Origin of the sequence: Microcella alkalica, assembly GCF_014595885.1 — a bacterium.
Lineage (GTDB): Bacteria > Actinomycetota > Actinomycetes > Actinomycetales > Microbacteriaceae > Microcella > Microcella alkaliphila_B.
In genome coordinates this window covers 283425-397375 of the sequence record NZ_JABUKC010000002.1, presented here as the reverse complement: position 1 = coordinate 397375, position 113951 = coordinate 283425, and the positions used below count along the sequence as shown (strand labels likewise).

The window sequence follows — 113951 nt, the reverse complement described above, 5'->3', positions numbered from 1 at the left end:
AGCGGGATGCCCGCTCGAGCGTCCGTCCACCGCCGGCCCCCGAGGCGGTCGGCCCGCCCTCGCGGCTCCCGCGGCGCGCCGCTTCGAGCGCGGCGCCGAGCGCGATGCCGAGCAGCGCGCCGAGGGCGTTGGCGACGAGGTCTCGAGGGTCGGAGATGCGTGCGAGCGGGATTTGTGCGATCTCGATGGCCAGGGTGAGGGCACCCGCGCCGGCCGCGGCGAGCATCCACCGTCTCGCCCCCAGAGCGAGCACGGCGAGCGCGCCCCACGGCACGAAGAGCGCGACGTTGGCCACGAACTCGCTCACCGTGCCCTCGCGCCACGTGGTCAGCTCGAACCAGCTGCGCCAGTCGAGCACGCCGCGGTCGGCCTCCGACTCGACGAAGCGCTGCCGCACCGGGCCGATCGTCAGCAGCAGCACGAGCCCCGTGTAGGCGAGGCCGCTGACGGCGGCGAAGGCTCGAAGGCGCATCGCTCCATGCTGGCCGAGCAGGCGAAGAGGCGCCTGAGCGCGGGCTCCGAGGACGCGGAACGTGCTGGCGTCACTCAGCGCAGGGCGTCGGCGCGCAGCCGCGGTCGTCCCGGGTCGGTGCGCAGGCAGCTCATGATGATGGCGTCGGTGACCTCGTCGCCCCAGCGCAGCGCGTCGCGGCGCACGCCCTCGCGCACGAAGCCGACACGCTCGTAGGTGCGGATCGCGCGCTCGTTGAACGCGTACACCTCGAGCTCGATGCGGTGGATGCTCGGCTCGTCGACGATGTCGAACACGTAGCCCACCAGCAGTCGCGTCGCCTCACTGCCGAGCCCGCGGCCGCGTGCGGAGCCGCGCAGCGCGATGCGGAACCCGCACGAGCGGTTGTCGACGTCGAGGTCGTTGACGACCACCTCCCCTGCCCACGCGCCGGTCTCGCGATCGACCACGGCGAGGTCGAGGCGATCGGGCTGGTCGATGCGGCTCGCCGCCCAGGCGTCGATCTGCTCGCGGGTGAAGGTCGCCGTCGTGCCGGTGAGCCGCATGGCCTCGGCGTCGGCGAGGTCGGCCCACATGCACGGGGCGTCGCCCGCGACGATGGGGCGCAGCAGCACGCGCTCGCCGTGCAGGGTCGGCTTGTCGGCGAAGGAGGTCACGGCGCGAGCGTAGCGGCGCGGCGCGCCGTGGAGCATCCGGCAGGCTGATCGAGCACCGCGCCCTGAAACGGAAAAGCCCCCGATCTCTCGGGGGCTCTCTGGTGGGCGATACTGGGATCGAACCAGTGACCTCTTCCGTGTCAGGGAAGCGCGCTACCGCTGCGCCAATCGCCCGGGGTGGTGCTTCGGTAGTGACTGCCTCGCACCGCCGGTGCATCCGGTGGGAGTGCGAGGTGGCGACGGGATTCGAACCCGTGTGCACGGCTTTGCAGGCCGCTGCCTCGCCTCTCGGCCACGCCACCGTGGGTGCAGCCCCACTACCGAGGGGCCGTACTCGAGCGGATGACGAGATTCGAACTCGCGACCCTCACCTTGGCAAGGTGATGCGCTACCACTGCGCCACATCCGCATTGTCGCCCGCCGTTTCCGGCTGACATGGAAACCATAGCCGACCTTTTCGAGCGATGCCAAACCGGGCGGACCGGGCGTGTCATCCCGCGCTCGGGCCCCCGCGACGACGCCGCAGCGGCGTGCACGGGGGCCCGCGGAGTTGTGGCAAGATGGTGGCGCACGGGCGATTGGCGCAGTTGGTAGCGCGCTTCCTTCACACGGAAGAGGTCATCAGTTCGAGTCTGGTATCGCCCACCACTCCCCCCTCTCGGGCGTCTTCGGTCGCGCCGCAGTCGCCTACTTCCAGCGGCTCGCGGTGCGCAGGATGTAACCGAGGATGACCAGCTCGACGCCGATTGTGACGGCGTAGTAGACCGCGTAGTCCCATGTCGCGCCGGCCGCGTTGAACACCATGATCGGGATGTACAGCCCGGCGACGGCGAGGTTCACGGTGCGGTTCGCGCGAACCGGCAGCGTGGCCGACAGCATGATCATGAGGGTCGGGATCGCGATGATCACGAAGAAGATCGTCATGAGCATCCCGCTGATCTCGAACGCGAAGATGACGCCGTCGCGGATGCTGTCGATCTCACCCGGCTGGTACAGGTGGTAGTAGTCGATGTAGAGCACCAGGAACATGAGGCTGGTCCAGGCGGCGGCGAGCCGCAGCTGCGGCGGCACGGCGGGGGCGGATGCGGCGGTCGCGGCCCGCAGGTCGGCCAGGGTCGTTCGGGTGGTCATCTTCGTGTCCTCTCGCAGGGTTCACGGGCATCGAGCAGAGGCCCGTCGTCAAGCGTTCGTACACCGTACGACGCGCGTCGAACTCTGCCTCGTACGGTGTACGATTGTCAAGTGGCACAGCCGGACGATCTCGAGAGCACGACCCAGCCCCCCGCTCCCGCGGCAGAGACCGGCCTGAGCCGCGCGCAAGTGGTCGCGGAGGCGATCCGCCTCGCTGACGCCGATGGCGTGGAGGGGCTGAGCATGCGCAAGCTCGCCACCTCACTCGGGGCGGGCGCCATGTCGCTCTACCACTACGTCGCCAACAAGAGCGAGCTGCTCGACGCCATGGCCGACGTCGTCTTCGCCGAGATCGACGCGCCCGAGGGCGACGACTGGCGCGCCGCGATGCGGCGACGATCGATCTCGGCGCGCGCCGTGCTCGCCCGCCACCCATGGGCCGTCGGCGTGCTCGAGTCGCGGGTCTCCCCCGGGCCGGAGACCCTGCGCCACCGGGAGGCGGTCATGGCGTGCCTGCGCCGCGCGGGCTTCTCGCCCGTCATGGCGACGCACGCGAACTGGCTGCTCGACAGTTACGTCTACGGCTTCGCACTGCAGGAGGCGAGCCTGCCGTTCACGAGCGCAGACGACCTGGCCGACATGACCGAGGCGGTGTACCTGCCGCAGCTGCCGCAGGATCGCTTCCCATACCTCCACGAGTCGGCCGCGGCCCTCATGGAGGCGGGCTTCGACCCCGCCCAGCAGTTCGTCTTCGGCCTCGAGCTCATCCTCGAGGCACTCGAGCCGCTGCGGAGCGAGACCGCAACCGGCTGAACGCCACAGCGACCGCCATCGCCGCTCTCGCGAGCGACCAGCAGAGCAGTCCGCCGATCGCCGAGAGGGCCCCGATGGCGAGCACCGCGGCGAGCTCGGCACCCGCGAGCAGCAGCGTGCCGGTCGCAGCGAGCCCGAACCCGTCGGCGAGCAGCGCGGTCACGACGCCCCCAGCCGCGGTGGCGCCGAGCACCCCGACCGTCCACGACCGCCGCGGTGCCGACCCCGGTGCCTCCCGAGCGCCCGCGCCGCTCAGCACCGAGCCGATCGCACCGCCGAGCACCGCGGCCGCGACGAGCGCGGGCGGGGCGAGGAACGGCGCGCCGATGCCGACCGCCGCCCAACCGGCCCAGGCGCCCGCCACGGCGCCGGAGGGCGTCACGCGGGCCCACCCGATGCGCTCGACCAGCAGCCACAGCGTCGTCGCGAGCGCGATGCCGAGAACGCCGTTAAGCAGCAGCCGCGGCGTGGCGGCGTCGACGACGCGCTCCACGCCGACGAACCAGGCCGAGGCGGCGACGAGCACGAGGGCCGCGGCGAGCACGGCTCTCAGCCACCCCACGCCGCGCGTGTCGACGCCAGCCGCGCCGACGAGGGCGGGTGCGGGTAGCAGATGCACCACGAGCAGCGCGCCGCCCAGCGCCACGTGCGTCGCGAGCGCGCCCGCGAAGTCCACCGCCCCGAGGGTCGCCTGCACGAGCGTCGGGAACTCCCCGATGACGGCGGCGACGACCGGCTGATAGACGAGGGCCGTCCACGCGCCGGCGAGCACGACGCCTCCGAGCGGCCCGAGCCGGCGGGCGGCGAGACTCGCCAGCGTCGCGGCGACGGCGGCCGCGATCGCGGCGTCGAGGATGCGCGCTGGCGGATCCGTGAACGGGCCGGCCAGGGCATCCCCCAGCAGCGACGCCGCGGCGCCGGCCACGCCGCCCGCGACGGCGACGGCCGCCTGTCGGCGCTCGACGCGACCCAGTCCGAGCAGCACCCCGACCGGGGCGAGCAGCACCAGCAGCGCGCACGCCAGCTGCAGCGCGGGGTCACTCAAGGTCACGGGGGCCTCCTGGACGGGGTGCGCACGACGACGGGGCGCTACCCGGTCGAAGGGTAGCGCCCCGCGTGCGCCGTACGGCGCCGGTCGAGCGGTCAGGCGATCAGCGCGTCGCCTCGAGCACGTAGCCCTCCTCGCCGTGCACGATCGGGTCGATGCCGGCGAGCTCGTCCTCCTCCTTGACGCGGAAGCCCATCGTCTTCTCGATGGCGAGACCGATGATGAACGCGAGGGTGAACGAGTAGACCATGACCGCGATCGCCGCGATGGCCTGCACGATGAGCTGCGTGAACTCGCCGCTGTAGATGAGGCCGGTGCCGTTGGCGAAGAAGCCGAGGTACAGGGTGCCGACGAGGCCGCCGACGAGGTGGATGCCCACGACGTCAAGCGAGTCGTCGAAGCCGAACTTGAACTTCAGGTCGACCGCGAGGGCGCAGACGGCGCCCGAGATGAGGCCCAGCACGATGGCCCATCCCGGCGTGAGCGAGGCGCAGGCCGGCGTGATCGCGACGAGGCCCGCGACGGCGCCCGAGGCGGCGCCCACCGAGGTCGGCTTGCCGTCCTTGATCTTCTCCACGACGAGCCAGGCGAGCAGCGCGGCGGCCGGGGCGGCGATCGTGTTGATGAACGCCAGGGCGGCGACACCGTCGGCGGCGAGCTCCGAGCCGGCGTTGAAGCCGAACCAGCCGAACCACAGCAGGCCAGCACCGAGCAGCACGAACGGCGGGTTGTGGGGCACGTGGGCGCCCTTGGCGAAGCCGATGCGCTTGCCGAGCACGAGCGCGAGGGCGAGAGCCGCGGCGCCGGCGTTGATGTGCACGGCCGTGCCGCCGGCGAAGTCGATGGCGCCGACGCCGAAGGTCTCCTGCAGGCCGTAGGTGATCCAGCCCCCGTCGACGAACGAGCCGTCCTCGCCGAGGGTGAAGTTGAACACCCAGCTGGCGACCGGGAAGTAGACGACGGTGGCCCAGATGCCCGCGAACACCATCCACGCGCCGAACTTCGCACGGTCGGCGATCGCGCCCGAGATCAGAGCGACGGTGATGATCGCGAAGGTCGCCTGGAAGGCCGCGAACGCCAGCGGCGGGAATGCGGCGCCCTCGGGCACCTCGAGCAGGCTCGTGAGTCCGATCGCGCCCGTGTCGATGCCGATGAGCCCGTCGATGCCGACGTTGTTGGCGAACGTGATCGCGTAGCCGTACAGCACCCAGAGGACGCCGATGAGTCCGATCGCACCGAAGCTCAGCATCATCATGCTGATGACGCTCTTCGCCTTGACGAGGCCGCCGTAGAAGAAGGCGAGACCGGGAGTCATCAGCAGGACGAGCGCGGCGGCGATCAGGATGAAGGTGGTGTTGCCCTGATCCATGGGGAACCTCTCTTGCCGTGATGAAGGAGGCGCCCGACTCGAGGGCCGGTCGTAGGGTCTCCGGCCCCCCGGCGAGGACCGGGCGCTCTCGAAGTGTCGGTGCGCGAGGTTTCACGAACGGTGTCGCCCTGTTTCGGCGCTGTTACACGGCACGGCGGCGCGTAAACATCGCGTTACGCGCCGCCCCGAGCTCCCCCGGTCAGCGCACAGCGTTCGCCGGGTCGTCGAACGCGTCCGGCACGCCATCGCCGTCCGAGTCGCGCGCGTCCTCCGCGCGGCGCTGACGGTAGTGGCGGTTGCGAGCGAGGAGCAGCGCGCTCGCCAAGAGCGCCGCGAGCAGCGACCCGAGCAGGATGCCCACCTTGGCCACGTCGTCGAGCGGGTCGCCCTGCCCGAAGCTGAGCTCGCTGATGAGCAGCGACACGGTGAAGCCCATGCCGGAGAGCATCGCGAGCCCGAGGATGTCGACCCACTGCACGCCGCGCGGCAGGCTCACACCGGGCAGGCGGGTGACGAGCCACGCCGCTCCGGTGATGCCGATCGTCTTCCCGAGCACGAGCCCCGCGACGATCCCCAACGCGAGCGGGGAGGTGACGGCCTCGACGAGGCCCTCGAGACCGCCGACCGCGACGCCCGAGGAGAAGAACGCGAACACCGGCACCGCGAAGCCCGCCGAGATCGGCCGCAGCCCGTGCTCGAACTTCTCGGCGAGCCCCTCGTGGCCACCGAGGCCGTCCTCCTCGCCGCCGCGCGCCAGGACGGGGACCGTGAACGCGAGCAGTACCCCGGCGACGGTCGCGTGGACCCCCGAGGAGTACATGAAGAACCAGACGACGAGTCCGATCGGAGCAAGGATCGCGAACGCGGCGGTGGACCGCAGACGGAACAGCTCCTGGTAGCGCTGGGCGATCAGGCCGAAGACGATGAGTCCGATCGCCGCCGCCAGAAGGAAGAGCGGCTGGAGATCGTTCGTGTAGAAGAAGGCGATCACCGTGATGCCGATGAGGTCGTCGACGACGGCGAGGGTCAGCAGGAACGTGCGCATCGCGATCGGCAGCGAGGTGCCGACGACGGCGAGCACCGCGAGGGCGAAGGCGATGTCGGTCGCGAGCGGGATCGCCCAGCCGCGCAGCACCTCCGGCCCCTGCGTGAGGTTGACAAGGGTGAAGATCACAGCGGGCAGCGCGGCGCCGCCGAAGGCGGCCGCGACCGGCACGAGCGCGCGCCGCGGGTCGCGCAGCTCACCGGCGACGAACTCGCGCTTGAGCTCGAGCCCGGCGAGGAAGAAGAAGATCGCGAGCAGTCCGTCGGCGGCGAGGTGCCCCACCGAGATCCGGAACTCGGCATCGCCGAAGCCCACGCTGACGTACGTGTCGCGCAGTGCGAAGTAGCCGTCGGCGACCGCCGAGTTCGCGAGCGTGACCGCGATGACCGTGGCGATGAGCAGGAGGACGCCGCCCACCGTCTCCTTGCGGAGGATCTGCTCGATCCACAGGCTCTCGCGGTAGCGCTGGGCGCCGGACTGCACGGGCGTCATGGTGTCTCCGTCGGGGTCGTCGGTGCGGCTCACCGCGCTCGCCTCGCGAGGGCGGGCCGACCAGACTTCCCGGCGCTCCGGAGACGATCCTATCGAGCGGGGCGCGCACCGAGACTCAGGATGCGGTGGTCAGCGCGATCATGCGCGACGCGGCGCGCAGGTACTTCTTGCGGTACCCGCCCGCGAGCATGTCGTCGGTGAAGACCTGATCGAGCGGGATGCCCGTGGCGAGGATCCGCACCTGCGCGTCGTAGAGGCGGTCGACGAGCGCGACCAGGCGCAGCGCATCCGTCTGATTGCGCAGCGGCGCGACGTCGGTGAACGCGACGGCGTCGAGGCCGTCGATGAGACCGATGTACCGGCTCGGATGCACGGTGGCCAGGTGCGCGAGCACCGCGGCGAACGGGTCGACCGTGACCGTGCCGCGCTCGGCGGCCACGCGCTCGGCCAGCTCGTCGCCCGACAGTACGACCGCGTGGCCCTCGATGTCGCGTTTGCGGTAATCGTCGCCGTCGATGCGGTGGATGTCGAAGCGGTCGGCGAGGGCGTTGATCTCGCGCAGGAAGTCCTGGGCGGCGAAGCGGCCCTCGCCGAGGGCGTGCGGCGGCGTGTTCGAGGTCGCCGCGATGCGCGAGCCGCTCTGCACGAGCTCGCCCAGCAGGCGCGACATGACCATCGTGTCGCCCGGGTCGTCGAGCTCGAACTCGTCGATCGCGATGAGGCTCGCGCCGCGGAAGTGCTGCACCGCCTGCTGGTAGCCGAGCGCGCCCACGAGCGCCGTGTACTCGATGAAGGTGCCGAAGTACTTGCGGCCGCCGACCCGGTGCCACAGCGCCGCGAGCAGGTGGGTCTTGCCGACGCCGAATCCGCCGTCGAGGTAGATGCCGGGCTTCTCCACGACGGTCGGCGCCTTCCGCGCGAACAGGCCGCGCAACCCCGTGGGCGCGTCGTCCGGAGCGCCGTCGGCGAAGCGCCGGATCGCCTCGACCGCCTCCGCCTGCGAGGGGTGCGCGGGGTCGGGCACGTAGTTCTCCAGGCTCGCGGCCGAGAACTGCGGCGGAGGCGTCAGGTGCCCCAGCAGCTCGCTCGCCGACAGCAGCGGCTGGCGGTCGGTCAGCCGCAGAACGGTCGACGCGGGATTCGACGCAGGATTCACGGGAAGGTCGCCCCTCGGTCGCGGAGGTCGCACTCGCCGCCCGGGTCGGTGGCGAGCCCCAGGAGCCGCGCACCCGGAGTGCGTAGAGTCAGGCGCGCGCGGCCTGTCAAGAATACCGGCGGCCGCTCGTGCGTTACGCCTGGAGCGCTCGTCGCACTCCCTGATCCGCCCGCCGTGAGAGGTCGCCCCGATGCCCGTCGCCCCCGATCCGTTCGAGAAGTTCCAGTCGTACGCCCACCCCGAGCGGCTCGTGTCGACCGCCTGGCTCGAGGAGCACCTCGACGACCCGGGGCTCGTCGTCGTCGAGTCCGACGAGGACGTGCTGCTCTACGAGACGGGGCACATCCCCGGCGCGGTCAAGATCGATTGGCACACCGACCTCAACGACCCCATCGTGCGCGACTACATCGACGGCGCCGCGTTCGCCGAGCTCATGGGCCGCAACGGCATCGCCCGCGACACCACGATCATCCTCTACGGCGACCGCTCGAACTGGTGGGCGGCCTACGCGCTGTGGGTCTTCACGCTCTTCGGCCACGACGACGTGCGCCTGCTCGATGGCGGCCGTGACCGCTGGGTCGCGGAGGGCCGAGCGATGACGACCGAGCGGCCTGCGCGCGAGCGCGTCGACTACCCGGTCGTCGAGCGCGACGATGCGAGCATCCGGGCCTTCAAGGAGGACGTGCTGGCGCACCTCGGCAAGCCGCTCATCGACGTGCGCTCACCGGAGGAGTACAGCGGTGAGCGCACCCACATGCCGGCCTATCCCGAGGAGGGCGCCCTGCGCGGCGGGCACATCCCGACCGCGCGCAGCGTGCCGTGGGCTCGCGCCGCCAACGAGGACGGCACATTCCGCACCGCCGACGAGCTCGCAGCGATCTACCGCGACGAGGCCGGCATCGGCGACGCCGACGAGGTCGTCGCCTACTGCCGCATCGGCGAGCGGTCGAGTCACACCTGGTTCGTGCTGCGCCACCTCCTGGGCGTGCCGAACGTGCGCAACTACGACGGCTCGTGGACGGAGTGGGGCAGTGCCGTGCGCGTGCCGATCGTCACGGGCGCCGAGCCCGGCACCGCTCCCGGAACGGGAGCCCGATGACCGAGCCGAGGCTGCCCGCCGCACTGGCCGAGATCCGCGACGAGTTCCTCGAGCTCGGCGAGTCGGACAGGCTGCAACTGCTGCTGGAGTTCTCGAACGAGCTGCCCGAGCTGCCCGAGCGCTTCCGCGACCACCCCGAGCTGCTCGAGCGCGTCGAGGAGTGCCAGTCGCCCGTGTTCATCGTCGTCGAGGTCGAGAGCGGCGTCGTGCGGGTGCACGCCACCGCCCCGCCCGAGGCGCCCACGACGCGCGGCTTCGCCTCGATCCTCGCCCAGGGGCTCAGCGGCCTCGGCGTCGACGAGGTGCTCGCGACGCCCGGCGATGTGGCGTTCGAGCTCGGCCTCACCCGCGTCGTGAGCCCGCTGCGACTGAGCGGCATGACCGGCATGCTGGGGCGCATCAAGCGACAGGTGCGCGAGGCCGCGGCGTGATCCTGCGGCGCGTGACGCCCGGGCCCGCCGTCGAGCTCGACACCGAGCACGAGGGCGCCCGCGCGAGACTGCTCGACTGGTACGCGCCGGGCGAGGGCGAGAGCATCCGCCTCAATCTGGTGACGACGCTGGATGGCCGCGTCACCGGCGACGACGGCACCTCGGAGTCGCTGACGGCCGGCGCCGACCGCATGATCCTCGGCGTGATCCGCGAGCACGCGGACGTCCTGCTCGTCGGTGCCGAGAGCGTTCGCGCCGAGGGGTACCGGCTGCCGAAGCGGGCGCAGCTCGCCGTGGTCTCGGGCTCCGGCGACCTGACCGGCCACGGCCTCGAGCCGCGCGAAGGCGCCGCCCCCGTGCTCGTGCTCGCGCCGCCGGCGGCAGCGGATGCCGTGTCGCGCTCCCTCGGCGCCGTGCCGCATGAGCACGTGGCGGTCTCCGATCGCGGTGGATCCCTCGCCGCCCCCGACCTGCTCGCGGCGCTCCGCGCGCGCGACGTGGCCCGTGTGGTGTGCGAGGGCGGGCCCTCGCTGGCCGCGCTGCTGCTGGCCGCGGGGCTCGTGGACGAGCTCTGTCTCACCACGGTGCCGCGGCTGGGCGGCTCGGGGCTGCGACTGCTGCCGGATGCCGGCCCCGCGCTCAGTCGATGGGCGCCGCGGCAGCTGCTGACCGACGACGAGGGCGTGCTGTACGCGCGGTGGGCTCGTCGAGCTGACGCAGCCACCGGGAGATGACGCCCTCCCACCGCTCGGGGTCGAGATTCCACAGTCGGGTGTGCCCGGCGAGGGCGAAGCGCTCGAGCGTGACGAGGTCGGGTCGGGCAGCGGCGAGAGCCAGCGAGGCGTCGATCGGCACGTAGCCGTCGTCATCGCTGTGCAGGATGAGCGCCGGCACCCGCAGCTCGTCGGCGCGCGCGACGAGGTCGAGGCTCGCCAGGTCGATGGCGTCCTCGCGGCCGAGCAAGGGGGCCGCAGCGGGCGCCCCGAGGAGGGCGAGCGCGGCCTCCCCGACGGGGCGCGGCACGTGCGCGAGGCCGGCGTGGAACCGCAGCACGGTCACCCAGTCGATGACGGGCGACTCGAGCACGACGCCCACCACGCGGGAGGCGAGCGGCGATCGCACGAGGAACTGGAGCGTGATCGCCCCGCCCATCGACCACCCCATTACGACGATGCGGCGCGCGCCCTCCTCGTGCGCTCGCGCGACGGCGGCCTCGAGGTCGCGCCACTCGGCGGCGCCGAGCGCGTACCGGCCGTCCGCGCTCGGCGGGGCATCCCCGTCGTTGCGATAGCTCATGAGCAGGCTCGCCCACCCGAGCTCGCGGGCGAGCGGCACGGCGCGCAGCCCCTCGGCGCGCGTGGCGCCGCGGCCGTGCACATGGATGATCCAGTCCTCCCCGTGGCCGCTCCCGTCGTTCGCGCCGGGCACGAACCAGGCGGGCGCGTCGCCGACGGGGGTGCGGATGCTGAGCTCGCGCTCGACCGCGCCCACGTCGAGCGGCCCCGCGTAGAACGCGCCGCCGATGCGCGCGGTGCCCGCTCGCCTCAGGTCGCCGTGCTGCACCGACTCCACGACGCGCGTCACCGAGCCCTCGTCCTCCCGCAGGATGCGCCCGAGGCGGGCATGCCCGCGGTCGCCGTCGAACCACAGCCCGTAGCGGCCGGGCAGCACGGTGTCGGCCGTGCGCGACAGCGTGACCGCGCCGCGCTCGACGCCGTGCACCACGATGTCCTCGGGCCGTTCGCGCACGGGCGTGACGACGCGACGCGCCATGGTGACCGCCGTCGCGATCGAGGCGGCGACCGCGACGATCACGGCCGTGCCGACGAGGGCAGCGGCGAGCATCGCGGTGCCGCGCAACGGGGCGAGGGCGCGCCTCCCCCGCCGCGACGAGGCGGATGCTCCCCCCAGGTCGGCGAGTCTCACTCGTGCACCGTAGCAACTGCTCGTAGGGTGCACTCGTGCCCGCCTCGCCCGCTCCGACGCCGCAGCAGGTCTTCGACGCCCTCATCGCCACGGTCGACGCCGCGGTGCTGCGACCCGAGCTGGAGGTGCGCGCCATCCCGGCGCCGAGCGGGCTCGCCCCCTTCGCGCACGCGCTCGCCGCTGATGTGAACCCCGCGCGCCACGCCGACGACTCCGACCTCGGCACCGGGCGCCTCATCGTGCTCTTCGACCCCACGGCACCGGAGGGCTGGAACGGCTCGGTGCGCATCGTCTGCTTCGCGCAGGCTCCCCTCGAGGTCGACATCGGGCTGGATCCCTTCGTCGCCGACGTCACGTGGGCGTGGCTCGTCGACGCCCTCGAGACCCGCGGTGCGCGGTACACGGCGGCGAGCGGCACCGCGACGAAGGTGCTGTCGACCGGCTACGGCGAGCTCGCGGCGCAGGGCAGCGGCGCGCAGCTGGAGCTCCGCGCCTCCTGGACACCTCTCGACGACGACCTCTCGGCGCACATCGAGGGTTGGTCGGAGCTGCTGTGCATGATCGCCGGCTACCCGCCGACGCCCGAGGGCGTCGCCGTGCTGCCGACCCGCCGGAGCCCGCGTGGCTGACGTGACAGCGCACGCCGGTGAGGAGGCCGAGCCCCTGCCCACCGCGGTGCCGGCCACGACGCCGACGGTCATCGACGATCGCGAGCAGTACGCGCGCGCCGTCGCCGCGCTCGCCGCGGGCGAGGGCCCCGTCGCGGTCGACGCCGAGCGCGCGAGCGGGTTCCGCTACTCCCAGCGCGCCTACCTGATCCAGGTCTTCCGGCGCGGGGCCGGCACCTTCTTGTTCGATCCGCCCGCCCTCGGCGACTTCAGCGAGCTGCAGGCCGCCATCGGCGGCGAGGAGTGGGTGCTGCACGCCGCGAGCCAGGATCTGGCCTGCCTGCGCGAGGTCGGACTCGACCCCGTCACGATCTTCGACACCGAGCTCGGCGCCCGACTGGCAGGGCTCCCCCGCGTCGGCCTCGGCGCGGTCGTCGAGGCCACCCTCGGCCTCCACCTGGCGAAGGAGCACTCGGCCGCCGACTGGTCGACACGCCCGCTGCCCGCGGCCTGGCTCACCTACGCGGCACTCGACGTCGAGCTGCTCGTCGACGTGCGCGACGCGATCGCCGCCCTGCTGAAGCAGTCCGGCAAGCTCGAGCTGGCCCGACAGGAGTTCGCCGCGGTGCTCGCGCGCGAGACCCCCGAACCGCGCCTCGACCCCTGGCGCCGACTCTCCGGGCTGCACGCCGTGCGCGGCCAGCGTGCGCTCGCGGTCGCCCGTGAGCTCTGGCTCGCGCGCGACGCCTACGCCCGCGAGGTCGACAGCGCGCCCGGGCGACTGCTGCCCGACTCGTCGATCGTCGTCGCGGCGCGCGCCATGCCCGCGAGCAAGCGCGAGCTGGCGGGCCTGCAGGGCTTCCACGGTCGGGCGAGCCGCTCGCAGATCGACCGCTGGTGGGCGGCGATCGAGGCGGGGCGCACGACGGAGGAGCTGCCGGTGCTGCGATCGTCGGAGGAGAGCATCCCCCCGCCGCGTTCGTGGGGCGACCGCAACCCGGAGGCCGACCGCCGCCTGCGCGCCGCGAAGCCGGCCGTGCAGTCGGTGGCCGACGAGCTCGGCATCCCCTTAGAGAACGTGCTCACGCCCGACCATCTGCGCCGACTGGCGTGGCACCCACCGGCCGAGAGCACCCCCGAGGCAATCGCGGATGCTCTCCGCGCGCTCGGGGCCCGCCCCTGGCAGATTGACGCAACAGCACAGACGATCGCCCTCGCCTTTGTCGAGGCGAGCCAAGCCCCCGCCGAAGGCGACGAGAGCGCTTCGTAGGAAGGCGCAGTGCATCCGGGCCGCGTGGCGGGCCGCTCCTAGGTTGGAAGGGTTGACCACCGACAAGGGAGGCACTGTGGCCGATCGAGCCGATGTCGTCTTCGTCGACGGAGTACGCACTCCGTTCGGGCGAGCAGGCGAAAAAGGGATGTACTGGGGCACTCGGGCCGACGATCTCATCGTCAAGGCGATGATCGGGCTCCTCGAGCGCAACCCGAACCTGCCGAAGGAGCGCGTCGATGACGTCGCGATCGCGGCGACGACGCAGGAGGGCGACCAGGGGCTCACCCTCGGCCGCACCGCGGCGATCCTCGCCGGACTTCCGATGTCGGTGCCCGGCTACGCGATCGACCGGATGTGCGCCGGTGCGATGACGGCCGTCGCGACGACCGCGGGCGGCATCGCCTTCGGCGCCTACGACGTCGCGATCGCCGGCGGCGTCGAGCACATGGGCCGTCACCCGATGGGCGGCAACGCCGACCCGAACCCGCGCTTCCTCGCCGAGAAGCTCGTCAGCGGCGACGCCCTCAACATGGGCATGACCGCCGAGCGTCTGCACGACCGCTTCCCCGCGCTCACCAAGGAGCGCGCCGACCGCTTCGGCATGCGCAGCCAGCAGAAGGTCGCCGCGGCCTACGCCGCCGGGCACATCCAGCCCGACCTCGTGCCGGTGGCGCTGCGCAGCGAGCAGGGATACGGCCTCGCCACCATGGACGAGGGCATGCGCCCCGAGACCACGATGGAGGGTCTCGCGGGCCTCAAGACCCCGTTCCGGCCGCACGGTCGGGTCACGGCGGGCAACGCCTCGCCGCTCACCGACGGCGCCACCGTGAGCCTGCTCGCGAGCGCCGACGCCGCGAAGGAGCTCGGCCTGGGCGTGAAGATGCGCCTGGTGAGCTTCGCGTTCGCCGGGGTCGAGCCCGAGGTCATGGGCATCGGGCCCATCCCCTCGACCGAGAAGGCGCTGAAGAAGGCCGGTCTGTCGATCGACGACATCGGGCTGTTCGAGCTCAACGAGGCCTTCGCGGTGCAGGTGCTGAGCCTGCTCGACCACTTCGGCATCGACGACGACGACCCCCGCGTGAACCCGTGGGGCGGCGCGATCGCCATCGGCCATCCGCTCGCCAGCTCCGGCGTGCGCCTCATGATCCAGCTTGCTCGGCAGTTCGAGCAGCACCCCGAGGTGCAGTACGGCCTCACGGCGATGTGCGTGGGCCTCGGCCAGGGCGGGTCGATGATCTGGGAGAACCCGCACTACCGCGGCGGACGGAAGGGCAAGTAGATGACGAGCGCCATCGCGCAGTACTCGGTCGAGCAGTTCGAGCCGCTGCTCGCCCTCAGTGAGGACGAGGTCGTCACGCACTCCTACGTGCGCGACGTCGCCCTCCCGAGTGGCGGCACCCTCGCCCTCGTGACGATCGACAACGGCCGCGACCACACCCGCCCGAGCACGCTCGGCCCGAAGGGACTGCTGGAGTTCGCCGCGGTCATGGACGAGCAGGCCGCTCGCGCGCAGCGCGGCGAGATCGCGGCCGTGGCCGTGACAGGCAAGCCGTTCATCCTCGCCGCGGGAGCCGACTTGTCGAAGGTCGAGAGCATCCCCGACCGCGCGAGCGGCAAGCTCATGGCGCAGCTCGGGCACTACGCGCTCGGCAAGCTCGGTGAGCTGGGCGTGCCGTCCTTCGTCTTCATCAACGGCCTCGCCCTCGGTGGCGGCGTCGAGGTGGCCCTCAACGCCGACTACCGCACGATCGACCGCAATGCTGCCGCCATCGCGCTGCCCGAGGTCTTCCTCGGCATCATCCCCGGCTGGGGCGGCGCATGGCTGCTGCCGAACCTCATCGGCATCGAGAACGCCCTCAAGGTCGTCGTCGAGAACCCGCTCAAGAACAACCGCACGCTCACGGCGACGCAGGCGTTCGAGCTCGGCATGGCCGACGCGATCTTCGACTCGGCGACCTTCCTCGAGAGCTCGATCCGCTGGGCCGACGACGTCATCGCGGGGCGCACCAAGGTCAAGCGGCCGAACCAGCCCGGCAAGATCGAGCGGGCCGTGAAGTGGGATGCGGCGATCGGCATCGCGCGGAGCATGCTCGAGAAGCGCATCGGCACGATCGCGCGCTCGCCCTACGTCGCGCTCGACCTGCTCAAGGCCGCCAAGAGCAGCGACAAGGCGACGGGCTTCGCCGCCGAGGACGAGGCGCTCGCCGACCTCATCTCGGGCGACCAGTTCCGGGCCTCGATCTACGCCTTCAATCTCGTGCAGAAACGGGCGAAGAAGCCGGCCGGCGCGCCCGACAAGAGCCTCGCGAAGCCCGTCACCCGCATCGGCGTGCTCGGTGCGGGGCTCATGGCGAGCCAGTTCGCGCTGCTGTTCGTGCGCCGCCTGCAGGTTCCGGTGATCATCACCGACCTCGATCAGGAGCGCGTGGACAAGGGCATCGCGTACATCCACGGCGAGATCTCCGCGCTCGAGCAGAAGGGTCGCCTGCACGCCGACGACGCCAACCGGCTGCGCGCCCTCGTCACGGGCACGACCGACAAGGCCGACTTCGCCGGCTGCGACTGGGTCATCGAGGCGGTCTTCGAGGAGCTGTCGATCAAGCAGCAGGTGTTCGCCGAGATCGAGCAGCACGTCTCGCCCGAGGCCGTGCTCGCGACGAACACCTCGTCGCTGTCGGTCGAGCAGATCGGCGCGAAGCTGCAGCACCCCGAGCGCGTGGTCGGCTTCCACTTCTTCAACCCGGTCGCCGTGATGCCGCTCATCGAGGTGGTGCGCACGCCGACGACCGACGAGGCGACCCTCGCGACGGCGATGGTGACGGCGGCGGGGCTCAAGAAGAACGCCGTGATCACGGCTGACTCCCCCGGGTTCGTGGTCAACCGCATCCTGGCGAAGCTGCTCGGCGAGGCGATGCACGCCGTCGAGACGGGGACGCCGTTCGAGGACGTCGTCGAGGCGCAGCGCCACTTCGGTCTGCCGATGGACCCGTTCGTGCTGCTCGACCTCGTGGGCCTCAAGGTGGGGGCCCACGTGCTCGACACGCACCACGCGGCGTTCCCGGAGCGGTTCTTCCCCTCCCCCGCGCTGCACGAGCTCGCCGAGGCCGGCGTGCTGCTGGAGAAGGACGCCAAGGGCAACCCGAAGGGCATCGACAAGAAGGCGGTCGCGATCGTCGCGAAGCACCGCCCTGCGGGCTCGCAGCCGAGCACGGTCGCCGAGCTGACCCGGCGCCTGGAGGACGGCCTCGCCGACGAGATCCACCGCATGCTGCAGGAGGGCGTCGTCAGCTCCCCGGAGGACATCGACCTGTGCATGATTCTCGGTGCCGGCTGGCCGTTCCAGATGGGCGGCGTGACGCCGTTCCTCGATCGGGTGGGGGCGTCGGAGCGCGTCTTCGGCGACACCTTCCACCATCCGCCCATCCGCGGCTCGCACTAGCGCGCTCGAGGACGGCCCCGGCATCCGCGTGGATGTCCGGGGCCGTCGTCGTCCGCGTCGCGTCCTGGACGTCGCGGTGTCGGTGCTGGCTCCTACCCTGTCGGGATGAGCAGCATGCAGTACTACGTCGCCCAGAGCCTCGACGGCTACATCGCCGATGACCGCGACGGTCTCGACTGGCTCCTCTCCTTCGGGTTCGAGGCGTTCCAGGCCTCCTACGACCGCTTCTTCGCAGGCGTCGGCGCGATCGTCATGGGTGCCGCGACCCTGCGCTTCCTGACCGCCTCGGGCGAGCCCTGGCCGTACCCAGATCTCCCCACATGGGTGCTGACGCACCGCCCGCTCCCCGTCATCGAGGGCGCCGACCTCCGGCCGGTCGCGGACGATCCGGCGCGCGTCGCGGCCGAGGCTCGCGCGGCGGCGGGCGACCGAGCGGTGTGGGTTGTCGGCGGCGGCGCGACGGCCGCGCAGTTCGCCGATCTCGGCGAGCTCGACGAGCTGCTCGTCACGGTCATGCCCGTCACCCTGGGGCGCGGCGCGAGGCTGCTGCCGACGACGGGCGGGCCGCTCGCGTGGCGCCTCGAGGGTTCGACAGTCTTCGAGAACGGCGCGGTCGAGCTGCGCTACTCGCGCGCCACCGACTAGTCCCGCTCGCCGCGCAGCTCTCCCGACGAGGTGCTGTCGCTCGCGCGCTCGAGCACGGCGTCGTCGGGCAGGGGCCGCGCGACCGGGATGCGCGTGCCGAGCACCTGCGCGACGAGGTCGCGGGCGATCGCCTGCGGCGTGAGACCCACCGAGTCGAGGATCTCGTCGCGGCTGGCGTGATCGAGGAACTCGTCCGGCAGACCGAGCTCGTCGACGGCGGTATCGACCCCCGCGGCGCGCAGCTCCTGACGGATGCGCGTGCCGATGCCACCGACGCGGATGCCGTCCTCGATCGAGACGACGATGCGGTGCTCGCGGGCGAGCTCGATGATGCTGCCCGCGACCGGCACGACCCAGCGCGGGTCGATGACGGTCGCGCCAATACCCTGCGCCGCGAGGCGATCGGCGACCTCGAGGCCGATCTTCGCCATCGGCCCGACCGTCACGATGAGGACGTCCTTGTGGGGAGCCTCGCGCAGCACGTCGACGCCGTCGTCGGTGCGGCGCACGGCGTCGAACTCGGTGCCGACCGAGCCCTTGGAGAAGCGCAGCACGGTCGGAGCATCCTGCACGGCGACGGCCTCGGCGAGCTCCTCGCGCAGACGCGTGGCATCGCGGGGCGCTGCGAGGCGGATATCCGGCACGACCTGCAGGATCGCGAGATCCCAGATGCCGTGGTGGCTCGGCCCGTCGGGGCCCGTGACCCCGGCGCGGTCGAGCACGAAGGTGACGCCGGCGCGGTGCAGCGCGACATCCATGAGCACCTGATCGAAGGCGCGGTTGATGAAGGTCGCGTAGACCGCGACGACCGGGTGCAGGCCGCCGAAGGCGAGACCCGCCGCCGAGGCGACCGCGTGCTGCTCGGCGATGCCGACGTCGAGCACACGGCCGGGGTGCTTCTCGGCGAGCTTGTGCAGGCCGGTCGGTCGCAGCATAGCGGCGGTGATGCCGACGATGCGCTCGTCGCGGTCGGCGAGGGTCACAAGCTCCTCGGCGAAGACGCTCGTCCAGGACGGGCGGGTGGCGACCTCCATCGATTCCCCCGTCTCCGGGTCGATCTGCCCGACGGCGTGGAACTGGTCGGCGACGTCGGCGAGGGCGGGCTCGTAGCCCTTGCCCTTCTGGGTGATCGCGTGCACGATGACGGGCGCGCCGTACTCCTTGGCCTGACGCAGCGCGCGCTCCATCGCCCGGATGTCGTGGCCGTCGACCGGCCCGACGTACTTGATGTCGAGGTTCGAGTAGAGCGCCTCGTTGTTGGTGAAACGCGAGAGGAAGCCGTGCAGGCCGCCGCGCACGCCGCGGTAGAAGGCGCGGCCGGGGGCACCGAAGTGGGCGAAGAAGCTCTCGCTCGAGCGACGGAAGCGCCGGTAGCCGCGACGCGTGCGGACGTCGGAGAGGAAGCGCGCCATGCCGCCGATCGTCGGAGCGTAGGAGCGGCCGTTGTCGTTGACGACGATCACGAGGTTGCGCGAGTTGTCGTCGCTGATGTTGTTCAGCGCCTCCCAGGTCATGCCGCCCGTGAGGGCACCGTCGCCGACGACCGCGACGACGTGGCGGTCGCTCTGACCCGTCATCTCGAACGCCCTCGAGATGCCGTCCGCCCAGCTCAGCGAACTCGAGGCGTGCGAGCTCTCAACGATGTCGTGCTCCGACTCCGAACGCTGCGGGTAGCCGGCGAGCCCGCCCTTCTGGCGCAGTCGCGAGAAGTCCTGACGACCGGTCAGCAGCTTGTGCACGTACGACTGGTGCCCCGTGTCCCAGACGACGGCGTCGCGGGGCGAGTCGAAGACGCGGTGGATGGCGATCGTGGTCTCGACCACGCCGAGGTTCGGCCCAAGGTGGCCGCCCGTCTTGGACACCTCGGCGACGAGGAACCGGCGGATCTCGTCGGCGAGCTCGACGAGCTCCGGCTCGCTCAGTCGATCGAGATCGCGCGGGCCGTGGATCGTCTCGAGCAGTGCCATCCCAGCACTCTACGCGAGCGGCACCCGGTGCGGCCTGGTGCCGTGCCGCCCGCTGACTGAGCGTTCGCCGAACCTTGTTCGAACGTCAGCCGACCGCGAGCGCCGCCCGTGGCGGGCGCGAAACGGGCCCGGCTCCCCGAGGGGAGACCGGGCCCGAGACGGCCTGCGCGATGCCTAGACGAGGCTGCGCAGCACGTACTGCAGGATGCCGCCGTTGCGGTAGTAGTCGGCCTCACCGGGGGTGTCGATGCGCACCACGGCGTCGAACTCGACCGTCTGCTTCCCGGCGGGCGAGTGCTCGCTCGGCTCCGCGGTGACGCGCACCGTCTTCGGCGTGCGACCCTCGTTGAGCTCGGTGATGCCCGAGATCGTCACGAACTCGGTGCCATCCAGCCCCAGGCTCTCGGCCGACTGCCCGGCCGGGAACTGCAGCGGCACGACGCCCATGCCGATGAGGTTCGAGCGGTGGATGCGCTCGAAGCTCTCCGCGATCACCGCGCGCACTCCCAGCAGGCTCGTGCCCTTGGCCGCCCAGTCGCGGCTCGAGCCCGAGCCGTACTCCTTGCCGGCGAAGATCACGAGCGGGATGCCCGCCTCCTGGTAGCGCTGGCTCGCGTCGTAGATGAACGACTGCGGGCCCTCGGCCTGCGTGAAGTCGCGCGTGAAGCCGCCCTCGACGCCGTCGAGCAGCTGGTTCTTCAGGCGGATGTTCGCGAAGGTGCCGCGGATCATCACCTCGTGGTTGCCGCGACGCGAGCCGTAGGAGTTGAAGTCCTTCCGGTCGACGCCGTGCTCGGTGAGGTACTGGCCCGCGGGCGAGTCCGCCTTGATCGAGCCGGCCGGGCTGATGTGGTCGGTCGTGACCGAGTCGCCGAGCTTCGCGAGCACGCGAGCACCCGCGATGTCGGTGACCGGCGAGGTCTCGAGCGTCATGCCGTCGAAGTACGGGGGCTTCCGCACGTAGGTCGACGTGGCGTCCCACTCGAACGTCGCCCCGGCGGGCGTGGGCAGCGAGCGCCAGCGCTCGTCGCCCTCGAAGACCGAGGAGTACTGAGCGTCGAACATGCCAGTGTCGATCGACGAGTCGATCGTGGCCTGCACCTCAGCCGCGTCGGGCCAGATGTCGCGGAGGAAGACCTCGTTGCCCTCGCTGTCGGTGCCCAGGGCATCCTTCTCGAAATCGAAGTTCATCGAGCCGGCCAGGGCGTACGCGATCACGAGCGGCGGGCTCGCGAGGTAGTTCATCTTCACGTCGGGGTTGATGCGGCCCTCGAAGTTGCGGTTGCCCGAGAGCACGGCGGTCACGGCGAGGTCGTTCTGGGCGATCGCGGCCGAGATCTCGTCCGCGAGCGGGCCCGAGTTGCCGATGCAGGTCGTGCAGCCGTAGCCGACGGTGTAGAAGCCGAGCGCCTCGAGGTCATCGGTGAGGCCGGCCTTTTCGTAGTAGTCGGTGACGACCTTCGAGCCGGGCGCGAGCGTGGTCTTGACCCAGGGCTTGGCCTTCAGCCCCTTCTTCACGGCGTTCCGCGCGAGTAGGCCGGCGGCGAGCATGACCGAGGGGTTGGAGGTGTTCGTGCAGGAGGTGATCGCCGCGATCGTGACCGCGCCGTGGTCGATCGTGAACTCGGTGCCGTCGACCGTGACGTCGATCGGCGCGGAGGCCGTCGACGGCGCGTGCGAGCGGTGGCGGTGCGAGAGGGCGTGTGCCGACTCCTCGTCCTGCGGGGTGAGGCCGACCGGGTCGGAGGCGGGGAAGGTGGCCTCGACGGCGGCGTCAACCTTGGAGTGGTCGTGGCTCGTGTAGTCGACCAGGGCCTGCTCGAAGGCGCTCTTGGCCGAGGTGAGCTCGATGCGGTCCTGCGGGCGACGGGGGCCGGCGATCGAGGGGACGACGGTGGAGAGGTCGAGCTCCATGTACTCGCTGAAGACCGGCTCGACGCTCGGGTCGTGCCAGAGGCTCTGCAGCTTCGAGTAGGCCTCGACGAGCGCGACCTGCTGCTCGCTGCGGCCGGTGAGGCGCAGGTAGTCGAGCGTCACGTCGTCGATGGGGAACATCGCGGCGGTCGAGCCGAACTCCGGGCTCATGTTGCCGATCGTCGCGCGGTTGGCGAGCGGCACGGATGCGACGCCCTCGCCGTAGAACTCGACGAACTTGCCCACGACGCCGTGCTTGCGCAGCATGTCGGTGATCGTCAGCACGACGTCAGTCGCGGTGACGCCGGTCGGGATCGAGCCGGAGAGCTTGAAGCCCACGACCTTCGGGATGAGCATCGACACGGGCTGGCCGAGCATCGCGGCCTCGGCCTCGATGCCGCCGACGCCCCAGCCGAGCACGCCGAGGCCGTTGACCATCGTCGTGTGCGAATCGGTGCCGACGCAGGTGTCGGGGTAGGCGCGCAGCACGCCGTCGACCGTGCGGGTGTAGGTGACCTTGGCGAGGTGCTCGATGTTGACCTGGTGCACGATGCCGGTGCCGGGCGGCACGACCTTGAAGTCGTCGAAGGCGGTCTGGCCCCAGCGCAGGAACTGGTAGCGCTCGCCGTTGCGCTCGTACTCGATCTCGACGTTGCGCTCGAGGGCGTCGGGCGAGCCGAAGAGGTCGGCGATCACCGAGTGGTCGATCACGAGCTCGGCCGGAGCGAGCGGGTTGATCTTATTCGGGTCGCCGCCGAGGGCTGCCACGGCCTCGCGCATGGTCGCGAGGTCGACGATGCAGGGCACGCCGGTGAAGTCCTGCATGACCACGCGGGCGGGCGTGAACTGGATCTCGGTGTCGGGTTCGGCCTCGGGCTGCCATGCGCCGAGCGCGCGGATCTGGTCGGCCGTGACGTTGGCGCCGTCCTCCGTGCGGAGCAGGTTCTCCAGCAGCACCTTGAGGCTGAACGGCAGCTTCTCGTAGCCGGCAACCTTGTCGATGCGGAAGACCTGGTACTGCTCGTCACCGACCGTCAAGGTGTCGATGGCATCGAAACTGTTCACTGCGGACACTTCGCCGTCTCCTCTGCAACTCGCCGGGCGCATCCCCCGCTTCACGCGTCGGTCAGCCTACTCGGCCGCGGTGATCGCGGCTCGGGCCGACCAGGCTCGACGACCGGGCGGGAAGCCGCCGATTTATCTTGACGTCGAGATACTTCATGCTAGCACCGCAGGCCGCGGTGCGGTCGCGTCAGTCGGCGCGTCGCGCGTACACGGCGCGCACCATGAGCCAGGTCACCCAGAGCACGGCCGCGTAGAGCGGCACGCCCATGACGAGCTTCGTCGCCGCGAGGGCCGCCGCCTGCTCCGCGAGGTAGAGCGGCACCTGCACGCCGAGGCGCAGCGCGAACATGCCGATCCAGAGCCAGGTCGTGACCGTGAGCACCGTGCGCTTCGCGGGATCGGCGCGCCACTCCCGGTCGCCGGTCAGCAGGCCCGCGATGACGCCGACGAGCGGGCGCCGCACGAACAGGCTCACCAGCAGCGCCACGAGCCACACCGCGTTGATCACGAAGCCGAGCAGGAAGTTCTCCTCCGCACGACCGGTCGCGAGGGCGAGCCCCGCGGAGAGCGCGATGCCGACCAGGCCCACCACGGCCGGCATCACCGGAGAGCGCGTCACGGCACGGATCACGACGAACAGCACCGCGACACCCGCGGGCACGAGCACGGAGGGAGCGACCTCCTGCGTGACCGTGAAGACGATGAGGAAGAGGAACCCGGGCAGGAGCGACTCGATGAGGCCGCGAACACCGCCCACCGCGGCCCACAGCGCGTGGGCGGTGGGCCGCTCCCCCGGCTGGACGAGACCGAAGCCCGAACGACGCGCGGCGTCGGCGAGGGAGGCGCGCAGCTGCTCGCGGTCGTCCGTGGGCGGCGTCTCGGCCGGGCCGCGCTCGGTCATACCGCGGTGCTGGGCGGCACGGCGGCGGGGCCACCCGGGGCGGCGCCGGCCGGCACGTGCAGCGGGATGAGGTCGCGCGGCGGCATCGGCGTCGAGCCGCGCACCACGACGATGCTGCGGAAGACCTCGTCGATCTGCTCGGCGGCGGCCGCGTCGACCGCCCCCTGCCCGGCGACGACGCCGCGCAGGAACCATCGAGGGCCGTCGACGCCGATGAAGCGCGCGATGCGGGTCGAGCCGCCGTCGCCGCCGACGACGGGGATGCGGGCGACGACCTCCGGCCCGAAGACGCCCTCGCGCTCGGTGGTCTCACCGCCCTGCTTCTGGATCTGCTCGACGATCTGCGCTCGCACCTCGTGCCACAGGCCGCTCGAGCGCGGGGCGGCGAAGGGCTGCACCTGCAGGGTCGAGCCCGCGTAGTCGATGCCGACCGCGATGACGCGCTTGGAGCCCTCCTCGACCTCGAGCCGCAGCTGCAGGTCGGGGCGAGGCACGATCTTCACGCCGCCGAGGTCGACGTACGGGCGGACCGCGTTCGCCTCGCTCTCGTCGAGCGGGCCGGCGGTCGCACGGTCGGCTGGCGCGGACTTCGCGTCGTCGGGCAGCTGCCCCTCGGTCGTGATCGGATCGCTCACGCGGTGACTCCTTCGGTGGTGGCGGTCGCTCCACGGTAGCCCGTCGAGCCGAAGCCCCCCTCGCCGCGATGCGAGCCGGGCAGCGACTCGACCGGCACGAAACGGGCGCGGACAACGGGCTGGATGACGAGCTGCGCGATGCGATCGCCGGGGGCGACTTCGAACGCCCGCTCGCGGTCGGTGTTGAGAAGCGTCACGCGGATCTCTCCGCGGTAGCCGGCGTCCACGGTGCCCGGCGCGTTGACGATCGTTATGCCGTGGCGCGCGGCGAGGCCGCTGCGCGGCATGACGAAGGCGACGAAGCCGTCGGGAAGGGCGATGGCCGTGCCCGTGCCGATCGTTGCGCGCTCCCCGGGACCGAGCGTCACGGCCTCCGCGGCGACGAGGTCGGCGCCGGCGTCACCGGGGTGCGCGTAGACCGGCAGGTGCGCACCGGTGATGAGCACGTCAGCGGTATCGGGCACGCGTCGAGGCTAGTGCATGGTCGAATGGAGCCATGCCGAGCTATCGCGAGCGCCTCTGGCCCGCCGCCTGGATGTACGTCGTCATCGCCCTCATCGTTCCGGCGACCCTGCTCGTCTTTGCGCCGATCAGCATCGAGGCCGGCATCGCGACCTCGATCGTGCTCGTCGCGGGCAGCGTGGCGGTGCTCCTGGTCACCGCCCCGACGATCGAGGTCGTCGAGGGCGAGCTGCGCGCCGGCCGAGCGCGCATCCCGCTCGCGCTCGTGGGCGCGGCGGTCGTCGCGCGGCGCGAGGAGGCGCGGCACGAGCGGGGGCCGGGCCTCGACGCGCGCGCGCACCTGCTGCTGCGCGGCTGGGTCGACCCGGTCGCGCGCATCCCCGTCCTCGACGCCGACGATCCGACGCCGTACTGGCTGCTCTCGACGCGGCGCCCCGAGGAGCTGGCTGCCGCGATCGCGGCGGCGCGACCGGTGGCCGAGGCTCCTTAAGAGCGGAACCGCCGCATCCGGGTGATCGGATGCGGCGGGAGCCGACGAACGGAGGACGCGATCTAGGCGGCGCACTCCCGGCAGACGGGGCCGAGCTTCTCCTCGTGATCGAGCTGCGAGCGGTGCTTCACGAGGAAGCAGCTGACACAGGTGAACTCGTCGGCCTGCGGCGGGAGCACGACGACGTCGAGGTCGAGGTCGGCGAGGTCCTGGCCGGCGAGCTCGAAGCCGGGGTTGTCAGCGTCATCGACGTCGACGACACCCGACATCTTGTCGGGAACGCGCTCCTGCAGAGCCTGGATCGAGTCTGTGTCCTCGTCCGTCTTGCGGGGGGCGTCGTAGTCGGTAGCCATGCTGCTCGTTTCGTCGGGAATGGTGCCTCGGGGCCGCGCTCGGCGGCGATAGTTTGCAGGACAAGCGCCATGAACGCAAACCACCCTGTTCGTGCCGATCGGCGGGTGCTGAGCCGTCAACTCGCGACCCGCCCGCGCTATTCCCGGGCGCCGGCGCATCCGCGTGGAACACTGTGGCCACCGGTTGCGAATCGAGAGGGCCAGGTCATGGACGAACTCACCGTCATCGGCGCCGAGAACGGCGCCCTGATCGTGGTCTCCGAGGACGGGCTCCGCTACCGCGTGCCCATCACGGAGGCCCTGCACACGGCGCTGCGCCAGAACCGGCCGGCGGCGCCGGTCGCGCACCGCGTGAGCCCGCGCGAGATCCAGGCGATGATCCGCGCCGGGCGGTCCGCCGCGGAGGTCGTCGCCGACACGGGCGAATCGCTGGAGTACGTGCAGCGCTTCGAGGGGCCGGTGATCGCCGAGCGCGAGTACGTCGTCACCGCGGCGCGCAGCGTGCCCGTGGCCGTCGCCGCCGACACCGGCAGCGGCGTCGCCTCGCACACCTTCGGCGGCGTCATCGACTCGCGCCTGAGCGAGCTCAGCGCGACCGACGTCACGTGGGCGAGCTGGAAGACGGACCTGCACTGGATCGTCACGGTGTCGTTCCTCGACGCGGGGGTCGAGCGCGAGGCCCGGTGGACCTTCGACCCGAAGAAGTCGACGCTCATCCCCTCCAACCACGAGGCGCAGTCGCTCTCGCAGCAAGGCGAGGCGCCGCCGACGCTCATCCCCCGCCTGCGCGCCGTGCCACTCGACGCGAGCGAGGAGCGCACGCGCTTCGACAGCGGCGCCTTCCTGCTCGACGACCACGCCGCCGACGACGCCCCGGTGGGGCCGCTCTCGGCCGTCTCCGCGCCGTCGGCCAGCGTGCCGAGCGCCCCGCTCGCTCCCGCCGCGCTTCCCCATCACCGCATGGGCGTGCGCACGGCCGGTGACGACGCCGACACGGCCGACATCAGCCAGACCGCCGACCTGCTCGAAGCACTGCGACGTCGGCGCGGTGAGCGCGAGGCCGCTCCCCGTGACGACCTGGAGGCGGCGAAGGCCGCGCACCCCTCGACCGGCAGCATCCGCATCGTCGACATCCCCCTCGACCTCGGCACGGCCTCGGCTGGCGAGCCCGAGGAGGCCCTCGACACGGCCGCTCCCGCTCCGCTCAGCGCGGCCAGCACCTCCGCCGCGAGCGACGGAGCCCCGGCCAAGGCGTCACGTCGCGGTCGCGCGGCGATGCCGAGCTGGGATGAGATCGTCTTCGGCGCGCGACCGGACGACGACCCGGCCTGACCGACACCGAGCGGCAGCCGCGTCAGCGCGCGGCGGCTCCCCATCGCGCGAGCGGGATGCGCGTCTCCTCCTGCGCGAACGACCCGTGCTGCCCGACCATCGCCAGCGAGCGCGGCGTCGCCGAGCGCTCGTCGTAGTAGGCGACGCGCGAGCGAGCGGCCACGAGCACGTCACCGATTCGCGGGAGCACGGCCGGTGCGACCTCGCCGAACCAGTCGGCGGCGATCGCCTCCTCGCGCGACACCACCCAGGCTCGCCGAGCCTCCGCTTCGCGCCAGCGGGCCAGCACCGAGTCGAGGTCGGCCTCGGGCTCGAGCGCGAGCTGCAGGCAGCGCGGCTCGCCGGCGACGTGGCGCACGCCGTCCCAGAGCGGGCTGCTCGCCTCGATGAGCAGCCGCGAGCGCTCGGGCACGTCGAGCATGCCGTGGTCGGCCGTCAGGAGCACGCCAGCGTCGTCGGGCAGTCGTCGCCCGAGCGGCTCGAGGGCGGCGTCGAGCTCCTCGAGCCGCTCGAGCCAGGCCGCCGACTCGCTGCCGTGCGCGTGCCCCGCCTGATCGAGCTCGGGGATGTAGCAGTACACGAGCGACCGGCCGGGTGCGCGCAGCAGCTCGACGGTCAGTCGTACGCGCTCGGCGATCGAGCCCTCGGCGATGAACCGCGCCCCGCGCAGCACGGCGTCGGTGAAGCCGGTGTCGCGGTACCGCTCCGCGCCCACGACGACCGCGTCGACATCGGATGCCGTGGCCGCCTCGAACACCGTGCCGTGCGGCTGCCAGGTCTCGGGCCGCATGCCCGCATCCCACCCCGTCAGCAGCTTGACGACGCGGTCCCCCTCCGGATCGACCGCGGTGTAACCGACGAGCCCGTGCTGCCCGGGCGGCAGCCCGGTCGTGAGCGTGGCGAGCGCGGCGGCGGTCGTGGTCGGGAAGCCCGCGTCGATCGCGCCGCGCTTGCCCGCGATCGCGGCCAGGAGGCGGCGGGCGTGGCCCGACCGCGCGCGGAGGGCGGACATCCCCAGGCCGTCGACGAGGATGACCGCGGCGCTGCGCATCGGGGGCAGCTCGAGGGCGTTCCCCTCGCCTCGCAGCGCCGCGAGCGACCCGATCAACACGTGCCCGAGTGACGGGGCGTCGCGTCGGGGCGCCGGTAGCATGGGCGCCATCCTATGACTCCCCCTCCTGCACCCCGATCGCCCCAGCCCGAGCTCGACAGCACCCCCGGCGAACGCATCGACGACGTCGATCTCGCCGATGAGATGCAGGGGTCGTTCCTGGAGTACGCGTACTCCGTCATCTACTCGCGCGCCCTGCCCGACGCGCGCGACGGCCTGAAGCCCGTGCAGCGCCGCATCCTCTACATGATGAGCGAGATGGGCCTGCGCCCCGATCGCGGACACGTGAAGTCGGCGCGCGTCGTCGGCGAGGTCATGGGCAAGCTGCACCCGCACGGCGACGGCGCCATCTACGACGCGCTCGTGCGCCTCGCCCAGGAGTTCACGCTGCGCGTGCCGCTCGTCGACGGGCACGGCAACTTCGGCTCGCTCGACGACGGCCCGGCCGCCTCCCGCTACACGGAGGCGCGCATGCGAGCGGCGGCGCTCGCGATGGTGGAGGACCTCGACGAGGACGTCGTCGACTTCATCCCGAATTACGACAACCAGCTGCAGCAGCCCTCGGTGCTGCCGGCGGCCTTCCCGAACCTGCTCGTGAACGGGGCGAGCGGCATCGCGGTCGGCATGGCCACCAACATGGCGCCGCACAACCTCATCGAGGTCGCGGGCGCCGCTCGGCACCTCATCGAGAACCCCGGCGCCACGCTCGAGGAGCTCATGGCCTACGTGCCGGGCCCCGACCTGCCGACCGGCGGCACGATCATCGGCCTCGACGGCATCAAGGAGGCCTACGCGACCGGCCGGGGCTCGTTCAAGACGCGGGCGAAGGTCTCGATCGAGCCGATCACCGCCCGCAAGACCGGCCTCGTCGTCACCGAGCTGCCCTACCTCGTCGGCCCCGAAAAGGTCATCGAGAAGATCAAGGACGGCGTGCAGTCGAAGAAGCTCGCCGGCATCAGCGACGTCACCGACCTCACCGATCGCAAGAACGGCCTGCGCCTCGTCATCGGCATCAAGACGGGGTTCAGCCCCGAGGCGGTGCTCGAGCAGCTCTACCGCTACACGCCCCTGGAGGACGGCTTCTCGATCAACGCCGTCGCGCTCGTCGAGGGCCGCCCGCAGACGCTCGGGCTCCGTGAGCTGCTGCAGGTCTACGTCGATCACCGCATCGAGGTCGTGACGCGCCGCAGCCGCTATCGGCTCGCGCGCCGGCAGGAGCGCCTGCACCTGGTCGAGGGCCTCCTCATCGCGATCCTCGACATCGACGAGGTCATTCAGGTCATCCGCTCCTCCGACGACGCCGATGCCGCGCGCACCCGCCTCATGGAGGTCTTCGATCTCAGCCAGCTGCAGAGCGAGTACATCCTCGAGCTGCGCCTGCGCCGGCTGACCAAGTTCAGCCGTCTCGAGCTCGAGACCGAGCGCGACCAGCTGCTCGCCGACATCGCGGCGCTCGAGGCACTCCTGGCCGACCCCGCGCGCGTGCGCACGGTCGTCGCCGACGAGCTCGACGCCGTCGCCGAGCGTTTCGGCACGCCGCGCCGCACGCTGCTCACCGAGGCGAACCCCTCGATCGCGGCGCCTCGCGGGCGGGGTGCCGCTGCCCCCGTGCTCGAGATCGCCGACACGCCCTGCCGCATCCTGCTGTCGACGACCGGTCGCGCCGTGCGCGTCGACCTCTCGACGGATGCCCCGCTCCTGCCCCCCGCGCGCCGCAGCAAGCACGACGCCGTGCTCTCGGCCGTCGACGGCACGACCCGCGGCGAGCTCGCGGCGATCACCTCTCGCGGCCGGTTCGTGCGGTTCACGCCGGTCGGCCTGCCGGGCGTGCCGGCGAACTCGCTGCAGCTCGGCGCGGGCGCGAAGCTGCGCGACTACATCGGGCTCACCGACGCGAAGGAGCGCATCGTCGCGATCGTCGACCCCTCCTCCCCCGCACCGCTCGCCCTCGGCACGCGGGACGGCGTTGTCAAGCGCGTCGCGCCGGGCGGCTGGCCGGCGCGGCCCGACGGCGAGGTCATCGCGCTCAAGGCGGGCGACGAGGTGGTCGGTGCGGCGCCGGCGGAGGACGACCGCGAGCTCGTCTTCGTGACCTCCGACGCGCAGCTGCTGCACTTCGGCGCCGACCAGGTTCGCCCGCAGGGACTGCCGGCGGGCGGCATGGCGGGCATCAAGCTCGGCGCGGGCGCCCGCGTGCTGTTCTTCGGAGTCGTCGACCCCGCCAGCGCGGAGGTCGTCACGGTCAGCGGCTCCTCCGCCACGATCGCCGGCACCGACCCTGGCCGCGCGAAGGTCTCGTCCTTCTCGGAGTTCCCTGGCAAGGGGCGCGCGACGGGCGGCGTGCGCGCGCACGCCTTCCTCAAGGGCGAGGATGCCCTGCAGCTGGCGTGGGTCGGCACCGAGCCCCTCGCGGTCGGCGCCGACGGCTCGGCGCGCTCGCTGCCGGCGGGCGGGGCGAAGCGCGACGGCTCGGGCACGGCGCTCGACGCCGTGATCGGGTCGGTCGGCGCCCGCCTGAGCTAGGCGCCGTCGCTCGAGCAGCGGCCACGGGCATCCGCGCGGTCGCGCCGTGACTCAGACGTCGATGCGGTCGCGGTCGAGGCCCTGCCCGGCGATGATGAAGTCCTTGCGCGGGGCGACGTCGTTGCCCATGAGCAGCTCGAACACGTTGGAGGCCATCTCCGCGTCGCTCACGCGCACCCGGCGCAGCGTGCGGTGCTGGCGGCTCATGGTCGTGTCGGCGAGCTGGTCAGCGTCCATCTCGCCGAGGCCCTTGTAGCGCTGGATCGGATCCTGGTAGCGCTTGCCCGCCTTCTTGAGCGACGCGAGCACGCCCTGCAGCTCGGCCTCGCTGTACGTGTAGATCGTTTCGTTGGGCTTGCTGCCGGGGTTGACGACGACCACCCGGTGCAGCGGCGGCACGGCGGCGAAGACCCGGCCCTCGTCGATCATCGGCCGCATGTAGCGGAAGAACAGCGTCAGCAGCAGCGTGCGGATGTGCGCGCCGTCGACGTCAGCGTCGCTCATGATGATGACCTTGCCGTAGCGGGCCTGCTCGAGGTCGAAGCTTCGGCCGGAGCCGGCGCCGATCACCTGGATGATCGACGCGCACTCGGCGTTGCCGAGCATGTCGGCCACAGATGCCTTCTGCACGTTGAGGATCTTGCCGCGGATCGGCAGCAGCGCCTGGAACTCGCTGTCGCGCGCGAGCTTCGCGGTGCCGAGGGCGCTGTCGCCCTCGACGATGAACAGCTCGCTGCTGGCGACGTCGTTCGAGCGGCAGTCAACGAGCTTCGCCGGCAGCGAGGACGACTCCAGCGCGTTCTTGCGCCGCTGGGTCTCCTTGTGGGCGCGCGCCGAGATGCGGCTCTTCATCTCGGCGACCACCTTGTCCAGCAGCAGCGCGGTCTGCGCCTTGTCGTCGCGCTTGGTCGACGCGAAGCGCTCCTTGAGCGCCGCGCTCACGACGTTCGCCACGATCGACCGCGCGGCCGGGGTGCCGAGCACCTCCTTCGTCTGACCCTCGAACTGCGGTTCGGGCAGGCGCACGGTCAGCACGGCGGTGAGGCCGGCGAGCACGTCGTCCTTCTCGAGCTTGTCGCTGCCGGCCTTGAGCCGGCGCGCGTTCTTCTCGACCTCGGCGCGCAGCGTCTTCAGCAGCCCCTGCTCGAAGCCCGCCTGGTGCGTGCCGCCCTTCGGCGTGGCGATGATGTTGACGAAGCTGCGGAAGACCGTGTCGTAGCCCGTCCCCCAGCGCAGCGCGAGGTCGACGACGCACTCGCGCTCGAGCTCGGTCGGCACCATGTGACCATTGGGCTGCAGCACCGGCACGGTCTCGGTGAAGGTGCCGGTGCCCTGGATGCGCCACACGTCGGTCACCCCCGCGTCAGGCGCGAGGAAGGTGGCGAACTCGCTGATGCCACCGTCGTAGCGGAAGGACTCGGTGACCGGCTCGTCGCCGCGCTCGTCGGTGATCGAGAGCGCCAGGCCGGGCACCAGGAAGGCGGTCTGCCGCGCTCGGCCGACCAGGTCATCCGTCTGGAAGGCCGCACCGCGCGAGAAGATCTGGGTGTCGGCCCAGTAGCGGATCCGCGTGCCCGTGACACCCTTGGCGACCTTGCCGACGACGCGCAGCTCGCTGTTCTTGATGAACGGCGTGAAAGGAGCGTCGGGCCGAGGGCCCTCCGGCCCATCGGCGAACACGCCGGGCTCGCCCCGGTGGAACGACATCGCCCACGTCTTCCCGTCGCGGTCGACCTCGACGTCGAGGCGCTCGGAGAGCGCGTTGACGACGGAGGCGCCGACGCCGTGCAGACCGCCCGAGGCGGCGTACGAGCCCGAGCCGAACTTGCCGCCCGCGTGCAGCTTCGTGAAGACCACCTCGACGCCCGAGAGCCCGGTCTTCGGCTCGATGTCGACGGGGATGCCGCGCGCGCGGTCGCGCACCTCGACGCTGCCGTCGCGATGCAGCAGCACCTCGATCGTGTCGCCGTGCCCGCCGAGCGCCTCGTCGACCGAGTTGTCGATGATCTCCCACAGGCAGTGCATGAGACCGCGCGAGTCGGTCGAGCCGATGTACATGCCCGGCCGCTTGCGCACGGCCTCGAGGCCCTCGAGCACGGAGAGATGGTGGGCGGTGTAGTCGGACTGGGCCACGGGTGAGCGCCTCGCGAGGGTCGTGAAGGGGGATGCTGCGGCTCGCTCGGCGACGAGCCTCCGACAGCCTAGACCGGCCGGCGATCGCGGCTCACCAGGCGCGCCAGCCTCCAGCGCCCTCGCCGTCGCGGCGTTCGCCGCGGCCTACGCGTTCAGCGAAATGGCAGGCCCGTGGCACCGATCCACGGGCGGCGTGTGTTCGAATAGAGGCACAGAAGGTGCCACGACGAACCGCGAGAGGGAGGGACCCGTCATGACCCAGCTCACCACCGAGAACCCCGAGGTCGTCGTCGCCAAGCCGCTCACGGCGGCCGATCGCTGCGACAGCTGCGGCGCTCAGGCCTACGTGCGCGTGACGCTCGCCACGGGCGAGCTGCTGTTCTGCGCGCACCACGCCTCGCGCTTCAAGGAGAAGCTCAGCGCGGCGGCGCTCGCCTGGCACGACGAGACCGACCGTCTCACGGCCGAGGCCTAGACCGCAGGCGTGGGGCTCGGCCTCAGCCGGCGCGTCCGGTACCTGATCGCGCGCGCCCGGGCGCTCGACACGGAGAACCTCACCCGCCTGGCCGGGAGGATCGCCGACTCGAGCGGGCGGGCGAAGCCGGTCATCCTGGCCGACATGCTGTGGTCGTCGGTGCGGCACGAGACCGGCTTCCAGGACTACTACGACTGGGACTTCCACACGCTCAGCCGTCGTGAGCGGCGCACGTTCATGACGCACCCGAAGTCGAACCACCTGGCGCAGAAGCTCAACGCCGTCGAGCACCGGCCGACCTTCGCCGACAAGTCGCGCTTCAACGAGCGCTTCGCGGCGTACCTCGGCCGGGAATGGCTCGACCTGCGGACGGCCACGGCGGAGGAGCTCTCGAGCTTCCTCGCGCGGCACGACCGTGTGATGGCGAAGGTGGCCGACAGCCTCGGCGGCGACGGCATCCAGGCCTTCGCCTCGGCGGACATCCGCGACCAGGAGGCCTGGCGGGCCGAACGTCTCGCCGCCCGGCAGGTCCTGCTCGAGGAGTTCCTCACGCAGCACCCCGTGATGGCGTCGCTCAATCCCTCGAGCGTCAACACGCTGCGCATCATCAGCTACCTCGACCCCAGCGGTCGCGTGCACGTGCTCGCCCGCACGCTGAAGATGGGCAACGGCGGCGACGTCGACAACTTCAGCGACGGCGGCATGTACACGATGCTCGACGAGCACGGCGTCGCCGAGCATCCGGCCTTCGACGGCGACGGCCGCGTCTTCTCGGTGCACCCGCTCTCGGGCACCTCGATCGTCAGGTTCCAGGTGCCGCTGTGGAGCGAGGTCGGCGAGCTCGTCGACGCGCTCGCGCGCGAGGTGCCGCAGATCCCGTATGTGGGGTGGGACATCGCAATCACCCCCGACGGCCCCGCGGTCATCGAGGGCAACTACAACACCGGCGTCTTCCAGCTCAAGCCGAGCGTGACCGGCGTGCGGGAGGGCCTGCTGCCGGTCTATCGGCGCGCGATCGGGTTCTGAGCGACGTCAGGAGACCGGTCGGATGACGCCGAGCGGCGTCGACTGGTGGCCCTGCCCGAGCGGGTTGTCACCGAGGATGCGCGCGAGCTTCGCGTGGCCGGCCTTGGGCAGCGTCGCCCCGAGGATGTTGCCGCCGAAGTCGTTGATGTCGACGATCGCGACGTCCGCGATGTCGCCGAGCGCCGCCTTGAGCTCGGCGGCGACCCCGTCGGGGTTCTCCGGCACGAGCACGACCTGCGTGTTGTACGGCGGGATGGTGTTGTGCGTCGGCCCGTCGATGCCGCGCGCCTTCGGCCCGGCGATGCGGTAGAAGTCGCCCTTGCGTCCGATCGCCTTCGAGACCGCCGCGACGGCCGACGCGAGCAGGATGCGCGGGGTGCCGACCTCCCGCAGCGCCATCTCCATCGTCTCGGGCATGCCGAGACCGATGCCGTGCGAGGTCTTCGTGACGTACTTCGACAGGAAGGTCGCGAGTGGCCGCGCCTGGATGTCACCGACCGGGTACGAGCGGCCCTGCGTGATCGCGACGATCTTCTCGGTCACGAAGAGCACGTCGCCGGGCTGCACCACGGGGGCCGCGTATCGGGTGACGACCTCGACGATGTCCTCCCCCGCGACGACGACGTGCGTCTTGATGGGGATGCGCTGCCAGCGCTGCCCGTCGATCTCGACCTCGAGCGCCTTGCCCTCGTTCGCCTGAGCCGTCATGGTCTCCTCCTCGTCGCGTTCGCTCGTCACCGTAGCCGGTCGGCGAGTGGCCTACTCGAGGTAGTCCCGAAGCGCCTGCGAGCGCGAGGGGTGGCGGAGCTTCGCCATCGTCTTCGACTCGATCTGACGGATCCGCTCACGCGTCACACCGAAGGTGTCGCCGATCTGATCCAGGGTCTTCGGCATGCCGTCGCCGAGGCCGAAGCGCATCCGGATGACGCCGGCCTCGCGCTCGGAGAGCGAGTCGAGCAGGCTCTCGAGCTGCTTCTGCAGCATCGTGAAGCCCACGGCGTCGGCCGGGACGACGGCCTCGGTGTCCTCGATGAGGTCGCCGAACTCGCTGTCGCCGTCCTCACCGAGAGGCGTGTGCAGCGAGATCGGCTCGCGGCCGTACTTCTGCACCTCGATGACCTTCTCGGGGGTCATGTCGAGCTCGCGCGAGAGCTCCTCGGGCGTGGGCTCGCGCCCCAGATCCTGCAGCATCTGCCGCTGCACGCGCGCGAGCTTGTTGATGACCTCGACCATGTGCACCGGGATGCGGATCGTGCGCGCCTGGTCGGCCATGGCACGCGTGATCGCCTGCCGGATCCACCACGTGGCGTAGGTGGAGAACTTGAAGCCCTTCGTGTAGTCGAACTTCTCGACCGCGCGGATCAGACCGAGGTTGCCCTCCTGAATGAGATCCAGGAACTGCATGCCGCGGCCGGTGTAGCGCTTGGCGAGCGAGACCACGAGGCGAAGGTTCGCACCGAGCAGATGGTTCTTCGCCCGCTGGCCATCCTTCGCGACCCAGGCGAGCTCGCGCCCGAGCTGTGTGCGCTTCTCCTTGTCGCTCATCTGGCCCAGCTTCTCCTCCGCGAAGAGGCCGGCCTCGATGCGCATCGCGAGCTCGACCTCCTCCACGGCGTTCAGCAGCGGGACCTTGCCGATCTGCTTGAGGTAGTCCTTGACCGGGTCAGCCGTGGCGCCCGTGATGGTCGTCGAGTAGACGGGAACCTCGTCGTCGTCGGACATGGAGAGCACGATCGCGCCGGTCGGGAGAGCCTCGGCGGACTTCTCCGCCTCGGTGCCCTCCTCGGTCTCGTCGCCGTCGGCCTCCTCGGCGTCATCGCCGGGCTCCGCCGGCTCCTCCGCGGCCTCGTCGCTCGCGTCGTCGGCGACCGCGTCGCTCTCGTCGAGCTCGGCCGGCTCGTCGATCTCGACCTCGTCGTCGTCGCCCTCGGCCGAGGGCTTCGCGGCGGCCTTGGCCGTCGGCTTCTTGGCCGCGGTGGACTTCTTGGCGGCCGTGCGCTTCGCCGGAGCCTTCGTGGCGGGCGCGCTCGCGACCTCCGCCTCGGGCGTCGTGTCGAGGGCCGCCTCGTCGGTGGCGTCGGCGCTCTTCTTCGTCGAGCGCTTCGACGCGGTCGGGGTGGCGGTCGTCGATCGGGTGGCCATGCGAGCCCTCATTTCCGTTCTCCGGGCAGTACAACGACCCATGTCAAGTCGCGATTCCCGCTCGAGCTCGAAGAGCCTGGCGAGGTTCGCGACCGACCGGGTCGTGAGGGTCAAGTATCGCACATCCTGGGCGGCGCCCCGTGCGCGTGAGCGCCGAGCGTCAGCCGTCCGCGGGCGCCCGGCCCCGGGTTGTGCGCGCCGCCCGCCGTGCCGCGCGGGCGCGGGCGATGGCGACCCACAGCGGACCGACCGCGATCCCCTCCTCCTCCTGCAGTCGGCGGCGCGCCCGGCTGCGGGCGACGAGCAGCCCGACCACGGCACCGGCGACGACCGGATACTGCAGCGCGAAGGCGACCCGGAACGACTCCCAGGCGTAGAGCGAGGCCGGGTCGGGGCTCGCGCTCACGGCGTCGAGCCCGAGGCCGACGACGAGCAGCAGCACGACCGCCGTCGCGAAGCCGCCCACGTTCACGAATCCCGACGCCGCGCCCTGACTCGCCGGCGGGTTGAAGGTGCGCGCGAAGTCGAAGCCGATGAGGCCGCCGGGGCCGCCGACGGCGAGCGCGACGAGCAGGGCGATCACCGCGGCGAGCGGGGGTCGCCCTGGCCAGAGCAGGACGACCGCCCACGCCGCGCCGGTGAGGCCGACGATCGACAGCACGACGTTCGAGCGCCGGTACGGGAACCGGGCGGAGAGCACGCCGATGATCGGACCGAGTGCGGCACCCGCGATCACGACGATGCTGAGCAGCGCCGATGCCGCCGCGGGACCGTAGCCGAGGCCCACGGAGAGCGCCGGGAACCCCCACAGCATGACGACCATCGTCGCGCTCGCCTGGCTCGCGGCGTGCGCCCAGAAGCCGAGACGAGTGCCCGGCAGGCGCAGGCTCGCGCCGAGTTGCCTGAGCGCGACCGCGAGCGATGCGGCCCGGGCTCGCTCGTGCCCGGCAGGAGCATCCTGCACCCCCAGCGCGACGGCGCACACGACGACCACCGACACGGCCGCGAGGCCGGCGAAGACCGTCGGCCATCCGAGCTCCCGCAGCGCGAACGACAGCGGGAGTGCCGACAGCAGCTGGCCGGTCTGCCCGAGCGTGCCGACCCACTGCGAGAGCACCGGCAGTCGGCGTGGCGAGAACCACGCGCCGAGGAGGCGCAGCACCGAGATGAAGGTCATGGCGTCGCCGGCTCCGACGAGGATGCGCCCGATGACGGCGACGCCGAGGTCGGGCGCGAACGCGAGCACCACCTGGCCCGCCGCCATGACGGTGGCGCCCGTCGCGATGAGCGCGCGCGGCCCGAAGCGATCGACGAGCACCCCGACGGGGATCTGCAGCGCCGCATACACCACGAGCTGGAGCACGGCCAGGGACGACAGCGCGGTGGCGTCGACGGCGAAGCGCTCGGTGGCCATGACGCCCGCGACGCTCAAGGAGGTGCGCTGCAGCACCGCGACGATGTAGGCCGAGCCGGCGATCGCGAGCACGATGACGGCTCGGCGAGAATCCACGCGCTCAGCCTAGGGCGCGGACTGGCGGGGTCGAGCGGGGCTAGACGATCGGGTCGTCGTCGGCGCTGCGGCGGATCGCGAGGAACTTCTCGAGCTCCGCCGCGATGGCGTCGGCGGAGGGCAGCTCGCCGTCCTCGTCGGTGAGGGGCGACCGCAGAGGGTTGTCCTCCATGTAACTGTCGTGGCGCTCCTCGAGCGTGCCCACGAGCCGCGCGAGCTCGGCGTTGCCCTCGACCTGCGTCTCGATCTTGCCGAGGAACTCGCGCCCCTCCTCGCGCAGGCGATCGGTCGGGAAGAGCAGCCCGGTCGCCGCCGTGATGCTCTCGAGCGCGGTCACCGCGGCGAACGGGAACTCGGTGTCGGCGAGGTAGTGCGGCACGAGCAGCACGAAGCCCGCGGTGGGGTGACCGGCCTGCTGGAGGCGGTACTCCAGCAGATGCAGCACGTTGCCCGGCACTTGCGTGCGGGGCCGCCAGATGGAGAAGCCCTCGATGAGCTCGTCGCGGTTGCCGCTCACCGTGACGCCGATCGGCCGCGTGTGCGGCACGGGCATGGGGATGGCGTGCACCCACGTGGTCGAGGAGACCTCGAACCGCTCGACGATGTCGAGCACGGCGCGCGCGAAGCCCTCCCACGCGAAGTCGGGCTCGTAGCCGGTCAGCAGCAGGAACGGAGCGCCGAGCTCGTCGGTGGCGAGCCGGAGAGCGAGGGTGGGGATCGTGTACTCGGTGATCCGCGTCTCGTCGAAGTAGAGCACCGGCCGCCGCGCCCGCCAGTCGAGCAGCTCGTCGTTGTCGAACACGACCACGTCGCGGTGCTCGAGCGTGGAGAGCAGGTACTCGGTCACCTGGCCGACGGCGGTGCCCGCATCGGCGAAGCCCGTGAGCCCGGCGACGAGCGGGAGGCCGCGCGGCACCTCGTGATCCGCCATCACGACGGAGTAGAGGGAGGAGGGTTCGCGCATGGCTCCATGGTAGGTCGGGCTCGCACCCGCACCGGGGCGGGCGGCACCTGCCGAGAGCGAACAGCGCGGCGACGCAGGGTGGCGCGCGACGAGCCGGCGCACCGGCACGGCGCCCGGAGGCCGCTGAGCGGGCGCGGCTACGATCGCCGCATGACCCCTCCCGCGCTCTCCACCTCCTCCGTGCTCGCCGCCGATCTCGACACCGACGTGCTCGTCGTGGGGGTCCGGAAGACACCGGACGGCCCGCGCCTGGCCGGGCCTGCGGCGGAAGCGCTCGCGCCCCTCGAGGCGCTGCTGCCCTCGCTGGGCATCACCGGTGCGGCGGACGAGACCTCGCGTCAGCTCGCCCCGGAGAGCGTGGCGGCGGCGACCATCCTGCTCGTCGGGCTCGGAGCGGAGCCCACGGTCGACGCGCTGCGCAGCGCAGCCGGCACCGCCGCGAGGGTCGTCAGCGGAGCATCCCGCCTCGCGGTCGCCCTGCCCGCCGACGACGCCGCCGCGGTGCAGGCGATCGCCGAGGGAGCCGCTCTCGGCGCCTACCGCTTCACGGCCTATCGGTCGCAGGAGTCGACGACCGGGATCGAGGAGGTCGTCGTCGCGACCGCCGTCGAGGGGGCGGATGCCGCGATCGAGCGGGCGCGCGTGCTCGCCGACGCCGTGGGCGCGGTGCGCGATCTCGTCAGCACTCCCCCGAACGACCTCTACCCGGAGAGCTTCGCGACCCGCGCGCGCGACCTTGCCGACGGCCTGCCGCTCACGGTGCAGGAGTGGGACGTGCCCGCGCTGCGCGAGGGCGGCTTCGGCGGCATCCTCGGCGTCGGCCAGGGGTCGTCTCGGCCGCCGCGGCTCGTGGCCGTGCGCTACGCGCCGGAGGGCGCCGAGCGGCACCTCGCCCTGGTCGGCAAGGGCATCACCTTCGACTCCGGGGGGCTGTCGCTCAAGCCCGCCGCCTCGATGGTCGGCATGAAGTACGACATGACCGGCGCCGCCTCGGTGCTCGCCGTCGTCGTCGCCGCCGCGCGACTGCGGCTGCCGATCCGCCTCACCGCGTGGCTGTGCCTGGCCGAGAATCTGCCGTCGTCGACCGCGATGCGCCCCAACGACGTGCTCACCATCCGCGGCGGCACGACCGTGGAGGTGCTCAACACCGACGCGGAGGGTCGACTTGTCCTCGCCGACGGGCTCGTGGCCGCGAGCGAAGAGCATCCGGATGCGATCGTCGACGTCGCGACGCTCACCGGCGCCGCTCGCGTGGCGCTCGGCGACCGCTACGCCGCCGTCATGGGCGACGACGACCTCGTGAGCGAGGTGCAGCGCTCCGCTGCGGAGACCGGTGAGCTCGTCTGGCCGATGCCGCTGCCGAGCGATCTGCGCACGATCATCCAGAGCGACGTGGCCGATATCGCCAACGCCAAGCCGGGCAACACCGCGGCGGGAATGCTGCTCGCCGGCGTCTTCCTGCAGGAGTTCATCGGACGGGTCGGCGACGAGGCGGATGCGCGGCGGATTCCCTGGGCTCACCTCGACATCGCGGGGCCCGCCAACAACGGGGGCTCGGGCTACGGCTGGACCCCGAAGGGACCGAGCGGCGTGACCGTGCGAATGCTGGTGAGGCTCGCCGAGCGGCTCGCCGGTCAGTAGTAGGCTCGACGGGGCGCGCTCGCGTGCCGCCACTGCAGGCCGACTGCCACCGCCTAGATCGGCCTCCGCTCGAATCCTCAAGGGAGTCACCTCGGTGTCGGAACACACTTTTGACCTCGTCATCCTCGGTGCCGGCAGCGGCGGCTACGCCGCCGCGCTGCGGGCCAGCCAGCTCGGCATGACCGTCGGCCTGATCGAGAAGAGCAAGGTCGGGGGCACCTGCCTCCACGTCGGCTGCATCCCCACCAAGGCGCTGCTGCACGCCGCCGAGGTCGCCGACGCCGCGCGCGACTCGGCGAAGTTCGGGGTGCGCGCCACCCTCGAGGGCATCGACGTGCCGGCGGTCACCGCGTACCGCGAGGGCATCATCGCGAGCAAGTACAAGGGCCTGCAGGGCCTCATCAAGGCGCGCGGCATCACGACGATCGAGGGCGAGGGCCGTCTGACCTCCCCGACCACCGTGCAGGTCGGCGAGCACACCATCGTCGGCAAGAACGTCGTGCTCGCGACCGGGTCGTACTCGCGCTCGCTGCCCGGCCTCGAGATCGGCGGCCGCGTCATCACTTCGGAGCAGGCGCTCCAGCTCGACTACGTGCCCAAGAAGGTCGCCGTGCTCGGCGGCGGCGTCATCGGCGTCGAGTTCTCCAGCGTGTGGCGCTCGTGGGGCTCGGAGGTCGTCATCATCGAGGCGCTCCCCCACCTCGTCCCGAACGAGGACGAGGCGATCTCGAAGCAGTTCGAGCGCGCATACCGCAAGCGCGGCATCGACTTCAAGCTCGGCGTCCGCTTCCAGGGCGTCACGCAGGACGACAACGGCGTGGTCGTGACGCTCGAGAGCGGCGAGACGATCGAGGCCGACCTCCTGCTCGTCGCGGTGGGGCGCGGCCCCGCGACGGCCAACCTCGGCTTCGAGGAGGTCGGCGTCGCCATGGAGCGCGGCTTCGTGCTCACCGACGAGCGCCTGCGCACGAACATCCCCGGCGTCTACGCCGTCGGCGACATCGTGCCCGGCCTGCAGCTGGCCCACCGCGGCTTCCAGCACGGCATCTTCGTCGCCGAGGAGATCGCGGGCCTCAACCCCGTCGTCATCAGCGACGTCAACATCCCCAAGGTCACCTACAGCGAGCCCGAAGTGGCCTCGATCGGTCTGACCGAGGCGAAGGCGAAGGAGCAGTACGGCGAGGCGCAGATCGCTTCGTACGACTACAACCTGGCCGGCAACGGCAAGAGCCACATCCTCGAGACCTCGGGCGTCATCAAGGTCATCCGCGTCGTCGACGGCCCCGTCGTCGGCGTGCACATGATCGGCGCCCGCGTCGGCGAGCTCATCGGCGAGGCGCAGCTCGCGGTGAACTGGGATGCGCACCCCGAGGACATCGCCCCGCTGCTCCACGCCCACCCCACTCAGAACGAGGCCCTCGGCGAGGCGTTCCTCGCGCTCGCGGGCAAGCCGCTGCACGGCATCTGACCGACCCCAAGCCGACCGAACACAGGTTTCAGAAGGAGCACCACTGATGAGCGAATCCGTCAACCTCCCGGCGCTCGGCGAGAGCGTCACCGAGGGCACGGTCACCCGCTGGCTGAAGAACGTGGGCGACCGCGTCGAGGTCGACGAGCCGCTGCTCGAGGTCTCGACCGACAAGGTCGACACCGAGATCCCGTCGCCCGTCGCGGGAGTCGTGGAGGAGATCCTCGTCGCCGAGGACGAGACCGTCGAGGTCGGCACCCCGCTGGTGCGCATCGGCGACGGCAGCGGTGCTGCGGCGCCCACCGCCGACGCGGCCCCCGCGGAGCAGCCCGTTTCCGAGCAGCCCGCAACGTCTGAGCAGCCGGCAGCCGCGCAGCCCGCTCCCGCTGAGCAGCCTGCTCCTGCTGAGCAGCCCGCTCCGGCGCCCGCAGCGGTTGAGCAGCCGGCCCCCGCCGAGCAGCCGGCCGCGGCTCCGCAGCCGGAGCCCGTCGCCCAGCCCGCAGCGGAGGCCGAGCAGTCGACCCCCGCGCCGGAGGCAGCCGTCGCCGCACCGGCGGCCGTCGCCCCCGCTCCTGAGCAGACCGCGCTGGCGCCCGCCGGCGCGCCGGCGACGCCCGCCGCCGCGCCGGCGACGCCCGCGGCTGCTCCGGCTGCGCCGTCGGTGCCCGCCGCCGAGGGCAACGCAGGCTACATCACCCCCATCGTGCGCAAGCTCGCGCAGGAGAAGGGCGTCGACCTCGCCGGCGTGACCGGCACGGGCGTCGGCGGTCGCATCCGCAAGCAGGACGTGCTCGCCGCCGCCGAGGCACGAGGCGGCGCTGCTCCCGCCGCTGCGCCGCGACCGGCCGCCGAGGTGTCGCCGCTGCGCGGCACGACGGCGCAGATGTCGCGCCTGCGGAAGGTCATCGCCGAGCGCGCGGTGGCGTCGATGCAGTCGACCGCGCAGCTCACGACCGTCGTCGAGGTCGACGTGACGAAGGTCGCGGCCCTGCGCTCGGCCGTCAAGGACGAGTTCCAGAAGGCGACCGGCGTCAAGCTGTCGTTCCTGCCGTTCTTCGCCAAGGCCGCGACCGAGGCGCTGCGCGCGTTCCCGATCATCAACGCCACGGTCGACGGCGACTCGATCGTCTACCCCGAGACGGAGAACCTCTCGATCGCGGTCGACACCGAGCGCGGCCTGCTCACCCCCGTCGTGCGCGACGCGGGTGACAAGTCGATCGCCCAGCTCGCCCAGGACATCGCCGACCTCGCTGCGCGCACGCGCGACAACCAGCTGAAGCCGGACGAGCTGGCGGGCGGCACCTTCACGCTCACGAACACGGGCTCGCGCGGCGCGCTGTTCGACACCCCCGTGGTGTTCCTGCCGCAGGTCGCCATCCTCGGCACGGGCGTCGTCGTGAAGAAGCCGGCCGTCGTCACCGTTGACGGCGTGGACGCCATCGCCATCCGGTCGACGGTCTACCTGGCGCTGTCGTACGACCACCGCATCGTCGACGGCGCTGACGCGGCCCGCTTCCTCAGCACCGTGAAGGCGCGCCTGGAGGAGGCCGACTTCGACGGCGACCTCGGCATCTAGTCCGAGCCTCCCGGCAGCACCGCGCGAACGCGCCATCCGGCCTCGCTCCTCATCACGAGGAGCGAGGCCGTCGCCGTCTCCGCCTCCCGCAGCTCGATGACCGCCGCACCGCCCTGCCGATCGACCACGAGCACATCACGAGCACCCGCGGCCCACGCCGCGAGCGTCGCCGTCGCGATCGAACCGTCGGATGCTCCGCCCTCCAGCTCCGCGCGAGCGACGGAGCCCGACTGCGTGGTCGCCGATGTGCACGCGGGCGTCGGCTCGGCGGCGCAGGCAACCCAGCGATCGACGAGCGATCCGGCGATCAGCGGCCACTCCTCCGGAGCCGGGTCGGGCAGGCGCTCCGGGGCATCCGTCGCAGGGTCGAGCGCCGGATCCGCGTCCGACGCCGACGCGCTCGTGGGCGCGGTCGCAGGCGTCGCGTCGCTCGAGCCCGGTGCATCGGCGCCGCCGGCCTCGTCGGTGACCGTCAGCGCGATCGCCGCCACGAGCGCGAGCACGCCGCCCAGTCCGGCGAGCAGGACCCCGCGCCGCGGACGCTGCACCCCGCGCGCCCGCGAGCGGAGCGCATCAGCCGTGCGCCCGAGTGCGCTCCGAACCGTCGTGAGCAGCGCATCCACGGGCTGCAGGAGCCCGGACGGAAGACCCAGCTGCCGGCCGCCACGGTCGAGGGAGCCCGGCACCGGCGACGGGACGGACGGAACCTCCTCGCCGCCCAGCCCCGGCGCGCGAAGCGCCTCGAGCGACCCGCTCGCGCGGCGCCCCGTCGAGGGGTCCGCGGCCGGACTCGGATCCGACGCGACTGCCGCGCCCGGTGTCGGCGATGACGCGCCGGCGCGCGAGCGGCGCACGAGCTCGGCGAGCGACAACGGTGCCGCGCAGTCGAACAGCGCGGTCTCCAGCCGAGCCGGCGACCCCTCCGCCCCCGCGATCGCCTCCTCGACGGCGTCGCGCTCGAAGAGATCGACGAGGGAGGCGAGCGAGCGCGCGAACTGCTCGAGCGTCCGTCGATCCTCCAGGATGCCCGGCTCGCGCTCGCGGAAGCGCTCCGGCAGCGGCGCGCCCGCTGTGGCCCGAGCGAGACCGACGACGACGGGCGCCCCCGTGGCGTCGAGTCGCACGCTCCGGTCGTCAAGTCGGCCGAGCGCGACGCCGCACTCGTGGGCGTGCTCCAGCAGTGCCGCGATCGGCGCGAGGAGCGTCGTAAGGTGCCCCGCCCGCAGCGCACCGGGCGCGGGGAGCACGTGGCGCACCCGAGGGCCGAGCACCGCGCGGAGGATCGCGATCGGACGCTCGCCCGGCCCGGTCGCGACGTCCAGGAGCTCGGGGACGTGCGGGCCGCGGAGCCGCTCCCGAGCGGCGAGCTCGGCGTCGATGCGCTCGTCGCTCGCAGCCTCGCGGAACGCCCGCAGGACCACCGGTTCCTCGTCGCCGCGCGCCAGCCACGTCACCGCGACGTCGTCGGCCGCCAGCCTCCGCACGAGTCGGAACCCCGCGAGCTCGGTCACCGTCGACCCCGCGCCGGGGCCCCCGAGCGACGTCGTCGGAGCTGCGAAGGCTGGTGCGGGATGGGGCGGGGAGGTCTCGGTGGCCCGGGGCATGCTGCCGAGCATCCCCGGAAGAATGCCCGCGGCGCCGCGCAGCGTCGCGTCCTGGGGAGAACCCCCGGCGCAGCCGAAGAGGGGAGGCGTCGCGGGGCTCTACAGTGGAGGCATGGCCCGCTCGACTGCACCCTCCCCCGCCAAGCCCGCCAAGGAACCCGGTCGCATGAAGCAGCTCTGGCAGGTGCTGCGCATGACCGTGCGGGCCGACCGCGCGGCGCTGTGGCTCATGCTCGCGGGCCTCGTACTGCCGATCGTCGCGAGCGTCGTGCTCGCCATCACGCTCTCGGCCGACAACGTCATCGGCGCGGTGCTCTGGGTCATCACGGGCGTGCTCGCGGGCATCCTGCTCTTCCTCATCGTGCTGGGCCGCCGAGCCGAGCGCGTGGCCTACCGCCAGATCTCCGGGCAGCCGGGCGCGGTCGGCGCGGTGCTCAAGAGCTCGCTGCGGCGCGCGTGGCAGGCGAGCGAGATGCCCGTCGCGGTCACGAAGTCGCAGGACGCCGTCTACCGCGCCGTCGGCAAGCCCGGCGTCGTGCTCATCGGCGAGGGCCCGCAGTCGCGCACGCGCCGCATGCTCGAAGAGGAGCGCCGCAACGTCGCGCGCATCGTGCCCAACGTGCCCGTCCACCTGCTGCACGTCGGGCCCGACGCCGACAGCGTGCCGCTCGAGCGCCTGCCGAAGACCCTCAACAAGCTCAAGAAGACGATCACCAAGCCCGAGGTCTTCGCCGTCAGCAACCGGCTCAACTCGCTGACGAAGACCAGCTCGTTGCCGATCCCGAAGGGCATCGACCCCACGAAGGTGCGCGCCCCGAAGCCCCGCTGAGCGCGCGCGGCACCCGTCGCCTCAGCGGCGCAGCAGGATCGTGCGGACCGCGCGATCGTGCAGGCCGCGCTGGTCGGCGTCGACGATGAACGCCGGCACGACGAGCGCGAGCAGGGCCGACCGCACGATCGGCGGCCAGATGCCGAGCCTGCCGCCTTCGATGCGCTGCAGGCGCAGGCCGACGATCGCATGGCCGATGGTCGCGTTGACGAGCACGAGCGGCACGATCTGCAGCGCGAGGAACAGCAGCAGCAGCGACAGCGTGGTGTAGCCGAAGAAGATCGCCGAGATCCCGGCGACGATCGCCCAGTCGATCGCGATCGCGGCGAGGCGCCGGCCGAGCCGGCCGATCGAGCGCGGCCCGGTCTCGGGAAGGCCCAGGCGCTGGCCGGGCCACTGCTGCGGAGGGGTCGTCGCGTCGGGCACGGCTCGATCCTAGGCGGGCGCGGCTGAGCGGCCGTGCGACGCAGGGCGAGCATCCCCGACCGGATGCTCACGACGGCGGGCGTACACTGGCGAGGTGATCGACTACGTCGACACGGGGCTAAGCGCCAACTCCGTGCCGTACCTGTCGGGTCTCGAGCAGCAGCGCGCGCTGCACGCTGCCGTCGTCGAGGGCCGGGCGCCTGATTCCGTGATGCTGCTCGAGCACGAGAGCGTCTACACCGCTGGCAAGCGCACGGAGCCGCACGAGCGGCCCGTCGACGGCTCCCCCGTGATCGACGTCGATCGCGGCGGCAAGATCACGTGGCACGGCCCCGGGCAGCTCGTGGGCTACCCGATCATCCGCCTCGCCGAGCCCGTCGACGTCGTCGCCTACGTGCGATGCCTCGAGGGGATGCTCATCGCCGTGCTCGAGGAGCTCGGCGTCGAGGGTGCCGAGCGCGTCGAGGGCCGCTCGGGCGTCTGGCTGCGCGGCACCGACAAGATCGCGGCGATCGGCATCCGGGTCGCGAGCGGCGTCACGATGCACGGCTTCGCCCTCAACTGCTCCAACGGCTTCGAGGCCTACGAGCGCATCGTCGCGTGCGGCCTCGCCGACGCGAGCGTCACGAGCGTCAGCCGCGAGCTCGGCCGCACCGTGACGCCCGCCGACGTCGCGCCCCTCATCCGGCGGCACTTCGCGCCGCTCGTCCACGCGCGCGTCGGCGTGCCCTCGCTCACGACCCAGGAAGTTCCCGCATGACCGCGCTCGACCCGACCACCACGAGCCCCACCCACCCCGGCGAGGGCCGCAAGCTGCTGCGCCTCGAGGTGCGCAACGCGCAGACCCCCATCGAGAAGAAGCCCGAGTGGATCAAGACGCGGGCGAAGATGGGCCCCGAGTACACGGGCCTGCGCCAGCTCGTCGGCGAGAAGCAGCTGCACACCGTGTGCCAGGAGGCCGGCTGCCCCAACATCTACGAGTGCTGGGAGGACCGCGAGGCCACCTTCCTCATCGGCGGCAGCCAGTGCACGCGCCGCTGCGACTTCTGCCAGATCGACACCGGCAAGCCCGCCGACTATGACACCGACGAGCCGCGTCGCGTGGCCGAGAGCGTGCGCGAGATGAACCTGCGCTACGCGACCGTCACGGGCGTCGCGCGCGACGACCTGCCCGACGGCGGCGCCTGGCTGCACGCCGAGACCGTGCGGCTCATCCACGAGCTCAACCCCGGCACGGGCGTGGAGATCCTGGCCACCGACTTCAACGGCGATCCGGCGCTGCTGCGCGAGGTCTTCGAGTCGCGGCCGGAGGTTTTCGCCCATAACGTCGAGACGGTGCCGCGCATCTTCAAGCGCATCCGGCCGGCGTTCCGGTACGAGCGCTCGCTCGACGTCATCACGCAGGCCCGCGACTTCGGACTCATCACGAAGTCGAACCTCATCCTCGGCATGGGCGAGACGCGCGAGGAGGTCAGCCAGGCGCTGCGCGACCTGCACGCCGCGGGCACCGACATCATCACGATCACCCAGTACCTGCGGCCGACGCCGCGCCACCACCCGATCGACCGCTGGGTCAAGCCGCAGGAGTTCGTCGAACTCAAGGCGGAGGCGGAGGAGATCGGGTTCCTCGGGGTGCTGGCCGGCCCCCTCGTGCGGTCCAGCTATCGCGCGGGCCGGCTGTGGGCGCAGTCGATGGTCGCCAAGGGGCGTGAGATCCCGGATGCCCTGCGCGGGCTCGCGGAGCCGAGCGCCGGCTTCGCCCAGGCCGTCGGCTGAGCATCCGTTCGCTGCTCGAACGACACCCGGGCCGGCGTAACATCCTCGAAACAATCGGGACACCGCAGGGAAACGCCTGCGCCGTAACGTCGGTCACGGTTGCGCTCGCAGCCGCTCGGCAACCCAACCCATGGAGACCATCGCATGTTCCGTGACTCTTCCGAGGTCCTGAAGTTCATCAAGGACACGGACGTCAAGTTCCTCGACATCCGCTTCACCGACCTGCCCGGCGTGCAGCAGCACTTCAACATCCCGGCCGCGAGCGTGGACGAGGACTTCTTCACCGTCGGGCAGCTCTTCGACGGCTCGTCGATCCGCGGCTTCCAGTCGATCCACGAGTCGGACCTCCAGCTCATCCCGGACGTCTCCACCGCCTTCGTCGACCCGTTCCGCACCGAGCGCACGCTCGTGATGCTCTTCGACATCTACAACCCCCGCAACGGCGAGATCTACGGCCGCGACCCGCGCCAGGTGGCCAAGAAGGCCGAGAAGTTCCTCGCCTCGACCGGCATCGCCGACACCGCCTTCTTCGCCCCCGAGGCGGAGTTCTACATCTTCGACGACGTGCGCTACGAGGTGAAGCAGAACAAGAGCTTCTACGAGGTCGACTCGAACGAGGCCGCCTGGAACACCGGTCGCGTCGAGGAGGGCGGCAACCTCGCCAACAAGACCCCCTTCAAGGGCGGCTACTTCCCCGTCTCGCCGGTCGACCAGCACGCCGACATGCGCGACGACATCGTCATGAAGCTCATGGAGGTGGGCCTGCAGGTCGAGCGCAGCCACCACGAGGTCGGCACCGCCGGTCAGGGCGAGATCAACTACAAGTTCGACACGATGGTGCACGCCGCCGACGACATCCTGAAGTTCAAGTACATCGTCAAGAACACCGCGCTCGAGTGGGGCCGCGTCGCCACCTTCATGCCGAAGCCGCTCATGGGCGACAACGGCTCGGGCATGCACACCCACCAGTCGCTGTGGAACGACGGCAAGCCGCTGTTCTACGACGAGGCCGGCTACGGCGGCCTGTCGGACATCGCTCGCTGGTACATCGGCGGCCTGCTCAAGCACGCCCCCTCGGTCATGGCGTTCACGAACCCCTCGGTCAACTCCTACCGCCGCCTGATCCCCGGCTTCGAGGCGCCGACGAACCTCGTCTACTCGGCGGGCAACCGCTCGGCGGCGATCCGCATCCCGATCACGGGCACGAACCCGAAGGCCAAGCGCATCGAGTTCCGCACCCCCGACGCCGCGAGCAACCCGTACCTGGCCTTCGCGGCGCAGATGATGGCCGGCATCGACGGCATCCTCAACAAGATCGAGCCGCACGAGCCGGTCGACAAGGACCTCTACGAGCTGCCCCCGGAGGAGGCCAAGACGATCCCCCAGGCGCCCTCCTCGCTCGAGGAGTCGCTGCGGGCCCTCGAGAACGATCACGACTTCCTGCTCGCGGGCGGCGTGTTCACGAAGGACCTCATCGAGACCTGGATCGACTACAAGCGCGAGAAGGAGCTCCTGCCGTTCGCGCAGCGCCCGCACCCGTTCGAGTACGAGCTGTACTTCTCGGTCTAGGCGCGCCCCGCACCGCCACCACAGCGCCCGAGGGCCGCGTCCGCTTCGCGCGGGTGCGGCCCTCGCGGCGTCTCCGGGGCGTCGAGGGGCGGATGCCCGGCGCGAGCCCGTCGCCCGTCGAGCCGCGCGTCCTCAGGCGCCGGGCGCGGCACCGTAGAAGCCGCGCTCAAACACCTGGCGGGCGAGCCGCGTGGTGCGCAGGTAGTCCTCCTCGAGCCGGGTGGCTCCCCCGGCGCCGTAGCGCATGAGGCGGGCGACGCCGTCGAGCTGCCGCCGGTCGGTGGGCAGCACGTCGGCGGTCTTGGCACTCCACAGCGTGATCGCCGATCGGGCTCGCGAGGCGATGAGCCATGCGTCGCGGAGTCGAGCCGCATCGGTCTCGGCGACGAGCCCGGCATCGACGGCGGCGGCAAGGGCCCCGAGGGTCGACGTCGTGCGCAGACCGGGGTGCCGCGCCGCGTGCTGCAGCTGCAGCAGCTGCACGAACCACTCGACGTCGCTCAGCGAACCGCGGCCGAGCTTGAGGTGGCGCGCGGGGTCGGCGGCCTGCGGCAGCCGCTCCGATTCGACGCGAGCCTTGATGCGGCGCACCTCACGGGCATCCGCCTCGCTCAGTGCCTCGGGGTAGCGCACGCCGTCGGCGAGCTCGGTGAAGTCGGCCGCGAGGGCGCCGTCGCCCGCGACGACGCTCGCGCGCAGCAGGGCCTGCGCCTCCCACGTGAGGGACCAGCGCGCGTAGTACGCCCGGTACGACTCGAGCGAGCGCACGATAACACCGTTCCGGCCCTCGGGCCGCAGGCCCGCATCGAGCTCGAAGGGCAGGCGCAGGTCTTCGGTCAGGCGCACGAGCTCGCGCACGACATGCTCGGCGCGCTGCTGCGCGCGTTCCGCCGCCCCGACGTCGCGGTAGACGTACATGACGTCGGCGTCGGAGCCGAAGCCGAGTTCGCTCCCGCCGTAGCGCCCCATGCCGACGATGGCGAACTCGATGCCGTCGGCGTCACGCCGCGCGAGCTCGAGCGCGCCTGTGAGGTACGTCGTCGTGATGTCGCTGAGCGCGGGCCCGAGCTCGTCGACCGTGATGATGTCGAGGATGCCCGCGAGGGCCGTGCGCAGCACCTCCCGGCGGCGGGCGGTCCGCAGCGCCTTCGCGGCGACCTCAGCGTCTCCGTCGTGCCGCGCAAGCGTCGCGCGGGTCTCCTCCAGCAGGGCCGCAAGCGGTCGCGGGCGCAGCTCCTCCTCGTTCTCGAGCCACGCAGCGCCCTCGGGGATCCGCTCGAACAGCCCGCCGACGTAGCGCGACGACGCGAGCACGCTCGTGAGCCGCTGCGCCGCACCGCTGGAGTCGCGCAGCATGCGCAGGAACCAGTACGCCTCACCCAGGTCGTCGCTGAGCCTCCGAAAGGCGAGCAGACCGTAGTCGGGGTCGGCGCCGTCGGCGAGCCACTGCAGGATGACCGGCAGCAGCGTGCGCTGGATCTGCGCGCTGCGCGAGACGCCCGAGGTGAGCGCGGCGATGTGATGCAGGGCGCCGCGCGGGTCGACGAAGCCGATCGCGCGCAGTCGCGCCTCGGCCTGCTCGCTCGTGAGCGCGAAGCCCTCCTCCGGCAGCGCCGCGACGGCCGAGAGCAGCGGCCGGTAGAAGAGCCGCTCGTGCAGGCTGCGCACGGCGAGCTTGGTCTGCTGCCAGCGCGCCGTGAGCTCGTCGGCGGTGGCGACGAGCCCGGTCGCGCGGGCGATGACGCGCAGTCGCTCGGGGTCGCGCGGCATGAGGTGCGTGCGCCGCAGCGCGTCGAGTTGCAGTCGGTGCTCGATGACGCGCAGCAGCCGGTAGTCGCTGGAGAACTCGGCCGCTTCGGCCCGCCCGATGTACCCGCGCTCGGCGAGGGCGGCGAGGGCGGCGATCGTCGAGCACTCGCGGACCGAGTCGTCGAGGTGGCCGTGCACGAGCTGCAGCAGCTGGATGGTGAACTCGACGTCGCGCAGCCCTCCCGGGCCGAGCTTGAGCTGGACATCCACCTCGTCGGCGGGGATGTGCGCCGTCACCCGCTCGCGCATCGCCTGCACCGACTCGACGAACCCCGCCCGCTGCGAGCTCTGCCAGACCAGGGGCGAGACGATCGCGAGGTAGTCGTCGCCGAGCTCGAGATCGCCCGCGACCGGCCGCGCCTTCAGCAGCGCCTGGAACTCCCAGTCCTTCGCCCAGCGCTCGTAGTAGGCGCGGTGCGAGTCAAGCGAGCGCACGAGTGCGCCGTCCTTGCCCTCGGGTCGCAGGTTCGCGTCGACCTCCCACAGCCCCGGCTCGACCGCCGGCTCCTGGATGCCTCTCGCCGTCGCCTGCGCCAGTCGCGTCGCGATCTCCACGGCCCGCGCCGTCTCCAGGCCGGAGGCGCCCTCGGCGACGTAGATCACGTCGACGTCGCTGAGGTAGTTGAGCTCGCTCGCCCCGCACTTGCCCATGCCGATGATCGCGAGTCGCGTGCGGGCGACGTCGTCGGCGGGGAACGTGCTCGCGCGGCGCGCGAGCTCGAGCGAGGCGTCGAGCGCGGCGCCGGCGAGATCGGCGAGGGCCGCACCGACGCGCGGCATCGCCTCGAGCGGGTCGGGGTGCTCGAGATCCCACACCGAGAGTCGCAGCAGGTGGTGGCGGTAGCGCACGCGCAGGGCGACGACGGCGGCATCGCCCTCGTGCCGGGCGACCGCCGCGCGCAGGTCGTCGCGGTACCCCTGCGCCGTCAGGGGCTCGGGCAGCGCGTCGCGCAGCGCCGTGAGCTCGCCGGGACGGCGGCGGAGGAACTCGGCCAGGCCGTCGCTCGCGCCGAGCGCGCGGAGCAGGCGCCGCGTCCAGCCCTCGTCGGCGAGGACGGCGACCACGGCATCCTCATGCTGCTCGTGCAGGCGCCGCAGCCACCGCAACGCGCGATCAGGGTCGGCGGCGAGCCCGAAGGCCTCGAGGTGCGGCTCGTAGCCGCCGAGCGCCTCGCGCGCCGCGCTGAGCTCGGTGAAGCCCAGACGCGCGAGCGCGGAGAGGCTCAGCGGTGAGGAGGGCATGGCGTGGTGGCGGCGCGGTGGGGCTCGGCTACAGGATCTCCAGGTTGCTGTCGAGCTCGTAGGGCGTCACCTGCGCGCGGTAGGCGGCCCAGTCGCGGCGCTTGTTGAGCAGCACGTAGTTGAAGACCTGTTCGCCGAGGGTCTCGGCTACGAGCTCGCTCTCCTCCATGAGACCCAGGGCGCGGTCGAGGCTCGAGGGTAGCGGCTGGTAGCCGAGGGCGCGGCGCTCGGTCTCGCTGAGCTCCCAGACGGTGTTCTCTGCCTCGGGCGGCAGCTCGTAGCCCTCTTCGATGCCCTTCAGGCCCGCGGCGAGCAGCAGCGAGAAGGCGAGGTAGGGGTTCGCCGCCGAATCCATACCGCGGTACTCGACGCGGGCGCTCTGGCCCTTGCCGGGCTTGTAGAGCGGCACGCGCACGAGGGCCGAGCGGTTGTTGTGGCCCCACGTGACGTAGCTGGGGGCCTCGTCGCCCGTCCACAGTCGCTTGTAGGAGTTGACGAACTGGTTGGTGACGGCGGTGATCTCCGGCGCGTGCTTCAGCAGGCCCGCGGCGAACTGCCGGCCGATCTTCGACAGCTGGTACTGGCCGGCGGGGTCGAAGAAGGCGTTCGTGTCGCCCTCGAAGAGCGACAGGTGCGTGTGCATGCCCGAACCGGGGTGCGCGGCCAGCGGCTTGGGCATGAACGTGGCGTAGACGCCCTGCTCGATCGCGACCTCCTTCACGACGGTGCGGAAGGTCATGATGTTGTCGGCCGTCGTGAGGGCGTCGGCGTAGCGCAGATCGATCTCGTTCTGGCCGGGGCCGGCCTCGTGGTGGCTGAACTCCACCGAGATGCCGAGATCCTCCAGCATGCGCACCGCGCGGCGCCGGAAGTCGTGCGCCGTGCCGCCTGGCACGTTGTCGAAGTAGCCGGCGGCGTCGACCGGCTGCGGGCCCTCGGGGCCGTACTTGCTGCTCTTCAGCAGGTAGAACTCGATCTCGGGGTGCGTGTAGAAGGTGAAGCCGCGCTCGGCGGCCTTCGCGAGCGTGCGCTTCAGCACGTGGCGCGGGTCGGCGGCGGCGGGCTGACCGTCGGGCGTCGTGATGTCGCAGAACATGCGCGCGGTCGGGTCGACCTCGCCGCGCCACGGCAGGATCTGGAAGGTCGTCGGGTCGGGGTGCGCGAGCACGTCGGCCTCGTAGGCGCGCGAGAAGCCCTCGATCGCCGAGCCGTCGAAGCCGAGCCCCTCGGCGAAGGCTCCCTCGACCTCGGCCGGGGCGACCGCGACCATCTTGAGGGTGCCGACGACGTCGGTGAACCACAGCCGCACGAACTTCACGCCGCGCTCCTCGATCGTGCGGAGAACGAAGTCGCGCTGCTTGTCCATGAAGCCCTCTCTGACCGGCGGAAGGGGCCCCAGGGCCCAGCGTTAGGCTACCGGCTATGCCCCGTCTCCGCTTGGCTCTCGGCCAGTCGAACCCCACCGTCGGAGACCTCCGCGGCAACGCCGAGCAGGTGCTCGCCGCGGCCCGCGAGGCTCACGCCGCGGGAGCCGATCTGCTCGCGCTCGGCGAGATGGCGCTCACCGGCTACCCCATCGAGGACCTCGCCTCGCGCCCCTCGTTCCTGGCCGCCGCGACGCGCGCCGTCGGCGAGCTCGCGACTCGGCTCGACGCCGAGGGCCTCGGCGAGCTCGTCGTCATCGTCGGCCACCCCGACGGCCCGCACGCCCCGCGCGAGCTCGGCACGTCGAACGCGCCGACCGCGATCGCGCAGAACGTCGCGAGCGTCCTCCACCGGGGCGAGGTGGTCGCCCGCTACGCCAAGCACCACCTGCCGAACTACTCGGTGTTCGACGAGTACCGGGTGTTCATCCCGGGCGACGAGCTGCTCGTGCTGCGCATCCGCGACATCGACGTCGCCCTCATCGTCTGCGAGGACCTGTGGCGCGACGGCGGCCCGGTCGGCCGCGTGCTCGAGGCCGACGCCGGCCTGCTCGTCGTCATCAACGCCTCGCCGTTCGAGCGCGACAAGGACGAGGTGCGGCTGCCGCTCGTCACGCGCCGCGCGGTCGAGACCGACACCGTCGTCGCCTACGTCAACATCGTCGGCGGGCAGGACGACCTCGTGTTCGACGGCGACAGCGTCGTCGTCGACGGCTCCGGCACGATCCTGGCCCGTGCGCCCCAGTTCCGGGAGCACCTGCTCGTCGTCGACGTGGATGCCGAGGCCGCCACCGACACGCCGCTGCCGCCGGCCGTCGCCCGCGTCGCGATCGCGAGCGCAGCATCCGCCGCCCCCGACCTGCCCGCCCTGCCGCGCGACGTCGCCGAGCTGCCCGACGACCGCGAGCAGATCTGGACCGCGCTCGTCACGGGCGTGCGCGACTACGTGGAGAAGAACGGCTTCCGCTCGGTGATCCTGGGGCTCTCGGGCGGCATCGACTCGGCCGTGTGCGCGGCGATCGCCGCCGACGCGCTCGGCGCCGACCGGGTGCACGGCGTGAGCATGCCGAGCCGGTGGAGCAGCGACCACAGCCGCTCCGACGCCGACGACCTCGCCGAGCGCCTCGGCCTGCAGTACTCGGTGGAGCCGATCGCCGACCTCGTCGCGCCCGTCGAGACGCAGCTCGCGCTCGACGGCGTCGCTGCCGAGAACCTGCAGGCGCGCATCCGGGCGATCATCCTCATGGGGCTGTCGAACATGCACGGGCACCTCGTGCTGACGACGGGCAACAAGACCGAGCTCGCGGTCGGCTACTCGACGATCTACGGCGACTCGGTCGGCGGGTTCGCCCCCATCAAGGACGTGCCGAAGACGCTCGTGTGGGAGCTTGCCCGCTGGCGCAACGAGCACGCCGGCTCGCGCGGCGAGACGCCGCCGATCCCGGAGAACTCGATCGCGAAGCCGCCGAGCGCCGAGCTGCGCCCCGGCCAGGTCGACCAAGACTCGCTGCCGCCGTACGAGCTGCTCGACGCCGTGCTCGAGGCCTACATCACGCGCCACCTCGGCAAGGACGACATCGTCGGGCTGGGCTACGACCACGACCTCGTGCACCGCATCACGGGCCTCGTCGATCGCGCCGAGTGGAAGCGCCGCCAGGGCGCGATCGGGCCCAAGATCTCGGGCATGGCGTTCGGTCGCGACCGGCGCCTGCCGATCACGTACCGGCCGACCGAGTGACGCGCATCCCCCGGGTCTAGGGTGGTGCGCATGGCTGAGCAGGCACTCAAGCGCGTCCGCACCCGGCACTTCGCCCGCGCGAAGGAGCAGGGCATCAAGATCACCGGTCTGACGTCGTACGACGTGCTGACGGCGCAGATCTTCGACGAGGCCGGCATCGACTTCCTGCTCGTCGGCGACTCGGCCGGCAACACCGTGCTCGGCTACGACACCACCCTGCCGGTCACGATCGACGACCTGATCCCGCTCACGCGCGGCGTCGTGCGCGGCGTCAAGCGCGCGCTCGTCGTCGCCGACATGCCCTTCGGCTCGTACGAGACGGGGCCCGACGAGGCTCTGCACACCGCGTTCCGGTTCATGAAGGAGACGGGGGCGCACGCCGTCAAGCTCGAGGGCGGGCGCCGCTCGGCCGAGCAGATCCGGCGCATCGTCTCGGCGGGCATCCCCGTCATGGGCCACATCGGCTTCACGCCGCAGAGCGAGCACGGGCTCGGCGGCCATGTCATCCAGGGCCGTGGCGAGGCCGCGGAGCTGCTGCTGGCCGACGCGAAGGCCGTCGAGGAGGCCGGGGCGTTCGCGGTCGTGCTCGAGATGGTGCCGGCCGAGGCCGCGCGTCGCGTGACGGAGGCGCTGAGCATCCCCACGATCTCGGTCGGCGGGGGGCCGCACTGCGACGGCCAGCTCGTCGTCTGGACCGACTGGGCGGGGCTGACGAGCGGCCGCCTGCCGAAGTTCGTGAAGCAGTACGCCAACCTCCGGCAGGTGCTGAAGGATGCTGCGCTCGCGTACCGCGCCGACGTCGAGTCGGGCGCCTACCCCGACGCCGAGCACTCGTACGAGGACGACACGGCCGAGCAGGCGCTGCAGGAGCGCGCGAACTGAGCCAGGCGGCTCAGCGCTCCTGCGCCTCCTCCTCGGCCCAGCGGCGGGCTCTCTCGCGCGCGATCTCGGGGGCCCGAGCAGCCTCCTCGCGGCTCGCGTACGGGCCGTCGCGGTCGGAGCCGAGGGACTGCGGCCCCTCCTCCACCTCGCCGGTGCGGTGGTTGTACCACCACTGCTGCTCGCGGTCGTCGGCCATGAGCCTCTCCCCTCGCTCGGTAGACTCGAGACTATGCCTCGCGACGCCTCCGGCCACCTCATCGCCGGGCGGCTCTCACCGCAGCGTCAGGTTCCGGCGGGCATCCCGCGCCCTCCCTACGTCGGCAAGGCGGCCCCGCCCCCGCACGTCGGCGGCGACGTCTACGACGCCGAGACGATCGAGCTCATCCGCGAGTCGGGCCGCATCGCCGCGCAGGCCGTCGAGGCCGTCGGCGCCGCGATCGCGCCGGGCGTGACGACCGACCAGCTCGACCGCATCGCGCACGAGTTCCTGCTCGACCACGGCGCCTACCCGTCGACGCTCGGCTACCGCGGCTTCCCGAAGTCGTGCTGCACGAGCCTCAACGAGGTCATCTGCCACGGCATCCCCGACGACACCGTCATCGCCGACGGCGACATCGTCAACATCGATATCACGGCCTTCAAGAACGGCGTGCACGGCGACCTCAACAAGACCTTCCTGGCCGGCGAGCCGAGCGAGGATGCCCGCCTGCTCGTCGAGCGCACGCAGGAGGCCCTCCACCGCGGCATCAGGGCCGTCGCGCCCGGGCGGCAGATCAACGTGATCGGCCGCGCGATCGAGGCGTACGCCAAGCGCTTCGGCTACGGCGTCGTGCGCGACTTCACGGGGCACGGCGTCGGGCGCTCGTTCCACTCCGGGCTCATCGTGCCGCACTACGACGCCGCGCCGCAGTTCGACACCGTCATGGAGGTCGGCATGGTCTTCACGATCGAACCCATGCTCACGCTCGGCACGATCGAGTGGGATCTCTGGCCCGACGACTGGACGGTCACGACGAAGGACAAGTCGCTGTCGGCCCAGTTCGAGCACACGCTCGTCGTCACCGAGCGCGGCGCCGAGATCCTCACTCTGCCCTGACACCTCTGCCCCGACACCCGCCCCGGAAGGACGCAGCGCATGACCCTCGCAGTCGGCATCGACATCGGCGGCACCGGCATCAAGGGGGCGCTCGTCGACCTCGGCACGGGCGCGCTCGTGAGCGAGCGCGTGAAGCGACCGACCCCGCCCGGCGGCGCACCGGACGCGATCGTCGCGCAGACGGTCGAGATCCTGGCCGAGCTGGATGCTCCCGCCGAGGCACCCGTCGGGGTCTGCTTCCCCGCGATCGTGCTGGAGGGCCGCACAATGTCGGCCGCCAACGTCAGCGAGCAGTGGATCGGACTCGAGGCGGAGCAGCTGTTCGAGGCCGAGCTGGGGCGCAGCATCCACTTCGTCAACGACGCGGACGCGGCGGGCGTCGCGGAGGCCCGCTACGGCGCCGCAGCCGGCCAGCCGGGGCTCACCATCCTGACCACCCTCGGCACCGGCATCGGCAGCGCCTTCCTGTTCGACGGCACGCTGATCCCGAACACCGAGCTCGGGCACCTCGTGCTCGACGGCGACGACGTCGAGCACTGGGCGTCGAACGGCGTGCGCGAGCGGCAGGAGCTCACGTTCGAGGCGTGGGCGCAGCGCCTGCAGCGCTTCTACGCCCACGTGGAGTTCCTGTTCTCACCCCAGCTGCTCGTCGTCGGCGGCGGCGTGTCGAAGCACCACGAGCAGTTCCTACCGCTGCTGCGGCTGCGCACCCCGATCGTGCCGGCGACGCTGCGCAACAACGCCGGCATCATGGGCGCGGCCGCGCTCGCGCACCGCCCCCTCTGACGGGCGCCGCGCTAGGCGCGACGGAAGCGGTTCACCATCGGGCAGTCGAAGGGATCGCGAGCCTGCAGACCCACCTCGTTGAGGTGGCGGACCACGATGCGGTACGACTCGCCGATGCCCGCCTCGGTGTAGGGGATGCCGAGCTGGCGCGCGTAGTCGCGCGTGATCTCGCGAGCACGCGACAGCGCCGGGCGCGGCATGTTGGGGAATAGGTGGTGCTCGACCTGGTGGTTGAGGCCGCCGAACAGCGCCGTCGACCACCATCCGCCCTTGATGTTGCGCGAGGTGATGATCTGCCGGCTGAGGAAGTCGAGCTTGGAGTCGTGGGGCAGGATGGGCATGCCCTTGTGGTTCGGCGCGAACGAGGCGCCCATGTAGACGCCGAACACGGCCAGCTGCACGCCGAGGAAGGCGAAGGCCATGCCGAGCGGGAGCGCCCAGAAGATCACCGCGACGTAGAGGCTCAGTCGCAGCCCGATGAGCGTGAGCTCGAGCGCGCGGCCCTCGATGCGGCCCTTCTCGAACAGGCTCGCGATCGAGCGCACGTGCAGGTTGAGGCCCTCGAGCGTCAGCAGCGGGAAGAAGAGCCAGCCCTGCCGCCGCGTGATGGCCGCGATCGGTCCGCGCGTGGCGGCGGCGTCGGCCGCCGTGAACCGGATCGTGTCGATCTCGATGTCGGGGTCGGCGCCGACCTGGTTCGGCTTGGAGTGGTGGCGCGAGTGCTTGTGCATCCACCAGTGGTAGCTGATGCCGACAACGCCCGCCGCGAGCCACCGGCCGGCGCGGTCGTTGGCCTTGCCGGATTCGAAGATCTGGCGGTGCGAGGCCTCGTGGGTGACGAACGCGATCTGCGTGAGGATGATGCCGAGCGCGGCCGCGATGAGCAGCTGGTACCACGTGTCGCCGAGCAGCACGAAGCCGGTGACCGCACCGCCCAGGGCGACGACGAGGGCCGCGAAGACGGCGAGGTAGAAGCCGCGCCGACGGCGCAGCAGGCCGGCGTCGCGCACGGTGCGCATGAGCGCCGAGTACGAGCTCGTCGGGTGCGGCTGCCCGGGGTCGCGAGGCTGGGTGGCGCGAACGGCGCCGATCGAGGGTGCGGTGAGGGAGGTCATGGGGGCCTTCCGGTCGGATCGCCGACTTCCCAGCCGCCACGGTCATCCGGGCGAACCCGGTGGATGCCTGCAACGCTACGTGGCCGCCCATGCGAAGACCGGCATACGTGTCACGGGGTTGACGCGCCGCGACGGTGTGCATAGCCTCCCCTTCCTTGAAGCGCCCGTCGAGCGGTGGTTGACTGCCGCGCATGACGGATCCGCTCCCCGCCACTCCTGCCGCGCACGACGCCGAGCCGCACGACCGCGGAGCGTTCAGCGACGGCCTCAACAAGCTCCGCGCGGGCGTGCTCGGCGCCAACGACGGCATCGTCTCGGTCGCCGCCGTCGTGGTCGGCGTGGCGGGCGCGACGAGCGAGCTGGCCCCGATCCTCACCGCGGGAGCCGCGGCCGTCGTCGGTGGTGCGTTCTCGATGGCCCTCGGCGAGTACGTCTCCGTCGCGAGCGCTCGCGACAGCCAGACCGCGCTCATCGAGAAGGAGAAGCGCGAGCTCGCCGAGATGCCCGAGGAGGAGCTCGCCGAGCTCGCCGCGATCTACGAGTCGAAGGGCCTGTCGCGCGAGACGGCGCAGCGCGTCGCCGAGGAGCTCACCGCCCACGACGCGCTCGCGGCCCACCTCTCGGCCGAGCTGCACATCGACGAGACCGAGGTGCTCAAGCCCTGGCAGGCGGCCTGGGCGTCGTTCCTGGCCTTCCTGCTGGGGGCGGTGCTGCCCATGCTGGCGATCGCGCTCCCGCCGGCCGAGCTGCGCATCCCCGTCGCGTTCGCCGCCACCCTCATCGCGCTTGGCGTCACGGGCGCGCTCGGCGCGCGACTGGGCGGCAGCCCGGCGCTGCGGCCGACGCTGCGCGTGCTCGTCGGCGGCGCGCTCGCCCTCGGGGTGACCTTCGCGATCGGCTCGCTGCTCGGCACGACGATCGCCTGACGACGACGCCGGTCGACGCCCCCGGGCGCGCATCAGCGAGGCAAGCGGGCCGGCCGATACGCCGGGTTCTGTTCCAGGGATCACTCCCCTTCGACGGCCATCTCTCTCGGCGAGCCGTTGCCGACACGCTCCAGCGGTCTACCCGACACCTCAGCGAGCAGCCTCATCGGTGTCTGTCTGACCTTGCTCCGGGCGAGGTTTACCCAGCGAGCCCGATCACTCGGGCCCCTGGTGGTCTCTTACACCACCGTTTCACCCTTACCGCAGGCTTGCGCCCGCGGCGGTCTGCTCTCTGTTGCACTTTCTCGCGGATTGCTCCGGGTGGGTGTTACCCACCGCCCTGCTCTGCGGAGCCCGGACGTTCCTCGGCGGAGCCGTTCCCCCTCGCGGGGGCGTGTCTCCGACGCGACCGTCTGGCCGACCCACTTGCCCTGTCAGGCTAGCGCGCTCAGCGCGAGAAGGATGCTCGGGCGTCCATGGCGTCGTTGGCGCACTTGTCGGCGCGCGAGTTCTGCAGTCGCGGCACCCACTCGAAGCGCACGGGGGTACCGGTGAGCGCCTGACGGGCTTCGGCGGCGAGCTCGGCCATGGCGGGGTGCTTGATCTTCCAGCGGCCCATCATCTGCTCGACGACGAGCTTGGAATCCATGCGGATCGTCAGCTGAGCATCCGGATCGATCTCGAGGGCGCGGCGCACGCCCGCGAGCATCCCCGAGTACTCGGCCACGTTGTTGGTCGCCGTCCCCACCCAGACGCCCACCTCGGCGAGCACCTCGCCGCTGGAGGGGTCGATCACGACAGCACCCCCGGCGGCGGGGCCGGGGTTGCCGCGCGAGCCGCCGTCCGCCTCGACAAGCAGCTCGCGGGTCACAGCCCCGACTCCGCCGTGCGGACGAGGATCGCGTTCGAGTCGGGGCACAGGATGACCTCGTCGGGCGCGGCGCGCCGCACCATCTCCAGGTCGGAGCCGGTGAGCGTTACGCCGCTCGCGCTCGAGACGCGCGCCCGCAGGTGCGAGGCGCCCGTGCCGTAGCGCTCGCGCTGCTTCTCGTACAAAGCGACCAGGTCGGCCGGCAGCTCGGCGGCGAGGGCGTCGCGCTCGGCCTGCACGCTCGCGCGCTCCGCCTCGATCGCCTGAACGGCCTCCTGCAGCTCGCGCTCGGCAACCTCGCGACGCGCCGTGTGCGCCTGCAGCGTGTCGCTCGCGCCATTCGCGGCGGTCTCGAGCAGCTCGATGCGCTCCATGAGGGTCAGCTCGACCTCCTCGAGCTCGCTCAGGCGGGCCCGCAGCGAGCCGAGCTCGTGCTCGAGCCCCTGGATGTCCTTCACCGACGAGCTCTGCTGCAGGCGCTCGGTGTCGCGCGCGATGCGCTTCTCGACCAGGTCGACGTCGGACTCGACGCGGCCGAGCTCGCGCCGGGCATCCTCGAGGTGCCCGCTCGTCTCGACGACGGCGGCCTTGATGCGCTCCGCGTCCTCCTGCAGGGCCGTCACGGCGGCGCGCTCCGGCAGCGTGCGCGCGCGGTGGGCGAGCTGCTGCAGGGCGGTGTCGAGCCGCTGCAGGTCGAGCAGGCGGGCCTGCGTCTCGGGGGCGGCGGTGAGGGCCATCAGGGGTGCTCCTTCCGCGCCATGGTGGCCGGCGCGTCGTTCACGATCAGCAGGGTCCAGGGGTCGGTGCGTCGCTCGCTCACGACGACCTCGACGTCGGGCAGGGCGGCGCGCAGCTCGTCGGCCGCGGTCGCGAGCCACAGCGACTCGCTCGCCCAGTGCGAGACGTCGACGAGCGCCGGCCCACCGGCGACGAGCGAAGTCTCGATCGCCTCGCTCGCGGGGTGGTGGCGCAGGTCGGCGGTGACGTAGACATCGGCGGCGCGCACGGCGGGGTGCGCGAGCAGCGAGTCGCCCGCTCCCCCGCAGACGGCGACGGTGCGCACCGGTCGGGCGGGATCCCCCGCGACCCGCACGCCCCCGACCGTCGGCGGCAGGATGCTCGCGACGCGCCGCGCGAACGCCTCGAGCGACTCGGCCTCGGCGAGCGAGCCCACGCGGCCGAGGCCGCGCTCGGGGCGCCCCGGCGCCGGCTCGATCGGGCGCGAGCCCTCGAGCCCGAGCAGCTCGGCGAGTCGCGCGCTCGTGCCGGTCTCGACGACGTCGGCGTTGGTGTGGGCGGCCACGAGCGCGCAGCCGCCGCGGATGAGCCGCGCGAGCAGGGCGCCCTTCGCGGTCGACTCGGCGACGGTTGTCACGCCGCGCATGAGCAGCGGGTGGTGCACGAGCAGCAGCTGCGCTCGGCGCTCGACCGCCTCGTCGACGGTGTCGGCGACGGCGTCGACCGCGAGCAGGATGCGCTCGAGCGGCGCGGCAGGATCGCCGGCGAGGAGACCCGGAGCATCCCACGCCTCGGCGCCGTCGAGCGGCCAGAGCCGCTCGGCCGCGGCGAGGGCGTCAGCGACGGTGCGGGGCATGCTCCCAGTCTAGGAGTCGAGCACCGCGCGCGATTCGGCCTCCTGCAGGCGACGCACGGCGGGGATGCCGGCCACGATCGGCGTGAGCAGCCCGATGAGCAGCGCGGCGGCGACGCCCGCGTCGCTCTCGGCCACCGGCCCCGTCGCCCCCGTGAGCCGCCACAGGTAGCCCTGCCCGTCGAGCAGGGCGAGGCTCGCGCTCGTGAAGCCCCAGCCGATGACGCTCGCCACGACGAGCATGACGGTGTTGACCCAGCGCACCGGCGGGTAGACCCCGCCCGACTGCAGCAGCGACGGCGAGTGCACGCGACGGGTGCGGATCATGGTCTCCGCGCCGAAGATGCCCGCCCAGGCGGCGACCGGCACGGCGAGCGTGGTCAGCACGTCGCGCAGCAGCACCTCGAGCGAGGGGGCGCCCGCCACGAGCGGCGCCGCGATCGCCCCGGTCACGACGACGCCGATGACGACGCTCATGGGGCGCGAGGTGCGGATGCCCGTCGCGAGCAGCGCGAACCCTCCCGAGTAGAGCGCGAGGGCCGCGGCTGCCAGCAGGCTCACGGCGACCGCGAGCACGAGCGGCAGGGCGAGCGCGACCGGGAGCAGGCCCGCGAGCGCGGCGATCGGGTCGGTCGCGAGCGCGGCCCCGAGCTCCGGGTCGGAGCTCGCGAGCGCGGCACCCCACGCGACGAGGGCGAAGGCCGGCAGGGTCGCGCCGAACGAGGCGAAGAGCACCGCCCCCGCGCCGATCGTGCCCTTCGCCTGGTAGCGGGCGAGGTCGCCGGCGGAGTTCGCCCAGGCGAGCCCGACGAGGCTGAACACGAGCACGGCGCCCGTGACCACGAGCGACCAGTCGCCGTCCGGGATGGCGAGCGCGGCATCCATGTCGAGAGCGGGTGCCGTCACGACGAGCACGAGCACGACGAGGATGCCCGCCAGCACGCTCGCGACGGCGGCGACGATCGCGATCATGCCGAAGCCGAAACCCGCGATCGCGGCGGCGACGACGAGGCCGGCGGTCGCGATGCCGCCGGAGAGCGCGAGCGGGTCGACCGCCTGGGCGATGCCGGCCGCGCGGAGGCCCGCCGTGACGCTCGCGCCGAGCATCCCGAGCAGGGCCGCCGCCCACAGCAGGCGCGTGACGACCGCGAGGGTCGCCGGCAGCAGGTTGCCGACGATGCCGAACGTGGCGCGGGAGACGACCATCGTCGGCTGGCCGCTCCACTTGCCGGCGAGCGTGCCCAGGCCGAGCGGGAGGAACGAGACCGCCACGCCGACGAGTGCCGACAGGATCGCCTGCCGAAGGCTCATGCCGAGGCCGATCAGAACGCCGCCGAGGCCGACGCTCACAACGCTCGCAGTGACCGCGAACCACAGCCAGAACAGCCGGATCGAGCGGCCCGCGCGCAGCGCGACGGGGGTCGGCTCGAGCGCGGAGGCCTCCACGCGGAGCGCCGGCGGGTTCGTGCGCTCGCCCGAGTCGACGACGGGGACCGCCTGCGAGCCGGTCGCGACAGGGGCCGAGCTCGACGGGACGATCGGGGTCGGGGCGATCGGGCCCGGGGCGATCGGGCCCGGGGCGATCGCCTGTGGCAGGGACGCCGGGCTCGCGCTCGAGCTGGCCGCGGCGGGGCCGGGGTCGCGCAGCAGCTCGTCGAAACCGAGCGCTGCGGCCGCGACCGCCGCCGGGTTCGTCAGGATGGGGCCCGTCGGCGCACCGAGAGGAGCGGCGGGCATCGGGCGGGGCGTGTCGGCGATGGGCTGCTCGGCGGAGGCCGGTGACGCGTCGTCGAGGAAGAGGCGCTCGAGCGCTGCGGCTCCGGTGTGGGGCTCGGGTTCAATGAGGGGCGGTGGCTCCGAGCCGGCGAGCGTGGCCGTCGCGGGCTCCTCCGTGGGCTCGGGCTCCTCCGTGGGCTCGGGCTCCTGCGTGGGCTCCGGCTGCGAATCGGCCGCCGCACCGGGTGCGTCGTCGGTGACGGGTGGCGGCACGACCGCCGAGGGCACGAGCCCGAAGGGCGGAGGAGACGCGGCGAGAGCCTGCGCGAGCGCGTCGGCGCCGGTGCCGGGGTCGCTGCCGCTGTCGGCATCGGGCGGGAGGGACGCGTCGTCGGCCACGATCTCGGGCTCCGCCGGCTCGATCGGGGGCACGGCCTCGGCGGGAGCATCCGCGACGATCGGCGGCAGCACGAGCGGCAGACCGTCGCCGGTCTCGTCGGCCGGTGCTGGCCCGGAGGCTCCGGGATACCGGGCCCACGGGTCGTCGGCGGCGGCCGCGGGAGGCACGATATCGATGACGCCCGTGAAGCCGCTGCGCACCGACTCGACGAGGTCGTCGGCGTGCGGCACGCCGCTCTCGCGCACCGCCTGCTCCCACAGGCTCAGTCGCTGCGCCTCCTGCGCGCGCAGCGTCAGCTGCTGCTCGAAGAGCTCGATGAGCTCGGCGGTGCTGCCGGGCGGCGCCTTCGCGGGGTCGAGCACGGCGGCGAGCTCGTCGTCGGAGAGCGAGGCGCGCTCGGGCGGCGGGGGCACCCCCGGGATGCCGAGCTGCTCGGCGACCGACTGCGCCGAGGGGATGCCCGGGGCCGGGGCGTCGACGCCGTCGGGCTCCGCAGCGGGCGGGGCGCTGTCGACCTGCCACACGACCTGCGGCGCGGGCTGCTCGACCGCCTGCGGGGCGGGCGGCGGGGCGAGCGGCGGCGCGACCGGCGAAGTCTCAGCGACCGGAGCCGACGTCGGCGCGCTGACCGGCGCCGGCGACGGACTCGGCATCGGAGCGGGCTCCCCCGTCAGCGATCCCGGTTCGTAGCGCGCGCCGACCGGGGGCGGGGTGTAGGTCGAACGACGCGGCCCCGGCGGGAGGACCGTTTCGCCGTCGTCGGGTTCGAGGGGATCGACCATGAGCCGAATGATAGGGGCGCTAGTGCGCGGCGGCGGGGCGACGGGCCGTCGACACGACGGAGACGCCGGCGAGGATGAGCGCGAGCCCGATCCAGCCGAGCGCGTCGAGGCGCTCGCCCACGATCGCGACGGCGAGCAGGGTCGCGACGACCGGCTCGAGGAGGGTGATGACCGTCACCGTCGAGCTGCGGATCAGGCGCAGCCCCCAGCCAAACAGCACGTAGGCCAGGAACATCGGGCCGAGGGCGAGATAGCCGACGATCGCGAGGTTCGTCGAGCGTTCGAGCAGCGCCGCCCCCGTCGCCGCGAGCACGATCGCGAGCGGCACGGCGCCGAGCCCGAAGACCGCCCCCATCGTCGCGCGGCTGGAGACACCGAGCCCGATCACGCGACCGGAGGCGAAGGTGTAGAGCGCGTAGGCGGCGCCCGCGAGCAGCCCGAGCGCGACGCCGAGGCCGAGGCTCGCGGGCGCGGTCTTGCTCCCGTCGCCGTGCCCACCGACGACGAGCAGCGCCACGCCGACGATGGCGGCGCTCGCGCCGAGCATCCACTGCCGCGACAGCGGTCGACGATCGACGACGAGCTCCAGCAGCGCCGCGAAGAGCGGCCCCGAGCCGAGGGCGGCGACGTTGCCGATCGCGACGCCCGCGAGATCCATGCCGGAGTAGAAGGCGAGCGGGTAGACCACGACGCCGACCGCGCCGATCAGCAGCCAGCGGCGGGCGTCGGCCCGCCGGATGGCGGCCAGCGCGCCGCCCGCGCTCACCGCGAAGAGCAGCGCGCCGCCGATGGCCATCGTGGCCGCGCCGATCGCGATCGGGCTGACGGACTCGGAGACGAAGCTCGCCGCCGTGCCCGTCGTGCCCCACAGCAGGCTCGCGACGACGAGCGCGAGCAGGGCCGAGCGCACGGGATGACTCCTCTAGGGTGGGGATCGCCGCAGGCGCGGCTGGCCCGATCGTAGCCACCGCCCGCGGCAGCGCCCGCATCGACGACGACTCGAGGAGCCCCGCGTGACCGAGAACGAGCTCATCGCGCACTGGAACACCGCCAGGAAGCACATCATCGCCTCGCAGCTGGCCCCGACCTTCCTGCTGGCGGTGACGGTGTGGATGCTCGTCGACGGCCTGGCCGAGACCGAGCTGCCCGTGCGCCTCGCGGCGGCCGGCATCCTGCTCGCCTCGGGCATCCTCGGCGCGCTCGCGCAGTACGCCGCCGCGACGGAGGGCCGCGCCGTCATCGAGGCCCTGCGCGCGCTGCCGTCGTCGAGCACCCTCGCTCGCCGCATCGTCGGCATGGGTCGCGGCGTCGAGATCGTGCGCTTCGTCACGCCGACGATCTTCGTGCTCGTCTTCGTCGCGCTGCTCTGGGCGCTCTTCCTCTGACGGCCGCTCAGGCGCGCCGGTAGGCGGCGACGAAGAGCTCGCCGCGGGCGTCGCCGATGCGCTCGACGAGCGCGTCGATCGCGCGCTGCGACATGCCGGGCACCACGAGGTCGTACGGCCCGAGCGCTCGCAAGGGCTTCACGCGCAGCCGCACGACCTCCCAGCCGACCTCGCGCAGCAGCTGGTCCTTGCGCCGATCCGTCGCCTCGCGACGGCCGACGTGCTCGTCGGCGTTGCGGCCGATCGTGTCGAGCTCGACTGCGACGGCGAACTCGGGGATGACGATGTCGGGCCAGACCTCGAGCCGCTCGAAGAACGGCCGCCGTACGCGCACCGCGTTGGGGGTGAGGTCCACCGCGAGTCGCGCCTCGATCGCGGCGCGCACCGCAGCTTCGGTCGCGCTCGTCGCGCGCGGGGCGATCGCGCTGCGGAAGGCGCGCCCGGGTGCGACGTCGGCGCTCGGCACGACGGGGATCGCCGCGGCCGCGGCGGGCACGTGGCGCGGCGGGCGCGAGCGCGTCGCCCCTGCCGCTCGGCCCGCGGCGCCGTCCGGACGCGGCGCCGGGCGCGGCCACTTCGAGCCGGGCCCCGGCAGGGCCCCGGGCGCCGCGCAGACGGGGCACCACGAGCGGCCGCCCCGGCGCGCGCCCGGTCGTGCGCGCTGCTCGGCGGGGGTCGCGACGAACTCGTGCCCGATCGGGCAGACCCACACGAGCCAGACCTCCGCCGCGGGCGGCACCTGCGAGAGCACGAGATCGCGATTGCGCTCGGGGCGGAACTGCTCGACCAGGGCGGCGAACGGCGCCCAGGCGTCGCGGTAGCGGCCGATCTCGTAGGGCACGTCGCGGCCCGTCGACCACTGCCGACGCGACCACCACTGCTCGACGCTCTCGGGCACCACGGAACCTCCCCGGGCGCGGGTGCGCCCGCGGGCGAGGCTACGACAGCCCCCCAACACGGGAGCTCGTGACGGCTCGCCCGTGGCGGCGTCGCGTGATGCGGTGGGCCCTGAGGGACTCGAACCCCCGGCATCCTCGGTGTAAACGAGGCGCTCTACCAGCTGAGCTAAGAGCCCGCGGGGCCAGACTAGCCGCGGTCGGGCGCGGCGGTGTCGAGGGCGTCGGCATCGAGCGCGTCGAGCGCCGCATCGTGGGCGGCGGCGTCGCGCGGACGCTCGTCGGTGCCGCGCACGACCGCGCGCACGACGCCGGTCGCGTCGACGAGCACCGACACGCGATCTGCCCAGCCGCGGTCAGGAAGCAGGACGCCGTACGCGCTCGCGACGGCGCCGTGGGGCCAGAAGTCCGACAGCAGGGGCAGCGCGAGCCCGTGAGCGTCGCCGAACGCGCGAAGAGTCGCCATCGAGTCGACCGAGACGGCGACGACGCTCACGCCGCCCGCCGCGAAGCGGGCGACGTCGTCGTCGAGCGCCCGCAGCTCGTCGGTGCAGACCGGCGTGAAGGCGAGCGGGAAGAAGGCGACGAGCACGCCCCGCCCGCCCCGGGCATCCGGGCCCTCGATCGTGCGCCCGTGCGCATCGCGCAGGGCGAAGCGGGGGGCGCGCGCGCCGACCTCAATAACCATGCTCCGAGGCTAGCCGGGCCTCGGAGGCGACGCGGGTGCGCGGGTCTAGAGTGGGAGGGTTCGCCTGTTCGCGCGCCGAGACCCGGCCCGCGACGCCGACGCTCCCCCCTAACGACCACCAGGAAGAGGTTCAGGGTGACGGTCAACGACCAGGATCCGTACTCGGTGCACACGATGGATGCGGATCCCGAGGAAACCGCCGAATGGAACGAGTCGCTCGACGCCCTCGTGCAGCAGCACGGACCGCAGCGCGGGCGCGAGATCATGCTCAGCCTGCTCAAGCGCAGCAAGGAGCTGCACCTGGGCGTGCCCATGGTGCCGACGACGGACTACCTCAACACCATCGCACCCGAGAACGAGCCCGAGTTCCCCGGCGATGAGGAGCTGGAGCGCCGCTACCGCGCCTGGATCCGCTGGAACGCCGCCATCACGGTGCACCGCGCCCAGCGCCCCGGCATCGCCGTCGGCGGCCACATCTCGACCTACGCCTCGAGCGCCGCGCTCTACGAGGTCGGCCACAACCACTTCTTCCGCGGGGCGGACCACCCCAACGGCGGCGACTCGATCTTCTACCAGGGCCACGCCTCGCCCGGCATGTACGCGCGCGCCTTCCTCGAGGGCCGGCTGAGCCCCGAGCAGCTCGACGGGTTCCGGCAGGAGAAGTCGCACCCGACGGGCGGCCTCTCGAGCTACCCGCACCCCCGGCTCATGCCCGACTTCTGGCAGTACCCGACCGTGTCGATGGGTCTCGGGCCGATCAACGCGATCTACCAGGCGCAGCTCAACAAGTACGTCACCCACCGCGGCATCGTCGACGGCGACGACTCGCAGGTCTGGGCGTTCCTCGGCGACGGCGAGATGGATGAGGTCGAGAGCCGCGGAGCCCTCCAGCTCGCCGCGAACGACGGCCTCGACAACCTCAACTTCGTCATCAACTGCAACCTGCAGCGTCTCGACGGCCCCGTGCGCGGCAACGGCAAGATCATCCAGGAGCTGGAGAGCTTCTTCCGCGGCGCCGGCTGGAACGTCATCAAGGTCATCTGGGGTCGCGAGTGGGATGCCCTGCTCGCGCAGGACCACGAGGGCGCGCTGCGCGACCTCATGAACGTGACACCCGACGGCGACTACCAGACCTACAAGGCCGAGTCGGGCGCGTTCATCCGCGAGCACTTCTTCGGTCGCGACCCGCGCACCGCGGCGATGGTCGAGAACTACACCGACGACCAGATCTGGAAGCTCAAGCGCGGCGGCCACGACTACCGCAAGGTCTACGCCGCCTTCAAGGCCGCGCAGGAGCACAAGGGCCAGCCCACCGTCATCCTCGCGAAGACGGTCAAGGGCTACGGTCTCGGCCCGAGCTTCGAGGGCCGCAACGCGACCCACCAGATGAAGAAGCTCACGCTCGACAACCTCAAGCAGTTCCGCGACGAGATGCGCATCCCGATCACGGATGCTCAGCTCGAGGCCGACCCGTACCGCCCGCCGTACTACCACCCGGGCGCCGACGACCCGGCGATCCAGTACATGCACGAGCGTCGCCGCGCCCTCGGCGGGTATCTGCCCGAGCGCCGGTCGAAGTACGTCGACGTCGCGCTGCCGCCCGCCTCGGCCTACGAGATCGTGAAGAAGGGCTCCGGCAAGCAGGAGGTCGCCACGACCATGGCGTTCGCGCGCCTGCTGAAGGATCTGCTGCGCGACAAGGAGTTCGGCAGCCGCATCGTGCCGATCATCCCCGACGAGGCCCGCACCTTCGGCATGGACGCGTATTTCCCGACCTCGAAGATCTACAACCCGAACGGGCAGCACTACACCTCCGTCGACCGCGAGCTGCTGCTGGCGTACAAGGAGAGCCCGCAGGGCCAGATCATCCACACGGGCATCAACGAGGCGGGCGCGTTCGCCGCGTTCACCGCGGTGGGCACGAGCTACGCCACGCACGGGCAGCCGCTCATCCCCGTCTACGTCTTCTACTCGATGTTCGGCTTCCAGCGCACGGGTGACGCGATGTGGGCCGCGGGCGACCAGATGGCGCGCGGCTTCATCATCGGCGCCACCGCCGGTCGCACCACGCTCACCGGTGAGGGCCTGCAGCACGCCGACGGCCACTCGCCGCTGCTCGCCTCGACGAACCCGGCGGTCATCACGTACGACCCGGCCTACGGCTACGAGATCGGCCACATCGTGCGCGCGGGCCTGGACCGCATGTACGGCGGCAGCCACCCGGACCCCAACGTCATGTACTACCTGACGGTCTACAACGAGCCGATCGTGCAGCCGGCCGAGCCCGAAGGCCTCGACGTCGACGGCCTGCTCAAGGGCATCTACCTGCTCAAGCGCGGCGAGCACCAGGGCACGAAGGCGCAGATCCTCGCCTCGGGCGTCGCCGTGCCGTGGGCGATCGAGGCGCAGCAGCTGCTCGCGAACGACTGGGGCGTGTCGGCCGACATCTGGAGCGTCACCTCGTGGAGCGAGCTGCGCCGCGACGGTCTCGCGGCGGAGGAGCACAACTTCCTCCACCCGGGCGAGGCGCCCCGCACGGCCTACGTGACCGAGAAGCTGCGCGGCGCGGAGGGCCCGTTCATCGCGGTGAGCGACTTCATGCACGCCGTGCCCGACCAGATCCGGCCGTTCGTGCCCGGCGACTTCGCGACCCTCGGAGCCGACGGCTTCGGGTTCAGCGACACGCGCCCGGCCGCTCGCCGCTTCTTCCACATCGACGGCCCGTCGATCGTCGTGCGCACGCTGCAGCAGCTCGCGCGACGCGGCCAGGTCGACCCGTCGGTGGTCGCGCGAGCGATCGAGCACTACCGTCTGCATGACGTCACCGCGGGAACGACCGGCTCCGCCGGCGGCGAGGCGTAGACGCAGCAGCACCGAACCGGGGCCCCGCATCGTGCGGGGCCCCGTTCCGAGTCGAGGAGGGACGAGCCATGGCGTCGATGACGAAGGCCCAGACCCTGCAGTATCTGCGCAACATCTCGGGCGAGCTCGCCACGGCGACGCTCAAGCGGCTCGACGACACCCTGCCCTGGTACCGCGAGATGCCGCCGAGCCGGCGCTCCGCGGTCGGGCTGGTGGCGCAGGCGGGCATCAGCTCGCTCATCAGCTGGTACGACGACCCCACCTCCCAGCCGTGGATCGCCGCCGACGTGTTCGGCGCCGCCCCGCGCGAGCTGCTGCGCTCGGTGAGCCTGCAGCAGACCCTGCAGCTCATCCGCGTCGTGGTCGAGGTCGTCGAGGAGCGCGTCACGAGCGGCGACCAGAGCCTGCGGGAGGCGATCCTGCTGTACAGCCGCGAGATCGCCTTCGCCGCCGCCGACGTCTACGCGCGCGCCGCCGAGGCACGCGGCCTGTGGGATGCCCGGCTCGAGGCCCTCGTCGTCGACTCGATCCTCAGCGGCGAGTACGACAACGAGCTGCCCAGCCGCATCGCGGCGCTCGGCTGGAACGGTCACGGCGAGGTGTGCGTGCTCGTGGGCACGACGCCGCGCATCGTCGACGTCGACCAGATCCGCCGCACCGCGCGCCACGTCGACGCCGATGTGCTCATCGGCGTGCAGGGCAACCGCCTCGTCGTCGTCATCGGTCGCGCGCTGCCGAAGGCCGACGAGCCGCCTCAGGCGCCGGCCAGCTTCCCGCAGATCGCGCAGTCGCTCGAGCCGTTCTTCGGCACCGGCCATCTCGTGCTCGGCCCCGAGGTGCCCGACGTCGTCGACGCCGGCAAGAGCGCGAAGGCCGCCCTCGCGGGCTTCGCGGTGGCCCGCTCGTGGCGCAACGCCCCGCGACCGACCCTGGCCGACGACCTGCTGCCCGAGCGCGCGCTCGCCGGTGACCCGATCGCCCGCGCGACGCTCATCAACCGCATCTACAAGCCGCTCAAGGCGCACAACACCGAGCTGCTGACGACCCTCTGGGCCTACCTCGACAACGGCCGCAGCCTCGAGGCGACCGCTCGCGAGCTCTACGTGCACCCCAACACCGTGCGCTACCGCCTCAAGCGCATCAGCGAGGTCATCGGGTGGGACGCCACCGGCGCCCGCGAGGCGATCATCCTGCAGTGCGCGCTCATCGTGGGCTCGATCGCCGAGCCCGAGGGGCAGCGACGCTGACGAGGAATGCCGTGCCGGGCATCCGTCGCCCTGTACCTTCCTGACAAGGTCCCGACGAGTTCTTGGCCCTCGTCCACCACCTCCCCCTCCCTCGCCCCTTTGGAAGGATGAAGGCATGATCGTCGTCGTCGCCCCCGGCCAGGGGTCGCAGACCCCGGGCTTCCTCGAGCCGTGGCTCGCCGATCCCGCGCACCGCGCGCGCGTCGAGGCGCTCGGCGAGGCCGCCGGCATCGATCTCGTCGCGCACGGCACCGTGTCGGACGCCGACACCATCCGCGACACCGCGATCGCGCAGCCGCTCATCGTCGCCGCGTCGCTCGTGAGCGCCGCCGCGCTGCTCGAGGGCCGCCGCGAGAAGGTCGGCGCGGTCGCCGGGCACTCCGTCGGCGAGTTCGCCGCCGCCGCGATCGCGGGCGTGCTCGACGAGGCCGACGCGCTGCGCCTCGTGCGCGAGCGAGGCCTCGCGATGGCCGACGCCGCTGCCGCCGTGCCCACGGGCATGAGCGCCGTGCTCGGCGGCGACGCGGATGCCCTGCGCGAGCGCCTCGTCGAGCTCGGCCTCGAGGCCGCCAACGTCAACGGCGGCGGCCAGACCGTCGTCGCCGGCGAGCTGCGCAACCTCGACGCGCTGGCGTCGGACCCGCTGCCGGGCACGCGGGTGATCCCGCTGCAGGTCGCCGGCGCGTTCCACACGAGCTACATGGGCTCGGCGGTCGAACGCGTGCGCGCCGCCGCCGCGAGCGTCCCCGCCGCCGACCCGAGCATCCGTCTCTACACGAACCGCGACGGCTCGGTCGTGACCTCCGGAGCGGGGTTCGTCGACCTGCTGGTCGGGCAGATCTCCTCGCCCGTGCGCTGGGACCTCTGCATGGAGTCGATGTCGGCCGACGGCGTCACGGGCGTCATCGAGCTCCTCCCCGCCGGGGCGCTCGTGGGCCTCGCCAAGCGCGGCCTCAAGGGCGTGCCGACCGTCGGCATCAAGACCCCCGACGACCTCCCCGCCGCGATCGAGATGCTGGAGACCGCATGAGCGAGCAGCCCGTCCTGAAGCAGTCGGTCGGCGTGCCGTTCACGCGCATCTGGTCGGTGGGCGCCGCTCGCGGCGACGTCACCGTGCCGAACGACGACATCGTCGGGCCGATCGACTCCTCCGACGAGTGGATCCGCCAGCGCACCGGGGTCATCACCCGCATGCGCGCCTCCGCTGCCGTGACCGCCGTCGACCTCGCCGAGGCCGCCGCGAAGGAGGCGATCGAGCGCGCCGGCATCGAGCCGAGCCGCATCGGCGCCGTCATCGTCTCGACGATCTCGAACCCCGTGCAGACGCCCTCGCTCGCGGCGTTGCTCGCCGAGCGCGTCGGCGCGAACCCGGCCGCGGCCTACGACGTGTCGGCCGCGTGCGCCGGGTACACCTACGGCATCGCGCAGGCCGACGCCCTCGTGCGCGCCGGAGCGGCCGAGTTCGTGCTCGTCGTCGGCGCCGAGAAGCTCAGCGACTTCGCCAAGCCCACCGACCGCACCATCTCGTTCCTGCTCGGCGACGGCGCCGGCGCCGCGATCGTCGGCCCCGCCGACGCCCCCGGCATCGGCGCGAGCGTGTGGGGCTCCGACGGCTCCAAGTGGGAGACGATCGGCATGGACCACACGATCGCGGAGGGCGTCGCGGCCGGCGAGTTCCCGACGCTGCGCCAGGAGGGCCAGACGGTCTTCCGCTGGGCCGTGTGGGAGATGGCGAAGGTCGCCCAGCGCGCGCTCGAGGCCGCGGGCGTCACCGCCGACCAGCTCGCGGCGTTCATCCCGCACCAGGCCAACATGCGCATCATCGACGAGTTCGCCAAGCAGCTGAAGCTGCCCGAGAGCGTCGTCATCGCGCGCGACATCGCCACGACGGGCAACACCTCGGCGGCGTCGATCCCGCTCGCGACGCATCGACTGCTGCAGGAGCATCCGGAGCTCTCGGGCGGCCTCGCCCTGCAGATCGGCTTCGGCGCCGGCCTCGTCTTCGGCGCCCAGGTGGTGCGGCTGCCCTAGCCCGCCACGACCACCCCGGCCACCGCGCCCCGCGCGCACCCCCGCCCTAGGATGGGGGACGGTCATTCGACACCCCCTGAGGAGACAACACCATGGCACACACCACCGAAGAGGTTCTCGCGGGCCTCGCCGAGCTCATCAACGACGAGACCGGCATCGCGACCGACTCGGTCGCGCTCGACAAGTCGTTCACGGACGACCTCGACATCGACTCGATCTCGATGATGACGATCGTCGTCAACGCGGAGGAGAAGTTCGACGTGAAGATCCCCGACGAGGAGGTCAAGAACCTCAAGACCGTCGGCGACGCCGTCACCTTCATCGTCAACGCCCAGGGCTAGACCTTGACGCGGATGCCGGGGCCGGCTCCCACGGGAACGGCCCCGGCGACCGCACCGCACTCCACCACCCCTGACTGAAGCGGACGTCATGACCACGATCGTCGTCACCGGAATCGGTGCCACCTCCCCCCTCGGCGGCACGGCTCGCGAGAGCTGGGAGGCGCTGCTCGCCGGCGAATCCGGCGCCCGCGCGCTCGAGCAGCCCTGGGTCGCCGAGCACGACCTGCCCGTCACCTTCGCCGCGCAGGCGAAGGTGCGCCCCGAGGAGGTGCTCGAGCGGCAGGAGGTCAAGCGCCTCGACCCCTCGGCCCAGTTCGCCCTCATCGCCGCGCGCGAGGCCTGGGCCGACGCCGGCGCCCCCGACATCGCTCCCGAGCGGATCCTCGTCGACTACGCCACCGGCATCGGCGGGCTCTGGACCCTCCTCGACGCATGGGACGTGCTGAAGGAGAAGGGCCCCCGCCGGGTGCTGCCCATGACGATCCCGATGCTCATGCCGAACGCGGCCGCGGCCGCCATCAGCATGGGGCTCGGCGCTCGTGCCGGCGCCCGCACCGTCGTCTCCGCCTGCGCCTCCGGCACCGAGGCGATCGCCAACGCCTACGAGCACCTGCAGCAGGGCCTCGCCGACATCGTCGTCGCCGGCGGCACCGAGGCGGTCGTGCATCCGCTGCCGATCGCCGCGTTCGCCTCGATGCAGGCGCTCTCGAAGCGCAACGACGACCCCGCCGCCGCCTCGCGCCCCTACGACATCGACCGCGACGGCTTCGTGCTCGGCGAGGGCGCTGCGGCCCTCGTGCTCGAGACGAAGGAGCACGCGCTCGCCCGCGGCGCCCGCATCTACGCCGAGCTCGCCAGCGGATCGGTGACCTCCGACTCGTACCACATCACCGCGCCCGACCCCGAGGGCTCGGGGGCCGCGCGTGCCGTCATCGCCGCGCTCGCGCAGGCCGGCGCCTCGCCCGACGAGGTGACGCACATCAACGCCCACGCGACCTCGACACCCGTCGGCGACGTCGCCGAGTACGAGGCGCTCAAGCGCGTGTTCGGCGACCGCGTCGGGTCGATCCCCGTGTCGGCGACGAAGGCCTCGACGGGCCACCTGCTCGGCGGCACCGGCGCGCTCGAGGCCGTCTTCACGGTGCTGGCCCTGCACGAGCGCACGGCTCCCCCGACGATCAACCTCGACCACCAGGACGAGCGCATCCCGCTCGACGTCGTCACCTCGCCGCGCCCGCTCGGCGACGGGCCGCAGCTCGCGATCTCGAACTCGTTCGGGTTCGGCGGGCACAACTCGGTCATCGCGTTCCGCTCGGTCTAGGCCGCGCGCACGGGGCGGGTCGTCTGCGGACGGCCCGCCCCTCGCGTTCCCGGGCCGCCGCGCCGCGCGTCAACAACTCAGGACAATCGCGTCGCCCGACCGAGGCGCCCGCGTCGACAACTCAGGACGAGCCACGTCTCGCGAGCCCCGGGGAGCGTTCACCCGGTGCCCGTGGCGCCCGTTGTCCTGAGTTGTCGACGCGATGCGGTGCTGCGATCCTGAGGGTCGGGGGTCGATCGTCCTGAGTTGTCGACGCGCGCGGCGTCAGCCGGCGCGGTGCAGCCAGACCACGCGCTGGCCCTCGCCCGCGTGCCGGAACACCTCGAGCTCGTCGTCCCAGGCCTGGCCGAGGGCGAGGCGCAGCTCGCGGTGCAGCTCAAGCGTGTTGCTGCCGGCGACCTCCATCGCGTACCGGATGCGATCCTCCGGGATCACCATGTTGCCCGCGACGTCCGTCTGGGCGTAGAAGATGCCGAGGTCGGGCGTGTGCATCCAGCGGCCGCCGTCGGTGCCGAACCCGGCCTCCTCGGTGACCTCGAAGCGCAGGTGCTCCCAGCCGCGCAGCGCGCTGGCGATCCGCGCCGCCGTGCCGCGCTCCCCCTCCCAAGTGAACTCGGTGCGCATGGCGCCTCGCAGCACCGGCTGGTCGATCCAGTCGAAGCTGACGGCGCGCTCGATGGCGCGACCTGCCGCCCACTCGATGTGTGGGCAGAGCGCGCGCGGAGCGGAGTGCACGTAGAGCACTCCGCGAGCCGTTGCTGTTGCCACTGTCTTCTCCGTTCCGTCAGATTCGACTTCCCCATCGACCTGGTGACGGTGCAGCGGCGTCTTCAGTTGTGCGGTCACCCGCTTCCCGCATTATTCCCCACAACTGTGGGGAATCACAAGCATGTCGTTCGATGTCGTCGAGCGATTTTCGAGCCGATGCATACGCCGCATAGTCTGGGCTCATGACGCTTCGTCATTCGCTGCTCTCCGTGCTCACCCTCGGCCCCGCCTACGGTTACCAGCTGCACGCCGAGGTGGTGGAGCGCACGCGACGCGACGCGCCGCTCAACGTCGGCCAGGTCTACTCGACGCTCGACCGCCTCCGCCGAGACGGCCTCGTCGAGGACGCCGGCTCGACCCCCGACAACTTGCCGCTCTACCAGCTCACCGATTCGGGCGCGATCGAGGCCCGGATGCACCTCACCGAGCCCGACCTCGCCGACTGGCACGAGATGGTCGAGCGCGTGCTGCTGGCGATGTCGCTGCCGGGCAACCACCTCGAGACCCTGCTGGCCAACTACCGGATGCTCTGGTCGCCCCGCGACGGAGCCTCCGCCGAGACCGCCGACCCCTCCGGCGGCGCGGCGCAGGCCTCGGCCGCCCACGCGCAGCGCCTGCTGCGCTCCGCGGCGCTCGCGTGGCTCGACTCGCTGCCCGTCATCGAGCCGTGGCCGCTGCGCACCGACCGCCGGCGTCGCGGGCGCCGCGCCGCCGAGCCGGCGTCGGCGCCCGAGGGCGTCGAGTCACCCTCGCACGGCTCCGCGCGCTGAGCGCCGCTACTTCGCGTCGCTGTAGCGCTCGACGACCGCGACGGTGATCGGGAAGCCCACCGGGCTGTCGCCGAAGAGCAGGCGGCCGGCGTCGGCTGCGGCGGCGCGCAGCGCGAGCTCGACGTCGCCCGCGCGCTCGCGCGGAGCGTGCACGATGAGCTCGTCGTGCAGGAAGTACGCGAGGTGAGGCTGCGAGGCCAGCGGCCCGCCCGACGGCGACCAGAGTCGGCGGCGCACGCCGGCCATCCATGACAGGGCCCACTCGGCGGCGGTGCCCTGCACCACGAAGTTGCGGGTGAAGCGGCCCCACGAGCGCGCCTCCGACCGCGCGGCCGCACGCTGCGCCTCGCTCGCGCCGTCGGAGGCGGCGACGAGCTGGCGCTCGTGCCACTCCTCGCTCGGCTGCGGCGAGGTGCGCCCGAGCCGGGTGCGCACGCGCTCGCCGCGCTCTCCCGCGCGCGCCGCATCCTCGACGAACCTGATCGCCTGCGGGAACACCCGCTGCAGTCGCGGCAGCACGCGAGCGCTCTGGCCCGTGGTGCCGCCGTACATGGCGCCGAGCATCCCCAGCTTGGCGTGCTCGCGCGAGGCGACCGCGCCGCTGTCGACGATGCCCTGGTAGAGGTCGACGCCGGCGCCGGCGCGCGCCATGGCCGCGTCGTTCGAGAGCGCGGCGAGGATGCGCGGCTCGAGCTGCGCGGCGTCGGCCACGACGAGCACCCAGCCGGGGTCGGCGCGCACGGCGCTGCGGACGAGCTTCGGCAGCTGGAGCGCCCCTCCGCCGTCGGAGCCCCAGCGGCCGGTGACGACGCCGCCCGGCACGTAGCTCGGGCGGAAGCGGCCGTCGCGCACGTTCTGCTCCAGCCAGTGCCAGCCGTTGGCGGTGAGCAGGCGGCTGAGCTTCTTGTAGCGCAGGAGGGGCTCGATCGCGGGGTGATCGAGGCGCTTGAGCTCCCACGAGCGCGAGCTCGACACGTCGAGGCCCGCGCGGCGCAGCGCGCGCACGAGCTCGGGCGGGGAGTCGAGCGGCACCGTGCCGGAGGCGGCGTCGAGCCGGTGCTCGACCTCCGTGGCGAGGGCTTGGAGGCGCTCGGGGCGCGCGCCGAGGCTCGCCGGGCGCGGGCCGAGCAGCTCGGTGAGGAGGGCGTCGTGGTGCTCGGCGCTCCACGGGAGGCCGACGTGGTGCATCTCGACCGCGGCGAGGGCGCCGGCCGACTCGGCGGCGGCGAGCAGCGCGAGGTCGCGCGGCGTCGGCAGGCCGGGGCCGCGCTCACGCGCGAGGTCGGCGCGCTGCGCGGCGGCGACGTCGACCAGGGGCGCGGGCTCGCGCTGCCCCGCGTCGCGGGCGCCATCGGCGGGGACGACGGGCGTCGCGTCGGCCGGCTCGACCTCGAACAGGGCGTCTGCCTGCGGCGCGGCGAGCGGGAGACGCGTCGGCTCGACGGCGCGCGCGAGCCGCGGGTCGGTCGGGCGGCCGTCGACCCCGGCGAGCAGCTGATCGACCAGGCGCAGGTCGTGGCAGCGCTCGACGCGCACCCCGGCGGCGAGCAGGTCGGGGTACCAGCGGGCCGTGTCGCTCCAGACCCAGCGCGGGGGCTCGGGCGCCTCGTGCTCGCGCGCGGCGATGGCCGCGGCGAGCGCCGGCGGGTCGAGCTCGGTCGTGGCGTGCTCGTCGGCGACGAGCATCCGCCCGCTCGCTGCGGAGTCGACCACGATGTGCACCGCACCAGTCTGCCCGGCCCCGCCGACGCCGCCGCGCTGGTGCGTCGACGCGCGCCGCTCAGGCGAAGGGCTGAGCGGTCTCCATGAGGCGCGAGCGGATGAGGAAGCGCACGCCCTCGGGGGCCTCGACACTGAAGCCGCTGCCGCGACCGGCGACGACATCGACCGTGAGGTGGGTGTGGCTCCAGTACGCGAACTGCTCGGCGCTCATCCAGAACTCGAGCGGCTGGCCGGTCGAGCCGGTTGGCGCGATGTCGAAGCGACCGAGCAGGACGTCCTGATCGGACGTGACGAAGTCGCCGGCCGGGAAGCACATGGGCGACGATCCGTCGCAGCAGCCGCCCGACTGGTGGAACATGAGCGGGCCGTGCTGCTGCCACAGCCGTCGCAGCAGCGCGACCGACTCGTCGGTCAGGGCGACCCTCGAGACCGACTCGCCCTCGATCGTCACAGCGGATTCCAGCATGCTCGGCACCTCCTCGTGCGTCGCGGCGCATGCCGCGGGTGGGTGAAGCGTACGACGGTCGGCCGCGACCAGGCTTCGCGGCCGACCGTCGGTCTGCGAGTGCGCGGGGCGAGGCCTCCGCCGCCGCCCCGCGCACGGCCTGCTAGAAGAAGCCCAGCTTGTTCTCGGAGTACGAGACGAGCAGGTTCTTCGTCTGCTGGTAGTGCGTCAGGGCGAGCTTGTTGTTCTCGCGCCCGATGCCCGAGCTCTTGTAGCCGCCGAACGCCGCCCCGGCCGGGTAGGCGTGGTAGTTGTTGATCCACACCCGGCCCGCCTGGATGTCGCGGCCGGCCCGGTACGCGACGTTGCCGTTGCGCGACCACACGCCCGCGCCGAGGCCGTAGAGCGTGTCGTTCGCGATCGAGATCGCGTCGTCGTAGCCGTCGAAGCTCGTCACGGCGACGACGGGCCCGAAGATCTCCTCCTGGAACAGTCGCATGCCGTTGTGCCCCTCGAAGATCGTGGGAGTCACGTAGTAGCCCTCGCTGAGGTCGCCGCCGAGGTCGTTGCGCTCGCCGCCGAGCAGCAGCTTCGCGCCCTCCTGCTTGCCGATGTCGATGTAGCTCAGGATCTTCTCCAGCTGATCGTTCGAGGCCTGCGCGCCCACCTGCGTGTCGGTGTCGAGCGGGTTGCCCTGCACGGCCTTGCGCGTGCGCTCGACCGCGTCGCCCAGGAACCGGTCGTAGATCGGCTTCTCGATGAGCGCACGGCTCGGGCAGGTGCACACCTCGCCCTGGTTGAAGGCGAAGAGCGTGAAGCCCTCCTGCGCCTTGTCGTAGAACGCGTCATCGCGGTCGGCGACGTCAGAGAAGAAGATGTTCGGGCTCTTGCCGCCGAGCTCGAGCGTCGCCGGGATGATGTTGGCGCTCGCGTACTGCAGGATCAGGCGGCCGGTCGTCGTCTCGCCCGTGAAGGCGATCTTGCGGATGCGGCTGCTGCTCGCGAGCGGCTTGCCGGCCTCGACGCCGAAGCCGTTGACGATGTTGACCACGCCGGGAGGCAGGATGTCGCCGATGAGCTCGATGAGCACCAGGATCGAGACGGGCGTCTGCTCGGCCGGCTTGAGCACGATCGCGTTGCCGGCGGCGAGGGCGGGGGCGAGCTTCCAGGCCGCCATGAGGATGGGGAAGTTCCAGGGGATGATCTGGCCCACCACGCCGAGCGGCTCGTGGTACTGGTACGACGTCATGTCGCCGTCCATCTCCTGGAAGTCGCCGTCCTGCGCGCGGATGGCGGCGGCGAAGTACCGGAAGTGGTCGGCCGCGAGGGGCAGGTCGGCGTTGAGCGGCTCGCGGATCGGCTTGCCGTTGTCCCAGGTCTCGGCGACGGCGAGCAGCTCGAGGTTCGCGTCGATCACGTCGGCGATGCGGTTGAGCACGGCGGCGCGCTCGGTCGTGCTCGTGCGGCCCCAGGCGGGAGCGGCCTTGTGCGCGGCGTCGAGCGCGGCCTCGATGTCCTCAGCGGTGCCGCGGGCGACCTCGGCGAAAGCCTTCCCGTTGACCGGCGAGATGTCCTCGAAGTACTGGCCCTTCACCGGCGCGACCCATCCACCCCCGATCCAGTGCTCGTAGCGGGACTTGAAGACGACCTTGCAGTCGGGCGAACCCGGTGCGGCGTAGACGGTCATGACTCTCCTTCGACGTCATTGTCAGGATGCTCGCGCGGGGCTGCGCGGTGCGCACACGCTAGGGCGCCGAAGGTTGCGACCGGTTGCCGACAGTTGCGCGGGCGCGCCCGCGGCCGCTGCCGCGGGGCGTGATCCGCGCCGAGTGTCAGCGGCCGAGCTCGCGCTCGATCATCTCGATGCGGCCGACCACCGCGGCGCGCCGAGGACTCGCGGCCGGGAGCAGCCGCAGCGCCGTCGTCCAGACCTCGAGGTCGAGTGCCGCATCGTCGGTTCGCGCGTAGTCGAGCAGCGTGTCGACCGTCGCGTCGGAGAGCATGCTCTCGCGCACTCGGCGAGCCACCTCGAGGCGCATGGCCTCGGCACCCGGTGCGCTCGAGCCGGGCAGCACCGCGCCCGCATAGTGTCCGAGGGCCACACGGTGCGCGCCTCGGTCGAGGAACGCCAGCACGCGGTGCGCGTCGAGCTGCAGACGCCGAGGCAGCCGGTACGGCCGGCTGAGCGGGACCAGATCGGCGTGCCCGCCCTCCTCGAGCACTCGGCGGAGGCGCACCATCTCGGCTCGCAGCGTCACGATCGCGCCGTCGCGGCCGTGAACCGCCTGCGCGAGGGCCTCGGCGCTGAGGCCGGCCGGATGCCACGCGAGCAGCGCGAGGATCTCCGCGTGCCGAGCGCTCAGCTCGAGCTCACGACCGTCGGACTCGAGCAGTCCCGTCTCGCGCCCGAGCACGCGCAGGAGCGGTTCGCGGGTCACCGCGGCGCGCGTGCGGCGACGGACGGGCGGCTCGACCGTGCGCGGGGCGCTCGTCAGAGCATCCAGTCGCTGCACGTGCAGTTCGGCCTCAACGGCGGCGACGGTCGCTTCGAGCAGCGGCAGCGTCGCGGGCGCGACTGCCTCGTCGCCGCCCGTGATGTCGATCACGCCGATGATGCGACCGCTCGCAGGATCGTGCACGGGCACGGCGGTGCAGCTCCACGGGTGCACGATGCGGTTGTAGTGCTCCGCGCCGCGGATCTGGATGCCGTGGTCGAGGGCGAGGGCGGTGCCAGGAGCGGACGTGCCCGCGATCTCCTCCGACCAGTTCGCGCCCTCGATGAAGGCCATGCTCTCGGCGCGGCGCCGCAGGTCGCGGTCGCCGTCGATCCACAGCAGACGACCGGCCTGATCCCCGACGGCGATGATGAGGCGCGAGTCGAAGGTGTGCCGGATCAGCAGTCGGTGGATGATCGGCAGCGTGCTGGCGAGGGGGTGGGCCGCTCGGTACTCGCGCAGCTCGGCCTCGGCGAGGTCGATGGCCGGGAGCCGGTCGGGATCCACGGAGCGGTCGCGCGCGCGACGCCACGAGTCGACCACGACCGACCGGATGCCGTCCGTGCCGTCATCGGGAGCTGCCTGGGCCGCCTCGAGCCGATCGCGCCAGGCGGCGCCGCCGACGGGCACGGGAGCGGAGTGCCACGAGCTCGCCATGGGACACCTCCGCCGGGGCGCCCTCCGTCGGACGCCTCCGTCAGGATATCGGCACCCGCTCGCCGATGCTCGAGGGGCTAGTGCAGCAGCGAGCCGTCCTTGGCGAGCACGTTCTTCTCGCCCGCCTCGATCGCGAACGGGAAGCGGTTCTGCTTGGGCGGCAGCGGGCAGTTGAAGTTGTAGCTGAACGCGCACGGGGGCAGCACCGCGAGGTTGAAGTCGAGGGTGATCGTGCCGTCCGAGTTCGGGGCGAGGAAGAGGAAGCGGCCCACCGAGTAGGTGCTGTCGCCGTTGGTCGCGTCGGCGAAGACGAGCTGCAGCGCACGCCCCGACTTGAAAGCCGCGATGTCGTACTCGACCCCGTCGTGCGTGAAGCGGATCTCGCCGGGCACGACCTCGTCGCGCGTCTTGCCGTCGTCTTTCAGGTGCTCGAAGCCGACCGTCGTGCCGCCCTCGATCTCGCGGAACGTGCCCGTCAGCACCCACGCCGGGTCGTAGGCGAAGGCGTCGATGCCGCCGAAGCTCTCGATGGCCTCGCTGCGGGCATCCCACACACGCAGGGCGTAGGCGCCCTCCTCCCCCGCGATGACGAAGCCGGTCGTGTGGTCGTCGAACACGATGCTCGACGGCGAGGGGTCGTCCTTGCCGCGCACGCGCACGGTGCCGTCGACGAGCTCGCCGTCGACGGTGATGCCGTCGGCGGCGGTCGCCGTGACGAGCAGCCCGCCCTCGGGCGCCGGAGCCCAGCGGCCCGGCACGCCCCAGATCGTCTGCTCGGCGTCGACCCACTGCGTGTTGACGAGCGCGAGCGGGCCCTGCGGCTGCACCGCGGCGAGGTCGCGCCGCTCGCGGAACACCGCGTAGCGCTCCTCCGGCGTCGCGGGGGCGGCGGGCGCGGTGGGCTGCGTGGGCGAGGCGGCGTTCGACATGGGCTCCATCCTGCTGGGGATGCTCGGGCCAACGCGAATCGGCGCGCCGCTGTTCCCCCCGACGCCGCCCGTCGGGCCGAGGTCGCGGCCGCGAGGCGCGCCGTGGCCGGCCGCCGTCAGCCGGCGAGCAGCGCTGCCGTCGCGAGCACCGCCGAGTGCGCGAGGGTCAGCAGCAGGAAGACGCGCTCGGCGCCGAGCGCGGCGGCCTCGCCGCGAGCGGGCTGCCGGTGCCACCACACGCTCCACCACTGCGCGGCGCTGAGCGCGAGCAGCGCGAGGGTCGTCGCGCTCACGAGCAGGCTCACGGGCTCGCCGACGACGAGCCGCGTGACCTGGTAGAGCGCGACGACGCCCCACGGCACGATGCCGATCGCGGCGCCGACGCTGAACGGTGCGAGCCCGGCCCGGCCCGGCGCGACCCAGCGATCCTGCAGCAGCAGCAGCAGCACCGCACCGGCGGCGAGGGCGTACGCCGCGACGAGCACGCCCGCCTCGCTCACCCCGTTGAGCAGCGCGACGAGCACGATCGTGATGCCGGCCTGCTGCGAGAGCTCGAGCCAGCGCACTCCCGCCCGCCCGCGCGCGAGCGCCGCGGCGTGCCGTTCGCGCAGCGGCGGGATGCCCACCGCGAGCCGTACGACGGCGCTCACGAGCAGCACGACCGCGGCCGCCGCCGCGAGATCCACGGCGGCGAAGGGCGCCGGCGGCAAGCCGGGGGCGGAGAGCCTGACGGGCAGCTCCGTCGTGAGCCGGGGTGCTGCGACGAGCAGCCCGAGCGCGGCCAGCAGGTGCAGCACGGCTGCGGCGACGGCGAGGGTGTCGAGGCTGGGCATCCGCGTCGGGGGGTCGTTTCGGCGCTGCGTCGAGTCGGTCATGCGGGCTCCTCGTGGCCGCGGATCGGCCCTGCTCGGCATGCTAGCGAGGGGCAGGCTCACCAGCGCTCAGGCGGTGCTCACGAACGTGCGGCAGGCTGATGGCAGAGCACGGCACTCGGGCTCCCGGACGACGGTTCAGTACCCGGCACGCGACAAGACTGGCCACGGGAGGACCGTCATGTCGTGGATCGTGCTCATCGCCTCGGGCGTGCTGGAAGCCGTGTGGGCCACCGCCCTCGGCGCGTCGAAGGGCTTCAGCAGGCTCGGGCCGTCACTCGTCTTCGTCGTCGCGCTCGCCGCCAGCATGGCGGGGCTCGCGTGGGCGATGCGCGAGATCCCGACCGGCACCGCCTACGCCGTGTGGGTCGGCATCGGGGCGAGCCTCACGGTGGTGTGGGCGATGCTCACCGGTGCGGAGGCGCTCTCGGTCGTGAAGCTGCTGCTCGTGCTCGGCATCGTCGCGTGCGTCATCGGCCTGAAGCTTGTCAGCGACGCGCACTGACCGCGCCGGGACGATGCGGTAGGGCGGACGGGACTTGAACCCGTGACCGACGGATTATGAGTCCGCTGCTCTGACCAGCTGAGCTACCGCCCCGTGGGCCGCGAGGGCCCGTGCGCCACTCTACCGAGCGACGGCGACGCGTCAGCTCAGGGTGCGGGCGTGGGCGCCGTCGAGCCGACGCCGTCGACCACCGGGTCGTCGACCTCCTCGCCGCGGTAGAGCGCCTCGAAGGTCTCGAGCGTGCGGGTGATGTCGTGCCCGGCGACGATGCGCAGGCTCTCGCGTTTGAGCTCGAGCAGCTCGTCGTGCGGCATCGTGAAGACGCGCTCGAGGCGCGCGGCGAAGCCCTCGATGTCGCCCGGCTCGTAGAGGAAGCCGTTCTCGCCGTCGTGGATGAGGTGCGGCAGCGCCATGGCGTTCGCCCCGACGACGGGCAGGCCCGACGCCATCGCCTCCATCGTGGCGATCGACTGCAGCTCGGCGCGACTCGGCATCGCGAAGACGGATGCCCGGGTGAGCTGCTGCTTCAGGTACTCCTCGGGCGCGTACCCGGCGAAGTGCACGCGGTCGGCGATGCCGAGGTCGCGCGCGAGCCGCTCGAGCGCCCCACGCTGCTCGCCGTCGCCGATGACCTCGACCTTGACGTCGAGCGCGGGATCGAGGAGGGCGACCGCGCGCAGCAACTCGTCGATGTGCTTCTCGGCCTCGACCCGGCCGAGGAAGAGCGCGACGTTCTCGGTGCGCGGCGCGAGGTTCGGCGTGTAGTGGTCGATGTGCAGGCCGCAGCTGATGGCGTGCACGCCCTGCAGCGCGGTGTACTTCTCGAGGTAGTCGGCGGCCTTGCGGGTCGGCGTCGTGACCGATTCGGCGAGACCGAAGGTGCGGCCGGCCGCTCGCCACATGCCGCGGATCGCGGCGTCCTTCAGCGAGCCGAAGAAGGGCGTGAACTGCATCGCGTTGTCGGGCATGAAGTGGTTGGTGCCGACGATGCGGATGCCGCGCGCGGCGGCCTGCCGCGCGAGCCCGCGACCGACGACGATGTGCGACTGGAAGTGCACGACGTCGGGCTTCACTTCGTCGAGGATGCGCGCGGCGTTGCGCTCGATGCGCCACGGGAGCGCGTAGCGCAGCCACGGATGCGGCTTCCACCTCCACGAGCGGAGGCGGTGCACCGTCATCGGCTGACCCTCGTGGTACTCGGTGCGCGTGACGTTGGGCCCGTCCTCCGGGCGGGGTGCGACGATGTGCACCTCGTGGCCGCGCTCGACGAGGCCTGCGGCGAGGCGCTCGGCGAACTTGGCGGCTCCGTTGACGTCGGGGGCGAAGGTGTCTGCACCGATCAGGATGCGCATCGGCTGAGGTCTCGCCGCGTCGGCATGCGGGGCGTCAGGCACGGTGGAAGTGGTCCTTGCGTCTCGGGGCAGGCGCGCGGAGCGCCGCGGTCGGGGGAAGACCAGCGGAGTCTACGGTACCTCAGCGGTGCGTCTGGGGATGGTGCTTGGCGAGCCGGATGACGCCCACGATCGCGATCGCGCCGGCCGCCACGGAGATGGTCGCGGCGGGCAGCGGGATGAGCGTCGCCTCCCCCAGCACGACGACGCCGATGAGCACCGCGATGAGCGGATCGATGACGGTGAGCCCGGCGATGACGAGGTCGGGCGAGCCGACCGAGTAGGCCGTCTGCACGAAGTAGCCGCCGAGCGCGGCGCTCGCGAGCAGCGCGACGATCGCGACGACGGTGAGCCACTCGAAGTTGCCGTTGACGATGCGGTTGATGACGACCTTCGCGAGCGTGGCGACGAAGCCGTAAAGCACGCCGGCACCGGCGATGTAGAACATGGCACCCGCGCTGCGGCGTCGCAGCGCGAAGAGCAGCCCGAAGGCCGCGGTCACGATGCCGAGGATGCCGAGCACGGTGAGCAGCTGGCGCTCGTCGATGCGCTGCTCGACGGCGAACGTGGCGGCGACCACGACGAAGGTGCCGACGCCGCCGACGCTCATCGCGATCGCGCCGATCGCCTTCCGGTCGAGTCGGATGCCCGACAGCCGAGCGTTGAGGATCGCCGTGATGACGAGCGCGACGACGCCGATCGGCTGCACGACGATGAGCGGCGCGAAGCCGAGGCTCGTGAGCTGGAAGACGATCGCGAGCCCGAGCATGACGGTGCCCAGCAGCCAGGAGGGCCTGCGCAGCAGGTGCAGCAGCTGGCGAGGGCTCAGGCCCGCCCTGCTGCCGTCGCCGAGGTGCGCCTCGACCTTCGCGACGCCCCGATGCTGGAACTGGGCGCCGAGGGAGAGGAATACGGCGCCGATGAGTGCGAGCGGGATGCCGATGCCGAGGAACGGACTGCGGATGAGCTCATCCGTCAGCACGTTCAGCTCGGGGGGAAGCACCCGGACACTGTACCGATCGGTCGGTCGATATCCTGGACGAATGGCCGTGCTCCCGATCCGCATCACCGGCGAGCCGGTGCTCCACTCCCCCGCGGCGCCCGTCGAGCGCGTCGACGACGCGCTGCGCGCGCTCGTGGCCGACATGTTCGAGACCATGGCCGCCGCCCCGGGTGTCGGGCTCGCCGCGCCGCAGGTCGGCGTCGACGCGCGCGTGTTCGTCTACGACTGGACGGACGAGGACGATGTGCACTGGCGCGGCGTCGCGATCAACCCCGAGTTGCTCATCAGCCCGCTCGCCCTCGACGAGCTCGACGAGGACGCCGAAGCCGAGGGCTGCCTCTCGGTGCCGGGTGAGCGCTTCCCGCTGCGGCGCGCCGACCGCGCTCTGCTGCGGGCGACCGACCTCGACGGCGAGGCCTACGAGATCGACGCGCACGGCTGGCTGGCGCGCATCTTCCAGCACGAGTTCGACCACCTTGAGGGCGTGCTCTACGTCGACCGCCTGGCCCACCCGTACGGCAAGGCGGCGCTCAAGGCCGTCAAGCGCAACTCGTGGGGCGGCCCCGGGCAGTCGTGGCTGCCGGGGCGCGACCACCTCGAGGACTGACGCGGGAGACGGCGGCGCCGCCCCGGGCATCCGCCGACGGTTCGGGCCTCAGGCCGCCCAGCCGAGCGCGCGCAGCGCCGCGGCGACACCCGCGGCGGCGATGATGACCACGATGAACGGCGTGCGGATCGCGAAGAGGCCCGCGGCCACGACGACGGCCGGCAGTCGAGCATCGATGAGGATGCCCTGGCCCGCGCCGATCGTCTGCACCACGATGAGCGCCGAGAGCAGCGCGACCGTCACGAGGTTCGCGGTGCGCGCCGCCGTCGGCGTCTGCAGCACGCGCTCGGGCACGAGGTAGCCGGCCAGCTTGATCGCGAGCACGGCGATCGAGGCGAGCAGGATGATCTGCCAGACGGTCATCGCTCCGACTCCCCCGAGTCGGGCGCCGGCGGCACGTCGTCGTGGTGCGCGAGGTGCGGCTCGGCGTCTCGTCGGCCGAGCAGGTCGGGCACGCCGACGAGCACGCCGACGAGCGCGGCCACGAGCACCGGCAGCCCGGGCGGCAGCACGGGGATGACCGCGGCGGTGACGACGGCGGCTCCGACCGCGACGACGACGGGCTGCAGGGCCCGCAGCCGCGGCCACACGAGACCGAGGAAGGCCGCCGCGGCGGCCGCATCCAGCCCGAAAGCGCTCACGTCGCCGAGCAGGTCGCCCAGCAGCGCGCCGACGAGCGTCATGAGGTTCCAGCCGACCCAGATGATGGTGCCGGTCGCCCAGAACCCGATGCGCTGGCTCGCGAGGGTCGGCTGCGCCGTCGCGACCGCCGTCGACTCGTCGATGGTGAGGTGCCCGGCGAGCAGGCGCTTGGCGAAGCCGGGGCCGACGATCGGTGAGACGCGCACGGCGTACAGGCCGTTGCGCAGCCCGAGCAAGGTCGCGCCGGCGATCGCCGCCGGACCGGACGCGGTGCCGCCCGCGGCGAGCACGCCGATGAGGGCGAACTGCGACCCGCCGGAGAACATGACGGCGCTCAGCACGCAGGCCTGCCACACGTCGAGGCCCGAGGCGACCGCGAGGGCGCCGAAGGAGACGCCGTACGCGGCGACCGCGAGGCCCACAGCCCAGGAGGCCCGCCACGCCTCGCGGCGCGCTGCCGCCTCGACGTCGTGGCCGGTCACGAGCGCCGCAGGTCGACCCCGTGCACGCCGTTGTGGTGCCGCAGGGTCGGGAAGACGACGGAGAGGGTGAAGCCGACGCCGGCCTGCGTCGTCGCGGTGAGGATGCCGCCGTACAGCTCGGCGCGGGAGCGCATCTCGGCGATGCCCCGGCCGTCGACCGTGCGGGTGAGGGCGGCGAGGTCGTCGTCGATCGTGGTCGCCGCGGCGGCCGCGGGGTCGTCGCCGTTGCGGCGGGCCTGGGCGCGGATGCCGTCGTCCTCGACCTTGAGCTGCAGGCCCTGCTCCGTCCAGGTCAGGGTGACGCGCGTCTCGGTGCCGGGGCCGCCGTAGGCGAGGGCGTTCGCGAGGGCCTCCTGCAGGATGCGGTAGATCGCGATCTCGGCGCCCGGCTTGAGCGGGAAGGCCTCGCCGAACTCCTCCACGACGACCTCGAGCCCCTGCTCGCGCATGACGCTGATGAGCTCGTGCGCGGCGTCGAGGCGCGCACCCTGGGCGCTGCCCGACTCGCCCTCGCCGACGAGCGACATCACCCTGCGCAGGTCGGCGAGCGTCGATCGGGTCGTCTCGGCGATCACGGCGGCGCTGCGGCCCGCCGCCGAGGGGTCGCGCTGCGCGGCGTACCGAGCGCCGTCGGCCTGGCTGATGACGACAGAGAGCGAGTGGGCGGCGACCTCGTGCAGCTCGCGGATGATGCGCAGCCGGTTCGTCTGCTCGGCGAGGGCGACCTCCGAGTCGAGCCGCGCGCGCTCCGCTGCGGCGCGCTCGGCGTGCGCTCCGGTGACGCGCCCGCGGGCGCGCAGCCACGCCACGAGCAGCGCGATCGCGATGACGACGAGCGCGGCGACGGCGGCCACGGCGGCCAGCACGATGTCGGCGGCGTTCTCGGTCAGCCAGGTGATCACAGGGTCATCCTCTCGCGCGCCGGGGCGTCGTGCGAACCGCGCATCGCGGGCCTGCGGCCCGGCGCTGTGCGAGATGGAGAGTTGGCTCCCCGACTTGGACTCGAACCAAGAACCTGCCGGTTAACAGCCGGCTGCTCTGCCAATTGAGCTATCGAGGATCGCTGCGAACAGCGAGGAACACGTTACCAGAACTCCGAGACCGGATGCGCACGCGCGGGCCGCGCGGAGGGCCGCGAGCGCGACCGACGAAGGCCGCTCAGTACCCCGCGCCGGGGTCCACGATGCCCACGAACCGTCCGTCGCCGAGGAAGCCGCGGACGTTCTCGGTGATGCGGCCGGCGAGCAGCGGCGCGGTCATCTCCGGGGTGTCGGCCGAGTGCGAGGTGATGATGCAGCGCGGCTCGCGCCAGAGCGGGTGGTCGTCGCCGAGCGGCTCCGGGTCGGTCACGTCGAGGCCCGCGCCGAGCAGGCGCTTCTCGCGCAGGGCCTCGGCGAGGGCATCCGTGTCGATGAGGGCGCCGCGGGCGATGTTGACGAGCGCGGCGTGCTCCGGCAGCAGGGCGAGCTCTCGCGCGCCGATGAGTCGGCGGGTCTCGGTCGTCGCGGCGGCGGCGAGGATGAGCCCGTCGGCCCCGGGCAGCACCTCGTGCAGCCGGTCGACCGTCACCGTGCGGTCGGCGCCGCCGACCTCGCCGGTCGAGCGCCGCACGACGGTGATGCGCACGCGCCAGGGCTGCAGCAGGCGGATGATCTCCGCCGCGATGCCGCCCGCGCCGACGATCACGATGTGCCGACCGTAGAGCGACAGCCCCGTGCGCACGGGCGCCCAGCGGGCCGCGCGAGCCTTCGGCGCGAGCTCGCGCAGCACGGCGTGCAGGAGGGCGACGGCGTGCTCGGCGACCGGCTCGGAGTACGCGCCCTTCGCGCTCGTGAAGAGCGGCCCGGTGCCGTCGGCGTAGCGGGGCAGGATGCTCGCGAAGCCGTCGACGCCCGCCCACGGCAGCTGCACCCAGCCGATGCCCGGGTGCCGCTCGAGCACCTCGGCGAGCTCGTCGGCGCGCTGCTCGCTGAGCCAGATGAGGCCGCGCGTGGCATCGGAGAGCTCGCCGACCGTGGCGCCGCCCGCGAGCGCGGCCTCGACGAAGAGCGCCGTCGGGCGCGGCAGCACCGCGAGGGGCCCGGGCTCCGGTCGGCGGCCGCTCGGCGGCTCGGCGCTGCGACCGGCGAGCGGATCGCAATGCTGCGCGGGTGCGTCGAGCGGGGCGGGGCGCTCCGGCACCATCGTGCGCGGCGGGATGTGGGCGGCGTGGGACACGCGAGGACCTCCGGGGATGCTCGGCGCCGGCTCGCGCGGGGTTCAGCCGCGCGACAGCGCCGCGAGTCGTTCGACGTAGGGGTGGGTCGGCGCGCCGAGCACCTCGTCGATGCCGCCCATGCCCACGATGCTCCCATGGTGGAGCACCGCGAGGCGCTGCGACAGGCGCCGGATCTCGCCGATCTCGCTCGAGACGATGAAGGCGGCGAAACCACGGCGACGCTGGACCTCGGCGAGGTGATCGAGGATGCTCGACCGCAGCGTCGCATCCACCCCCGAGGTCGGCTCGTCGGCGACGAGCAGGTCGGGCTCGAGCACGAGCGCCCGCGCGATCGCGAGCCGCTGGCGCTGCCCACGGCTGAGCTCGTGCGGATACATCGGGATCGTGGCCAGCGTCAGGTGCATGGCGTCGATCGCCTCCGCCACGATGCCGCCGGCGACCTTCTTGGCGAGCTTCGGGTTGCGCTGGAACAGCGGCAGCGCCACGTTCTCGCCCGCCGTGAGGTGCGGGTCGAGCACGGCCGAGGCATCCTGCGGCACGTGGCCGACGCGCAGCTCGAGCTGGTCGTCGCCGTGCCGGTCGACGTGGCGCACGTCGACGCCGAGCACCTCGAGCGAGCCGCCGGTGATCTCCGGCCCGCGGGGCACGGTGCGCGAGGTGAGGCCCGCGAGCACGGTCGCGAGCGTGCTCTTGCCGCTGCCGGCTTCGCCGATCACGGCGAGGGTCTCGCCAGGGGCGATGTCGAAGGTGATGCCCGTCAGGGCGTCGGCGGCCGCGTGACCCTCGCCGCCGCGGTAGCGCACCGAGAGGTCGACGGCGCGCACCGACGGCCGCAGCTCGCGCCGCGGATCGTCGAGGCGGTGGGCGCGGTCGCTGCTGCGCTCTGCGCCGCCCTCGCCGCGCGCCGCGCCCGCGAGTCGGGCGCCGCGCGCTCGGATCGTGCGGCGCAGACGATCGACTGCGGTCATGGAGCTCCCCCTCCGGGCGGCCAAGGCCGCTGAGCGGTCGCCCACGCGGGCGATCGCGGCCCCTCGCCTCCGGGAGCCACGACGAGTCTAGTGCGAGCGATGCTCATCCGCGCGGGGGTTGCGCCCGGAGGTCGCTCGTGCCCGTGCCGGACGGCGGCGAGGGTCGGCCCGTCAGTCGCCGCGCACGCGACGGCGCTCGGCCTCCAGGTCGACGAGCTGGCGCTGGAGGGTGCGGTAGCGCTCGGGGTCGGCCGTGGCATCGGTGCGCTGGAGCGACCCGAGCAGCTCGGTCTTGCGGCGCAGCAGGTCGCGCTCGATGAGGGAGGTCGTCACGCCCTGGCAGTACTCCCGCACGTGGTCGCCGCGGATCGGCAGCGGCGCGATCGCGAGCTGCAGCACGAGCGGCGAGAATGCCGCCGGGGCCTCCTCGGCGACGCGCGCCACCCAGGTCTGCGCCCCGTAGTGCTCGAACGCCGCGACGAGCGCGTCGCGCACCGTGCCGAGCGTCGGCGCCGAGAACGTCGTGTGGAGCGCGCGCAGCGCGACCTCGCGATCGATCTCGCCGGGATGCTGCAGCACCGCCATGAGCAGCTCGCGCTCGAGCCGGGTCACGGGGTCGTTCGGCAGGTCGGCGAGGCTCACCGTGGGGCTGGCGCCGCCGGGACCCGCGTCCTCCGGCGGGGGCGGCGCATCGCCGTAGGGGTCGTCCGGGGCGTGCGCGTCGAGCGGCGCGCGCCCGGAGGGCCCCGTGGTCGGACGCGCCGGCGTCGGCGCACCTCCCGGCGCGGAGGCACCCGGCCCCGCCGGCCCACCCGCGACCGGGCCGCGCGGCGGCGCCCCCGCACCCGGACCGGTCGACGCGCGACCGCCCGCACCTGCGCCGCCCGCGGTACCTCGACCGTTCGCCGGCCGGCTCGACGCCGCCCGACGCGCGGCCTGCACGGCGCGCGACACCTCCTGCGGGTCCATGCCGATCCAGCCGGCGAGGGTGCGGGCGTACCCGCTCTGCAGCGACTGATCGCGGATGCCCGCCACGACGGGCGCGGCGGCGCGCAGTGCGGCGACCCGGCCCTCGACGGTCTCGAGATCGAACTGCTCCAGGCGGCGGCGCACCATGAACTCGTACATGGGCTTGCGGCTGGAGACGAGCATCCGGATCGCGTCGTCGCCGCGCTTGAGGCGCAGGTCGCACGGGTCGAGGCCCTCGGGGGCGACGGCGACGAAGGTCTGCGCCGAGAAGCGCTGCTCCTCCGCGAACGCGCGGCTCGCGGCCTTCTGCCCCGCCTCGTCGGGGTCGAAGGTGAACACGACCTCGCCGAGCTGAGAGACGTCGCTGCTGTCGGTGTCGCCCATGATGCGACGGATCACCTTGATGTGGTCGACGCCGAAGGCCGTGCCGCACGTCGCGACGGCCGTCGTGACGCCCGCGAGGTGGCAGGCCATGACGTCGGTGTAGCCCTCGACGACGACGACCTGCTTCCCCTTCGCGATGTCGCGCTTGGCGAGGTCGAGCCCGTACAGCACCTGGCTCTTGTGGTACACCGCGGTCTCGGGCGTGTTGAGGTACTTGGGGCCCTGGTCGCTGTCGAGCAGTTTCCGCGCGCCGAAGCCCAGGGTCTGCCCGGTCGTGTCTTTGATGGGCCAGATCAGCCGACCGCGGAACCGCGCGTACGGCGAGCGGTCGCCCTTGCCGAGCAGTCCGGCGACGAGCAGCTCGTCGACGGTGAAGCCCTGCGCCTGCAGGTGCGCGCCGAGCGCGTCGTACGAGTTCGGCGCGTAGCCGATCGAGAAGCGCTCCGCCGCGGCGGGGTCGAAGCCGCGCTCGCCCAGGAACCGGCGCGCGGGCTCCGCCTCCGGAGACTGCAGCTGCGCGCGGAAGAACGCCTCGGCCGCCTCATTCGCGGCGAGGATGCGGCGGCGACTGCCGCCGTCGTCACGACTCGGCCCGCCCTCCTCGTAGCTGAGGGTGTAGTTGAGCCGCTGCGCCAGTCGCTCGACGGCCTCGCTGAAGGTGACGTGATCGATCTTCTGCAGGAAGGTGAACACGTCGCCGCCCTCGCCGCAGCCGAAGCAGTGGTAGAACCCGACCTGCGGGCGCACGTGGAAGCTCGGACTGCGCTCGTCGTGGAAGGGGCACAGGCCCTTCAACGAGCCGACGCCGGCGCCCTTGAGGCTCACGTAGTCGCCGATGATCTCGGCGATGTTGGTGCGCGACCTGACCTCGTCGATATCGCTGCGCTTGATGAGGCCTGCCACGGGCCCGAGTCTACGAGGCCAGCCGGTCGTGCCAGCTCATCGCCGACTGATCGGTGAGGCTCGCGACCTGGTCGACGATGACGCGGCGCCGTGCGGCGTCGTCGCCCGCGGCACGGAAGTCATCGGCGAAGCCGGGGTCGAGTGCGGCATCCCCCGTCTGCCACAGGGCGTCGGCGAGTTCCGTCAGCAGCGCGCGCTGGCGGGCGTAGATCGGCTGGCGACTGTTGGTCGACATGACGTTCGCGGCGACGATGCCCTTGAGCACGGCGATCTCGGCCTGCGTCTGCCGCGGCACGACGACGTGGGCGCCGAACCGCGCGAGCGGGCGGTCGGGATGCGCCGCGCGCGTCGCGTGCACGGCCTCGTGCGCGAAGCGGCCGATGAGCTGGCTCGTGAGGTTCTTCAGGCGCGCGAGATCGCGACGCGAGCCATCCCACGAGTCGATCCAGAAGTCCAGGTGATCGAGGCGGTCGAACGCCGCGATGAGCTCGTCGTGGCTGATCTCGCCGCCGATCCACTCGAACATCGCGTCGACGAGCTCGTCGTGATTGACGCGCGCGCTCAGGGCCGGCACGTCGAGGTACCCGCTGACGATCGCATCCTCGAAGTCGTGCACGCTGTAGGCGATGTCGTCGCTGAGATCCATGACCTCGGCCTCGATGCAGCGCACGCGGTCGGGGGCGCCGGCGCGCATCCAGTCGAAGGCTGCCGCGTCGTCGTCGTAGAAGCCGAACTTGCTGCGCCCGCTCGGGTCGGGAATGCCCTGCGACTGCGGCCAGGGGTACTTCGTGCTCGCGTCGAGGCTCGCGCGCGTCAGGTTGAGCCCGTAGCTGCGGCCGTCGGGCCCGAAGACCTTCGGCTCGATGCGGGTGAGCAGGCGCAGCGTCTGCGCGTTGCCCTCGAAGCCCCCGATGTCGCGCGCCCACTCGTTCAGGGCCCGCTCGCCGTTGTGGCCGAACGGCGGGTGCCCGAGGTCGTGCGCGAGGCACGCCGTGTCGACGACGTCCGGGTCGAGCCCGAGGCTCGCCGCGAGCTCGCGGCCGACCTGGGCGACCTCGAGCGAGTGCGTGAGCCGGTTGCGCGCGAAGTCGAGCCCGCTCGTGGGGCTCAGCACCTGCGTCTTCGCCGCCAGGCGCCGCAGGGCGCTGGAGTGCAGCAGCCTGCCGCGGTCGCGAGCGAAATCGCTGCGGCGCGTGGAGTGCTGCTCGGGCAGCCAGCGCTCGGCGTCGCGCGGCTCGTAGCCCGGCGACGGCGCGCCCGGCTCGTGGGAGTGGGAGGTCACGCGGGCCTATCCTCCGCTGTTGTGCAGCTCGGCGGCGGCGACGTCGGCGCTCTCGACGCTCGACAGTTCGCGGCTGTCGAGCCAGCGCTCGGGCAGGGCGGGCTTCTTGGGGGTGCCGGCGCGGCCGCGCTGACCCTCGGCGGCCTCGCCGGGGTACGGCTCGTCGCGGTCGAGCTCGCCGAGCAGGTCATCGAGCTGCTGGAGGCTCTCGACGCTCGCGAGGCGAGCGCGCAGCTCGCCGCCGACCGGATAGCCCTTGAAGTACCACGCGACGTGCTTGCGGATGTCGCGGCAGCCGCGCAGCTCGTCGCCGTCGAAGAAGTCGACGAGCAGCTCGGCGTGGCGGCGGAAGGCGTCGCCGACCTCGCCGAGGCTCGGCATGGCCTTGTGCTGCTCGCCGCGGAACGCCGCGGCGAGGTCGCCGAAGAGCCACGGCCGACCGAGGCAGCCGCGACCGACGACGATGCCGTCGCAGCCCGTCTCGGCCACCATGCGCACAGCGTCATCGGCCGACCAGATGTCGCCGTTGCCGAGCACCGGCACGCTCGTGATCGTCTCCTTGAGCGTGCCGATCGCCGACCAGTCGGCGTGACCCGAGTAGAAGTCGGCCGCGGTGCGCGCGTGCAGCGCGATCGCGGAGACGCCCGCGCCCTCGGCGGCCTTCGCCGCCTCCAGGTAGGTCAGGTGGTCGGCGTCGATGCCCTTGCGCATCTTCACCGTCACCGGGATGTCGCCCGCGGCCTTGACCGTCTGCTCGACGATGCTGCGGAAGTGCGCGAGCTTCCAGGGCAGGGCCGCGCCGCCGCCCTTGCGTGTCACCTTCGGCACGGGGCAGCCGAAGTTCATGTCGATGTGGTCGGCGAGGCCCTCGCCGACGAGGAACCGCGCCGCCTCCCCCGCCGTCACCGGGTCGACGCTGTAGAGCTGGATGCTGCGCGTCGTCTCGGACTCGTGGTGGCGGATGAGGCGCAGGCTCTCGGGCGTGCGCTCGACGAGCGCTCGGCTCGTGATCATCTCGCTCACGTAGAGGCCCGCCCCGTACTCGCGGCACAGCCGACGGAACGCCGTGTTCGTGATGCCCGCCATGGGGGCGAGCACGACGGGCACGGCGAGCGGGATCGAGCCGATGCTGAGCTGCGGGGCGGCGGGCCGGCTCGAGGCCTCGGTCAGGGTGGCGGAGGTCATGACGGCACTATTCTCCCAGGTCTGCACCGCGGGCGGCGTCAGCCGCGATCACGGCGGTGGGCCTCCTCCAGGATGCGGACCGTCGCGAGGGCGTGCCGAGCATCCACAGGCACGGGTGCGCCGTCGCGGATGCTCGCCGCCAGCCGCGCGAAGAACTCGGCGTACCGCCCGGCCTCGGTCGGCACCCGCACGAGCTCGCCCTGACCCTCGACCCCGAGTTCGCCCCACCGATCGGCGGCGGTCTCACCGAAGCCGGGGTCGCTCGGGCGCGCGCCCGCGCGGAGCGCGGCCTCCTGCGGGTCGAGACCCTCGACCGCGAACCCGGCCGCGTCGCCGAGCACGCGGAAGCGCGCCGCACTGCGGGCCGCGACCCTGCTCATCGTGAGGTGACTGCGCACGCCGCTGTCGTGCCGCAGCGACAGGAAGGCGTCATCCTCGCTGCCGAGGCCCTCGCGCACGGTCGAGAGCTCGGCGTGCTCGAGCGACGCCGGGCCGAAGAGCGTCAGCGCCTGATCGACGAGGTGACTGCCGAGATCGAACAGGATGCCGCCGCCCTGCTCGGGCGTCAGGCGACCCTGCCAGAGCTCGCGCTTCGCGGCGCCGAAACGCTCGAAGCTCGACACGAAGCGGTGCACGCGGCCGAGCGCTCCCTCGTCGAGGAGGCGCCGGACGGTGAGGAAGTCGCCGTCCCACCGGCGGTTCTGGAACACGGTGAGCGGGCGGCCCGCGCGGTCGGCTGCGGCGATGATCGCCTCGGCGTCGGCGACGCTCGGGGCGAAAGGCTTGTCGACGACGACGGCCGCGCCCGCCTCGAGCGCGGCGATCGCCTGCTCGCGGTGCACGTGCGGCGGCGAGGCGAGCACGACGAGGTCGAGGCGGCCGTCGGCGACCTCGGCGAGGAGGGCCTCCGGAGTCGGGACGACCCTCGCCGCCGGATGCGCGGCGCGGGCCTCGGCGGCGCGCTCGGGGCTGCTCGTGGCAATGGTCGTGAGCGCGAACGCGGGGTTCGCGGCCAGGAAGGGAGCGTGGAAGACTCGGCCGGCGAGCCCGAAGCCGATGATGCCGGTGCGGATCGGGTGGTGCGGGTGCTCGGGGTGCGGATGCTCGGGGTGCGCAGGCTCAGGGTGCGGGTGCTCGGGCATGCGATCACCCTAGGCGCGGTTGCACCTCGGGGGCGGCGGAGCGTCGCCGCACGAACGAGAGGAGTGGCCGGTGACGGAGGAGGCGCGGGTGCGTCCGGGGCGGGAGCGCGTGGCGAAGGACGCTGCGGCGCGCGGCCTGGGGGTGGAGTTCGTCGAGCGCATGGTCGCGCGCTCGCTGGAGGAGGCGGCGAGCATCCTCGGAATCTCGCCGGCGGACATCCTCAAGTCACTCGTCGTCAAGCGCAGCGACGACACGTTCCTATTCGCGCTCGTGCCCGGCGACCGGCAGATCTCGTGGCCCAAGTTGCGGGCGGTCGTGGGCGTCAACAAGCTGCAGCTGCCGGCGCCGGAGGTCGCGCTCGCCGCGACCGGCTACGAGCGCGGCACCATCACGCCGCTCGGGTCGACGACGGCGTGGCCCGTCTACGTCGACGCGACCGTCGTGGGCGCGCCCGGGCGGCGCGTCTCGATGGGTGCGGGCGAGCACGGGTACTCGCTGTTCGTCGACGCGGACGAGCTCGTCGCGGCGCTCGGCGCGACCGTCGCCGACATCACGGAGCCGATCGCGGCCGAGTAGCCCGGCAGGCTTGTCGACAACTCAGGACGAACGGCCGCCGCCACGCGGGCGTGCGCCGTGGTTGCGCGGCGCTCGCGCTGGGCCCGGGCGGCTAGTCCTGAGTTGTCGACGCCACGGTGGGCGGGATCAGGCAGGCGTCGCCCTCGCACGCCGCGGCGGCGGGGTCGCCGAGCATCGCGAAGGGCTGCGGCTGAGCATCCGCGGTCATGAGGCGTCGGCCCCGACGGTGTCGCGCTCGCCCGCGGCCTGCTGCAGCGCGGCGAGGAAGGTCGCCGACTCCTGCGCGCCCGAGATGCCGTACTTCGACTCGATGACGAAGAACGGCACACCCTGGATGCCGTAGGCGACCGCCTGCGCCATGTCGGCCTTCACCTCGGGCAGGTGCGTGTGCTCGGCCAGCGCCTGCGCGGCGGCGTCGCGGTCCAGCCCGACCTCGCCGGCAAGCTCGGCCAGCTCGTCGGCGCGACCGATGTGGCGGCCCTCGGTGAAGTAGGCGCGCAGCAGGCGCTCCTTCAGCTCGACCTGCTTGCCGTGCACCTTCGCGAAGTGCAGCAGCTCGTGCGCGAGCACCGTGTTGGTCTGGTGGATGCGGTCGTAGTGGTACTCGAGACCGACGCTCGCCGCGATGCTCGAGACGCGGTCGACCATCTGCTGCGCCTGCTCGGGGCTGATGCCCTTGCGCTGACTCAGGTAGTCGATCGGGCTGCCCTCGAAGTCGACGGGCGTGTCGGGGGCGAGCTCGAAGCTGCGGTAGGTCACCTTTACGTCGCCGCCGTGCTGCTGGAACTCGGCCACCGCGGCCTCGAACTTCCGCTTGCCGATGTAGCACCAGGGGCACTGCACGTCTGACCAGATCTGCACGTCGATGGGGGCGCTGGAGTTGCTCACGCTGGGGTCAACGCGGGTGCGCGCGGCCTATTCCCGGGGGCGCGTCAACAATTCAGGACCATCGGCGGCGGGCGGCGGGGTCGCGGGCTCGACGACCGCGGAACGGCGCGGCTGCGGCGTCGGCACCGTTTCGTTGGTCCTGAATTGTCGGCGGATGCTCGGCGCGGGTCGCTCGCAGCGACGGGCAGACGCACGCCCCGCGCCGACAGCGCCACCCTGATCGCCTCGAGCACGGCGGGCCACTCCTCGAACACGTGCCGGGCCGCAGGTCGCAGGGCGTGGAACCCGCACCGGGTCGCCGCGAGGTCTTTCGCGCGGTCGACCTCGAAGCGCTCGCGGTGGAACTGCTCGCCGTCGACCTCGACGGCGACGGACTCCTCGACCAGGAGGTCGAGCGGGCTCGGACTCTCGGGCAGCATCACCTGCTCGCGCACGCGCAGGCCGAGGGCGCGCAGGCGCGTGCGCGCGAGCGACTCGGGCAGCGAGTGGCACGACCCGCTCGAGGCGGCGACGAGGTGCCGCCGGTCGGCCGGGAGGCGCGAGGCGAGCGCGGCGAGGTCGAGGGCATCCGCTCGCCCGGCGCGACGCGCCCAGTCGATCGCGGCGATGGCGTCCTCGACGGGCTCCATGCGGCAGACGACCTCGAGCGCCTCGAGCAGGGGGACGATGCCGGTGCAGGTGTCGCGATCGTGGCGCTCGCGCGTCCAGTGCAGGGTCACGCGCGGGCGCTCGCTCGAGCGCGAGAACGCCACGCGTCGCCGGCGCGGGCACCGCAGGCGCGAGGCGTTGACGGGCACGGCGACGTGCATCCGTTTCGGCCTATGGAGCACCCAGCCGCCGAGCGCGATGATGGCGGTCAGGCCGGTGAGGCGGCCGCCGAGCCGGAGGGCTCGGAAGCGCGGATCGTCAGCCGGCCAGACGGTGTACCAGCCGCGGCGAGCGCGCCGAAGGGCGCCGGCGCGGACGGCCGCCGTGAGCAGCCGATCGGGATGGCCGCGCGCAACCAGGTGGGCGCGGCCGGCGGCTTCCCCGGCGCGGATGACCTCGGCGATGAGCTGCTCGAACACGCGAGCCAGTGTGCGTCGCGCGGGGCGCGGGTCGCCCGCTCGGCGGGTGGATGGGGGCCGTGGCGGGCGACCACCGCGCCTGGGGAGGAGCGGCTCAGCGGGCGGACGGGTGCGCGCGTCGACAACTCAGGACCATGGCCGGCGACACGCCGCCCTGGGGCGCCCGACACGCGCCGAGCATCCACTTCGTCCTGAATTGTCGACGCGCAGGCGTCGGCTCGAGCGCGCGGGGGCGGGGCGCGCGGCTACGCCCCGACGAGCTCCGCGGCCAGGTGCGCCTCGAGCGCCGCGAGCGGGATGCGCTCCTGCTGCATGGTGTCGCGCTCGCGCACCGTCACGGCCTGATCCTCGAGGGTGTCGAAGTCGACGGTGATGCAGAACGGGGTGCCGATCTCGTCCTGGCGGCGGTAGCGGCGACCGATCGCGCCGGCGTCGTCGAAGTCGACGTTCCAGTTGCGGCGCAGGCGGTCGGCGAGCTCGCGCGCGACGGGCGACAGCTGCTCGTTGCGCGACAGCGGCAGCACCGCGGCCTTCACGGGCGCCAGGCGACGGTCGAGGCGCAGCACGGTGCGCTTGTCGACGCCGCCCTTGGTGTTGGGCGCCTCATCCTCGGCGTAGGCGTCGAGCAGGAACGCCATGAGCGCGCGCGTGAGGCCGAACGCCGGCTCGATCACGTAGGGCGTCCAGCGCTCGTTCTTGCCCTGGTCGAAGTACGACAGGTCGGTGCCGGAGGCCTCCGCGTGCGTCGACAGGTCGAAGTCGGTGCGGTTCGCGACACCCATGAGCTCGCCCCATTCGCCGCCAGTGAAGCCGAAGCGGTACTCCAGGTCGACGGTGCGCTTGGAGTAGTGCGACAGCTTCTCCTGAGGGTGCTCGTACTGGCGGATGTTCGCCGGGTCGATGCCGAGCCCGATGAACCAGGCGAGCGAGGTGTCGATCCAGTACTGGTGCCACTCCTCGTCGGTGCCGGGCTCGACGAAGAACTCGAGCTCCATCTGCTCGAACTCGCGCGTGCGGAAGATGAAGTTGCCCGGCGTGATCTCGTTGCGGAAGCTCTTGCCGATCTGGCCGATGCCGAACGGGGGCTTCATGCGCGCTGCATTGAGCACGTTGACGAAGTTCACGAAGATGCCCTGCGCCGTCTCGGGCCGCAGGTAGTGCAGGCCGCTCTCGTCGTCGACGGGGCCGAGGAAGGTCTTCAGCAGGCCGGAGAACTCGCGCGGCTCGCTCCACTGCCCGCGCGTGCCGCAGTTGACGCAGACGATCTCGGCGAGGCCGCCCTCGGGCTTGCGGCCCTTCTTCTCCTCGAACTCCTCCTCCAGGTGGTCCGCGCGGTAGCGCTTGTGGCAGCTGAGGCACTCCACGAGCGGGTCGCTGAAGACCTCGACGTGGCCGGAGGCCTCCCACACGCGCTTGGGCAGGATGACGCTGGAGTCGAGCCCGACCACGTCGTGACGCGACTGCACCATGGTCTTCCACCACTGGCGCTTGATGTTCTCCTTCAGCTCCACGCCGAGGGGCCCGTAGTCCCACGCCGAGCGCGAGCCGCCGTAGATCTCACCGGCCTGGAACACGAAGCCGCGCCGCTTGGCGAGGGAGATGACGGAATCCAGACGGGTGGGGGCTGCCACTGGGGGTCTCCTAGAGATCGCGCCGAGCTGGATGCCCGGCGAGGTGTCGCACGAAGCTCCCAGTCTACTGAGGCTCCGGCCGCGCGACGGCCGGTCAGTCGTGCTCGGGGTCGGTCGCCGCCGCAGGCTTGTCGACCGCGCCGCCAAAGCGGCGGTCGCGCCCCGCGTAGGCCTCGATCGCGCCCCACAGGTGCCGGCGGCGGAAGTCGGGCCACAGCGTGTCGAGGAACACCATCTCGGCGTAGGCGCTCTGCCAGAGCAGGAAGTTGCTCGTGCGCTGCTCGCCGCTGGAGCGCACGAAGAGGTCGACGTCGGGCATCCCCGGCAGGTAGAGGTGCTGGGCGATCGTGCGCTCGGTGACGCGATCGGGGACGAGGCGGCCGGCCGCGACATCCGCCGCGATCGCGCGCACGGCATCCACCAGTTCGACACGGCCCCCGTAGTTGACGCACATCGTCAGCGTGAGTCCTGAGTTGTTCGCGGTGCGGCGCTCGGCCTCTTCCAGCTCGCTGATGACGCTGCGCCACAGCTTCGGGCGGCGGCCCGCCCAGCGGATGCGCACGTTCCAGGCGTCGAGCTGGTCGCGGCGGCGGCGCAGCACCTCGCGGTTGAAGCCCATGAGGAACCGCACCTCGTCGGGGCTGCGGCTCCAGTTCTCGGTGCTGAACGCGTAGACGCTGAGGTGCGTGACGCCGATCTGAATGGCGCCGGCGACCACGTCGAGCAGGCTCGCCTCGCCCGCGCGGTGGCCCTCCACGCGCGTGAGGCCCTGGCGGTTGGCCCAGCGGCCGTTGCCGTCCATGACGATGGCGACGTGCTTCGGCACGGCGGCGGTCGGCAATTCAGGACAACGCTCGCCCGTCCAGTCGAGCGGGCGCAGCGGCTCGGCGGCCTCCGCGCGGCGGGCGGCCCTGCTCTGCCGCGCGGATGCTGGGGTGCGGGGCACTCGGCTCACGCGGGGGCTCCGATCGTGGGGGTGGCGTGCGGCGGGGCGGTGGCGGGATCGTCCTGAGTTGTCGACGCGGGGCGGGGCGCGGCGGCGGATGCTCGGGGCGGCGCCGCGGGCGCCTGACGGTCGACGTGCGGCAGGCTGCGCAGCCCGCGCTCGAGATGGAACTGCGTGTAGGCCGCGATGAGGCCGCTCGCCTGGTTGCGGGTGCGCTCGTCGCTCGCATCCGCCGTGGCCCAGTCGCCCGTGAGCAGGGCGGCGAGCAGGCCGAGCGTCTCGCGGCTCACGCGCGGCGCCCCCGGGGGCGCGACCTCGGCCGACACCATGCCGCCGAGCTGCACCACGAAGTGCTCGTGCGGGCCGGGCGCGCCGGTCACGGCGCAGTCGCCGAAGGTCGGCGCCCATCCGGCGATCGACAGCGCCCGCAGCAGGTACGAGTCGAGCGTGAGGCCCGGCGCGTGCTCGCGACGCGCGAGCGAGCGCAGGGCTCCGACCAGCAGGAGGTACTGCTGGACTCCCCCGCCGTCGTCGCCCGTCACGCGGTCGGCGGTCTCGACCATCGCGCTCGCGGCCGTGTAGCTCGCGTAGTCGTCGCTGATCTCGGCGCCGTACGACCCGAGCGTCTCGGCCTGCTGCACGACGTCGAGGCTGCGGCCGACGTAGAGCTGCACGTCGGCGACCATGAATGGCTCGAGGCGGCTGCCGAACCGGCTGCCCGTGCGCCGCACGCCCTTCGCGACGGCGCGGATCTTGCCGTGCTGCCGGCTCAGCATCGTGACGATGCGGTCGGCCTCACCCAGCTTGTGGGTGCGCAGCACGACGGCTTCGTCACGGTAGGTGGGCACGCGCTCCAGTATCGCGCGCCGGGCTGGGCGGGGCGGGCGCGGCTCGCGTCAACAACTCAGGACGATCGCACGCCGGCCGCGCTCACCCCCGCAGAACCGCGGCCGAGCGCGCGAGCAGCTCGACGGCCCGGTCGAGTTCGTCCTGAGTTGTCGACGCACCCCACGTGAAGCGGAGGGCGGTGCGAGCGACCTCAGGCGAGCATCCCATCGCCAGCAGCACGGGCGACGGCTCGTCGCGGCCGGCCGCGCACGCCGAGCCGCTCGACGCGAGCACGCCCGCGTCGTCGAGGGCGATGAGCAGCGGCTCTCCCCCGACCCCCGGCACGACGAACGAGGCGTGCGCGGGCAGACGATCGGTCGGATGCCCGGTGGGCGCCGCCCCCGGAACCTCCTGCACCACGGCGCGCACGAACGCGTCGCGGCGCGCGGCGACCGCCGTGGCGAGCGGCGCGCCCGACGCCGGGTCGAGCCCCCGCCGCTCGGCGTCGGCGAGCTCGAGCGCCACAGCGAGCCCCACGGCCCCGGCGACGTTCTCGGTGCCCGAGCGGCGCTCGCGCTCCTGACCGCCGCCGTGCAGCACGGGCTCGATCGGCGCTCCGGTCGGCAGGATCAGCGCCCCCACCCCCTTGGGCGCCCCCAGCTTGTGGCCGCTGATCGCGACGCCGTCGGGGCGGGCGTCGACGCCCGAGCTCGCCGGGAAACCGCCGGCCGCGGCCGGCACCACGGGCATCCACCCCGCCGTCTGCACCGCGTCGACGTGCACCCGGGCTCCGACCGCGCGGGCCGTGCGGACGAGCTCGTCGACCGGCTGCACCGTGCCCACCTCGTTGTTGGCGTGCTGCACCGCGACGAGCGCCGTGCCCGGCCGCAGCAGGTCGGCGAGAGTCGAGGGCGAGTAGCGCCCGACCGCGTCGACGGGCAGTCGCGAGACCTCGACGTCGTGCCAGCGCTCGAGGTGGGCCGCCGCGGCGAGCACCGCCTCGTGCTCGATCGCCCCGACGACGATGTGCCGCTCGCGCCCCGCCGCGATGGCGGCGAGCGCGAGCCCGATCACGCCCAGGTTGTCGGCCTCGGTGCCGCCCGAGGTCAGCACCACCTGCGCCGCGCGCACGCCGAGCACGCGGGCGATGCGCGACCGGGCATCCTCGAGGGCGTCGGCGGCGCGCCGGCCGAGCGCGTGCGTGCTCGACGGATTGCCGTACTCCCCCGTCAGGTGCGGCCACATCGCCTCGAGCACGGGGCGGCGCACGGATGCCGTGGCCGCCTGGTCGAGGTCGATGAGCGTCATGAGACCCGCAGCTCGATGTCGAGGCCCAGGTCGAGGGCGGGCGCCGAGTGCGTCAGCGCGCCGACCGAGATGACGTCGACGCCGCTCTCGGCGATCCTCCGCACCGAGTCGAGGGTGACGCCGCCGCTCGCCTCGACGAGCGCCCGGCCGGCGATGAGCGCGACGCCCTCGCGCAGCTCGGCGAGCGAGAAGTTGTCGAGCATGATCGTGTCGGGCTCGGCCGCGAGCACCGCCGGCAGCTGCTCGAGGCGGTCGACCTCGACCTCGAGGTGCATCGTGTGCGGGATGCGCGCCCGCACGGTGCGGATCGCCTCCGTGAGATCGAGCCCCTGCGACCGCAGGACGGCGAGGTGGTTGTCCTTCAGCATGACCGCGTCGGAGAGCGAGAAGCGGTGATTGCGGGCGCCGCCGGCGCGCACGGCGGCCTTCTCGAGCATCCGCAGCCCCGGCGTGGTCTTGCGGGTGTCGACGATCGTGGCGCTCGTGCCGGCGACCTCGTCGACGAACGCGCGGGTGAGCGTCGCGATGCCGCTGAGACGCTGGGCGAGGTTCAGGGCGACGCGCTCGCCGAGCAGGATGCCTCGGGCGGGCCCCTCGACCTCGGCGACGACCGTGCCGGCGGTGAGCAGGGCGCCGTCGGCGAGCATGCGGGAGACGCGCAGGCTCGGGTCGGCGGCGAGGAACGCACGCTCAAGGGCGAGACCTCCGGCGAGGATGCCCCGCTCGCGGCTCACGACGCGGGCGGTCGCGCGCGCGTCGGCGGGGATCGCGGCCTCCGAGCTGCTGTCGCCCCACGGAGCGTCTTCGGCGAGGGCGCGGGTGACGACCTCGTCGACGGCGGCGGTGGGCGGGTCGAAGGCGGTCATGCGGCTCCTCGGGCGGGGGTGAGTTGCGGGGCGGTACGGGCGGGCGGCGCGGGGGCAGGCGGCGTGGGGGCAGACGGCGCGGCGAGCGGATGCCCGGCGCGGCTCGTCGACAACTCAGGACAAACGGCCGCCGCCGGCACCCAGACCCGCCGCACGCGCTGCCCCTCCACCGATGCGGGGGCGTCGCTGCGCCAGTGCGCGCCGCGCGACTCGACGCGCGCGAGGGCCGCGTGGGCGACGAGCCGCGCGAGGGGCAGGAGCGTTGCGGCGCGCTCGTCAGCGGGTCGGACATCCGCGAGATCTCGGGCGAGACAGCTGAGGTCGGCGCCCTCGCGCTCGAGGCCGAGCGAGTTCCAGGCGCGGTCGCGCAGGGCCGCAGCGTCGATGCTCTGCGCGAGAGCGGGAGCAGCGTCAAGGCTCGGGGCCGTCTCGAGGGCGACGCCCGTTGGCGACAGTTCGTCCTGAATTGTCGACCCAGCGCGGGCGAGAAGCGTCGAGAGACGTCGCGCCATCACCGCGGCCTCGAGCAGCGAGTTCGACGCGAGCCGGTTGGCCCCGTGCACGCCCGTCGCGGCCGTTTCGCCCACAGCGAACAGGCCCGGCACCGTGGTGCGGCCGTCGAGGTCGGCGAGCACGCCCCCCATCGCGTAGTGCGCCGCGGGCGTCACCGGCACCGGCTCGCGCGACCAGTCGAGCCCCTGCGCGCGCACGAGCGCGTCGATCGTCGGGAAGCGGCGGGCGAGCGCGGTGGCTCCCCCGAGCCGGGCGGCCACGCCGCGGGCGTCGAGCAGCACCGGTGCTCCGCCCTGCTCGCGCATCGTGCGGGCGATCGCGCGGGCGACGACGTCGCGGGGGGCGAGCTCGGCTCGAGCATCCACCCTCGTCATGAAGCGCCGGCCGTCTGCGTCGAGCAGCGTGGCGCCCTCGCCGCGCACCGCCTCCGACACGAGGCCGCCGCCGGCGAGCACCGTCGGGTGGAACTGCACGAACTCCAGGTCGGCGACCGCGGCCCCCGCGCGGTGCGCGAGCACGACGCCCGAGCCGATCGAGCCCGCGGGGTTCGTCGTGTGCGGGTAGAGGGCGCCGTACCCGCCGGTCGCGAGCACGACGGCATCAGCCGGCAGCTCCCGGTCGCGGCCGTGCGCGTCGGTGACGGCCAGCGCGCTCACCGCTCCATGACGGGTGCGGATGCTCGTCGCGCGCGCGCCCTCGAGCACCGTGACCCGGCTCGCCAGCACGAGTCGCGCGAGCGCGTCGACGATGCGCGCGCCCGTCGCGTCGCAGCCCGCGTGCAGCACGCGCGGCCGGGAGTGCGCGGCCTCGAGCCCGCGCGCGAGCTCGCCGCTCGCGGCGCGATCGAAGGGCACGCCGAGCGCGACGAGCTCGGCCACGACGGCGGGGGCCTCGCGGCACAGGGCGAGCGCGGCATCCTCGTCGACGAGTCCGGCGCCAGCGGCGACGGTGTCGGCCGTGTGCAACTCAGGACGATCGTCGGCGCCGATCGCCGCGGCCAGCCCGCCCTGCGCCCAGGCACTGGCTCCTGCGCCGAGGGATCCCGCGGTCACGAGCGTGACGTCCTGAGTTGTCGACGAGCCCACGCGGCCGGGCCCGCGCCACTCGTCCTGAGTTGTCGACGCCCCACCCGGGGCGGCGAGCCGCAGCGCCGTGAGCAGCCCGGCGAGGCCCGACCCGACGACGACGATGTGCACGGCGCGGGCCTAGTCGCGCGGCTTCGCGGCGAGCATCCGCTCGAGAGCGATGCGCGCGTCGGCCTTCACGGCCTCGTCGACGACGATCTCGTTGACGACGCGCCCGGCGACGAGCTCCTCCAGCACCCACGCGAGGTACCCGGGGTGGATGCGGTACATCGTCGAGCATGGGCAGATGACCGGGTCGAGGCAGAAGATCTCATGCTGCGGGTACTCGACCGCGAGCCGGTTCACCATGTTGATCTCGGTGCCGATCGCGAACGTCGTGGGCTCGGTCGCCCCCGCAACCGCACGCCGGATGTAGTCGGTCGACCCCGCCTCGTCGGCCGCGTCGACGACCTCCATCGGGCACTCGGGGTGCACGATCACCCGCACGCCCGGGTGGGATGCCCGGGCCGCCTCGATCTGCTGCGGCGTGAACCGCTTGTGGACGCTGCAGAATCCGTGCCACAGGATCACCTGCGCGTCGAGCAGCTCGTCGGCGGTCGAGCCGCCGAGCGCCTTGCGCGGGTTCCACATCGGCATGCGCGAGACGGGCACCCCCATCGCCTTCGCGGTGTTGCGCCCGAGGTGCTGATCGGGGAAGAACAGCACGCGCTGGCCGCGCTCGAACGCCCACTCGAGCACGGTCGCGGCGTTCGACGACGTGCACACGATGCCACCGTTCCGCCCGCAGAACGCCTTGAGTGCGGCGGAGGAGTTCATGTAGGTCACGGGGATGACCGGGGCCCGGCCGTCGGCGTCGGGCGACGACCCGTAGAGCGCAGTGAGCTCCTCCCACGCCGCCTCGACCGAGTCGAGGTCGGCCATGTCGGCCATCGAGCATCCGGCGGCGAGGTTCGGCAGGATGACCCGCTGCGCTTCGCGGGCGAGGATGTCGGCCGTCTCGGCCATGAAGTGCACGCCGCAGAAGACGATGTACTCGGCATCGGGCTTCGTGAGCGCCGCATTCGCGAGCTGGAACGAGTCGCCGAGGAAGTCGGCGTGCTCGACGACCTCGTCGCGCTGGTAGAAGTGCCCGAGGATCACCAGGCGGTCGCCGAGCGCGGCCTTCGCGGCGCGGATGCGGTCGTGCAGCTCGGCGTCGGGCGCATCCCGGTATTGCGCCGGCAGCGCGCCCTGGCGAGGCGCCCCGGTCGGGATCACGTCGAGCATCGACGAGCCGGGCCCGTAGCCGGGCATCGCGTCGAACTCCCACGGCCCTTTCGCGAGGTCGGGCGAGCAGACCTCGCCCGCGGCGCCGTTGGTGATGCCGCGGATCACGGTGTCGAGAGCGGTCATCGGGCGTCCTCCTGGGGGTGCGGGGCGTCGTCGGTCGCGGGGCGCGGATGCTGCGCCGCCGCCGCGACCACTCGCGCGGTGAGCGGCCCGGCGTCGGCGAGCGACACGGCGCCGGTGTAGCGGTACAGCTTCGGGGGGCGGTGCCGCCCGCCGACGACGACATCGCCCGTCGGCTCGATGGCGCCGGAGGCCTCCATCTGGCGCCGGAAGTTCGCCGGGTCGAGCGGCTTCTGCAGCACGGCCTCGTGCACGCCACGCAGTTCGGCGAGGGTGAACTGCTCGCCGAGGAAGGCGTGCGCAATGCGGGAGTACTCCATCTTCGTGCGCAGCCGCCAGAGGGCGTACTCGACGATGAGATTGTGGTCGAAGGCGAGGTCAGGCAGGTCGTCGGCCGGGAACCAGCGCACGTTCTCGCCGAGGCTCACCCGCTCGGCCTCCTCCGGCCGCACGAGCGCCCAGTACACGATCGACACCAGCCGACTGTCGGGCGAGCGGTCGACGTCGCCGAAGGCGTAGAGCTGCTCGAGGTAGGTCGGCTGCAGCCTCGTCGTCTCGAGCAGGTTGCGGCGGGCAGAGGCCTCGAGGCTCTCCGACAGCGCGACGGGGCCGCCGGGCAGCGCCCACCGATGCAGGAACGGCTCACGGATGCGCCGGACGAGGGGCAGCCAGACGCTCGGAGCGCCCGCGTCGTCGGGGCGGAGCGCGAAGATGACCGTCGAGACGGCGAGGCCGATGCCGGATGCTGCTGCGGGCATCCGCGCCCCCTCTCGTCGACGATGCGATCGTCGCGATCGCGGTAAAGGTCACTGTGACCTGAACGCAGTGTAGCAGTTCGGGTCAGCGCGACACGAACCGCCGACGGAGCGGCGGGCCCGCTCGGGGTCACGGCAGGGCCAGAATGAGCGCATGGCCGAGCTGTTCGTGATCCCGCTGTGGGCCGACCTGCTCGCCGTCGGCATCGGCGCGCTGCAGGGGGCGCTCTTCGCCGCCCAGTTCCGCGACCGGCGGCTCGACTGGCTGGGCGTCGCGATCATCGGCATCGTCGTCGGCTTCGGCGGCGGTCTGCTGCGCGACCTGCTGCTCGACGTGCCGCTGGCGCCCCTGCAGTCGAACTGGTACGTCGTCGTCGCGACCGGCGCCGCCCTGCTCGGCATGCTGCTCGAGCGGGTCTTGTCGCGCCTCGGCCGCCTCATCACCGTGCTCGACGCGCTCACGATCGGGCTCTTCGGCGCGATCGGCACGACCAAGGCGCTCGCCCTCGGCATCCCCGAGGTCGCGGCCGTCTTCGTCGGCGTGCTCGCCGCCGTCGGCGGGTCGATCCTGCGCGACCTGCTGCTCACGATGCCCATCGCGCTCATGCACGTCGGTTCGCTGTACGCCGTCGCGGCCGCCGCGGGCTCCGGGCTCATCGCCGTGCTGCTCGCCCTCGACGTGCCCGTGTTCGTCGCCGCCGTCGCGGGCGTCGCGCTCACCTTCGGCGTGCGCATCGCGTCGGTGCTGTTCGGCTGGAGCCTGCCCGAGCAGCGAGCGATCACCCGGCTGCCGCGGCTGCCCGCCCTGCCGCGGCGCGGGCGGCGCGCCGACGAGGAGGCGGCGGGCGAGCGGGGCCGCACCGTCACGACGTCGACGGGCGTGATCCACCTCCGGCCCACGACCTCGGCGATCCCCGTCGTCGGCGCCACGCCGCGCGTGCGCCGCCGCTCCCCCATCCCCGGCGCGAGCCAGCGGCGCGGGTGAGCGCATGACGGTCGACGCGGCGCGCGCGAGCGAGAACGGGAGGCCGGGCTCGACGGAACCGGCGACGGCGACCACCTCCGCGGATGCCGCCGAGCGCTTCGAGGCCGCGCGTTCCCGGCTCACCGGCCTCGCCTACCGCCTGCTCGGCTCGTGGGCGGAGGCCGAGGACGTCGTGCAGGACGCCTGGCCGCGCTGGGCATCCGTCGCCGCGACCGGCGGGATCGACAACGCCGACGCGTACCTGACCACCATCGTCACGCGGCTCGCCCTCACCGCGCTCGACTCGGCGCGCGTGCGACGCGAGCAGTACGTCGGCCCGTGGCTGCCCGAACCCGTCTCGACGCGCGACGACCCGACGCTCGGCGCCGAGCGCGCCGAAGCACTCGACCTCGCGACCCTGCTGCTGCTCGAGCGGCTCAGCGGCCCCGAGCGCGCCGCCGTCGTGCTGCGCGAGGCCTTCGCCTACGACTACACCAGCCTCGCCGAGGTGCTCAGCACGACCGAGGCGGCGGCGCGGCAGCTCGTCTCGCGCGGGCGGCGGGCGCTCGACGGCGGGCGGCGCCAGCCGGTCTCCCCCGCCGACCGCGACCGGCTGCTCGCCGCCTTCGTCTCGGCCGCGCAGAGCGGCGACCTCGCCGCGCTCGAGGCCGTGCTCGTGCCCGACGCCGTGGCGGTCAGCGACGGCGGCGGCGTGGTGAGCGCGGCCCGCCGACCCGTGCGCGGCGCCGAGCAGGTCGCGCGCTTCGTGCTGGGGGTGCTGGAGAAGTTCGGGCGGGGCGTGCGGAGCATCCCCGTCATCGCGAACGGCGAGACCGCCTTCCTCGCCGTCACCGACGAACCCGACCCGCAGCCCGTCGCGCTGTGGTCGCTCGACATCGGCGCCGACGGCGTGCGCGGCGTGCACATCGTGCGCGCGCCCGACAAGCTCGCCCGGGTGACCGCGCAGGCGCTGTCACAGATCGGCGACGCATCCGGTCGACTCTGAGAGGGATGCGCCGCGCACCCTCGGAGAGGACACCATGACCCTGCTCATCACCGGCGGCACCGGCACCGTCGGGCGCCCCACCGTCGAGGCCGCGCGCGCCGCGGGGCTCGCGCCGAGCATCCTCAGCAGGCGGCCAGGGGCCGACCACCGCGTCGCCGACCTGCGCACCGGTACGGGGCTCCCCGCCGCGCTCGAGGGCGTCACGAACGTCGTGCACCTGGCCACGAACCGGCGATCGGATGCTCGGGCGACGTCGCGGCTCGTGGCGGCCGCGCGCGCCGCCGGCGTGGAGCACCTCGTGTACCTGTCGATCGTCGGCGTCGACGCGGTGCCGCTCGGGTACTACCGGTCGAAGCTCGAGTGCGAGGGCATCGTCGCCCAGTCGGGGGTGCCGTTCACAGTGCTGCGGGCGACGCAGTTCCACGAGTTCGTGGGGTCGCTCTTCGCGGCGCAGCGGCGGCTGCCGAGGGTGCTGACGCTCGACGTGTCGTTCCAGCCGATCGACACGGGAGCGGTGGCTGCGCGCCTGGTGTCGCTCGTGGGCGGGCCGCCCGCCGGCGGCCGGGTGGACGACCTCGGCGGGCCCGCTGTTCTGCCGATGCCGGAGCTCGCCGAGCAGTGGCTCGTCGCGCGCGGGCTGTCGGCGGCGGATGCTCGGCGCCGGGTCGTCGAGTGGCGCGCGCCGGGGCGGCTCGCGGCGGCCTACCGCGCGGGACTGCACACCACCGGGCTGCCCGGGCCGGGCATCCCGTTCGCAGAGTGGGCGGCGGCGGCCGCGCGCTGACGCGACCCGCGCGGGCCGCGGCCGCGCCGCCCGCGTCGACAACTCAGGACGAACGACGCGCTGCCGCTTCGCGTCGACAATTCAGGACGAACGCGAGACGGCCCACGCCTCCCCGTCGCCGGATGCCCGGCCGATCGGGGCGCGCGCCCCGGGCCGCGCGGCGATAGTCCTGAGTTGTCGACACGCGAGACTGCGCGCAGTCGTTCGGGCGGAGCCGTGCGACCCGACAGGTTGATCGTGTCGACAACTCAGGACGAACACGTGGTCGAGGCGCCCAACGGACCTCACCCGCTGCGAATCTCGGGCTCGCTCGGCGAGTAGTCCTGAGTTGTCGACACGCGAGGCGTCGCGGCGCGCGGCG

The 113951-nt window shown here is 72.6% G+C and carries 100 protein-coding genes, 7 tRNA genes, 1 other RNA gene, 1 pseudogene and 1 riboswitch (1 of these 110 only partly in view); of the genes and pseudogenes, 41 read left to right on the top strand and 68 right to left on the bottom strand.

Annotated elements, in window-relative coordinates; translation table 11 throughout:
• From ID804_RS06360 to ID804_RS06340, 5 genes are all read right to left on the bottom strand, one after another.
• Nucleotides 1-472 carry the 5' portion of a VanZ family protein gene (locus ID804_RS06360; protein WP_169078189.1) on the bottom strand. 2 nt of this gene lie to the left of the window's left edge, so 472 of the gene's 474 nt are visible here — the first part of the coding sequence; it begins with the start codon at nt 470-472; the stop codon is cut by the window's left edge — 1 of its three bases falls inside, at nt 1.
• Between the two features lie 74 nt (nt 473-546).
• The gene (locus ID804_RS06355) at nt 547-1128 is read right to left on the bottom strand and encodes a GNAT family N-acetyltransferase (protein ID WP_317451197.1); all 582 of its coding nucleotides are present in this window, start codon (nt 1126-1128) and stop codon (nt 547-549) included.
• 99 nt (nt 1129-1227) lie between these two features.
• A tRNA-Val gene (locus ID804_RS06350) sits at nt 1228-1302 on the bottom strand.
• 57 nt (nt 1303-1359) lie between these two features.
• Nucleotides 1360-1430 (bottom strand) — tRNA-Cys (locus ID804_RS06345).
• A 35-nt stretch (nt 1431-1465) separates the two neighbouring features.
• Nucleotides 1466-1537, bottom strand: a tRNA-Gly gene (locus ID804_RS06340).
• Nucleotides 1538-1700: 163 nt separating this feature from the next.
• Between ID804_RS06340 and ID804_RS06335 the strand changes: the two genes are divergently transcribed.
• A tRNA-Val gene (locus ID804_RS06335) sits at nt 1701-1776 on the top strand.
• 39 nt (nt 1777-1815) lie between these two features.
• Here ID804_RS06335 and ID804_RS06330 read toward each other — a convergent pair.
• On the bottom strand, nt 1816-2259 hold the full coding sequence (locus tag ID804_RS06330; protein WP_169078185.1) for a DUF6326 family protein: 444 nt from the start codon (nt 2257-2259) through the stop codon (nt 1816-1818).
• Between the two features lie 111 nt (nt 2260-2370).
• Here ID804_RS06330 and ID804_RS06325 point away from each other — a divergent pair, with 111 nt between their 5' ends.
• A complete protein-coding gene (locus ID804_RS06325) occupies nt 2371-3072 on the top strand; it encodes a TetR/AcrR family transcriptional regulator (RefSeq protein ID WP_317451196.1) in 702 nt (233 codons plus the stop codon).
• Here ID804_RS06325 and ID804_RS06320 read toward each other — a convergent pair.
• The 4 genes from ID804_RS06320 to zapE all read right to left on the bottom strand — a co-directional run bounded on the left by ID804_RS06320 (nt 3023) and on the right by zapE (nt 8182).
• Nucleotides 3023-4123 carry a hypothetical protein gene (locus tag ID804_RS06320; RefSeq protein ID WP_169078183.1) on the bottom strand — a complete coding sequence of 367 codons (1101 nt, stop codon included), beginning with the start codon at nt 4121-4123 and terminating at the stop codon, nt 3023-3025. The genes ID804_RS06325 and ID804_RS06320 overlap by 50 nt on opposite strands.
• 100 nt (nt 4124-4223) lie before the next feature.
• Nucleotides 4224-5489 (bottom strand): ammonium transporter, encoded by a 1266-nt coding sequence (locus ID804_RS06315; protein ID WP_169078181.1) that lies wholly within the window; start codon nt 5487-5489, stop codon nt 4224-4226.
• A gap of 199 nt (nt 5490-5688) precedes the next feature.
• The gene (gene nhaA, locus ID804_RS06310) at nt 5689-7059 is read right to left on the bottom strand and encodes a Na+/H+ antiporter NhaA (RefSeq protein ID WP_317451195.1); all 1371 of its coding nucleotides are present in this window, start codon (nt 7057-7059) and stop codon (nt 5689-5691) included.
• Between the two features lie 82 nt (nt 7060-7141).
• Nucleotides 7142-8182, bottom strand: coding sequence for a cell division protein ZapE (gene zapE / locus ID804_RS06305; protein WP_169078179.1), 1041 nt, complete (start codon nt 8180-8182; stop codon nt 7142-7144).
• A gap of 190 nt (nt 8183-8372) precedes the next feature.
• Here zapE and ID804_RS06300 point away from each other — a divergent pair, with 190 nt between their 5' ends.
• The 3 genes from ID804_RS06300 to ID804_RS06290 are packed head-to-tail and all read left to right on the top strand — an operon-like array spanning nt 8373 to nt 10446.
• Nucleotides 8373-9281 (top strand): sulfurtransferase, encoded by a 909-nt coding sequence (locus ID804_RS06300; protein WP_169078177.1) that lies wholly within the window; start codon nt 8373-8375, stop codon nt 9279-9281.
• Nucleotides 9278-9712 (top strand): SufE family protein, encoded by a 435-nt coding sequence (locus ID804_RS06295; RefSeq protein WP_169078175.1) that lies wholly within the window; start codon nt 9278-9280, stop codon nt 9710-9712. Before ID804_RS06300 ends, ID804_RS06295 begins: the two co-directional genes overlap by 4 nt.
• 11 nt (nt 9713-9723) lie before the next feature.
• Nucleotides 9724-10446: a dihydrofolate reductase family protein gene (locus tag ID804_RS06290; protein ID WP_169078173.1), complete on the top strand. Its 723-nt coding sequence runs from the start codon at nt 9724-9726 to the stop codon at nt 10444-10446.
• Here ID804_RS06290 and ID804_RS06285 read toward each other — a convergent pair.
• Nucleotides 10352-11638 (bottom strand): alpha/beta hydrolase family protein, encoded by a 1287-nt coding sequence (locus ID804_RS06285; RefSeq protein ID WP_169078171.1) that lies wholly within the window; start codon nt 11636-11638, stop codon nt 10352-10354. The two genes, ID804_RS06290 and ID804_RS06285, sit on opposite strands and share 95 nt — an antisense overlap.
• 35 nt (nt 11639-11673) lie before the next feature.
• On the opposite strand from ID804_RS06285, the gene ID804_RS06280 reads away from it, so the two are divergent.
• From ID804_RS06280 to ID804_RS06260, 5 genes are all read left to right on the top strand, one after another.
• On the top strand, nt 11674-12267 hold the full coding sequence (locus ID804_RS06280) for a DUF3000 domain-containing protein (RefSeq protein WP_169078169.1): 594 nt from the start codon (nt 11674-11676) through the stop codon (nt 12265-12267).
• Nucleotides 12260-13516, top strand: coding sequence for an HRDC domain-containing protein (locus ID804_RS06275; RefSeq protein ID WP_169078167.1), 1257 nt, complete (start codon nt 12260-12262; stop codon nt 13514-13516). The genes ID804_RS06280 and ID804_RS06275 overlap by 8 nt, the downstream gene beginning before the upstream one ends.
• A gap of 76 nt (nt 13517-13592) precedes the next feature.
• Entirely contained in the window at nt 13593-14798 is a 1206-nt protein-coding gene (locus ID804_RS06270) for a thiolase family protein (RefSeq protein WP_169078166.1), read from the top strand.
• Nucleotides 14799-16958 (top strand): 3-hydroxyacyl-CoA dehydrogenase NAD-binding domain-containing protein, encoded by a 2160-nt coding sequence (locus tag ID804_RS06265; RefSeq protein WP_169078163.1) that lies wholly within the window; start codon nt 14799-14801, stop codon nt 16956-16958.
• Nucleotides 16959-17063: 105 nt separating this feature from the next.
• On the top strand, nt 17064-17603 hold the full coding sequence (locus ID804_RS06260) for a dihydrofolate reductase family protein (RefSeq protein WP_223158989.1): 540 nt from the start codon (nt 17064-17066) through the stop codon (nt 17601-17603).
• Here the strand turns inward: ID804_RS06260 and dxs are convergent.
• The 5 genes from dxs to dut all read right to left on the bottom strand — a co-directional run bounded on the left by dxs (nt 17600) and on the right by dut (nt 24549).
• Complete coding sequence (gene dxs, locus ID804_RS06255; protein ID WP_169078161.1) at nt 17600-19570, bottom strand: 1-deoxy-D-xylulose-5-phosphate synthase; 1971 nt, start codon at nt 19568-19570, stop codon at nt 17600-17602. The genes ID804_RS06260 and dxs overlap by 4 nt on opposite strands.
• A gap of 174 nt (nt 19571-19744) precedes the next feature.
• Nucleotides 19745-22558, bottom strand: a complete 2814-nt coding sequence (locus ID804_RS06250) for an aconitate hydratase (protein ID WP_169078159.1) — start codon at nt 22556-22558, stop codon at nt 19745-19747.
• 178 nt (nt 22559-22736) lie between these two features.
• A complete protein-coding gene (locus tag ID804_RS06245) occupies nt 22737-23450 on the bottom strand; it encodes a DUF3159 domain-containing protein (protein ID WP_169078157.1) in 714 nt (237 codons plus the stop codon).
• Complete coding sequence (locus tag ID804_RS06240) at nt 23447-24085, bottom strand: DUF3710 domain-containing protein (protein ID WP_169078155.1); 639 nt, start codon at nt 24083-24085, stop codon at nt 23447-23449. The genes ID804_RS06245 and ID804_RS06240 overlap by 4 nt, the downstream gene beginning before the upstream one ends.
• Nucleotides 24082-24549: a dUTP diphosphatase gene (gene dut / locus ID804_RS06235; protein ID WP_169078152.1), complete on the bottom strand. Its 468-nt coding sequence runs from the start codon at nt 24547-24549 to the stop codon at nt 24082-24084. Before dut ends, ID804_RS06240 begins: the two co-directional genes overlap by 4 nt.
• Nucleotides 24550-24581: 32 nt before the next feature.
• Here dut and ID804_RS06230 point away from each other — a divergent pair, with 32 nt between their 5' ends.
• On the top strand, nt 24582-25037 hold the full coding sequence (locus ID804_RS06230; RefSeq protein ID WP_169078150.1) for a DUF3093 domain-containing protein: 456 nt from the start codon (nt 24582-24584) through the stop codon (nt 25035-25037).
• Nucleotides 25038-25099: 62 nt separating this feature from the next.
• Here the strand turns inward: ID804_RS06230 and ID804_RS06225 are convergent, their stop codons facing one another.
• Nucleotides 25100-25390, bottom strand: a complete 291-nt coding sequence (locus ID804_RS06225; protein ID WP_169078148.1) for a DUF4193 domain-containing protein — start codon at nt 25388-25390, stop codon at nt 25100-25102.
• Between the two features lie 207 nt (nt 25391-25597).
• Between ID804_RS06225 and sepH the strand changes: the two genes are divergently transcribed.
• Nucleotides 25598-26722 (top strand): septation protein SepH, encoded by a 1125-nt coding sequence (sepH, locus tag ID804_RS06220; RefSeq protein ID WP_169078146.1) that lies wholly within the window; start codon nt 25598-25600, stop codon nt 26720-26722.
• Nucleotides 26723-26744: 22 nt separating this feature from the next.
• On the opposite strand, the gene ID804_RS06215 is transcribed toward sepH, so the two are convergent.
• Entirely contained in the window at nt 26745-27875 is a 1131-nt protein-coding gene (locus tag ID804_RS06215) for an alkaline phosphatase family protein (RefSeq protein WP_223158988.1), read from the bottom strand.
• A 12-nt stretch (nt 27876-27887) separates the two neighbouring features.
• On the opposite strand from ID804_RS06215, the gene ID804_RS06210 reads away from it, so the two are divergent.
• Complete coding sequence (locus tag ID804_RS06210) at nt 27888-30356, top strand: DNA gyrase/topoisomerase IV subunit A (protein WP_169078142.1); 2469 nt, start codon at nt 27888-27890, stop codon at nt 30354-30356.
• Nucleotides 30357-30407: 51 nt separating this feature from the next.
• On the opposite strand, the gene ID804_RS06205 is transcribed toward ID804_RS06210, so the two are convergent.
• Complete coding sequence (locus ID804_RS06205; RefSeq protein WP_169078140.1) at nt 30408-32489, bottom strand: DNA gyrase/topoisomerase IV subunit B; 2082 nt, start codon at nt 32487-32489, stop codon at nt 30408-30410.
• 253 nt (nt 32490-32742) lie between these two features.
• On the opposite strand from ID804_RS06205, the gene ID804_RS06200 reads away from it, so the two are divergent.
• Together ID804_RS06200 and ID804_RS06195 are read left to right on the top strand one after the other, a co-directional pair.
• The gene (locus tag ID804_RS06200; protein ID WP_169078138.1) at nt 32743-32964 is read left to right on the top strand and encodes a DUF7455 domain-containing protein; all 222 of its coding nucleotides are present in this window, start codon (nt 32743-32745) and stop codon (nt 32962-32964) included.
• 9 nt (nt 32965-32973) lie between these two features.
• Nucleotides 32974-33990, top strand: coding sequence for a sugar-transfer associated ATP-grasp domain-containing protein (locus tag ID804_RS06195; RefSeq protein ID WP_169078136.1), 1017 nt, complete (start codon nt 32974-32976; stop codon nt 33988-33990).
• 6 nt (nt 33991-33996) lie between these two features.
• Here the strand turns inward: ID804_RS06195 and ID804_RS06190 are convergent, their stop codons facing one another.
• The 4 genes from ID804_RS06190 to ID804_RS06175 form a co-directional block, all read right to left on the bottom strand.
• Nucleotides 33997-34698 (bottom strand): coenzyme F420-0:L-glutamate ligase, encoded by a 702-nt coding sequence (locus ID804_RS06190; RefSeq protein WP_169078134.1) that lies wholly within the window; start codon nt 34696-34698, stop codon nt 33997-33999.
• A gap of 51 nt (nt 34699-34749) precedes the next feature.
• A complete protein-coding gene (locus ID804_RS06185) occupies nt 34750-36132 on the bottom strand; it encodes an RNA polymerase sigma factor (RefSeq protein ID WP_248276758.1) in 1383 nt (460 codons plus the stop codon).
• Between the two features lie 160 nt (nt 36133-36292).
• A complete protein-coding gene (locus tag ID804_RS06180; RefSeq protein ID WP_169078132.1) occupies nt 36293-37642 on the bottom strand; it encodes an MFS transporter in 1350 nt (449 codons plus the stop codon).
• 40 nt (nt 37643-37682) lie between these two features.
• Nucleotides 37683-38606 carry a proteasome assembly chaperone family protein gene (locus ID804_RS06175; RefSeq protein ID WP_169078130.1) on the bottom strand — a complete coding sequence of 308 codons (924 nt, stop codon included), beginning with the start codon at nt 38604-38606 and terminating at the stop codon, nt 37683-37685.
• Between the two features lie 150 nt (nt 38607-38756).
• On the opposite strand from ID804_RS06175, the gene ID804_RS06170 reads away from it, so the two are divergent.
• The 3 genes from ID804_RS06170 (at nt 38757) to sucB (ending at nt 43291) form a co-directional block, all read left to right on the top strand.
• On the top strand, nt 38757-40247 hold the full coding sequence (locus tag ID804_RS06170) for a leucyl aminopeptidase (RefSeq protein WP_169078128.1): 1491 nt from the start codon (nt 38757-38759) through the stop codon (nt 40245-40247).
• Between the two features lie 94 nt (nt 40248-40341).
• Nucleotides 40342-41715, top strand: a complete 1374-nt coding sequence (gene lpdA / locus ID804_RS06165; protein WP_169078126.1) for a dihydrolipoyl dehydrogenase — start codon at nt 40342-40344, stop codon at nt 41713-41715.
• A gap of 46 nt (nt 41716-41761) precedes the next feature.
• On the top strand, nt 41762-43291 hold the full coding sequence (gene sucB, locus ID804_RS06160) for a 2-oxoglutarate dehydrogenase, E2 component, dihydrolipoamide succinyltransferase (protein WP_169078124.1): 1530 nt from the start codon (nt 41762-41764) through the stop codon (nt 43289-43291).
• On the opposite strand, the gene ID804_RS06155 is transcribed toward sucB, so the two are convergent.
• Complete coding sequence (locus ID804_RS06155) at nt 43288-44802, bottom strand: serine/threonine-protein kinase (RefSeq protein ID WP_169078122.1); 1515 nt, start codon at nt 44800-44802, stop codon at nt 43288-43290. The genes sucB and ID804_RS06155 overlap by 4 nt on opposite strands.
• A gap of 205 nt (nt 44803-45007) precedes the next feature.
• Here ID804_RS06155 and ID804_RS06150 point away from each other — a divergent pair, with 205 nt between their 5' ends.
• Nucleotides 45008-45724 carry a DUF4191 domain-containing protein gene (locus ID804_RS06150; RefSeq protein ID WP_169078120.1) on the top strand — a complete coding sequence of 239 codons (717 nt, stop codon included), beginning with the start codon at nt 45008-45010 and terminating at the stop codon, nt 45722-45724.
• A 21-nt stretch (nt 45725-45745) separates the two neighbouring features.
• On the opposite strand, the gene ID804_RS06145 is transcribed toward ID804_RS06150, so the two are convergent.
• Nucleotides 45746-46150, bottom strand: a complete 405-nt coding sequence (locus ID804_RS06145; RefSeq protein ID WP_169078118.1) for an RDD family protein — start codon at nt 46148-46150, stop codon at nt 45746-45748.
• Nucleotides 46151-46244: 94 nt separating this feature from the next.
• Between ID804_RS06145 and lipB the strand changes: the two genes are divergently transcribed.
• The 3 genes from lipB (at nt 46245) to glnA (ending at nt 49495) form a co-directional block, all read left to right on the top strand.
• Nucleotides 46245-46910, top strand: a complete 666-nt coding sequence (gene lipB / locus ID804_RS06140) for a lipoyl(octanoyl) transferase LipB (protein WP_169078116.1) — start codon at nt 46245-46247, stop codon at nt 46908-46910.
• The gene (gene lipA, locus ID804_RS06135) at nt 46907-47926 is read left to right on the top strand and encodes a lipoyl synthase (protein ID WP_169078113.1); all 1020 of its coding nucleotides are present in this window, start codon (nt 46907-46909) and stop codon (nt 47924-47926) included. The genes lipB and lipA overlap by 4 nt, the downstream gene beginning before the upstream one ends.
• A gap of 144 nt (nt 47927-48070) precedes the next feature.
• Complete coding sequence (glnA, locus tag ID804_RS06130; RefSeq protein ID WP_169078111.1) at nt 48071-49495, top strand: type I glutamate--ammonia ligase; 1425 nt, start codon at nt 48071-48073, stop codon at nt 49493-49495.
• A 132-nt stretch (nt 49496-49627) separates the two neighbouring features.
• Here the strand turns inward: glnA and ID804_RS06125 are convergent, their stop codons facing one another.
• Together ID804_RS06125 and ID804_RS06120 are read right to left on the bottom strand one after the other, a co-directional pair.
• Nucleotides 49628-52546: a bifunctional [glutamine synthetase] adenylyltransferase/[glutamine synthetase]-adenylyl-L-tyrosine phosphorylase gene (locus tag ID804_RS06125; RefSeq protein ID WP_169078109.1), complete on the bottom strand. Its 2919-nt coding sequence runs from the start codon at nt 52544-52546 to the stop codon at nt 49628-49630.
• A gap of 28 nt (nt 52547-52574) precedes the next feature.
• Nucleotides 52575-53912 carry a glutamine synthetase family protein gene (locus ID804_RS06120; protein ID WP_169078107.1) on the bottom strand — a complete coding sequence of 446 codons (1338 nt, stop codon included), beginning with the start codon at nt 53910-53912 and terminating at the stop codon, nt 52575-52577.
• A 56-nt stretch (nt 53913-53968) separates the two neighbouring features.
• On the opposite strand from ID804_RS06120, the gene ID804_RS06115 reads away from it, so the two are divergent.
• Together ID804_RS06115 and panB are read left to right on the top strand one after the other, a co-directional pair.
• Nucleotides 53969-55708, top strand: coding sequence for an NAD+ synthase (locus tag ID804_RS06115; protein WP_169078105.1), 1740 nt, complete (start codon nt 53969-53971; stop codon nt 55706-55708).
• Between the two features lie 30 nt (nt 55709-55738).
• Entirely contained in the window at nt 55739-56590 is an 852-nt protein-coding gene (gene panB, locus ID804_RS06110) for a 3-methyl-2-oxobutanoate hydroxymethyltransferase (RefSeq protein WP_169078103.1), read from the top strand.
• Between the two features lie 10 nt (nt 56591-56600).
• Here panB and ID804_RS06105 read toward each other — a convergent pair whose 3' ends face one another.
• Nucleotides 56601-56786, bottom strand: a complete 186-nt coding sequence (locus tag ID804_RS06105; protein ID WP_169078101.1) for a methionine aminopeptidase — start codon at nt 56784-56786, stop codon at nt 56601-56603.
• 33 nt (nt 56787-56819) lie between these two features.
• Between ID804_RS06105 and map the strand changes: the two genes are divergently transcribed.
• Together map and ppgK are read left to right on the top strand one after the other, a co-directional pair.
• Nucleotides 56820-57686, top strand: a complete 867-nt coding sequence (gene map, locus ID804_RS06100; protein WP_169078099.1) for a type I methionyl aminopeptidase — start codon at nt 56820-56822, stop codon at nt 57684-57686.
• Between the two features lie 39 nt (nt 57687-57725).
• Nucleotides 57726-58472, top strand: coding sequence for a polyphosphate--glucose phosphotransferase (gene ppgK / locus ID804_RS06095; protein ID WP_169078097.1), 747 nt, complete (start codon nt 57726-57728; stop codon nt 58470-58472).
• An 11-nt stretch (nt 58473-58483) separates the two neighbouring features.
• Here ppgK and ID804_RS06090 read toward each other — a convergent pair whose 3' ends face one another.
• Nucleotides 58484-59587 carry a fatty acid desaturase family protein gene (locus ID804_RS06090; RefSeq protein ID WP_169078095.1) on the bottom strand — a complete coding sequence of 368 codons (1104 nt, stop codon included), beginning with the start codon at nt 59585-59587 and terminating at the stop codon, nt 58484-58486.
• 191 nt (nt 59588-59778) lie between these two features.
• Between ID804_RS06090 and ID804_RS06085 the strand changes: the two genes are divergently transcribed.
• Nucleotides 59779-60513 carry a VIT1/CCC1 transporter family protein gene (locus ID804_RS06085; RefSeq protein WP_169078093.1) on the top strand — a complete coding sequence of 245 codons (735 nt, stop codon included), beginning with the start codon at nt 59779-59781 and terminating at the stop codon, nt 60511-60513.
• Nucleotides 60514-60554: 41 nt separating this feature from the next.
• Here ID804_RS06085 and rnpB read toward each other — a convergent pair.
• The 6 genes from rnpB to ID804_RS06055 all read right to left on the bottom strand — a co-directional run bounded on the left by rnpB (nt 60555) and on the right by ID804_RS06055 (nt 66783).
• An RNA gene (rnpB, locus tag ID804_RS06080) (RNase P RNA component class A) lies at nt 60555-60938 on the bottom strand.
• 23 nt (nt 60939-60961) lie between these two features.
• Nucleotides 60962-61384: a reverse transcriptase-like protein gene (locus tag ID804_RS06075; protein ID WP_169078091.1), complete on the bottom strand. Its 423-nt coding sequence runs from the start codon at nt 61382-61384 to the stop codon at nt 60962-60964.
• On the bottom strand, nt 61381-62121 hold the full coding sequence (locus ID804_RS06070) for a zinc ribbon domain-containing protein (RefSeq protein ID WP_169078089.1): 741 nt from the start codon (nt 62119-62121) through the stop codon (nt 61381-61383). The genes ID804_RS06075 and ID804_RS06070 overlap by 4 nt, the downstream gene beginning before the upstream one ends.
• On the bottom strand, nt 62121-62978 hold the full coding sequence (locus tag ID804_RS06065; RefSeq protein ID WP_169078087.1) for a Nif3-like dinuclear metal center hexameric protein: 858 nt from the start codon (nt 62976-62978) through the stop codon (nt 62121-62123). The genes ID804_RS06070 and ID804_RS06065 overlap by 1 nt, the downstream gene beginning before the upstream one ends.
• A 9-nt stretch (nt 62979-62987) precedes the next feature.
• Entirely contained in the window at nt 62988-65744 is a 2757-nt protein-coding gene (locus tag ID804_RS06060; RefSeq protein WP_169078085.1) for a cytosine permease, read from the bottom strand.
• A gap of 148 nt (nt 65745-65892) precedes the next feature.
• The gene (locus tag ID804_RS06055) at nt 65893-66783 is read right to left on the bottom strand and encodes a DMT family transporter (RefSeq protein WP_169078084.1); all 891 of its coding nucleotides are present in this window, start codon (nt 66781-66783) and stop codon (nt 65893-65895) included.
• Nucleotides 66784-66886: 103 nt separating this feature from the next.
• Here ID804_RS06055 and ID804_RS06050 point away from each other — a divergent pair, with 103 nt between their 5' ends.
• On the top strand, nt 66887-67258 hold the full coding sequence (locus tag ID804_RS06050; RefSeq protein WP_169078083.1) for a hypothetical protein: 372 nt from the start codon (nt 66887-66889) through the stop codon (nt 67256-67258).
• Nucleotides 67259-67265: 7 nt separating this feature from the next.
• Here ID804_RS06050 and ID804_RS06045 read toward each other — a convergent pair whose 3' ends face one another.
• The 3 genes from ID804_RS06045 to ID804_RS06035 all read right to left on the bottom strand — a co-directional run bounded on the left by ID804_RS06045 (nt 67266) and on the right by ID804_RS06035 (nt 68842).
• Entirely contained in the window at nt 67266-68159 is an 894-nt protein-coding gene (locus ID804_RS06045; protein ID WP_169078082.1) for a zinc-ribbon domain-containing protein, read from the bottom strand.
• A gap of 101 nt (nt 68160-68260) precedes the next feature.
• Nucleotides 68261-68333 (bottom strand) — tRNA-Val (locus tag ID804_RS06040).
• Between the two features lie 11 nt (nt 68334-68344).
• Nucleotides 68345-68842: a redoxin domain-containing protein gene (locus ID804_RS06035; RefSeq protein ID WP_169078081.1), complete on the bottom strand. Its 498-nt coding sequence runs from the start codon at nt 68840-68842 to the stop codon at nt 68345-68347.
• A 135-nt stretch (nt 68843-68977) separates the two neighbouring features.
• Between ID804_RS06035 and aceE the strand changes: the two genes are divergently transcribed.
• From aceE to ID804_RS06005, 6 genes are all read left to right on the top strand, one after another.
• Nucleotides 68978-71704: a pyruvate dehydrogenase (acetyl-transferring), homodimeric type gene (gene aceE / locus ID804_RS06030; RefSeq protein WP_169078080.1), complete on the top strand. Its 2727-nt coding sequence runs from the start codon at nt 68978-68980 to the stop codon at nt 71702-71704.
• A 77-nt stretch (nt 71705-71781) separates the two neighbouring features.
• On the top strand, nt 71782-72951 hold the full coding sequence (locus tag ID804_RS06025; RefSeq protein ID WP_169078738.1) for a PucR family transcriptional regulator: 1170 nt from the start codon (nt 71782-71784) through the stop codon (nt 72949-72951).
• A gap of 115 nt (nt 72952-73066) precedes the next feature.
• A complete protein-coding gene (locus ID804_RS06020; RefSeq protein ID WP_169078079.1) occupies nt 73067-73981 on the top strand; it encodes an ACP S-malonyltransferase in 915 nt (304 codons plus the stop codon).
• A complete protein-coding gene (locus ID804_RS06015; protein WP_169078078.1) occupies nt 73978-74982 on the top strand; it encodes a beta-ketoacyl-ACP synthase III in 1005 nt (334 codons plus the stop codon). Before ID804_RS06020 ends, ID804_RS06015 begins: the two co-directional genes overlap by 4 nt.
• A gap of 92 nt (nt 74983-75074) precedes the next feature.
• Nucleotides 75075-75323 carry an acyl carrier protein gene (locus tag ID804_RS06010; RefSeq protein WP_169078077.1) on the top strand — a complete coding sequence of 83 codons (249 nt, stop codon included), beginning with the start codon at nt 75075-75077 and terminating at the stop codon, nt 75321-75323.
• A gap of 88 nt (nt 75324-75411) precedes the next feature.
• Entirely contained in the window at nt 75412-76644 is a 1233-nt protein-coding gene (locus ID804_RS06005) for a beta-ketoacyl-[acyl-carrier-protein] synthase family protein (protein WP_169078075.1), read from the top strand.
• 264 nt (nt 76645-76908) lie between these two features.
• Here the strand turns inward: ID804_RS06005 and ID804_RS06000 are convergent, their stop codons facing one another.
• Nucleotides 76909-77412 (bottom strand): DUF3145 domain-containing protein, encoded by a 504-nt coding sequence (locus ID804_RS06000; protein ID WP_317451193.1) that lies wholly within the window; start codon nt 77410-77412, stop codon nt 76909-76911.
• A gap of 182 nt (nt 77413-77594) precedes the next feature.
• Here ID804_RS06000 and ID804_RS05995 point away from each other — a divergent pair, with 182 nt between their 5' ends.
• Complete coding sequence (locus ID804_RS05995) at nt 77595-78182, top strand: PadR family transcriptional regulator (protein ID WP_188219172.1); 588 nt, start codon at nt 77595-77597, stop codon at nt 78180-78182.
• Nucleotides 78183-78188: 6 nt separating this feature from the next.
• On the opposite strand, the gene ID804_RS05990 is transcribed toward ID804_RS05995, so the two are convergent.
• The 6 genes from ID804_RS05990 to ID804_RS05965 form a co-directional block, all read right to left on the bottom strand.
• Nucleotides 78189-79868 carry a bifunctional 3'-5' exonuclease/DNA polymerase gene (locus ID804_RS05990; RefSeq protein ID WP_169078734.1) on the bottom strand — a complete coding sequence of 560 codons (1680 nt, stop codon included), beginning with the start codon at nt 79866-79868 and terminating at the stop codon, nt 78189-78191.
• A gap of 94 nt (nt 79869-79962) precedes the next feature.
• Complete coding sequence (locus tag ID804_RS05985) at nt 79963-80370, bottom strand: DUF779 domain-containing protein (protein ID WP_169078073.1); 408 nt, start codon at nt 80368-80370, stop codon at nt 79963-79965.
• Between the two features lie 142 nt (nt 80371-80512).
• Nucleotides 80513-82036, bottom strand: coding sequence for an acetaldehyde dehydrogenase ExaC (exaC, locus tag ID804_RS05980; protein ID WP_169078071.1), 1524 nt, complete (start codon nt 82034-82036; stop codon nt 80513-80515).
• Nucleotides 82037-82181: 145 nt separating this feature from the next.
• A complete protein-coding gene (locus ID804_RS05975) occupies nt 82182-83501 on the bottom strand; it encodes a GAF domain-containing protein (RefSeq protein ID WP_169078069.1) in 1320 nt (439 codons plus the stop codon).
• Nucleotides 83502-83578: 77 nt separating this feature from the next.
• Entirely contained in the window at nt 83579-84430 is an 852-nt protein-coding gene (locus ID804_RS05970; RefSeq protein WP_169078067.1) for a DUF1684 domain-containing protein, read from the bottom strand.
• Nucleotides 84431-84546: 116 nt separating this feature from the next.
• Nucleotides 84547-85305: a hypothetical protein gene (locus ID804_RS05965; protein ID WP_169078065.1), complete on the bottom strand. Its 759-nt coding sequence runs from the start codon at nt 85303-85305 to the stop codon at nt 84547-84549.
• A 101-nt stretch (nt 85306-85406) separates the two neighbouring features.
• A riboswitch (guanidine-III (ykkC-III) riboswitch) is annotated at nt 85407-85472 on the top strand.
• Between the two features lie 11 nt (nt 85473-85483).
• Between ID804_RS05965 and ID804_RS05960 the strand changes: the two genes are divergently transcribed.
• Nucleotides 85484-85807 (top strand): DMT family transporter, encoded by a 324-nt coding sequence (locus tag ID804_RS05960; protein ID WP_169078063.1) that lies wholly within the window; start codon nt 85484-85486, stop codon nt 85805-85807.
• A gap of 19 nt (nt 85808-85826) precedes the next feature.
• On the opposite strand, the gene ID804_RS05955 is transcribed toward ID804_RS05960, so the two are convergent.
• The 3 genes from ID804_RS05955 to ID804_RS05945 form a co-directional block, all read right to left on the bottom strand.
• Nucleotides 85827-85900: transfer RNA gene (locus ID804_RS05955), tRNA-Ile, on the bottom strand.
• 53 nt (nt 85901-85953) lie between these two features.
• On the bottom strand, nt 85954-87159 hold the full coding sequence (locus tag ID804_RS05950) for a glycosyltransferase (RefSeq protein WP_169078061.1): 1206 nt from the start codon (nt 87157-87159) through the stop codon (nt 85954-85956).
• A 121-nt stretch (nt 87160-87280) separates the two neighbouring features.
• Nucleotides 87281-88201, bottom strand: a complete 921-nt coding sequence (locus ID804_RS05945) for a DMT family transporter (RefSeq protein WP_317451192.1) — start codon at nt 88199-88201, stop codon at nt 87281-87283.
• Between the two features lie 40 nt (nt 88202-88241).
• On the opposite strand from ID804_RS05945, the gene def reads away from it, so the two are divergent.
• Nucleotides 88242-88808, top strand: a complete 567-nt coding sequence (gene def / locus ID804_RS05940; RefSeq protein ID WP_169078057.1) for a peptide deformylase — start codon at nt 88242-88244, stop codon at nt 88806-88808.
• Between the two features lie 48 nt (nt 88809-88856).
• On the opposite strand, the gene ID804_RS05935 is transcribed toward def, so the two are convergent.
• From ID804_RS05935 to ID804_RS05890, 10 genes are all read right to left on the bottom strand, one after another.
• Nucleotides 88857-89171 (bottom strand): AzlD domain-containing protein, encoded by a 315-nt coding sequence (locus ID804_RS05935; protein ID WP_169078056.1) that lies wholly within the window; start codon nt 89169-89171, stop codon nt 88857-88859.
• Nucleotides 89168-89932: an AzlC family ABC transporter permease gene (locus tag ID804_RS05930; protein ID WP_169078055.1), complete on the bottom strand. Its 765-nt coding sequence runs from the start codon at nt 89930-89932 to the stop codon at nt 89168-89170. Before ID804_RS05930 ends, ID804_RS05935 begins: the two co-directional genes overlap by 4 nt.
• Entirely contained in the window at nt 89929-90834 is a 906-nt protein-coding gene (locus ID804_RS05925) for a sensor histidine kinase (protein WP_169078054.1), read from the bottom strand. Before ID804_RS05925 ends, ID804_RS05930 begins: the two co-directional genes overlap by 4 nt.
• A gap of 82 nt (nt 90835-90916) precedes the next feature.
• Nucleotides 90917-90992, bottom strand: a tRNA-Asn gene (locus tag ID804_RS05920).
• A gap of 98 nt (nt 90993-91090) precedes the next feature.
• Nucleotides 91091-92149, bottom strand: a complete 1059-nt coding sequence (locus ID804_RS05915; RefSeq protein WP_317451191.1) for a D-isomer specific 2-hydroxyacid dehydrogenase family protein — start codon at nt 92147-92149, stop codon at nt 91091-91093.
• A 42-nt stretch (nt 92150-92191) separates the two neighbouring features.
• Nucleotides 92192-93118, bottom strand: a complete 927-nt coding sequence (locus ID804_RS05910) for an ATP-binding cassette domain-containing protein (protein ID WP_169078053.1) — start codon at nt 93116-93118, stop codon at nt 92192-92194.
• Between the two features lie 171 nt (nt 93119-93289).
• Complete coding sequence (gene dnaG / locus ID804_RS05905) at nt 93290-95374, bottom strand: DNA primase (protein ID WP_169078052.1); 2085 nt, start codon at nt 95372-95374, stop codon at nt 93290-93292.
• A gap of 10 nt (nt 95375-95384) precedes the next feature.
• On the bottom strand, nt 95385-96656 hold the full coding sequence (locus tag ID804_RS05900; protein ID WP_169078051.1) for a deoxyguanosinetriphosphate triphosphohydrolase: 1272 nt from the start codon (nt 96654-96656) through the stop codon (nt 95385-95387).
• Between the two features lie 6 nt (nt 96657-96662).
• Nucleotides 96663-97841, bottom strand: coding sequence for a tRNA dihydrouridine synthase DusB (dusB, locus tag ID804_RS05895; protein ID WP_169078050.1), 1179 nt, complete (start codon nt 97839-97841; stop codon nt 96663-96665).
• A 38-nt stretch (nt 97842-97879) separates the two neighbouring features.
• A complete protein-coding gene (locus ID804_RS05890) occupies nt 97880-98983 on the bottom strand; it encodes a Gfo/Idh/MocA family protein (protein WP_169078049.1) in 1104 nt (367 codons plus the stop codon).
• 70 nt (nt 98984-99053) lie between these two features.
• On the opposite strand from ID804_RS05890, the gene ID804_RS05885 reads away from it, so the two are divergent.
• Entirely contained in the window at nt 99054-99560 is a 507-nt protein-coding gene (locus ID804_RS05885) for an aminoacyl-tRNA deacylase (RefSeq protein ID WP_396789989.1), read from the top strand.
• A 204-nt stretch (nt 99561-99764) separates the two neighbouring features.
• On the opposite strand, the gene ID804_RS05880 is transcribed toward ID804_RS05885, so the two are convergent.
• From ID804_RS05880 to ID804_RS05835, 10 genes are all read right to left on the bottom strand, one after another.
• Complete coding sequence (locus ID804_RS05880) at nt 99765-100448, bottom strand: DsbA family oxidoreductase (RefSeq protein ID WP_169078048.1); 684 nt, start codon at nt 100446-100448, stop codon at nt 99765-99767.
• Nucleotides 100449-100492: 44 nt separating this feature from the next.
• Entirely contained in the window at nt 100493-101515 is a 1023-nt protein-coding gene (locus ID804_RS05875) for an endonuclease domain-containing protein (RefSeq protein WP_169078047.1), read from the bottom strand.
• A gap of 245 nt (nt 101516-101760) precedes the next feature.
• Complete coding sequence (locus ID804_RS05870; protein ID WP_169078046.1) at nt 101761-103146, bottom strand: glycine--tRNA ligase; 1386 nt, start codon at nt 103144-103146, stop codon at nt 101761-101763.
• Between the two features lie 94 nt (nt 103147-103240).
• Entirely contained in the window at nt 103241-104026 is a 786-nt protein-coding gene (locus tag ID804_RS05865) for an isoprenyl transferase (RefSeq protein ID WP_211161068.1), read from the bottom strand.
• Nucleotides 104027-104097: 71 nt separating this feature from the next.
• Nucleotides 104098-104940, bottom strand: a complete 843-nt coding sequence (gene recO / locus ID804_RS05860; RefSeq protein ID WP_169078045.1) for a DNA repair protein RecO — start codon at nt 104938-104940, stop codon at nt 104098-104100.
• Nucleotides 104941-105022: 82 nt separating this feature from the next.
• Nucleotides 105023-106228, bottom strand: a complete 1206-nt coding sequence (locus tag ID804_RS05855) for a cysteine desulfurase family protein (protein WP_169078044.1) — start codon at nt 106226-106228, stop codon at nt 105023-105025.
• Entirely contained in the window at nt 106225-107094 is an 870-nt protein-coding gene (gene nadC, locus ID804_RS05850; RefSeq protein ID WP_169078043.1) for a carboxylating nicotinate-nucleotide diphosphorylase, read from the bottom strand. The genes ID804_RS05855 and nadC overlap by 4 nt, the downstream gene beginning before the upstream one ends.
• Complete coding sequence (locus ID804_RS05845; protein ID WP_169078042.1) at nt 107091-108803, bottom strand: L-aspartate oxidase; 1713 nt, start codon at nt 108801-108803, stop codon at nt 107091-107093. The genes nadC and ID804_RS05845 overlap by 4 nt, the downstream gene beginning before the upstream one ends.
• Nucleotides 108804-108812: 9 nt before the next feature.
• Nucleotides 108813-110084, bottom strand: a complete 1272-nt coding sequence (nadA, locus tag ID804_RS05840) for a quinolinate synthase NadA (RefSeq protein WP_169078041.1) — start codon at nt 110082-110084, stop codon at nt 108813-108815.
• Nucleotides 110081-110839, bottom strand: coding sequence for an NUDIX hydrolase (locus tag ID804_RS05835; RefSeq protein WP_169078040.1), 759 nt, complete (start codon nt 110837-110839; stop codon nt 110081-110083). The genes nadA and ID804_RS05835 overlap by 4 nt, the downstream gene beginning before the upstream one ends.
• 151 nt (nt 110840-110990) lie before the next feature.
• Here ID804_RS05835 and ID804_RS05830 point away from each other — a divergent pair.
• The 3 genes and pseudogenes from ID804_RS05830 to ID804_RS05820 form a co-directional block, all read left to right on the top strand.
• A pseudogene (locus tag ID804_RS05830) lies at nt 110991-111632 on the top strand (trimeric intracellular cation channel family protein); the annotation flags it as partial.
• Between the two features lie 193 nt (nt 111633-111825).
• Nucleotides 111826-112806 (top strand): RNA polymerase sigma factor SigJ, encoded by a 981-nt coding sequence (sigJ, locus tag ID804_RS05825; protein WP_169078038.1) that lies wholly within the window; start codon nt 111826-111828, stop codon nt 112804-112806.
• Between the two features lie 34 nt (nt 112807-112840).
• Nucleotides 112841-113590, top strand: coding sequence for an SDR family oxidoreductase (locus ID804_RS05820; RefSeq protein ID WP_169078037.1), 750 nt, complete (start codon nt 112841-112843; stop codon nt 113588-113590).
• Nucleotides 113591-113951 lie beyond the last annotated feature (361 nt).

Excerpts from the sequence above, each read along its gene's own strand:
- ID804_RS06330 (WP_169078185.1), bottom strand. The coding sequence starts at position 2,259 with ATGACCACCCGAACGACCCTGGCCGACCTGCGGGCCGCGACCGCCGCA.
- ID804_RS06315 (WP_169078181.1), bottom strand. The coding sequence starts at position 5,489 with ATGGATCAGGGCAACACCACCTTCATCCTGATCGCCGCCGCGCTCGTC.
- ID804_RS06300 (WP_169078177.1), top strand. The coding sequence starts at position 8,373 with ATGCCCGTCGCCCCCGATCCGTTCGAGAAGTTCCAGTCGTACGCCCAC.
- ID804_RS06295 (WP_169078175.1), top strand. The coding sequence starts at position 9,278 with ATGACCGAGCCGAGGCTGCCCGCCGCACTGGCCGAGATCCGCGACGAG.
- ID804_RS06265 (WP_169078163.1), top strand. The coding sequence starts at position 14,799 with ATGACGAGCGCCATCGCGCAGTACTCGGTCGAGCAGTTCGAGCCGCTG.
- ID804_RS06260 (WP_223158989.1), top strand. The coding sequence starts at position 17,064 with ATGAGCAGCATGCAGTACTACGTCGCCCAGAGCCTCGACGGCTACATC.
- dxs (WP_169078161.1), bottom strand. The coding sequence starts at position 19,570 with ATGGCACTGCTCGAGACGATCCACGGCCCGCGCGATCTCGATCGACTG.
- ID804_RS06245 (WP_169078157.1), bottom strand. The coding sequence starts at position 23,450 with ATGACCGAGCGCGGCCCGGCCGAGACGCCGCCCACGGACGACCGCGAG.
- ID804_RS06230 (WP_169078150.1), top strand. The coding sequence starts at position 24,582 with ATGCCGAGCTATCGCGAGCGCCTCTGGCCCGCCGCCTGGATGTACGTC.
- ID804_RS06225 (WP_169078148.1), bottom strand. The coding sequence starts at position 25,390 with ATGGCTACCGACTACGACGCCCCCCGCAAGACGGACGAGGACACAGAC.
- sepH (WP_169078146.1), top strand. The coding sequence starts at position 25,598 with ATGGACGAACTCACCGTCATCGGCGCCGAGAACGGCGCCCTGATCGTG.
- ID804_RS06215 (WP_223158988.1), bottom strand. The coding sequence starts at position 27,875 with ATGCTACCGGCGCCCCGACGCGACGCCCCGTCACTCGGGCACGTGTTG.
- ID804_RS06210 (WP_169078142.1), top strand. The coding sequence starts at position 27,888 with ATGACTCCCCCTCCTGCACCCCGATCGCCCCAGCCCGAGCTCGACAGC.
- ID804_RS06200 (WP_169078138.1), top strand. The coding sequence starts at position 32,743 with ATGACCCAGCTCACCACCGAGAACCCCGAGGTCGTCGTCGCCAAGCCG.
- ID804_RS06190 (WP_169078134.1), bottom strand. The coding sequence starts at position 34,698 with ATGACGGCTCAGGCGAACGAGGGCAAGGCGCTCGAGGTCGAGATCGAC.
- ID804_RS06185 (WP_248276758.1), bottom strand. The coding sequence starts at position 36,132 with ATGGCCACCCGATCGACGACCGCCACCCCGACCGCGTCGAAGCGCTCG.
- ID804_RS06175 (WP_169078130.1), bottom strand. The coding sequence starts at position 38,606 with ATGCGCGAACCCTCCTCCCTCTACTCCGTCGTGATGGCGGATCACGAG.
- ID804_RS06170 (WP_169078128.1), top strand. The coding sequence starts at position 38,757 with ATGACCCCTCCCGCGCTCTCCACCTCCTCCGTGCTCGCCGCCGATCTC.
- sucB (WP_169078124.1), top strand. The coding sequence starts at position 41,762 with ATGAGCGAATCCGTCAACCTCCCGGCGCTCGGCGAGAGCGTCACCGAG.
- ID804_RS06150 (WP_169078120.1), top strand. The coding sequence starts at position 45,008 with ATGGCCCGCTCGACTGCACCCTCCCCCGCCAAGCCCGCCAAGGAACCC.
- lipA (WP_169078113.1), top strand. The coding sequence starts at position 46,907 with ATGACCGCGCTCGACCCGACCACCACGAGCCCCACCCACCCCGGCGAG.
- glnA (WP_169078111.1), top strand. The coding sequence starts at position 48,071 with ATGTTCCGTGACTCTTCCGAGGTCCTGAAGTTCATCAAGGACACGGAC.
- ID804_RS06125 (WP_169078109.1), bottom strand. The coding sequence starts at position 52,546 with ATGCCCTCCTCACCGCTGAGCCTCTCCGCGCTCGCGCGTCTGGGCTTC.
- ID804_RS06120 (WP_169078107.1), bottom strand. The coding sequence starts at position 53,912 with ATGGACAAGCAGCGCGACTTCGTTCTCCGCACGATCGAGGAGCGCGGC.
- ID804_RS06115 (WP_169078105.1), top strand. The coding sequence starts at position 53,969 with ATGCCCCGTCTCCGCTTGGCTCTCGGCCAGTCGAACCCCACCGTCGGA.
- panB (WP_169078103.1), top strand. The coding sequence starts at position 55,739 with ATGGCTGAGCAGGCACTCAAGCGCGTCCGCACCCGGCACTTCGCCCGC.
- ID804_RS06105 (WP_169078101.1), bottom strand. The coding sequence starts at position 56,786 with ATGGCCGACGACCGCGAGCAGCAGTGGTGGTACAACCACCGCACCGGC.
- map (WP_169078099.1), top strand. The coding sequence starts at position 56,820 with ATGCCTCGCGACGCCTCCGGCCACCTCATCGCCGGGCGGCTCTCACCG.
- ppgK (WP_169078097.1), top strand. The coding sequence starts at position 57,726 with ATGACCCTCGCAGTCGGCATCGACATCGGCGGCACCGGCATCAAGGGG.
- ID804_RS06090 (WP_169078095.1), bottom strand. The coding sequence starts at position 59,587 with ATGACCTCCCTCACCGCACCCTCGATCGGCGCCGTTCGCGCCACCCAG.
- ID804_RS06085 (WP_169078093.1), top strand. The coding sequence starts at position 59,779 with ATGACGGATCCGCTCCCCGCCACTCCTGCCGCGCACGACGCCGAGCCG.
- ID804_RS06070 (WP_169078089.1), bottom strand. The coding sequence starts at position 62,121 with ATGGCCCTCACCGCCGCCCCCGAGACGCAGGCCCGCCTGCTCGACCTG.
- ID804_RS06065 (WP_169078087.1), bottom strand. The coding sequence starts at position 62,978 with ATGCCCCGCACCGTCGCTGACGCCCTCGCCGCGGCCGAGCGGCTCTGG.
- ID804_RS06060 (WP_169078085.1), bottom strand. The coding sequence starts at position 65,744 with ATGCCGAGTCCGTCGCCGGCGCCGGTCAGCGCGCCGACGTCGGCTCCG.
- ID804_RS06035 (WP_169078081.1), bottom strand. The coding sequence starts at position 68,842 with ATGGTTATTGAGGTCGGCGCGCGCGCCCCCCGCTTCGCCCTGCGCGAT.
- ID804_RS06025 (WP_169078738.1), top strand. The coding sequence starts at position 71,782 with ATGACGAAGGCCCAGACCCTGCAGTATCTGCGCAACATCTCGGGCGAG.
- ID804_RS06020 (WP_169078079.1), top strand. The coding sequence starts at position 73,067 with ATGATCGTCGTCGTCGCCCCCGGCCAGGGGTCGCAGACCCCGGGCTTC.
- ID804_RS06015 (WP_169078078.1), top strand. The coding sequence starts at position 73,978 with ATGAGCGAGCAGCCCGTCCTGAAGCAGTCGGTCGGCGTGCCGTTCACG.
- ID804_RS06010 (WP_169078077.1), top strand. The coding sequence starts at position 75,075 with ATGGCACACACCACCGAAGAGGTTCTCGCGGGCCTCGCCGAGCTCATC.
- ID804_RS06005 (WP_169078075.1), top strand. The coding sequence starts at position 75,412 with ATGACCACGATCGTCGTCACCGGAATCGGTGCCACCTCCCCCCTCGGC.
- ID804_RS05995 (WP_188219172.1), top strand. The coding sequence starts at position 77,595 with ATGACGCTTCGTCATTCGCTGCTCTCCGTGCTCACCCTCGGCCCCGCC.
- ID804_RS05990 (WP_169078734.1), bottom strand. The coding sequence starts at position 79,868 with ATGCTCGTCGCCGACGAGCACGCCACGACCGAGCTCGACCCGCCGGCG.
- ID804_RS05985 (WP_169078073.1), bottom strand. The coding sequence starts at position 80,370 with ATGCTGGAATCCGCTGTGACGATCGAGGGCGAGTCGGTCTCGAGGGTC.
- exaC (WP_169078071.1), bottom strand. The coding sequence starts at position 82,036 with ATGACCGTCTACGCCGCACCGGGTTCGCCCGACTGCAAGGTCGTCTTC.
- ID804_RS05975 (WP_169078069.1), bottom strand. The coding sequence starts at position 83,501 with ATGGCGAGCTCGTGGCACTCCGCTCCCGTGCCCGTCGGCGGCGCCGCC.
- ID804_RS05970 (WP_169078067.1), bottom strand. The coding sequence starts at position 84,430 with ATGTCGAACGCCGCCTCGCCCACGCAGCCCACCGCGCCCGCCGCCCCC.
- ID804_RS05965 (WP_169078065.1), bottom strand. The coding sequence starts at position 85,305 with ATGACCGACTCGACGCAGCGCCGAAACGACCCCCCGACGCGGATGCCC.
- ID804_RS05960 (WP_169078063.1), top strand. The coding sequence starts at position 85,484 with ATGTCGTGGATCGTGCTCATCGCCTCGGGCGTGCTGGAAGCCGTGTGG.
- ID804_RS05950 (WP_169078061.1), bottom strand. The coding sequence starts at position 87,159 with ATGCGCATCCTGATCGGTGCAGACACCTTCGCCCCCGACGTCAACGGA.
- def (WP_169078057.1), top strand. The coding sequence starts at position 88,242 with ATGGCCGTGCTCCCGATCCGCATCACCGGCGAGCCGGTGCTCCACTCC.
- ID804_RS05935 (WP_169078056.1), bottom strand. The coding sequence starts at position 89,171 with ATGACCGTCTGGCAGATCATCCTGCTCGCCTCGATCGCCGTGCTCGCG.
- ID804_RS05910 (WP_169078053.1), bottom strand. The coding sequence starts at position 93,118 with ATGACCGCAGTCGATCGTCTGCGCCGCACGATCCGAGCGCGCGGCGCC.
- dusB (WP_169078050.1), bottom strand. The coding sequence starts at position 97,841 with ATGACCTCCGCCACCCTGACCGAGGCCTCGAGCCGGCCCGCCGCCCCG.
- ID804_RS05890 (WP_169078049.1), bottom strand. The coding sequence starts at position 98,983 with ATGCCCGAGCACCCGCACCCTGAGCCTGCGCACCCCGAGCATCCGCAC.
- ID804_RS05855 (WP_169078044.1), bottom strand. The coding sequence starts at position 106,228 with ATGACGCTCATCGACCTCGACCAGGCGGCCACGGCATCCGTGCGCCGC.
- nadC (WP_169078043.1), bottom strand. The coding sequence starts at position 107,094 with ATGACCGCCTTCGACCCGCCCACCGCCGCCGTCGACGAGGTCGTCACC.
- nadA (WP_169078041.1), bottom strand. The coding sequence starts at position 110,084 with ATGACCGCTCTCGACACCGTGATCCGCGGCATCACCAACGGCGCCGCG.
- ID804_RS05835 (WP_169078040.1), bottom strand. The coding sequence starts at position 110,839 with ATGCCCGCAGCAGCATCCGGCATCGGCCTCGCCGTCTCGACGGTCATC.
- sigJ (WP_169078038.1), top strand. The coding sequence starts at position 111,826 with ATGACGGTCGACGCGGCGCGCGCGAGCGAGAACGGGAGGCCGGGCTCG.
- ID804_RS05820 (WP_169078037.1), top strand. The coding sequence starts at position 112,841 with ATGACCCTGCTCATCACCGGCGGCACCGGCACCGTCGGGCGCCCCACC.